Annotated in this window: 83 protein-coding genes and 3 pseudogenes (3 of these 86 running past the window's edge); 53 read left to right on the top strand and 33 right to left on the bottom strand. The window is 61.6% G+C overall.

The window, feature by feature from the left end; translation table 11 throughout:
• The 10 genes from AC1DX6_RS17560 to AC1DX6_RS17515 form a co-directional block, all read left to right on the top strand.
• On the top strand, positions 1-916 hold the 3' portion of the coding sequence (locus AC1DX6_RS17560) for an ABC transporter ATP-binding protein (RefSeq protein WP_477315505.1). The gene continues 230 nt to the left of window position 1, outside the view; 916 of the gene's 1,146 nt are visible here — the last part of the coding sequence; its start codon lies beyond the left edge, outside the window; its stop codon occupies positions 914-916.
• A 113-nt stretch (positions 917-1,029) separates the two neighbouring features.
• Positions 1,030-2,277, top strand: coding sequence for an ABC transporter substrate-binding protein (locus AC1DX6_RS17555; protein WP_477315503.1), 1,248 nt, complete (start codon positions 1,030-1,032; stop codon positions 2,275-2,277).
• Positions 2,278-2,402: 125 nt separating this feature from the next.
• Entirely contained in the window at positions 2,403-3,299 is an 897-nt protein-coding gene (locus tag AC1DX6_RS17550; RefSeq protein WP_477315501.1) for a carbohydrate ABC transporter permease, read from the top strand.
• A gap of 5 nt (positions 3,300-3,304) precedes the next feature.
• The gene (locus tag AC1DX6_RS17545; RefSeq protein ID WP_477315499.1) at positions 3,305-4,147 is read left to right on the top strand and encodes a carbohydrate ABC transporter permease; all 843 of its coding nucleotides are present in this window, start codon (positions 3,305-3,307) and stop codon (positions 4,145-4,147) included.
• Positions 4,148-4,212: 65 nt separating this feature from the next.
• A complete protein-coding gene (locus AC1DX6_RS17540; protein ID WP_477315497.1) occupies positions 4,213-5,034 on the top strand; it encodes a sugar phosphate isomerase/epimerase family protein in 822 nt (273 codons plus the stop codon).
• A 4-nt stretch (positions 5,035-5,038) separates the two neighbouring features.
• Positions 5,039-6,115 (top strand): Gfo/Idh/MocA family protein, encoded by a 1,077-nt coding sequence (locus AC1DX6_RS17535; RefSeq protein ID WP_477315495.1) that lies wholly within the window; start codon positions 5,039-5,041, stop codon positions 6,113-6,115.
• The gene (locus AC1DX6_RS17530) at positions 6,115-6,933 is read left to right on the top strand and encodes a sugar phosphate isomerase/epimerase family protein (protein WP_477315493.1); all 819 of its coding nucleotides are present in this window, start codon (positions 6,115-6,117) and stop codon (positions 6,931-6,933) included. The genes AC1DX6_RS17535 and AC1DX6_RS17530 overlap by 1 nt, the downstream gene beginning before the upstream one ends.
• Positions 6,933-7,757, top strand: a complete 825-nt coding sequence (locus AC1DX6_RS17525) for an alpha/beta fold hydrolase (protein WP_477315491.1) — start codon at positions 6,933-6,935, stop codon at positions 7,755-7,757. The genes AC1DX6_RS17530 and AC1DX6_RS17525 overlap by 1 nt, the downstream gene beginning before the upstream one ends.
• On the top strand, positions 7,754-8,476 hold the full coding sequence (locus AC1DX6_RS17520; protein WP_477315489.1) for a ribulose-phosphate 3-epimerase: 723 nt from the start codon (positions 7,754-7,756) through the stop codon (positions 8,474-8,476). The genes AC1DX6_RS17525 and AC1DX6_RS17520 overlap by 4 nt, the downstream gene beginning before the upstream one ends.
• A complete protein-coding gene (locus AC1DX6_RS17515) occupies positions 8,476-9,510 on the top strand; it encodes an ROK family protein (RefSeq protein WP_477315487.1) in 1,035 nt (344 codons plus the stop codon). The genes AC1DX6_RS17520 and AC1DX6_RS17515 overlap by 1 nt, the downstream gene beginning before the upstream one ends.
• Before the next feature lie 146 nt (positions 9,511-9,656).
• On the opposite strand, the gene AC1DX6_RS17510 is transcribed toward AC1DX6_RS17515, so the two are convergent.
• From AC1DX6_RS17510 to AC1DX6_RS17500, 3 genes are all read right to left on the bottom strand, one after another.
• A complete protein-coding gene (locus AC1DX6_RS17510) occupies positions 9,657-9,893 on the bottom strand; it encodes a tautomerase family protein (protein ID WP_477315485.1) in 237 nt (78 codons plus the stop codon).
• An 11-nt stretch (positions 9,894-9,904) separates the two neighbouring features.
• A complete protein-coding gene (locus AC1DX6_RS17505) occupies positions 9,905-10,615 on the bottom strand; it encodes an SDR family NAD(P)-dependent oxidoreductase (RefSeq protein WP_477315483.1) in 711 nt (236 codons plus the stop codon).
• Between the two features lie 151 nt (positions 10,616-10,766).
• A complete protein-coding gene (locus AC1DX6_RS17500) occupies positions 10,767-11,702 on the bottom strand; it encodes a LysR family transcriptional regulator (RefSeq protein ID WP_477315481.1) in 936 nt (311 codons plus the stop codon).
• On the opposite strand from AC1DX6_RS17500, the gene AC1DX6_RS17495 reads away from it, so the two are divergent.
• On the top strand, positions 11,683-12,036 hold the full coding sequence (locus AC1DX6_RS17495) for a hypothetical protein (protein ID WP_477315479.1): 354 nt from the start codon (positions 11,683-11,685) through the stop codon (positions 12,034-12,036). The two genes, AC1DX6_RS17500 and AC1DX6_RS17495, sit on opposite strands and share 20 nt — an antisense overlap.
• Before the next feature lie 233 nt (positions 12,037-12,269).
• Here AC1DX6_RS17495 and AC1DX6_RS17490 read toward each other — a convergent pair whose 3' ends face one another.
• Genes AC1DX6_RS17490 through AC1DX6_RS17480 form a run of 3 tightly spaced genes read right to left on the bottom strand, consistent with a single transcriptional unit; the run spans position 12,270 to position 14,775 of the window.
• Positions 12,270-13,055: an SDR family NAD(P)-dependent oxidoreductase gene (locus AC1DX6_RS17490; protein ID WP_477315477.1), complete on the bottom strand. Its 786-nt coding sequence runs from the start codon at positions 13,053-13,055 to the stop codon at positions 12,270-12,272.
• A gap of 29 nt (positions 13,056-13,084) precedes the next feature.
• Positions 13,085-13,906, bottom strand: a complete 822-nt coding sequence (locus AC1DX6_RS17485; protein ID WP_477315475.1) for a carbohydrate ABC transporter permease — start codon at positions 13,904-13,906, stop codon at positions 13,085-13,087.
• Complete coding sequence (locus AC1DX6_RS17480) at positions 13,906-14,775, bottom strand: carbohydrate ABC transporter permease (RefSeq protein ID WP_477315473.1); 870 nt, start codon at positions 14,773-14,775, stop codon at positions 13,906-13,908. The genes AC1DX6_RS17485 and AC1DX6_RS17480 overlap by 1 nt, the downstream gene beginning before the upstream one ends.
• A 400-nt stretch (positions 14,776-15,175) precedes the next feature.
• Here AC1DX6_RS17480 and AC1DX6_RS17475 point away from each other — a divergent pair, with 400 nt between their 5' ends.
• From AC1DX6_RS17475 to AC1DX6_RS17460, 4 genes are all read left to right on the top strand, one after another.
• A complete protein-coding gene (locus AC1DX6_RS17475; RefSeq protein WP_477315471.1) occupies positions 15,176-16,405 on the top strand; it encodes an ABC transporter substrate-binding protein in 1,230 nt (409 codons plus the stop codon).
• An 80-nt stretch (positions 16,406-16,485) separates the two neighbouring features.
• On the top strand, positions 16,486-17,547 hold the full coding sequence (locus AC1DX6_RS17470; protein ID WP_477315469.1) for an ABC transporter ATP-binding protein: 1,062 nt from the start codon (positions 16,486-16,488) through the stop codon (positions 17,545-17,547).
• Positions 17,548-17,552: 5 nt separating this feature from the next.
• Positions 17,553-18,425 carry a MurR/RpiR family transcriptional regulator gene (locus AC1DX6_RS17465; RefSeq protein WP_477315467.1) on the top strand — a complete coding sequence of 291 codons (873 nt, stop codon included), beginning with the start codon at positions 17,553-17,555 and terminating at the stop codon, positions 18,423-18,425.
• A 31-nt stretch (positions 18,426-18,456) separates the two neighbouring features.
• A complete protein-coding gene (locus AC1DX6_RS17460; protein ID WP_477315465.1) occupies positions 18,457-19,431 on the top strand; it encodes an NAD-dependent epimerase/dehydratase family protein in 975 nt (324 codons plus the stop codon).
• 21 nt (positions 19,432-19,452) lie between these two features.
• Here AC1DX6_RS17460 and AC1DX6_RS17455 read toward each other — a convergent pair whose 3' ends face one another.
• From AC1DX6_RS17455 to AC1DX6_RS17440, 4 genes are all read right to left on the bottom strand, one after another.
• Positions 19,453-21,555, bottom strand: coding sequence for an ABC transporter permease (locus AC1DX6_RS17455; RefSeq protein WP_477315463.1), 2,103 nt, complete (start codon positions 21,553-21,555; stop codon positions 19,453-19,455).
• Positions 21,552-22,613, bottom strand: coding sequence for a quaternary amine ABC transporter ATP-binding protein (locus AC1DX6_RS17450; RefSeq protein ID WP_477315461.1), 1,062 nt, complete (start codon positions 22,611-22,613; stop codon positions 21,552-21,554). Before AC1DX6_RS17450 ends, AC1DX6_RS17455 begins: the two co-directional genes overlap by 4 nt.
• 101 nt (positions 22,614-22,714) lie before the next feature.
• Positions 22,715-23,650 (bottom strand): ABC transporter substrate-binding protein, encoded by a 936-nt coding sequence (locus tag AC1DX6_RS17445; RefSeq protein WP_477315459.1) that lies wholly within the window; start codon positions 23,648-23,650, stop codon positions 22,715-22,717.
• Between the two features lie 120 nt (positions 23,651-23,770).
• Positions 23,771-24,808 (bottom strand): alcohol dehydrogenase catalytic domain-containing protein, encoded by a 1,038-nt coding sequence (locus AC1DX6_RS17440; protein ID WP_477315457.1) that lies wholly within the window; start codon positions 24,806-24,808, stop codon positions 23,771-23,773.
• 174 nt (positions 24,809-24,982) lie between these two features.
• On the opposite strand from AC1DX6_RS17440, the gene betI reads away from it, so the two are divergent.
• Entirely contained in the window at positions 24,983-25,621 is a 639-nt protein-coding gene (gene betI, locus AC1DX6_RS17435) for a transcriptional regulator BetI (protein WP_477315455.1), read from the top strand.
• Between the two features lie 62 nt (positions 25,622-25,683).
• Here the strand turns inward: betI and AC1DX6_RS17430 are convergent, their stop codons facing one another.
• Genes AC1DX6_RS17430 through AC1DX6_RS17410 form a run of 5 tightly spaced genes read right to left on the bottom strand, consistent with a single transcriptional unit; the run spans position 25,684 to position 32,181 of the window.
• A complete protein-coding gene (locus tag AC1DX6_RS17430; RefSeq protein WP_477315453.1) occupies positions 25,684-26,511 on the bottom strand; it encodes an SDR family NAD(P)-dependent oxidoreductase in 828 nt (275 codons plus the stop codon).
• A gap of 57 nt (positions 26,512-26,568) precedes the next feature.
• Positions 26,569-27,339: a glucose 1-dehydrogenase gene (locus tag AC1DX6_RS17425; protein ID WP_477315451.1), complete on the bottom strand. Its 771-nt coding sequence runs from the start codon at positions 27,337-27,339 to the stop codon at positions 26,569-26,571.
• Positions 27,340-27,352: 13 nt separating this feature from the next.
• Positions 27,353-27,838 carry an acetone carboxylase subunit gamma gene (locus tag AC1DX6_RS17420; RefSeq protein ID WP_477315449.1) on the bottom strand — a complete coding sequence of 162 codons (486 nt, stop codon included), beginning with the start codon at positions 27,836-27,838 and terminating at the stop codon, positions 27,353-27,355.
• On the bottom strand, positions 27,835-30,039 hold the full coding sequence (locus AC1DX6_RS17415) for a hydantoinase B/oxoprolinase family protein (protein ID WP_477315447.1): 2,205 nt from the start codon (positions 30,037-30,039) through the stop codon (positions 27,835-27,837). Before AC1DX6_RS17415 ends, AC1DX6_RS17420 begins: the two co-directional genes overlap by 4 nt.
• Positions 30,040-30,051: 12 nt before the next feature.
• Entirely contained in the window at positions 30,052-32,181 is a 2,130-nt protein-coding gene (locus tag AC1DX6_RS17410; protein WP_477316454.1) for a hydantoinase/oxoprolinase family protein, read from the bottom strand.
• 160 nt (positions 32,182-32,341) lie between these two features.
• Between AC1DX6_RS17410 and AC1DX6_RS17405 the strand changes: the two genes are divergently transcribed.
• Positions 32,342-33,124 carry a helix-turn-helix domain-containing protein gene (locus AC1DX6_RS17405; protein ID WP_477315445.1) on the top strand — a complete coding sequence of 261 codons (783 nt, stop codon included), beginning with the start codon at positions 32,342-32,344 and terminating at the stop codon, positions 33,122-33,124.
• A 48-nt stretch (positions 33,125-33,172) separates the two neighbouring features.
• Here the strand turns inward: AC1DX6_RS17405 and AC1DX6_RS17400 are convergent, their stop codons facing one another.
• Together AC1DX6_RS17400 and AC1DX6_RS17395 are read right to left on the bottom strand one after the other, a co-directional pair.
• Complete coding sequence (locus tag AC1DX6_RS17400) at positions 33,173-33,508, bottom strand: hypothetical protein (RefSeq protein ID WP_477315443.1); 336 nt, start codon at positions 33,506-33,508, stop codon at positions 33,173-33,175.
• 348 nt (positions 33,509-33,856) lie between these two features.
• Positions 33,857-34,591: a hypothetical protein gene (locus AC1DX6_RS17395; protein WP_477315441.1), complete on the bottom strand. Its 735-nt coding sequence runs from the start codon at positions 34,589-34,591 to the stop codon at positions 33,857-33,859.
• Positions 34,592-34,923: 332 nt separating this feature from the next.
• Here AC1DX6_RS17395 and AC1DX6_RS17390 point away from each other — a divergent pair, with 332 nt between their 5' ends.
• Positions 34,924-36,111, top strand: a complete 1,188-nt coding sequence (locus AC1DX6_RS17390) for an FkbM family methyltransferase (protein WP_477315439.1) — start codon at positions 34,924-34,926, stop codon at positions 36,109-36,111.
• Between the two features lie 42 nt (positions 36,112-36,153).
• Here the strand turns inward: AC1DX6_RS17390 and AC1DX6_RS17385 are convergent, their stop codons facing one another.
• Complete coding sequence (locus tag AC1DX6_RS17385) at positions 36,154-38,961, bottom strand: glycosyltransferase family 25 protein (protein WP_477315437.1); 2,808 nt, start codon at positions 38,959-38,961, stop codon at positions 36,154-36,156.
• Between the two features lie 121 nt (positions 38,962-39,082).
• Between AC1DX6_RS17385 and AC1DX6_RS17380 the strand changes: the two genes are divergently transcribed.
• The 3 genes and pseudogenes from AC1DX6_RS17380 to AC1DX6_RS17370 all read left to right on the top strand — a co-directional run.
• Positions 39,083-39,385, top strand: a complete 303-nt coding sequence (locus AC1DX6_RS17380) for a hypothetical protein (RefSeq protein WP_477315435.1) — start codon at positions 39,083-39,085, stop codon at positions 39,383-39,385.
• A 552-nt stretch (positions 39,386-39,937) separates the two neighbouring features.
• The gene (locus AC1DX6_RS17375; RefSeq protein ID WP_477315433.1) at positions 39,938-40,252 is read left to right on the top strand and encodes a hypothetical protein; all 315 of its coding nucleotides are present in this window, start codon (positions 39,938-39,940) and stop codon (positions 40,250-40,252) included.
• Between the two features lie 92 nt (positions 40,253-40,344).
• Positions 40,345-40,842: pseudogene (locus AC1DX6_RS17370) on the top strand (DUF4347 domain-containing protein); the annotation flags it as partial.
• Positions 40,843-41,198: 356 nt separating this feature from the next.
• Here the strand turns inward: AC1DX6_RS17370 and AC1DX6_RS17365 are convergent.
• Both AC1DX6_RS17365 and AC1DX6_RS17360 read right to left on the bottom strand, forming a co-directional pair.
• Positions 41,199-42,221 (bottom strand): hypothetical protein, encoded by a 1,023-nt coding sequence (locus tag AC1DX6_RS17365; protein WP_477316498.1) that lies wholly within the window; start codon positions 42,219-42,221, stop codon positions 41,199-41,201.
• Positions 42,222-42,746: 525 nt separating this feature from the next.
• A complete protein-coding gene (locus AC1DX6_RS17360) occupies positions 42,747-43,175 on the bottom strand; it encodes a hypothetical protein (protein WP_477316496.1) in 429 nt (142 codons plus the stop codon).
• A gap of 406 nt (positions 43,176-43,581) precedes the next feature.
• Here AC1DX6_RS17360 and AC1DX6_RS17355 point away from each other — a divergent pair, with 406 nt between their 5' ends.
• The 7 genes from AC1DX6_RS17355 to AC1DX6_RS17325 all read left to right on the top strand — a co-directional run bounded on the left by AC1DX6_RS17355 (position 43,582) and on the right by AC1DX6_RS17325 (position 54,000).
• The gene (locus AC1DX6_RS17355; protein WP_477316494.1) at positions 43,582-43,758 is read left to right on the top strand and encodes a hypothetical protein; all 177 of its coding nucleotides are present in this window, start codon (positions 43,582-43,584) and stop codon (positions 43,756-43,758) included.
• Between the two features lie 230 nt (positions 43,759-43,988).
• Positions 43,989-46,292, top strand: a complete 2,304-nt coding sequence (locus AC1DX6_RS17350) for a peptidase domain-containing ABC transporter (RefSeq protein WP_477315431.1) — start codon at positions 43,989-43,991, stop codon at positions 46,290-46,292.
• Between the two features lie 105 nt (positions 46,293-46,397).
• Positions 46,398-47,738 (top strand): HlyD family type I secretion periplasmic adaptor subunit, encoded by a 1,341-nt coding sequence (locus AC1DX6_RS17345; RefSeq protein ID WP_477315429.1) that lies wholly within the window; start codon positions 46,398-46,400, stop codon positions 47,736-47,738.
• A 76-nt stretch (positions 47,739-47,814) separates the two neighbouring features.
• The gene (locus tag AC1DX6_RS17340) at positions 47,815-49,500 is read left to right on the top strand and encodes an SEL1-like repeat protein (protein WP_477315427.1); all 1,686 of its coding nucleotides are present in this window, start codon (positions 47,815-47,817) and stop codon (positions 49,498-49,500) included.
• A gap of 891 nt (positions 49,501-50,391) precedes the next feature.
• Positions 50,392-51,606 carry a glycosyltransferase family protein gene (locus AC1DX6_RS17335; protein ID WP_477315425.1) on the top strand — a complete coding sequence of 405 codons (1,215 nt, stop codon included), beginning with the start codon at positions 50,392-50,394 and terminating at the stop codon, positions 51,604-51,606.
• Position 51,607: 1 nt separating this feature from the next.
• Positions 51,608-52,852 (top strand): glycosyltransferase family 4 protein, encoded by a 1,245-nt coding sequence (locus AC1DX6_RS17330; RefSeq protein ID WP_477315423.1) that lies wholly within the window; start codon positions 51,608-51,610, stop codon positions 52,850-52,852.
• Complete coding sequence (locus AC1DX6_RS17325; protein WP_477315421.1) at positions 52,849-54,000, top strand: glycosyltransferase family protein; 1,152 nt, start codon at positions 52,849-52,851, stop codon at positions 53,998-54,000. Before AC1DX6_RS17330 ends, AC1DX6_RS17325 begins: the two co-directional genes overlap by 4 nt.
• 26 nt (positions 54,001-54,026) lie before the next feature.
• Here the strand turns inward: AC1DX6_RS17325 and AC1DX6_RS17320 are convergent, their stop codons facing one another.
• The gene (locus AC1DX6_RS17320) at positions 54,027-54,698 is read right to left on the bottom strand and encodes a class I SAM-dependent methyltransferase (RefSeq protein ID WP_477316452.1); all 672 of its coding nucleotides are present in this window, start codon (positions 54,696-54,698) and stop codon (positions 54,027-54,029) included.
• Positions 54,699-54,969: 271 nt separating this feature from the next.
• Between AC1DX6_RS17320 and AC1DX6_RS17315 the strand changes: the two genes are divergently transcribed.
• From AC1DX6_RS17315 to AC1DX6_RS17305, 3 genes are all read left to right on the top strand, one after another.
• The gene (locus tag AC1DX6_RS17315; RefSeq protein WP_477315419.1) at positions 54,970-57,684 is read left to right on the top strand and encodes an ABC transporter transmembrane domain-containing protein; all 2,715 of its coding nucleotides are present in this window, start codon (positions 54,970-54,972) and stop codon (positions 57,682-57,684) included.
• A 192-nt stretch (positions 57,685-57,876) separates the two neighbouring features.
• Positions 57,877-58,326, top strand: coding sequence for a cyclic nucleotide-binding domain-containing protein (locus AC1DX6_RS17310; RefSeq protein ID WP_477315417.1), 450 nt, complete (start codon positions 57,877-57,879; stop codon positions 58,324-58,326).
• Between the two features lie 133 nt (positions 58,327-58,459).
• Entirely contained in the window at positions 58,460-59,314 is an 855-nt protein-coding gene (locus tag AC1DX6_RS17305; protein ID WP_477315415.1) for an MBL fold metallo-hydrolase, read from the top strand.
• Positions 59,315-59,401: 87 nt separating this feature from the next.
• Here AC1DX6_RS17305 and AC1DX6_RS17300 read toward each other — a convergent pair whose 3' ends face one another.
• Together AC1DX6_RS17300 and AC1DX6_RS17295 are read right to left on the bottom strand one after the other, a co-directional pair.
• Positions 59,402-60,151, bottom strand: a complete 750-nt coding sequence (locus tag AC1DX6_RS17300) for a polysaccharide deacetylase family protein (RefSeq protein WP_477315413.1) — start codon at positions 60,149-60,151, stop codon at positions 59,402-59,404.
• A complete protein-coding gene (locus AC1DX6_RS17295) occupies positions 60,148-61,236 on the bottom strand; it encodes a glycosyltransferase family 4 protein (protein ID WP_477315411.1) in 1,089 nt (362 codons plus the stop codon). The genes AC1DX6_RS17300 and AC1DX6_RS17295 overlap by 4 nt, the downstream gene beginning before the upstream one ends.
• A 74-nt stretch (positions 61,237-61,310) precedes the next feature.
• Here AC1DX6_RS17295 and AC1DX6_RS17290 point away from each other — a divergent pair, with 74 nt between their 5' ends.
• The 8 genes from AC1DX6_RS17290 (at position 61,311) to AC1DX6_RS17255 (ending at position 72,263) form a co-directional block, all read left to right on the top strand.
• Complete coding sequence (locus AC1DX6_RS17290; RefSeq protein ID WP_477315409.1) at positions 61,311-62,489, top strand: DUF3095 domain-containing protein; 1,179 nt, start codon at positions 61,311-61,313, stop codon at positions 62,487-62,489.
• A gap of 114 nt (positions 62,490-62,603) precedes the next feature.
• The gene (locus AC1DX6_RS17285; protein WP_477315407.1) at positions 62,604-63,947 is read left to right on the top strand and encodes a nucleotide sugar dehydrogenase; all 1,344 of its coding nucleotides are present in this window, start codon (positions 62,604-62,606) and stop codon (positions 63,945-63,947) included.
• A gap of 233 nt (positions 63,948-64,180) precedes the next feature.
• Entirely contained in the window at positions 64,181-65,521 is a 1,341-nt protein-coding gene (locus tag AC1DX6_RS17280) for an adenylate/guanylate cyclase domain-containing protein (protein WP_477315405.1), read from the top strand.
• 154 nt (positions 65,522-65,675) lie between these two features.
• Positions 65,676-67,580, top strand: coding sequence for an ABC transporter ATP-binding protein (locus AC1DX6_RS17275; protein ID WP_477315403.1), 1,905 nt, complete (start codon positions 65,676-65,678; stop codon positions 67,578-67,580).
• Complete coding sequence (locus tag AC1DX6_RS17270) at positions 67,577-69,475, top strand: ABC transporter substrate-binding protein (protein ID WP_477315401.1); 1,899 nt, start codon at positions 67,577-67,579, stop codon at positions 69,473-69,475. Before AC1DX6_RS17275 ends, AC1DX6_RS17270 begins: the two co-directional genes overlap by 4 nt.
• A 2-nt stretch (positions 69,476-69,477) precedes the next feature.
• Positions 69,478-70,476: an ABC transporter permease gene (locus tag AC1DX6_RS17265; RefSeq protein WP_136617148.1), complete on the top strand. Its 999-nt coding sequence runs from the start codon at positions 69,478-69,480 to the stop codon at positions 70,474-70,476.
• Positions 70,473-71,654, top strand: a complete 1,182-nt coding sequence (locus AC1DX6_RS17260; protein WP_477315399.1) for an ABC transporter permease — start codon at positions 70,473-70,475, stop codon at positions 71,652-71,654. The genes AC1DX6_RS17265 and AC1DX6_RS17260 overlap by 4 nt, the downstream gene beginning before the upstream one ends.
• Before the next feature lie 129 nt (positions 71,655-71,783).
• Positions 71,784-72,263, top strand: coding sequence for a class I SAM-dependent methyltransferase (locus AC1DX6_RS17255; RefSeq protein WP_477315397.1), 480 nt, complete (start codon positions 71,784-71,786; stop codon positions 72,261-72,263).
• A gap of 37 nt (positions 72,264-72,300) precedes the next feature.
• Here the strand turns inward: AC1DX6_RS17255 and AC1DX6_RS17250 are convergent, their stop codons facing one another.
• Positions 72,301-73,716: a DUF5939 domain-containing protein gene (locus tag AC1DX6_RS17250; RefSeq protein WP_477315395.1), complete on the bottom strand. Its 1,416-nt coding sequence runs from the start codon at positions 73,714-73,716 to the stop codon at positions 72,301-72,303.
• A gap of 202 nt (positions 73,717-73,918) precedes the next feature.
• Here AC1DX6_RS17250 and AC1DX6_RS17245 point away from each other — a divergent pair, with 202 nt between their 5' ends.
• The 3 genes from AC1DX6_RS17245 (at position 73,919) to AC1DX6_RS17235 (ending at position 76,873) form a co-directional block, all read left to right on the top strand.
• The gene (locus AC1DX6_RS17245; protein ID WP_477315393.1) at positions 73,919-74,743 is read left to right on the top strand and encodes a hypothetical protein; all 825 of its coding nucleotides are present in this window, start codon (positions 73,919-73,921) and stop codon (positions 74,741-74,743) included.
• Between the two features lie 175 nt (positions 74,744-74,918).
• On the top strand, positions 74,919-75,437 hold the full coding sequence (locus tag AC1DX6_RS17240) for a GNAT family N-acetyltransferase (protein ID WP_477315391.1): 519 nt from the start codon (positions 74,919-74,921) through the stop codon (positions 75,435-75,437).
• 50 nt (positions 75,438-75,487) lie between these two features.
• Positions 75,488-76,873 (top strand): hypothetical protein, encoded by a 1,386-nt coding sequence (locus tag AC1DX6_RS17235; protein WP_477315389.1) that lies wholly within the window; start codon positions 75,488-75,490, stop codon positions 76,871-76,873.
• Positions 76,874-76,883: 10 nt separating this feature from the next.
• On the opposite strand, the gene AC1DX6_RS17230 is transcribed toward AC1DX6_RS17235, so the two are convergent.
• Positions 76,884-78,653, bottom strand: a complete 1,770-nt coding sequence (locus AC1DX6_RS17230; protein WP_477315387.1) for an adenylate/guanylate cyclase domain-containing protein — start codon at positions 78,651-78,653, stop codon at positions 76,884-76,886.
• Positions 78,654-78,868: 215 nt separating this feature from the next.
• On the opposite strand from AC1DX6_RS17230, the gene AC1DX6_RS17225 reads away from it, so the two are divergent.
• Entirely contained in the window at positions 78,869-82,153 is a 3,285-nt protein-coding gene (locus AC1DX6_RS17225) for an ATP-binding protein (protein WP_477315385.1), read from the top strand.
• 19 nt (positions 82,154-82,172) lie between these two features.
• On the top strand, positions 82,173-82,853 hold the full coding sequence (locus AC1DX6_RS17220) for a redoxin domain-containing protein (RefSeq protein WP_477315383.1): 681 nt from the start codon (positions 82,173-82,175) through the stop codon (positions 82,851-82,853).
• Between the two features lie 26 nt (positions 82,854-82,879).
• Here AC1DX6_RS17220 and AC1DX6_RS17215 read toward each other — a convergent pair whose 3' ends face one another.
• Together AC1DX6_RS17215 and AC1DX6_RS17210 are read right to left on the bottom strand one after the other, a co-directional pair.
• Entirely contained in the window at positions 82,880-84,325 is a 1,446-nt protein-coding gene (locus AC1DX6_RS17215) for a DUF5939 domain-containing protein (protein ID WP_477315381.1), read from the bottom strand.
• Positions 84,326-84,499: 174 nt separating this feature from the next.
• Positions 84,500-86,746: an SAM-dependent methyltransferase gene (locus AC1DX6_RS17210; protein WP_477316450.1), complete on the bottom strand. Its 2,247-nt coding sequence runs from the start codon at positions 86,744-86,746 to the stop codon at positions 84,500-84,502.
• A gap of 133 nt (positions 86,747-86,879) precedes the next feature.
• Here AC1DX6_RS17210 and AC1DX6_RS17205 point away from each other — a divergent pair, with 133 nt between their 5' ends.
• Positions 86,880-89,180, top strand: coding sequence for a mechanosensitive ion channel family protein (locus tag AC1DX6_RS17205; protein ID WP_477315379.1), 2,301 nt, complete (start codon positions 86,880-86,882; stop codon positions 89,178-89,180).
• A gap of 509 nt (positions 89,181-89,689) precedes the next feature.
• Here the strand turns inward: AC1DX6_RS17205 and metH are convergent.
• On the bottom strand, positions 89,690-93,499 hold the full coding sequence (metH, locus tag AC1DX6_RS17200; RefSeq protein ID WP_477315377.1) for a methionine synthase: 3,810 nt from the start codon (positions 93,497-93,499) through the stop codon (positions 89,690-89,692).
• Between the two features lie 156 nt (positions 93,500-93,655).
• Here metH and AC1DX6_RS17195 point away from each other — a divergent pair, with 156 nt between their 5' ends.
• Positions 93,656-94,036 carry an SH3-like domain-containing protein gene (locus AC1DX6_RS17195; protein ID WP_477315375.1) on the top strand — a complete coding sequence of 127 codons (381 nt, stop codon included), beginning with the start codon at positions 93,656-93,658 and terminating at the stop codon, positions 94,034-94,036.
• Between the two features lie 482 nt (positions 94,037-94,518).
• Here AC1DX6_RS17195 and AC1DX6_RS17190 read toward each other — a convergent pair.
• Positions 94,519-95,225: pseudogene (locus tag AC1DX6_RS17190) on the bottom strand (amidase family protein).
• A 441-nt stretch (positions 95,226-95,666) separates the two neighbouring features.
• Between AC1DX6_RS17190 and ku the strand changes: the two are divergent.
• Complete coding sequence (ku, locus tag AC1DX6_RS17185) at positions 95,667-96,539, top strand: non-homologous end joining protein Ku (RefSeq protein WP_477315374.1); 873 nt, start codon at positions 95,667-95,669, stop codon at positions 96,537-96,539.
• Between the two features lie 11 nt (positions 96,540-96,550).
• Positions 96,551-99,055, top strand: a complete 2,505-nt coding sequence (gene ligD, locus AC1DX6_RS17180) for a DNA ligase D (protein WP_477315373.1) — start codon at positions 96,551-96,553, stop codon at positions 99,053-99,055.
• A gap of 22 nt (positions 99,056-99,077) precedes the next feature.
• Here the strand turns inward: ligD and AC1DX6_RS17175 are convergent, their stop codons facing one another.
• Positions 99,078-100,172: a DNA topoisomerase IB gene (locus AC1DX6_RS17175; protein ID WP_477315372.1), complete on the bottom strand. Its 1,095-nt coding sequence runs from the start codon at positions 100,170-100,172 to the stop codon at positions 99,078-99,080.
• Positions 100,173-101,077: 905 nt separating this feature from the next.
• On the opposite strand from AC1DX6_RS17175, the gene AC1DX6_RS17170 reads away from it, so the two are divergent.
• From AC1DX6_RS17170 to AC1DX6_RS17160, 3 genes are all read left to right on the top strand, one after another.
• Positions 101,078-102,184, top strand: a complete 1,107-nt coding sequence (locus AC1DX6_RS17170) for an efflux RND transporter periplasmic adaptor subunit (RefSeq protein WP_477316448.1) — start codon at positions 101,078-101,080, stop codon at positions 102,182-102,184.
• The gene (locus tag AC1DX6_RS17165) at positions 102,181-105,378 is read left to right on the top strand and encodes an efflux RND transporter permease subunit (RefSeq protein WP_477315370.1); all 3,198 of its coding nucleotides are present in this window, start codon (positions 102,181-102,183) and stop codon (positions 105,376-105,378) included. Before AC1DX6_RS17170 ends, AC1DX6_RS17165 begins: the two co-directional genes overlap by 4 nt.
• A 204-nt stretch (positions 105,379-105,582) precedes the next feature.
• On the top strand, positions 105,583-107,319 hold the full coding sequence (locus tag AC1DX6_RS17160; RefSeq protein WP_477315368.1) for an adenylate/guanylate cyclase domain-containing protein: 1,737 nt from the start codon (positions 105,583-105,585) through the stop codon (positions 107,317-107,319).
• A gap of 279 nt (positions 107,320-107,598) precedes the next feature.
• Here AC1DX6_RS17160 and AC1DX6_RS17155 read toward each other — a convergent pair whose 3' ends face one another.
• From AC1DX6_RS17155 to AC1DX6_RS17145, 3 genes and pseudogenes are all read right to left on the bottom strand, one after another.
• Positions 107,599-108,006, bottom strand: coding sequence for an MAPEG family protein (locus tag AC1DX6_RS17155; RefSeq protein ID WP_477315366.1), 408 nt, complete (start codon positions 108,004-108,006; stop codon positions 107,599-107,601).
• Positions 108,007-108,349: 343 nt separating this feature from the next.
• On the bottom strand, positions 108,350-109,582 hold the full coding sequence (locus AC1DX6_RS17150; protein WP_477315364.1) for a serine hydrolase domain-containing protein: 1,233 nt from the start codon (positions 109,580-109,582) through the stop codon (positions 108,350-108,352).
• A 182-nt stretch (positions 109,583-109,764) separates the two neighbouring features.
• Positions 109,765-110,400, bottom strand: a pseudogene (locus AC1DX6_RS17145) (tyrosine-type recombinase/integrase).
• Between the two features lie 299 nt (positions 110,401-110,699).
• On the opposite strand from AC1DX6_RS17145, the gene AC1DX6_RS17140 reads away from it, so the two are divergent.
• Positions 110,700-115,343: the 5' portion of a GAF domain-containing protein gene (locus AC1DX6_RS17140; RefSeq protein WP_477315362.1), read on the top strand. It continues 3 nt past the right edge of the window; 4,644 of the gene's 4,647 nt are visible here — the first part of the coding sequence; it begins with the start codon at positions 110,700-110,702; its stop codon lies beyond the right edge, outside the window.
• Position 115,343: a 1-nt sliver of a response regulator gene (locus AC1DX6_RS17135; RefSeq protein WP_096454701.1), read on the top strand. It continues 389 nt past the right edge of the window; a 1-nt sliver of its 390-nt coding sequence is all that appears in the window; the start codon is cut by the window's right edge — 1 of its three bases falls inside, at position 115,343; its stop codon lies off the right edge, out of view. Before AC1DX6_RS17140 ends, AC1DX6_RS17135 begins: the two co-directional genes overlap by 4 nt.

Raw genomic sequence — 115,343 nt, 5'->3', positions numbered from 1 at the left:
CATCGCGATGGTCTTCCAGAGCTACGCGCTCTACCCGCATATGACGGTGTTCGAAAACATCGCCTTTTCGATGCGGCTGGCAGGCAAGCCGAAGGCCGAACGCAAAAAGCGCGTGGACGAGATCGCCAAAACCCTTCAGCTGACCTCGCTGCTGGACAACAAACCCGCGACCCTTTCAGGCGGACAGCGTCAACGGGTTGCGATGGGCCGCGCCATGGTGCGCGAGCCCGCCGCCTTTCTGATGGACGAACCCCTTTCCAATCTGGACGCGAAACTGCGCGTGCAAATGCGCGCTGAAATCACCAGCCTGCAAAAGCAGCTTGGCGTCACGACCATATACGTGACCCACGACCAAATCGAAGCGATGACGATGGGCGACAGGGTCGCGGTGTTGAAAGGCGGCGTGCTGCAGCAGGTCGACACGCCCAAGAGGCTCTATGAATCGCCGGTCAATGCCTTCGTTGCCGGTTTCATCGGTTCGCCTTCGATGAGCCTTTTCGAAGCGACGCTAAAGGGCGGCGCGCTCGTTTTTCGCGACTTCGCCATCCGGCTGCAGGATGCGGCTTTCGTCGGCAGGCCCGCCCTGAGGTCCTATGAGGGGCGCAAGATCGTGTTCGGCATACGGCCGGAGCATCTTTATGACAGCAGCCTCGAATCCGGCCGCAAGTATCAGACGATACCCGCCAAGGTGACTTCGATCGAAGAGCTCGGCTCTGAACATATCGTCCACCTGAACGTCGACGCGGTCCGGGTGGACTCCGGCGATCCGGACGCGGTGGACGATTTTGGCCTGGCATCGAACGCGGTGGCGAGATTCGAACCGGTCAGCGCCATCCACCCCGGCTCGGAAATCCGGTTGGCCGTGGATGATACCAAGTTCCATTTCTTCGATCCCGAGACACATCTGGCGATCTGAAGATCTGCGGAAGACGCAGGCGAGAGCGAGGCGCCTGCGAAAGACAAGAAGGCTTCTGAATAAAGCAGACGATCGTTCGCATTGTGCGGTCGATCCTAAAGAAGGAGGAGAAAATGATGTTTCGGATACAACCCGCGATGCTGAAAATAGCCGCGGCCGCATGGTTGCTTGGTGCAACCAGCGCCATGGCGGACACGGCACTGGAATTCACCCAATGGTGGGAGCCCGAATTGCCGGCCGGCTCGCTCAGGGCGATCATGGATGACTTCGAGGCTGCAAACCCCGGAATCAAGGTGACGCTGGTCAGCGGCCCCTATGCGACCACGCGAGACCAGATCTCGGTTGGCGCCGCAACCGGAACGCTTAGCGACGTTGTCGGTCTCGACGGCGCCTGGGTGAACAATCTGAACGCGCAGAATGCGCTGGCCGACATGAACCCGATGATGGATGCGAGCAAGTTCGACAAAACCCAGGTCGCGGATATCATCAAGGTGGACGGCAAAGCGGTGATGTTTCCCGTGGCTTCGTTCGTCTATCCGGTCTTCGTGAATTTGGACCTCGCCGCCAAGGCGGGCGTCACCAAGCTGCCGTCGACCCGCGCTGAGTTTCTCGAAGCCGCCAAGAAGATGACCCAAGCCGACAAGAACCAGTATGGCTGGGTGCTTCCCTTGTCGCTGCAAACGCCGTCCGGCGTCCAGAACGACATGATGTCGTGGGTCTGGGCATCGGGTCAATCGATGATGGCGGACGGCAAGCCCGCCCTCGAGGGCAAACCGGTGGTGGATATGCTGACCTTCGTCAAATCGCTCAATGACGCGGGCACCATCTCGCCCGGCATCGCCACCAAGACCGAACAGGAAAAGGTCGAGGAATTCGTCAACGACCGGGTCGGGATGATGGTCGACTCGCTCGCGCATGTGAACCTCATCCGCAAACGTAATCCCAAGCTGAACTTCGACATCATCCCGGTCCCGGTCGTGGAGGGCTATACGGGCAAGCGCGGCCTTCCCTATGCCTCCTGGGGCATCGGCATCTCTGCGAGCTCGAAGCATCAGGATGAGGCCTGGAAACTTGTCCAATACCTGATGAGTGAAAAGGTGAACGCTAAGCTGGTGTCGCTGGCCAACGCCTTCCCCGGCAACGTCAACGCCAAGCCCGATTTCGTGACCTCGGACAAGGCCTTCGGCAAGGCTTTCGAGATCTTCAAGACCGGCTACCTCGCCAACGAGTTCACCGGCCTGCCGGTGGCGGAAGACCTGATGACGCAGTTCGACGTGCAAGCCCAGAAGATGCTCGCCGGCGAGCAGTCTCCGGAACAGGCGGCCGCCGCCGCCCAGAAGGGCTGGATGGCGAAATTCTGATCGACCTATTTACGATCTTCGACCGGGGGGCCTGACTTCGGCCAGGCCTCCCGGCAACAATGCACCGGCAACGCGAGTGTTTGCGAAGCTCACCTTCTCTTGAAGGTGTATCCCAAGGTTGGCACATGACCCGGCAGAAGCGCTCCCACCACAGACTGAAACGAGCGGTCGTACCCTATCTCTATCTGTCGCCCTCGCTGGTGATCATCGGCCTTTTGATGCTGCTGCCGATGGTGACGGTCATCGGCTATTCGTTCCAGAACAGCGCGGTGCTGCGTCGCGATCCTTCCTTTGCCGGACTGAAACACTACGAGGCGATCTACAACGATCCCGTGTTCTTGGCTTCGCTGTGGCATACGCTCTATTTCACATGCATGAGTGTCATTTTCCACATGACCATCGGCATGGTCTTCGCGCTCATGCTGAACAGCGACCGCATCAATCCGACGCTGCGCAATGTCCTGCGCGTGCTCTACATACTGCCCTGGCTGTTCACCGCGGTTATCATCGCGGTGATCTGGCGCCTCCTGCTCGAACCGAACGGTGTCGTGAACAGCATTCTCCTGCAGCTGGGCATCATCGGTTCCAAGGTCGAGTGGTTTTCCTCGCCCGCGACCGCGCTGCACGCCGTCACCTTCGCCAATATCTGGGCGGGCTACCCGCTTTTCATGGTCAGCCTGCTCGCAGGCCTGCAGGGCATTCCCAAGGATTTCTACGAGGCCGCCGACATCGACGGGGCGAAGGCCTACCAGAAGCTGATCTTCATCACCATTCCGCAGCTGATGCCGATCATCATCAGCATCTCGCTGCTTGATTTCATCTGGACGATGCAGGTCTTCCCGTTGATCTGGATAACGACGGGCGGCGGTCCGATCTACTCGACCGAGGTGCTCAGCACCTACACCTACAAGCTGGCGTTTTCGAGCTACAACCTGTCGCAGGCGTCGGCGAGCGCCGTGGTCATCCTGCTGATCTCTCTCGGCCTGACGCTGTTCTACATCCGCTATCAAAAGGCTCGGTAGTCACCATGAGGAAAAGGCACACGCCGAAAGACAGGCTGATCACCGTCGCGCTGCATGTCGCGCTTGCCGCGGGGCTGTTTTTCGCGGCCTTCCCGATCTACTGGATGCTGAGCAGCTCGTTCAAGTCGAATACCGAAATCTTTGCCCTGCCACCAACCGTCCTGCCGAAGGCCTTCACGCTGGAAGCGTATGCGGCCATCCTTGGCGACCCGGTAAAGCTGCGCTTCTTCTTCAACAGCTACTTCGTGGCCGGAGCAGTGACCGTGCTGACGGTGCTGATCGCCTTGCTGGCGGCCTATGGGTTCAGCCGTTTCAATTTCCGCGGCAAAGGCAGCCTCAACACACTCATCATCAGCACCCAGACGATCCCGCCGATCACGCTTTTGATCCCCTTCTTCGGGCTTGTCGTCTCGTATGGCATCTTCGACACCTACGTCGCACTGATCCTGACCTACCTGGTGTTTACGTTGCCCTACGCGATCCTGCTGATGACGGGATATCTGAACACCTTGCCCCGCGATCTCGATGAAGCGGTGGCTGTCGACGGCGGCACCAGCTGGACCGCACTCTGGCGGGTGATCGTCCCGATTTCACTGCCCGGTATCGTGGCGACGTCGGTCTACACCTTCCTGTTGTGCTGGAACGAATTTCTCTTTGCGCTGACGCTGACGAAGTCGACGTCCATGCGCACCGTCCCGATCGGCATCCAGCTGTTGATGGGGCAGCACGCCTTCGAATGGAACCAGATGATGGCGATGAGCGTGCTCGGCTCGCTGCCGCTCTTGATCATCTACCTCGTTGCCCAGAGGTACTTCCTCGCCGGCATGACCGCAGGCTCGGTCAAGTAGGATGTCGCTCCCACGGAGACCTGATGGAGTGCGCATCGAATTGAGCGGCATCAAGGAATGAAAGGATGAACGTGAAAGACCTGAAAGTCGGCTGCCAGACCTTTACCTGGGAAATGCTCGGAGACCGTTTTGCCGGCGGCCCGGACGATCTGCTCGAGGCGATCGCCGATGGCGGCTATGCCGGCATCGAGATCACCGACACCATGATCGGCCGCTATGCCGACCGGCCGGCGGAATTCGCGACCGCGCTGAAGGCATCCGGGCTGACGCTGGTGTCCTTCGCCTTTGGCTCGAACAGCGGTTTTACGCTGAAGGACAAAATCGGTGTCGACCTCGAGGCGGCGCAACGCTGGATCGACTTCGCCGCCGCCTTTCCCGGCGCGCTGGTGTCGATGGGCTCGGCGACCGTCGTCTCCGAGGGACCGCGCGACGACAAGTTCGCCATCGCGGCGGAAGTCTACAACAAGGCTGGCGAACTCGGCCGCAAGGCCGGCGTCCAGATCGCGGTGCATCCGAGCTCGCACCACAACACGCTGCTGTTCGACCGCGCCGATTACGATCGCATCTTCGGGCTGATCGATCCGTCGCTGGTCGGCTGGGTGCCCGACACCGGTCACATCTTGCGCGGCCACGCCGACATGGCCGACACGCTCACCAACTATCGCGACCGCATCCGCTATGTGCATTTGAAGGATGTCGATGCCAAGGGCAGCTGGGCGATGCTCGGCAAGGGTGTGTGCAATACGGCGAAGGTGATCGAGATCGCCAGCGCCGCACCCAACTTCAACGGCTGGCTGGTGCTGGAGGAAGAGTCCGAGACCGCCGCCGCCGACCCGGCCGGCGCGGTCAAGACCAACCGCCAGACCATGCGCGGCTACGGAGCCTGAGACGATGATCCGCAAACAAGACCGTCGTCTTCGCGTGGGTGTGCTCGGCTGCGGGCCGATCGCGCAGTTCGCGCATCTGGAATCCTGCCTGAAGGCCAGCAATGCCGATCTCTACGCGATCTGCGATGCCGCGCCCGACCTGCTGGCGCGCATGGGCGCCACCTATGAGCCTGAGAAAATGTATGGCGACTTTGACGAGATGCTCGCCGACCCGCAGTTGGAGGCGGTGATCGTCGCCACTTCCGATGCCTATCACGTGCCGATGTCGATCAAGGCGCTCGAGGCCGGCAAGCACGTTCTGTGCGAAAAGCCGATCGGCGTCTCGGTCGAGGAAGGCCAGAAGCTCGCCGACGCGGTCAAGCGCTCGGGCAAGGTGCTGCAGGTCGGCCATATGAAGCGCTTCGACCCGGCGCTGGAAGCTGCGCGCGACTTCGTTCGCGACGAGATGGGCGACATCCTGGCGCTGAAGGCCTGGTATTGCGATTCCACCCACCGCTACACCAACACCGACGCCATCCAGCCGCTGCCGGTCACCAGCAAGCTGGCGCGCAAGCCGGCGGGAAATCCGAAGGCGGATCTCAGGCAATACTTCATGCTGGCGCATGGCTCGCACCTTGTCGACACGGCGCGCTTCCTGTGCGGTGAAATCACCGCCGTGCGCGCCCGGCTCCACGAGAAATTCGGCGCCTATTGCTGGTTCGTCGAAACCGAATTCGCCAATGGCGCGCTTGGCCATCTCGACCTGACAGTGGCGGTGCGCATGGACTGGCACGAGGGTTTTCAGCTTTATGGCGAGAACGGCTCGGTGATCGCGAAGACCTTCAATCCCTGGTACTTCCGCGCGAGCGAGGTCGACATCTTCCACGAGAAGGATGCGACCTCGCGCAAGCCGCTCGGCGCCGACGGGCATTTCTTCCGGCGCCAGCTCGAGGGCCTGGCCGAGACAGTGCTCGACGGCAAGCCAATGCGCGGCGCCAATGTCGAGGACGGCCTCGCGTCGATCCGCACCATGGTGGCGATTGCCCGCTCGGTCGAAAGCGGCGAGCGCGTCGAGATCGCTGCCGTGACGGGAGCGGTGTGATGCAGATCGGGGTGTTCGCCAAGACTTTTTCGGGCAGCGAACCGGCCGGCGTGCTGGCGGCGGTGCGCGATGCGGGCTTTGCGGTCACCCAGTTCAACCTTGCCTGCGCCTGTCTGGCGTCGATGCCGGACAAGGTTCCGTTCAATACCATCCGCACCATTGCAGCCGCCTCGGATGCGACCGGCGTCGCGCTGGTGGCGCTGTCCGGCACTTACAACATGGCGCATCCCGAAAGAGCGGTGCGCGACGACGGGTTGCGCCGGCTTGGCGTGGTCATCGAAGCCGCGGCAGCGCTTGCCATTCCGCTGGTCACCCTGTGTACGGGAACCCGCAACGGCGATGACCAATGGGCGCATCACCCCGACAATGCCGATCCTTCGGCCTGGACCGACATGGCGGCCGAGATGGAAAAGGCGCTTGAGCTTGCCGAGCGCCATGGTGTCGATCTCGGCATCGAACCGGAGCAGGCCAATATCGTGACGTCAGCGCCGGATGCCATGCGCCTCATCGCCGAAATGGGCTCGCAGCGGCTGCGCATCGTGCTCGACCCGGCAAACCTGTTCGAACATGCGAATGTCGAGAAGGCGCGCGCCATCGTCACCGCTGCCATCGAAGCCACTGCGGGCCACGTCGCCATGGCGCACGCCAAGGACCGTTTTGCCGATGGCCGCTTCGCCACCGCCGGGCAAGGCGTCGTCGACTTCGCCGACTTCATCGCCCGGCTCAAGGCAACGGGCTTTGACGGACCGTTGGTGACGCACGGGCTTTCGGCCGCAGATGCGCCCGGCGTCGCCCGATTCCTCAAGGGGCTGCTGTGATGGCGCGCCCGAGAACCTTGCTTCGCGATGGCGCTACGCTTCGGGTTTCCGACACCGGCGACGGGCTTGCGGTCGTCTTCCAGCATGGGCTGGGCGGCGGCGAGGCGCAGGTCGCGCAATCCTTTCCTGCCGGCGCCGGCCGGCGCATCACGCTGGAGTGCCGCGGGCACGGCGCCTCGGAGCTCGGCAGCAGCCGGCCATTCTCCTTCGAGATGTTCGCCGATGATGTGCTCGCAGCCGCCGATCAGGCCGGCCTCGACCGTTTCGTCGCCGGCGGCATTTCCATGGGCGCGGCGATTGCGCTGCGCCTCGCCTGCCGCCACCCGGATCGCGTCGCCGGCCTGATCCTGGTGCGGCCGGCCTGGACATTCGACCGTGCACCGGCGAACCTGAGGCCAATCGCCGAGGTCGCCGGCCTCATCCTCGGCCATGGCCCCAGCAAGGCCCGAGAACTCTTCGCGCAATCGCAGACGGCCGCGCATTTGCAGCGCGAGGCGCCCGACAATCTCGCCTCGCTGTTCGGCTATTTCGACCGGCCGGATGCTGTGCCGTTCGCACAAGTCCTCGCCGACATCGCCGCCGATGGACCGGGCATTTCCAAGAGCGACGCCGCCTCCCTCGGCATTCCCGTGCTGGTCGTCGGTAACGCTCAGGATGCCGTGCATCCGCTGTCGGCTGCGCACACTCTTGCCACTGCCATTCCCGGCGCGAGCTTCGTCGAAATCACGGCCAAGGCGCTCGACAGCAACAGGCATTTCGCCGAGCTGCAGGCTGAGATCACTGCTTTCCTTCACTTCAACATTCGGAGCCTTGTTGCGTCATGACGACCAAATCCCTGTCCGGCCGTGCCGCCATCGCCGCTCTGCCGCGCAACCGGCTGCTCGGCGAGTTCTCGCTGTGGTCGGCCGACCTCGCCAACATGGAGCGCGACCTGAAGCGCATCGACGCCTTTGTCGACCTGCATCACATCGATGTCGCCGACGCCCGCTTCACGCCGGGCTTCCTGTTCTTTCCCGACCTGGTGGTGCGCATTGCCAAGCTGACGGCACGGCCAATCCACGTGCATTTGATGGTCGAAGCCGAAATCGTTGAGGAGCAGACGCGCCAGTTCATCGAGGCCGGCGCCGATCTGATCAGCGTTCACGCCGAAAATGGCGAGGCCGGACTGCGCGCCGTGCGGCTGGCACATGAGCTTGGCGTCGAGGCCGGCGTGGTGCTGCGGCTGGAAACGCCGGTCGCCGCGGTCACGCCTTTCCTGTCGCAAGTGGCCTTCGTGACGCTGCTTGGCACATCCATCGGCGTCAAGGGCCAGGGCCTGTCCGACCAGGCCTGCCCGCGCCTGGTCGAAGCGCGCGCGCTGATGCGAAAGGCCGGCCGCGAAGCCGACATCATCCTGGCTGCCGATGGCGGTATCCGCCACGAGACGGTGCCGCGGCTGCGCGCCGCCGGCGCCGAAACCGTGGTGCTGGGATCGCTGGCCTTCGGCGATCCCGACCTTGCGCAGCGCATGGCCTGGCTGCATGGGCTGAAGGTCGCCGCCTGATGACAAAGGTCGCGCTTGCCTTCGATCTCGGCGGAACGGAGCTGCGCGGCGCGCTGGTCGGCAGCGGCGGCCGCGTGGTCGCCCGTGTTTCGGCGCCGACGATGGCGGGTGCGGGCTCGGAAGCGGTGATCGGCCAGATCATCGCGCTGGCCGGAGAGCTGCTGACACAGCACCCACAGGCCAGGGTTGCCGGCATCGGCGTCGGGGCCCCGGGCCCGCTCGATCCCAAGGCCGGCATCGTCATTGCGCCACCGACCCTGGCCGGTTGGCACGACGTGCCGCTGATCGACATTTTGGGCAAGCATTTCGGGCTGCCGGTGCGGCTGGAGAATGACGCCAATGCGGCCGCTCTCGGCGAATGGCGTTTTGGCGCTGGTCGCGGCACCGGATCGATGGTGTTCGTCACCGTGTCGACCGGCATTGGCGGCGGCGTCGTGGCCGAGGGTCACATTTATCATGGAAGGCGCGGACTGGCGGCCGAGATCGGCCACATGACCATCACCGGTGAAGGCGAGCGCTGCTTCTGCGGCGCCGTCGGCTGCTTCGAGGCGGTCGCTTCGGGAACCGCGCTCGGGCGGCGCGCCACGGCGCTGACAACGCCAGGCGACGGCTCCGCGCTGCGGCGCCTTTCGGGCGACCGCGACGTTTCCGCAAGGCACGTCGTCGAGGCCGCGCGCGCCGGCGATATCAGCGCGCTTGAGCTGGTCGAAGCGGAAGCGAACTGGCTGGGCATCGGCTTCACCAATCTGCTTCACCTCTATTCGCCTGATTTGATCGTGATGGGCGGCGGTCTTGCCAATGGCTTCGACCTTTTGGCTCCGCGCATCAGGGCGGTCGTCCAGCAGCGGGCGATGCCGGCCTACCGCGACGTGCCGATCGTGCCGGCGCAGCTCGGCAATCAGGCCGGACTGATCGGCGCAGCCAGCCTGATCCTGTGGGAAGGCGAACCAGGCGCGCCGCTGGCGATGGCGCAGGATGAGAACAACGACGGCACGACCAAACGTGCCGGTGCCAGGCAGGCAAGCCATGGCTGAGCTCAAATTGCGCGGCGTGCGCAAATCCTATGGACCCGTCGAGGTTATCAGGGGTTTCGACCTCGATCGGCAATCTCCGTCTGCCCTCTCGCAGTCTCAGAGTTGAAGGCTGACGCTGGGCCGCCGCAGTGTGGCGGCCCGCCTGGTCAGGTGTTGTCGGCGGCTTTGCGCCTTCGATACTCAGGCACCGGCAGGCCGCCCCAGCCCCAGTTTTCCAGTTCGACCTCCTCGATGACGACAAAGGTCGCTTCGAGAGGCTTGTGGAGGACGTCGAGCAGCAACTGGCTGACCCCGGCGATGAGGGCGGCCTTCTCCTCGGGTGTGACGGAATCACGGCCGGGAGCAGACCCCTCCCGCGTGACTTGAATGGTGACGATGGGCATGGCGACCTCCCCTAATGACCGGCGCTCTGGCCGCCATCGACATGCAGAATCTCGCCCGTCACGAAGCTGGCGGTTTCGAGGTAGAGCACGGCTTCCACGACATCACGCAGCTCGCCCATGCTCTTGATCGGATGAAGTGCTGCCAGGAACTCATGGTTTTCCGAGGCGTGCATCGAGGTCTTGATGATGCCGGGCGAGACGGCGTTCACCCGCACACCCTTGTCGGCATATTCGATGGCCAGCGCCTTCGTTGCCGAATTGAGGCCACCCTTGGTCAGGTTGGCTAGCACTGTCGGCACGCCGGCGATGGCGTGATCGGTCAGGCTGGTGGTGATGCTTACAATGTGGCCGGAGCCCTGCTTCAGCATCTGGGCGGCGACGGCCTGGGTGATGTGGAAGAAGCCGGCCAGATTTGTCGAGATCTTGGACGTGAAGTCCTCGGCTGTGTAGTCCGTGAACGGTTTGGCGATGAAAATACCGGCATTGTTCACCAGCGTGTCGATCCGCCCGAAGCGCGCCATCGCTTCCCTGACGACACGACCTGCCGTCGCGGGATCACCGATGTCGCCGGGAACGGCGAGAACATCCCGGTCGCTGCCTTGCTTGATCGAACGCGAGGTGGCGACGACCTTGAAGTTGCGATCGCGGTAGGCTTTCACCAGGGCGGCGCCGATACCCTGCGAGCCTCCGGTGATGACGACGACTTTCTGTTCGGTACTCATGATCTGTCCTGTCCTGAATGAGTTCCGGCAGGCCAATTGCTGCCGTCGACCCATCAAAGCGGGCCGGGCACTAATATCGGGACGATCAGGAATCGACTGAATAACCACTGTTCGGCAGGCATTCTTCCGAAACGCGGAAGAATTGGCGCTTTCAGTCCTTGAGGGCGTCGGCCTGCGCTGACAGTCTTGCAAACTCGGCGCGCAGTCGCGGAACCGCGAAATCCACGAAGGTACGGACCTTTGGCGCCAGGGTGCGCCCCTGAGGGGTGAGCAGGTGCACGGGCAAAGCAGCGGGTTCGGCGTCGCGCAACACGATCTTCAGCGAGCCGTCCTGGACGCGTTCGGCCACGTGGTAGGTGTAGAGGCGCGTCACGCCATGGCCGGCCACAGCCGAGGCCAGCGCGGCACGAACGCTGTTGACCACGAGCCGGGGCTTGAAGTGAACCGAGCGAGCGATCGTACCGCCCGGCGGCGGCGCAAACACCCACGCGTCATGGCCAAAATGCGTGGTCGACACGATGCGATGCCTGGTCAGATCCGCAGGCTCGACGATGCGCGGATGCTCTGCGAGATAGCGCGGCGAGGCCACGACGACACGCTTGACGTCACCACCGACCCGCACGGCGACCAGGGAGGAATCCGGCAGTTGCGCGACACGAAGGGCAATGTCGATCCCTTCCTCGACGAGATTGGCGTGGCGGTCGATCAGGATCAGATTGACCGACACGGCCGGATAAGCGTCGAGATAGGCGTCGATAACGGGACGCAGGATCTCCTCGCCGCTGATCGGCGGTGCGCTGATCGTCAGTGTTCCGCGCGGCGCGGCGCGCTCGCCGGCGACGGACATATCGGCTTCTTCGAGATCGATCAGGACACGCCGGCAGGCCGAGGCGTATCGCTCGCCCGCTTCGCTAAGCTTGATCGACCGTGTGGTGCGGTGAAGCAGCTCGGCACCGACATGCTGCTCGAGAAAGGCAATGGCGCGGCTGACCGCGGCGGGCGAACGCCTCAGCTTGCGCCCCGCGGCCGCCAGACTGCCCTCGTCCAGCGCCGTCACGAACACCCGCATGGCTTCGATACGGTCCATCTATTCTTTCCGGATACGAGGTAATGCCACCGAACTGTCAGCGAGCAATCCGGTTCTGGCAATAATCTACGACAAATCAACCCTGCTGATTGTGCCGATATCCGAAAGAGTGTTGCGCCGCTGCCTGGCGGAGCGGCGCCACCTTGTTCGATCTCTAGCTCGACATGGAGGTCGGCAAATCGGTGCTGGTGCGCGCCAGCTCATCGTCGATGCGTCCGGCCGTCCGCTGCTGTCCTCGACGATCCGCTACGCAGGCGATCGCTATCGCCTGCGTACGTCGTTCTCGCGCACCGGCAAGACCGCTGCCGCCCGTGTGCCGTTGAACCGCGAGTAGCGGAGAGCCGACAGGCTGGGCTGTTGCCCCGTCTCCCTGGCGGGCTGGTGATCAAGCATCACAGATCCGTTGTCCGCCCCGCCACCGCTTCTTGCACCAGGCGAACTTGTCCCAGTTCTTCAGATAGGTCAGCACCGGCAAATTGCTTGGAAATGAAGTCCAGAATGCCCATGCCCGTTCGCTCCATTTCAACGGATCTAAACCACGAAACAGCCATCCGACCTAGCGCGCTGTCACCAAACCGTGTATCCGCCATCGATGACGAAGCTTGCGCCCGTCACGTAGCTCGACGCAGGAGATGCCAGATAGACAGCGAGCGGGCCAATTTCCTCCGGTTCGCCGGCCCGCCCCATCGGAACGCCGGCGACGAAGCTGTCGATTGCCCGACGGTCGGTCTGCTCCCACGCGCGGTTTGGATCGGTCATGAATAGCCCGGGACAGATCACGTTGACGTTTATGCCGTAGCGGGCCCAATCCGCAGCGGCCGCTCGCGTGAATTGAATCACCGCGGCTTTAGACGTCTCGTAGTGACGACCAGCCACGTCGCGATTGATGATCTGTCCGGAGATCGAGCCAACGTTGATGATGCGGCCGCCTCGCCCGCTCTCGATCATGGCCGCTCCGATGTGCTTGGTTGCGAGGAAATAGTGCGTGAGGTTGAGCGCCATGCCCCAGTTCCATTGCTCCAGGCTTGTTCGCTCGATTGGGATATTCAGGTTTCGCCCGCCGACATTGTTGATGAGGATGTCGACCTGTCCAGATGCAAGCGCCTGCTTACAAGCGCTGACGCATTGATCGGCGTCAGACATGTCCGCTACGATCGATTCCGTTCTGCGGCCACGTGCCGAAATCTCCGCCGACGTCGTTTCCAAGGCGTCGGGCGAGCGGCCGACCAAGACGATGTCCGCACCTGCCTCGGCCAGAGCGAGGGCCATTTCCCGCCCCAGGCCCCTGCTGCCGCCGGTAATCAGGGCGCGCTTGCCCTCGAGCCTGAACTTGTCAAGAACGGTCTGATGCATTTGAAGCCTTTCCTGTAATCATCGAGACATCACTTCACGGCGCCTGCGGTCAACCCGCGCAGCATGTAGCGCTGCATCCAGGCAAAGAGCATGGCGACGGGCAGCGTGGCGCACAGTGCGGCGGCCATCACCAGATGCCAGTCGACCGAATAGCGGCCCGACACGATCGACAGAATCTGGATCGGCAGCGTGTAGTTCTCCTCCGAGCGCAACGTTGTGAGCGCGATGACGAACTCGTTCCAGGAGTTCACGAAGGTGAACAGGGACGTGACGGTGATGGCGGGCAAGGCGAGCGGCAAGAATACCCGCCTCAGTGTCGTCAGCGGCGAGGCGCCTTCCATCCAGGCAGCCTCCTCGAGGTCGCGTGGAACGGTGGAAAAGTAGCTTTCCAGCATCCAGACCGAGAAGGCCGTGTTGAACCCGGCATAGAGAATGGCAACCGCATTCGCGTTGTCGAGCGCACCGAACAGCACCAGGATCCGGAACAGGCCCAACACCAGAACGATCGGCGACAGCATCTGGCTGATCAGCAGGAAGCGTCTGAAATTGCTGCGCCCGATGAACCTGAAGCGGGATAGCGCATAGGCGGCCGGGATCGCAACCAGAAGTGCGAGAACGGTGGCGGTCACCGAGATGTAGAGGGAGTTTGCGAGCGCGCGCCCGAACCCGGTCGCCTGCCACATTTCGATGAAATTGCCCCAGGCAATCCGGCTCGGAAGCCACTCGCGGGTGAACAGCTCGTCTTGCGGCCGGATTGCAGTCAACCCCATTACCGCGAATGGGAACAGCGAGACCGCGAAAACCGGCAACAGGCCGAGCCAGATGAGGACTGATTTGCGGATCGTACCCATCAGGCACGCTCTTCGCGCGTTGCCATGCGCACATAGATGACGGTGAACAACAGCAGTATCGCGAACATGATCAGGGAAAGGACCGCCGCTTCGCCGACGCGGCCAAAACGGAAGGCGAGCTTGTAGAGGTAGGTGACCAGGATGTCGGTCGAGTTGATCGGCCCGCCCTGCGTCGTTGCCCAGATGATCGGAAACGAGTTGAACACGTAGATCGTGTTGAGGATGACTGCGATGTTGATGAACGGTCGCATCATCGGCAGCGTGATCCGTCTGAATATCTGAAAGGCGCTGGCCCCCTCGATGCGCGCGGCTTCGTGAAGGTCTTTCGGAATCGACGAGAGGCCGCCGAGCAAGAGCGTCGCCGTAAATGGCAGTGTGGCGATGACGCCCAGGATGATCTGCATGGGAAAGGCCGTGTTCGCCTGCCCGAGCCAAGCGATGTTGACGTGGATGATGCCCATCGTGCTGAGCATCAGGTTGACGGCGCCATTCTCACCGTTCAACGCCCAGCGGCCGACGATCGCAAGCATTGCCAGGGATATCGCCCAGGGCAGCATCACGAGCACGCGGGCAAGGCCCCGGCCGTGGAAATCCTCATTGAGGGCCAGTGAGATCGGCAGGGCCAGCACGAACGTTCCGCCGACGACGCCGACGGTCCAGACGATCGTTCGCCACAACGAGGCATACAGCTCGGGGTCGGCAAAGACGCGGGCATAGTTGTCAACACCGGCAAACCCTTGGACCTGCCCGAAGCGGTTCACCTCGCTGGCGGACAGGATCCCGAGTTGCCCCAACGGCCATAAGACAATGAGGCTACTGATCAGCAGCCCAGGGAAGATGAGAACGTATGGATTGAACGTGGCGGACATCCGCATAAGTGCCAGCTTCCCTCTTCGGCTGTGGCCTGGCCTTCTCTTCCGGCCTATGTAATTCAAACACATCCAATCACGGGATTGCAAGCCATAACATGCAGTTTGTGTAATAAAATTTCTCACCGACAATCCCACCGGAGCGCGAAATCCACACTCTATGGTGCTTTTCTGCGCAAGATCGACCGGATTTTGTTACTCTCGAGTGCAGGCATGCGAGCTCGCATTCGCCCAGAGCGATGATATCTACTTACAAGAATTTGACATATTTCGTCGAATTTACAAGAATTAATGTTGCAAACTTACATTGAGCGCTCTATGGAATGGGGACGGCTCAGGCAAGAGCCGCGCGAGGCCTATGACCCGCAACACTTCAGAGGGCCACAATGGGAGAAGCACGATGAGAAGAAAATTCGCGCAAATCGTAATGGGCATCACGACAGCGCTCGCCGTGACGGCGATCGCTTTGCCGGTGTCCGCCAAGGACATTCGTTTCACCCTTGGAGAATACTCGGCAAATACCAAGATCGAGTTCGAGAAGGCCGCCAAAGCATTCGAGGCGGAGAACCCTGATATCCATGTCAAGATCGAGGTGATCCCGTGGTCGAGCTATCTACAGACGCTGACCACCGACATTTCAGGCAACAACGCGCCCGATATGTCCGTCGTGGCGTCCATCTGGCTTGCCGACTTCACCACTCAAGGATTGGTCGCCCCGATCGAAGGCCTGGTCTCGCCAGGGTTGGTCGACAAATTCATACCGACCATGCTGCAGCCGTCCCACATTGACGGCAAACTGATGGGCTTGCCTATCGCTGCCTCGGCCCGCGCCATGATGATCAACAACGATCTTTACGAGAAGGCCGGCGTCAAGCCCCCAGCGACCTGGGAAGAGTTGCAGGAGGCGGCCACCAAGATATCGAAACTCGGCGATACCTTCGGGTTCGGTCTGCCTGGCAAGGAGGAAGAGGTCGACGTCTACTACTACTATGCGCTGTGGTCGTTCGGCGGAAAGATCTTCGACGACAAAGGCAAGAGTGCGATCGCCTCGCCCGAGGGTATCGCCGCCGCGAAGCTTTACGCCGAACTGGTCAAGGGCGGCAGCACGGAGCCGACGCCAACGGCCTACAGCCGCGAGGACGTATTCAACATGTTCAAGCAGGGAAAGGTCGGCACGATCTTTACCTTTCCAATGCTCGTCCCGCAGCTTCAGAAGGAGGCTCCGAATCTGAAGTACTCCGTCCTGCCCTTCCCGGTTAAGGCGCAGAAGACCACGATGGCCATCACCGATTCCGTCATGGTGTTCGAAAGCTCGAAGGCCAAGGAAGAGGTCCGCAAGTTCCTCGACTTCATCTACCAGCGGGATTTCCGGGTCGGGTTCGACAAGGCTGACGGCCTGCTCCCGGTGACCAAGGACGAGTTGGCGGACCCGTACTTCCAGGGCAACAAGGACATCAAGGCGTTCGCCGATGGACTAGCCTATGCCCAGTTCCAGCCGAATGTGAAGGGCTATGACCAGGTGATAGACATCACGCGGTCGGCACTGCAACGCATTTACCTCGGAGACGCAGCGCCAGAGGTCGCCCTCAAGGAAGCCGCCACCGCGATCGACAAGGCGCGGGGACTCTAGTCCCCCGGCGGCTGCGCCGGTTTCCCTGGACTGGCGCAGCCGCAATTTCCTCAGATTTTTGCATAGGAGACAAGCCTACCGTGTCCGAGATCGTTCTCCACAATATCGCGAAGCGCTACCATGCGGCGGTGGTCATCCCGGATCTGTCGCTGACAATCGACGATGGCGAGTTCGTCGTGATCGTGGGTCCATCGGGATGCGGAAAGTCGACCCTGCTGCGCATGGTTGCCGGACTTGAGGCGATCTCGGGAGGCGACTTGCTCATTGGCGGGCGCCGCGCGAACGATCTTTCACCGCAGAAGCGCAATATCGCCATGGTCTTTCAGACTTATGCCCTTTTCCCCCACCTCACAGTCGGACAGAACATAGCCTTCGGTCCCGAAGTCCGCGGCGAGCCGGCCGCCGACATCCGGCAGAAGGTCCAGCGCGCCGCCGCCGTTCTCAATCTGACGCCATATCTGGATCGCCGGCCGAGCGAGCTGTCGGGTGGGCAGCGCCAGCGCGTCGCCATGGGCCGATCGATCGTGCGCGACCCGGATGTGTTTCTCTTCGATGAACCGCTCTCCAACCTCGATGCGCACCTTCGCGTCGAGATGCGCACTGAAATCAAGAGCCTTCATCGAAAGCTTGGCTCGACGATCGTCTACGTCACGCATGACCAGATCGAGGCCATGACGATGGCGGACCGCATCGTCATCATGAATAACGGCCACATCGAGCAAATCGGCACGCCCATCGAACTGTATGACCGACCGGTCAACAGCTTCGTTGCCGGCTTTCTGGGATCGCCCTCCATGACCTTCTTGAGCGGAACGCTCGTCCACGACGGACCGGCCAAAGCCGTTCGTCTGGGGGATGACCGGTTGATTCCAGTTTCAGATCTGGCAGCTGAAGTAGAACAAGTAACAATTGGAATCCGGCCGGAAGCCTATGAGATAGACCCCGACGGCCCGATCCACCTCGTCGTAGAAGTCCTCGAGCCAACCGGCGCGGAGGTGTTCGTTTACGGCCACGTCGCCGGCCAGCCGGTGCGTTGCGTGTTCCGCGGCCGGCCGCTAATTGAGATAGGGCAATCCTTACGCTTGAGGGTCTCGCCGGATCACGTTCACTTGTTCAATGAGAAGACGGGACTGCGCTTGTGACAACATTGACCGACATTATCACGCTTCTCCAAGGCAAGTTGGAAAGCGGCACGCCTGCCGAGCGTCAACTGGCGAGCGTCATACTGGAGGACGTCGAGGACGCGTCGCGTACGACGATTGCCATGCTGGCTGAAAAGGCCGGCGTCAGCGAACCGACCGTGACCAGACTTGCCCTCGCGCTGGGATTGGAAGGGACTCGTGAATTGAAGCTGCAGCTGGCACAGGCTGTCGCAATCGGAGGAGCGTATCTCGATGCCAAGGGAGAGGCGCTATCGCTCGGCGAAGGACGAGCAGTCGCCACGATCTGCAGCTTTGCCATCAAGGCAATTACCGATCTCAGGGACGTGTTGTCCGAAGAACTTGTCGTCGAAATAGGCGGCTACCTGGCCGGCGCAAAGCAGGTGCAACTGTTCGGGACCGGCGGCATATCGTCCGTGGCGGCGCAGGAGCTGGAGTTTCGCCTGTTCCGCCTCGGACTGAATGTCGTCACCCAGATCGACGGGCGGCTGCAGCGAATGACGGCGGCGCTGGCCAAGCCCGGAACCGTTGTGGTCGGGTTCTCCCTGACGGGAGGTGCGGCGTCGGTCATCGATTCATTGTCGATCGCCCGGCAGTACGGTGCTCGCACCATCGCTGTGGCCCCAGCCGACACGCCGCTAACGCGCACGGCAGACCACGTCATTCCGTACCGTTATGTCGAGGACGGCCTGGTCTATAAGCCTAACTCGGCGCGGTACGCGCTGATGGCGATAGTCGACAGCCTGGCGTTCAAAGCAGCGGAGATTATCGGCCCTCCCGTTCTCGAGAACCTGCGACGCATGAAGCAGACGCTGACGATAGCCGATGCCTATGACGCAACGCTTCCGCTCGGCGACTGAACAGCCTTCATTTACGTGCATGGAGCCAGAGATGCGTTTGCTGATCACCGGAGCGAGCGGGAAGCTTGGCGGCAGGGTCGTGGAACGGCTGTTGCGTGATTTGCCGGAGGTGCAAATCAGAGCCATGACCCATTCGCGCGACTTGCGTATCGTCGATCGCCGCCTTGAGGTGGTGAAAGGCAACATCGCCGACAGGGCCTTCGTCGAAGCCGCCATGGAGGGCGTGACCCACGTCGTTCATATGGCAAGCTGCAAGGAAATGCCGGAATTCGTGATGGACGTCACGGTCAAAGGGATGTTTTGGCTGCTCGAGGCCTTCCGGCTCGCAAAGGGACAGTATTTCATCCTTGTCGGAGGTGACGCCGCGATCGGTCACTTCTTCTATCCCGCGCCTGCGCCAGTCACCGAGACATCGCCGCACAAGGCGGCACCCGGCTGCTACTCCCTGTCGAAGGTGTTGGAAGAGGTCATGCTGACCCAGGCGCATTTTCAGTATGGGATCGAAGGTTGCTGCCTGCGGTCGCCGTGGATCATGGCGGACGACGACCTGCGGTATGCGTTGACCTTCGGACCGGACGTCTTTGGCATGCCGCGCTGGCATGAGGAGGTCGGCGAGGCAGAAGCGGCGCGCTACGCGGCGAGACAGAGTGTGGCACTCGCCCTTGCGGCAGATGGCAGGCCGCTCAAACGGAGCATCATCGGTGTCGACGATGTGGTCGATGCAATTCTCGCTGCGATCGAGATCCGGCCGCCGGGCTGCCAGACGTTCAACCTCGCGATGGAAGAGCCCTTCGACTATGGTCGCGCCGCCGCCTACATCTCCAATCGCTTCGGACACGAAGCGGTGGAGATACCGACGCCCTTCCACAGCGTCTGGATCGACAACATGAAGGCCCGCCAATTGTTGAACTGGTCACCGAAGCTCAACACCCAGTCTCTTGTCGACGCCGCCTGGGCATTCCAGCCGGCCAACGGATCGCGGCGCGAGGTTGTCTATCCGGGATGATCGCCGAGAAGGCCGCGGCCCTCATCCACGAAGACTCCGGCCTGCGCCATCGGATACCGCTGCTTGCACCAGGCGATCCGTGAGAATGGCCAGGAAGGCGATCGACAGACCGGCGATCAGGCCCATGCCGGCATCGGCCTTGCCCAGCGCGACATAGACCGCCTGTCCGAGATCGCGCGTGCCGACCAACGCCGCAATGGCCAGCATCGACAGGGCCGCCATGATGGTCTGGTTGAGGCCAAGCATGACCACCGGCAGCGCCAGCGGCAGCTTGGCCTGAAACAGCGTTTGCGCCGGGGTCGCGCCCATCTGTTCGACCGCCTCGACGACCTCGGCCCGCACATGCCGCAACCCATGCTCGACATAGCGGATCGGCGGCACGATGGCGTAGAGCATGATGGCGATCAGCGCAGTGAACTCGCCGACCTTGAAGAACATCAGCGCCGGGATCAGAAAGACGAATTGCGGCACGGTCTGCAACGCATCGCAGACCGGCTTCAGGGCGCGCGACACGCGCTCGCTGTGCGCGGCCCAGACGCCGAGAGCGCCGCCGATCAGCAGGCAGAGCAGCACCGCCAGCGTGCAAAGATAAAGCGACTGGACCAGTTGCGCCCACAATCCGTTGACCAGGATCAGGAGAAAGCCGGCCACCGCAAACAGGGCGAGCCGCACGCCGGCGACCTGCCAGGCGAGAAGGGCAATGCCTGAGATGAAGGCCGGCCAGGGAAAGCCGAGAAAGCCGGTGTAGAGGAGGATGCCGGCGACAAGCACGGCCAGCGCCGGCCGCCAACCGAAGCGACGCATCAGCAGGGCTGAAGCCGACAGGATGGCCGCGGCATAGGCGGTGTTTGCCAGCGGCGAGAGCGTAAAACCCCAGATGGCGGGAACAGCGGCGCCCGAAATGCCGATCCTCAGCGGCAGCAGCAGGCAATAGAGCACGCTGTTGCGCAGGCCGTCGAAAAACCAGGCGTAGTCGCGGACAAGCCCGAGCAGCAATTGGTTGACCGCGCCCATCTGGGTGCGCAGCCCGGTGCTGGGCAGCAAGGTGTCATCCGGCCAGAAGACACGAATGGCGATCGCCAGGCCGACCGCCAGAGCCATAACCACCAGCAGTCGGTGCCACGTCATCCATCGCATGGCTGCTGTCGGCCCTGTCGGCCGCTCCCTGGCAAAGCCGATGGTCAGGCGGTCGATGAGAATGGCCAACAGCGCAATGACCAGACCCGACAGGATGCTCTGGCCGAACTCGGCCTTGCGCATCGAGGACAGCACTTCCCAGCCAATGTCCTCGAAGCCGCCGATGATGGCGGCGACGATCACCATCGACAGCGCCGCCATCGTGGTCTGGTTGAAACCGACCAGGATCTGCGGCAGCGCCGTCGGCACTTCGACATGCCAGAACTGCTGGCGGCGCGTGCAGCCGCTCATCAGGCCGGCCTCGCTGACGGCCGCGGGCACGCGATCGAGGCCGAGCATGGTGTTGCGCACCATCGGCGGCGTTGCATAGATGGCGCTGGCGATGAGCCCGACCACCGGCCCGAAGCCGAACAGCAAAAGCAGTGGGATGAGATAGGCGAAGGCCGGCACGGTCTGCATCAGGTCGAGTGCGCCCATCAGCAGCGGGCGAAGGCGCGGGCTGACATAGCCGAGCACGCCAAGCGCAAAGCCAAGCACGGTGGAGATGGGCACGGCGAGCAGCACCAGCGACAGCGTGCTCATGCTCTGCGGCCAATAGCCGGCGAGCAGAATGTAGACCAGCGCCAGCAGCGCAAAGACCGCCAGCCTGATGCCGCTCGACTTCAACGCCAGCGCCGCCACCGCCAGCATCACCGCCGGCCAGGGCAACCAGACCAGAACGAGGCGAGCGCCGCGCATCGGCGCTTCGAGCATGGCGGAGAGAGCGCGGAACGCGGGCTGGACGACGGTCACCACGGCATCGGTGACAATGTTGACGCCTGCTGCCAGCGGCAGCGTCCACTCCTTGGGAAACGTCACCAGCCAGGGAAAAGCCGCCTTCAGCACAAGGCAAAGCGCGGTTAACGCCAGGAAGCCGCACCAGGGCAAAAGGGCCGGCTCGATCACGACCCTCGGCGGGGACCGGAATGTCGCTGCCGGCGCCGTCATGGCCGGGTCCGGCGGGCCTGTTCCCGCTCCAGCACGGCGAGGACGGAACCGGCCGTCAGCAATGATGGCGGGCTGGTACCGTCGCCGGGCACGGTGAAAGCGCGAACGCCCGAGGCCAGGCGCGAAATAAGCTCCTCCAGGCTGGTGGTGGCAGCGACGCTCTCCTCGGGTAGCGCTGATCCGTTGGCCGGCGCCGCGAGATCGCCGGCCTTGATGACGCGTAAGAGCGGCATGTCCTCTGTGAACTGCGCGACATAGTCGTCGGCGGGGTTGAGCACGATGTCGGCCGGGCGGCCGATCTGGACGATCTTGCCGGCGCGCATGATGGCGAGCCGGTCAGCCAGCCGGAACGCCTCGGCCATGTCATGGGTGATGAAGATGATGGTCTTCTTCAGCATGCGTTGCAGGCGCAGGAATTCGTCCTGCATCTGCCGGCGGATGAGCGGGTCGAGCGCCGAGAACGGTTCGTCGAGGAACCACAGTTCCGGCCCGACAGCGAGCGAGCGGGCAATGCCGACGCGCTGCTGCTGGCCGCCGGAGAGCTGATGCGGAAAGGAGGCTTCGCGACCTTCGAGGCCGACCAGCGCAATCATCTCGCGGGCGCGAACCTCGCGTTCCCGCAACGGCTTGCCCTGGATCTTGAGGGGAAACGCCACATTGTCGAGGACGCTGAGATGCGGCAGCAGGCCAAAATTCTGGAACACCATGCCCATGGCATGGCGGCGAAGCTCGATCAGCTCCTTGCCGGTGGCCTTCAGCAAATCCTGCCCGTCGAGCAGGATTTCGCCGGCACTCGGCTCGACCAGCCTGGACAGGCAGCGCACCAGCGTCGACTTGCCGGAACCCGACAGGCCCATGATGACGAAGATCTCGCCGGCCGCGACCTCGAAGCTGGCATCGACGACGGCCGGCAGATGCGCTTCCGCGCGCAGCCGCTCGGCCAGCGCGTCGGGCTCGATGATGTAGCCACGCGAGTCGAAATAATAGGCGGGACGCCGCCCGTAGACCTTCCACACATTGCGGCAGGTCAGTTTGATTGGCGGGGCGGCGATGTTCATGACGTCAAGCCCTCACGCAGCGATGGCCCGGCTTCGCACCGATGCGAAGCCGGGTTGGCAAATCGACCGCCACTCGAGTGGCGAGACACGGGCCGCGTCTATCACTTGGCCGCGTCGACCCAGGGCTTCCAGACCGCCTCGTTCTTGTCGACCCATTCCTTGACGACGGCGTCGAGATCCTTGCCGTCCTTGTCGACGGCCAGCATCATCTTCTGCTGCGCGGTGGCGTCCATCTTGAACGCCTTGAGGAAGGCAAGTGCTGCCGGCCATTTGGCGCCGAAACCGGACCAGACGATCTTGTCGACATCGGGCGGCGTGATGCAGTGCTCGTTGCTCTGCTCCTTGCAAGGCGGCATAGTGATCCAGCCGACCTCGCTTTCCGCCAGCGCGTAGTGCGGGCCCCAGAACATCATCACCAGCGGCGACTTCGCCGCCTCGGAGGCTTCGAGTTCGGCGACCAGCGCGCCCTCGGAGCCGGCCGGCACGGCGGTGTATTGCATCGCATTGTCGGCAAGGATGGTCGCGGCGCGCGAACCCCAGTCGGCGGGATAATCGAGGAAGCGGCCATTGGGCGCGGTCTCGGGTGTCGACAGCGCCTGGATGCATTCCGGCTTGTTCAGCGCGGTCCAGTCCGGCAGGCCCGGGCAGACTGTTTCCATGAATTTCGGATAGATCCAGCCTTCCTGGGTTTTCAGGTCGAGCTTGCCAATGTCCTCGATCTTCTTTTCGGCCAGCACCTTGGGATAGATGTCGCCGACATTGTTCAGCCAGATCTCGACCGAGGCGCTGAGCGAGCCGTCGGCCAGGCCGGAAAACTGCGGGAAGTTGCCCGCGGTGACATACTCGACCTTGTAGCCGATCTTTTCCAGCAACTGGCCGGCAATGTGGGTGGAGACATGGGCGCCGGTCCATTCCAGCATGGCGAGCTTGATCGGCTCGTCCTTGGCGCCCAGTTCGGCGCTTTGCACCGGCACCGAGGCGGCAAGCACCAGCGCCAGCCCGATGCCGGCGTTTCTCATTCTGATTGAATTCGGCATGATCGTTCCCCTGTTTTGGAATGTTATCGTTTGACCTGAATTCGGCATCGCTGCGGCCAAGCCACCACAGCTGTGTTTTCCCGCGCCAACTCCCATAGGCGCGGGAAGACGGTCTGCTGGCTATCCTGAAAAGTCTATGACGAAGCGTCCTTTCGACTGCCCTTGTTCGAGTGCTATCAGTGCGTCGGACACCCCCTCCAGCTTGATCGCCTCGACAATGGTTTCGAAGGGTTGTGCCGCGTGCATGGCGATCAGTTCGCGCATCTCCTGCCTGGTGCCGACGCTGGTGCCGGTGACAACGACGCCGGTGGCCGTCAGCCATTCCTGAATGAGCGGCACGGGTTCGAACACCATGGCGGCGGCGATTATCCTGCCGCGCGGGCGAATGCCCGCGACCATCGCGTCCCACGTCGCGGTCGTCGGCGCGAAGTTGATGCAGGCGTGCTGCTTCTCGCTCTTCGCCGCGAGCCGTGCCGGCAGACCGCTGTCGGCGATTTCGGTCTCGGCCGCCCCGTAACGCCGAGCAATTTCCAGCTTCGCCGGGTCGCGATCGACCGCCAGCACCTTGACGCCGAGACGACTGGCGATCTGCACCGCGTAGAGACCAAGCCCGCCACATCCGAAGATGGCGCAGCTGTCCCCTGCCTTCAGCCCGGCGCGCTTCACCGCGCCATAGGCGGTGATGCCGGCGCACATCACCGGCGCGGTGGTCATGGGGTCGATATTCGAAGGCAGGACGACCGCAAATCTGGCGTCGCAGGCGACATATTCGGCAAATGCGCCGGGGACGTTCAATCCGTGCGCGCGATGCTGCTGGCAGAACGATTCGTAGCCATCGACGCATTCGTCGCAATGGCAGCATGTATCGTGGATCCAGGGGACGCCGGCGAGATCGCCGACCGCCCAGCCGCTCACCCCGTCGCCGATCGCCTCGACGCAACCGATGCCTTCGTGACCCATGACAAATGGGGTGGGAACGCGCGGCGGCACGCTCTCGCCGCGCCAGATGTGCACGTCGGTGTGGCAGACGCCGCAGGCCTGCAATCGCACCAATATCTGGCCGGGTCCGGCAATTGGACGCGGTACGCTCGTGACATCGAGCGGCTCACCATATCCGGTCAGCACCGCGGCACGCATGGTGGATGTGTTCAACGTCATCGGCACTCTGCTCCGCCCCGCCAAAACGCGCATCGCCCTGTTCGGGCGCCAATGCCGTGATCGCGGCTGGCGCATGGCATCTGTCTTGAGATGGCAGCCTAGACCTATCGAAATTATGTGACAATAGAAAAATTTGTTAGAGCGTACAAAAAATAGGTCGGCTATAAGAATCACATGGCGACGAAGGCAAGAAAGCAAAAGACCCGGATCGAGGACATCAGGCGCATCGAGCTGATCGAGGCGGCGCATCGCATCTTTCTGCGCGACGGGCTGAAGGGGTTGACGACGATCCGCATCTGCCACGAGGCCGGGATGTCGCAAGGCATTTTGACCTATTATTTCAAGGACAAGGATGAGGTCCTGTTTGAGATGGTGCGGTTTGCCAACCGCCTCCTCATGGATGCGGTGGTGGTCAATCTTCGTCAGGCGGTGACACGGTGGGATCGCTTGATGGCGATCGTCGATGGCAATTTTCCGGAAGAGAAATTTGAACGCAACACGGCCAATGCCTGGATCTCTTTCTATGCGGAAGCGGCGCACAACCCCCGCTATGCCGGGCTGCAGCAGCTGTTCTACAAGCGGCTGCGGTCGAACATAGGCTCGGCGCTTTCGCCGCTGCGGTCGAAGAGCGAGATCGACCATTTCGTGCGTGGCTTTGCCGCCATGCTCGATGGGTTCTGGCTGCGGCGCGGTCACTCCGACGATGACATCTCTTGCCTGGAGGCACGCACGCTGCTCGTCGAATACTCGGAAAACATGCTCGGCGCGGAGATGGCAGCGAAGCTGAAGACGCTGCAGCTGAAGGCGGCCTGACCGTCGCAGCGGATCGATCGCCGAAGCTGGCGCCACCCGAGCGCTCCTTGCCGGCCTGGGCGTTACCATAGCGCTCCGCCGGTGATTTGGATGTTTTCCATGGTGATGCCCTTGGCCAGATCCGAACACAGGAAGACGGCGAGTGCCGCGATCTCCTGCGGCTGCAGCATGCGCTGCTGCGGATTGCCCCTGCCGATCTCGGCCATCGCTGCCTCTGCCGTGCGCCCCTTGCCCTCGCGTTCGACGACCTGCGCCACATTGCGGCGCATCAGTTCGGTCTCGACCCAGGTCGGGCTGATCATGACGCAGGTGACACCATGTGCCGCCCCCTCCAGCGCCACGCAACGGGTCAGACCGAGAAGGCCGGCCTTGGAGGCGCAGTAGGCCGGGTTGTCCTTCCAGCCGACGGAAGCCGCCGTCGAGCCGATGTTGACGATGCGGCCCCAGCCGCGCTCGATCATACCCGGCAGCACGGCGCGGGTGACACGAAAGGCGCCGGTGAGGTTGGTGTCGACGATCTTGTCCCACAGCGCGTCGGAATGGCCGCAGACCGGCTGCTCGGCGGTGGTGCCGGCGGCGTTGACCAATATGTCGGCGGGGCCGATGGCGGCTTCCGCGTCCGCCCAGAACCGGTTGGTGACGTCGCTGTCGCGGACGTCGAGATGAGCCGCATGGACCTGGGTGCCATGAGCCGCAAGGGCCGAGCGCACGCGCTCGATCTCGTCGGCGCCGGGATAGTAGGCGGCATCGGATTTATCGGTGCCGGCGGGCGCAATGTAGGAGCCGACGGCGACATTGGCGCCGGCCTGCGCCAACGCCGTGGCAATGGCAAAGCCCATGCCCGAGAAGCCGCCGGTGACGATCGCGCTGCGGCCGGAAAGGTTTGTCATCAGGCTTGGTCTCCGGAAGTTTCGATGCGGGCGGCCAGGCCCGAAAGGGTTTGAGATTCACACGGCAAGATAGCCTCCATCGACGACCATTTCGGAGCCGGTGACGAATTTCGATTCATCCGAGGCGAGGTAGAGGACCATGTAGGCGATGTCGTTGGGCTCGCCGAGGAAGCCGATGGGATGGCGGGCCAGCGCCCTGGCTTTCTCCTGCTCGAGCAGGCCAAGATCGCGCAGATAATTTTCGGTCTGCGGCGTCCAGATGTAGCCGGGATGGATGGAGTTGCAGCGGATGCCGTAGCGCTTTTCGGCGCAGTGCACGGCGACCGCCTTGGTCAGCGTGCGCACGCCACCCTTGGAGGCACAATAGGCGGCAAGGTCGGCCTCGCCGATGATGCCGTCGATCGACGACAAATTGATGATCGAGCCACCGCCCGATTGCTTCATCAGGGCGATGCCTTGCTGGCAGCCGAAGAAGACGCCGTCGAGATTGACGGCCATGGTGCGCCGCCATTCCTCGAGCGACGTGTCCTCGATGTTTCTGGCAATGGCGATGCCGGCATTGTTGACCAGCACGTCGAGCCGTCCGAATTTTTGCTCCACCGCCGCCATCACCGGCGGCCAGTCTTCGGGGTTCGAAACGTCGTGGCGAATGAAGAGGCTTTCGCCTCCAGCCCGAGCGATCAGATCAGCCGTCTCGCGGGCGGCTCTCTCATCGATATCGGTGACAACGACCCTGGCGCCCTCGGCCGCAAGCAGCAATGCGGACGCCCGCCCGAGGCCCATTCCGGCCCCGGTGACGAGTGCTACCTTGCCTGCGACGCGGTTCACAAGATCAATGTCCTTAAAGTGGTTTGCCGAGCCATTCGCGATAGAAGCCCTCGAGGTCGGGTTCGAAATCATGGACGATCGGATAGCCGGGCGCCGCCGCCTCGACCTCGTGCAGCGTGCCGCATTGCGGGCAGATGAATTCGCGGATCTCCATCCACTCGGGATCGGGAAGATCACTGTTGGGATAGATCTCGCGCAGTGCTTCTTCGGTGTTGCGCACATTGATCGCGGCCTTGAGCTTCCAGTTCTTGCGGTAGTCGCCGAAGGAATGGCTGCATTCGCAGCGGGTTATCCGCTCATCGCCGCTCTGACAGATGAATAGGTGATCGGAGACCGGCAGCAGGATCGGGTCCTTCCAGGCGACGCGATCCTGATAGACGGCGACCATCTTGAAGAAACGGTCATCGTCCTTGTAGGCGCTCATGATGCGCCGCGTCTGCGGCCAGGGCAGCTGGCCGGCGGCCAGATCGCGGATGACTTCCTTGCTGTACGAGGTCATGGCTTTGCTCCCGGCATGAAGATCGATCTGGCATCGACGTTCCAGAACTCACTGAATTCCTTGGTGAAGCGCGACGACAGCTTGATCGCGCTGGCGTACATTTTCTTCACCTCGGGGGCGAAGTCGGCCTTCTCGACGCGGCCGCGCTCGGCGGCAATCCAGTCCGTGACGGGGATCGCCCTGGCCAGACGCTGCTTGCGCATGGCAGCCCGGCGTTCGACGGTCGCGTCGATATCGGCAACGGGATAGCCATCGGCGTCGTCCCTCAGCACGATGCCGAAAACCTGGTCCGCCGCTTCGCGGGTGAGAAAGCCGTTCTCGACATCCCAGGCCGTCTTGATCGGATCGCGCTCCAGCACGTCACCATAGCCGCCACCGCCATTGTAGGAATGGCTGAAGATATCGCCTTCCTTGTGCGGCGACGTGATGTAGGGGCCCTCGACCACGACATGGTCGCCGCCGATGTTCTTCTCGTAGTCGGAGACGTGCGGGTCGATACCGGGCGCATGCGCCAGCGGTTCGCCTTTTGCCGCGAGGTCATGGATGTTGGAGTTGCGCACCGCGCGATGCTTCTGGCAGGTCGGCGCCGGATAGCCGCCGCACATGCCGCCATTGTCGAACACGCGCGAGGAGTGCTCCGAGGTGTGGAGCCTGAGATGCGAGGTCTTGTTGATCAGCCAGGTCGAGACGAACGAGCAGCCGCCGCGATATTTGCCGGCGCCGCCTGAGTTAGGCACGATCGAGCGGCCGATATAGACCATCGGCATCGACTGTTCCCACACCTCGATATTGCCCATGTCGGATTCAGGGTTCCAGCCGACATAGGCGGTGTCGAGGCCATCCTTGATGGCGAGCGCGCCGGAACCGGCGGCAGCGCACTCGAAATGCGCCATACCGAACGGCGTGCCGTACTGGCTTTCGCCGCCCATCTCGATCATCGGGCTGTTGACCTGGCCGACGAAGGCTTCCTCGACGAAGCCGCGCGCCACGAAGCTGCGCGACAAAAGACGCTGGAACACGCCGTAAGCAGGCAGCAGCAGCGCCCATGAGGTGGCGGTGGCCACCATCTCGTTGTCGGGGTTGGTCCAGGTGCCGTGCGGTAGTTTCAGCTCGGTTGCCATCCAGGCGCCGTCATTGACCAGGCCTTCGAAATTCATGTGCTGGGTCAAGGTGACGAACATGCCGCCATCCATGCCGGCCGGCGTGCAATTCATCGAATGGTAGCCCCAGGGCTGCGTGCCCTCGAAGTCCATGGTGATCTTGCCGTCGGTGGTGATCTCCATCTCGATCGGGATGTTGTAGAGCCAATCGGGATCGCCGAGCAGCTGGAAGCCGGGCTTTCCCGCGGTGACGTGGCCATAGAAGGTGTGGCCGCGATAGATGCCGGGCACGGTGAGCTGGCGGGTACGGGCAAGCTGCGCGCGACGGCCTTCCTCGATGAACTCCTTCGACACCTTCATCCAATAGTCGAGGCCGATCTCGGAAATCAGCTGCTTGACGCTTTCGCGCATGTCGATGCAGGAGGCGACCTTGGCCTTCTCGTCCAGCACCCAGTAGATCGGCATGCGCAGATTGCGCTCGCAGCGGATGACGTAGTCGCGGCGGATCTCATCATTCTCGCCGATCTTCTCGGCGCAGACGAACAGGCCTTCGGTGAAGCGCTCCTGCGCCAGGCAGACGTCGCCGCCAGGCGTGATGCCACCGGCTTCCAGCTCGTGGCAGACCGCGCCCGCCCAACCGACCAGCGTGCCTTCATGGAAGATCGGCACTACGTCCATGACGTCGGGCACCTGCACGGTGCCGATGAAGGCATCGTTGTTGGCGAAGATATCGCCCTCGCGGATCTTCGGGTTTTCCTCATAGTTGTTCTTGATCATCCATTTGATGAAGCGGCTCATCGTATGGACATGCACCATGATACCGTTGGACAGCGCGATGGCGTCGCCCTCGGGGGTGTAGATGGCGACCACCATCTCGCCGACCTCGCGCACGCCGGGCGAGGCCGAGATGCGGCGAGCCATTTCGCGTGCAGAGACGCAATAGGCGCGCAGCTTGGTGTGCAGCGTCTCGAATTTCAGCGGATCCTGGTTGCGCAGTGTGAGTTCCGTGATGCCGTCATAGCAGCCGGTCTCTTCCATCAGCCGCTCGGAATCGAGCAGTCTTTCGCGAAGGCGCAGGGCCGAAGCAGGTTTGTCCAACATGGCGGTGCCCTCTCAAGCGTGGGTGTAGTGCAGCAGCGTCCATTCATCGACATGGACGCGGTCCTGCGGATGAACGACGAGCGTGGTGGCGGGATGTTCGATGATGGCCGGGCCGATCACTTCATGGCCAGGCTGCAGCAGATCCATTTCGTAGAGATCGGCCTTGTGCCAGCGCCCAGCGATATAGGCGTCGCGCACACCTTTGTGGGCGGCTGCCGGATGCGACTTGCCGAGCGGCCGCTTGAGCAGCACCGGCTTGACCTTGTCGGCAGTGGCGATCAGCCCGAGCTCGGTGATGGTGAAGCCCGCCTCGCCATAGCGCGACACGCGATGGTTGACCTTGGCGTAGACCGCCTCGAACTCGTCCAAAACCTTGCGCATGTCGTCGGCCGAATTGACTTCAGCCAGCGGCGCCATGACTTCCACGTCCTCGAGCTGGCCGGTGTACCGCATCATCAGGAACGGCACGGTCCTGATTTTTTCGCGCGCATGGCCGTCGGTGATCATCTCGTCGACCGCGGCCTTGGTCAGGTCGTTCCAGACCGTGGTGACCTTGGCGCCGAAAGCAGCGAGCGTCGCCTCGTCGGCGCGCGATGGGATGTCGTGCTGCGTCGACACCGAATGGCGGCGCATGAAATCGGCCGTGGTGCAGCCGAACGCCGAGAAGGCGGCGGCGAACTGGAAGGTGATAATGTCCTTGAAGCCGATGCCCCTGGAGCAGCCGGCAAGATGCAGCGGGCCCGAGCCGCCATAGGACAGCAGCGTGAATTCCGAGGGGTGGATGCCTTGCCCCGAGATGACGCGGCGCAGCGCATTGTTGGCATCGGACTCCAGCATCTCGATCATGCCCTCGGCGGCTTCCTCGACGCCGACGCCAAGGATGCTGGAGCACTTTTCCTCGAACGCCTTGCGTGCCTTCTCGACCTGCAACACGACCTTGCCGCCGAGGAAATAGTGCGGGTTGAGGCGACCCAGGATCGCATCGCAATCGGCGATGGTCGGCTCCGTGCCGCCGCGATCGAAACAGATCGGGCCGGGGTCGGAGCCGGCGCTTTCCGGCCCGAGCGAGACTTTCTTGGTCAGTGGATCGACCTTGAGGATCATGCCGGCGCCGGCGCCGATGGTATCGAGATGCAGCGTCGGCACGTTGAGCTTGAAACGGTCCATCAGCGGCTCGTTCTCGATCCGCGTCTGGCCACGGGTGATGACGCCCATGTCGAAGGAGGTTCCGCCCATATCCGAACAGATCAGCGAGTCGTTGCCGATCAGCTTGCCGACATAGGCCGCGCCCAGGATGCCGCCGATCGGGCCGGAGATCATGGTTTCGTGCAGGCGCGGGTGATTGATCGAGGTCAGGCCGCCGAAGGAGAGCAGCGTCTGCACGCCATATTTGAAGCCGTATTTCTTCGAGACGTCCTCGATGCCTTTGAGCTGCTTGCGACCGCGCGAGGTCGCATAGGCCTCGATCAGCACCGAGTTCAGCCGCGACTGCTCGCGGATGACAGGGCGCACTTCATGGCTGGTGTAGACGATGATGTCGGCGCCGGCCTTCTCGACCTCGGCGCGGCAGATCTCGGCGATGCGCTTCTCGTGCACCGGATTGACGTGCGAGAAGATGGTCATGATGCAGATCGCTTCGACCTTGTCGGCGATCAGCTTTTTTGCGGCAAAGGAAACTTCATGCTCGTAGAGCGGCAGCACAATGTCGCCGAACTGGTCGATGCGCTCGGTGACGCCATGGGTGCGGCGGCGTGGCACCAGCGGATCGGGGTGATGATGGGTCACGGCATGCAGCCGGTCGGCATAGGAATAGTCGGCCCAGGCCTGCAGGCCACGGCCCATCAGGATCATGTCCTCCAGGCCCTTGGTGGTGATCAGGCCGAGCCGGCGACCGGTGCGCGACAACAGTGTGTTGAGCATGCCTGTGCCGGAATAAAGCACGACATTGACGCCGGAGAAGAGCTGCTCCAGCGAGATGCCCCAGGCATCGGCCGCGTCTTCGGCCGAGGCCAGAAAGCCCTCGGCTTCGTTCTTCGGCGTGGTCGCCGACTTGCCGATCTTGAAGTGGCCGTCCTGATCGACAAGGATCGTGTCGGTCATGGTGCCGCCGGCGTCGATGCCGATGACGATGGGATTGCCAATGATCGGCGGATTGCCAACGATGGGGCCGGTGAGGTTGGGTTGGGTCACGGTCGCCTCGGGATGTGGTCTAGGATGACGCAAGGCTAGTTTGGACAGGCCGCCTCGCGCCATATGCCTAAAGACACAATGACGGTTGGGCCGGGATCGCCGAGAAAAGGGCATGCGCATGGGCAATATCTGGGCGCCGCTCGCCAAGGCGATCGCCGCCACCGGCACGGACAGGCATGTCGACTGCCTGATCGATCTGATCGGCGCCGATATCGCGCACGACCTCGTCACCGTGACGCGCTACTCGGCGACGCAGACGCCGGAATTCATCAAGCACCGGCGCTTTTCGGACGAGATGGTCCAGCGTTATCTCGCCAGCTACTACGTCTTCGACCCGTTCTATGCCTCGTGGCGGCGCGAGCGCAGGCTCGGCATCATGCCGCTGAAGCGGCTTGCCGACGACGCCGCCAAGCGCGGCCAGTACATTGCCGGCTTCCTGGCGCAGTCGGAAATCTGCGACGAGGTCGGCATCATGCTTGCCGATGGCGGCGACTGGTGCCTCGGCATCTTCCTCGACCGCTCGACCAATTCGTTCAAGGACAGCGAAATCGCCCAACTGGAGGAGCGGCTACCGGTGTTCGAAGCGCTGCACGCGCTCGACATTACCGCGCGCGGCGCGGACTTTTCCCGGACATCGGCACCGACCGGCCCCGGGGCTTCACCGCGGCAAGAGCCTAGCATCCCGGCTAGCCTGTGGCCCGAACTCTCGCAGCGGGAGCGCGAACTGGTGCAGCTTATCCTCGCCGGACACCCGACCGCGAACATAGCCGAGCGGCTCGGCATTACCGTCGGCACCGTCAAGAACCATCGCCGCCGCATTTACGAGAAGCTCGACATCACCACCGAGCGGGAACTGTTTTTGCAGTTCTTCCAGCATCGGGAATCTGCGAGCTGACACGCTGCTTCGGAATTTGGCCGGAGCGCCACCCAGATGCGTCTTTGATTATTGCTTGACGAACGTGCCCGTGTAGGTCTGGCCGGCAAGCGCGACGGTTGCTGCCAAGGTTCCATCGGACAGCATCACAAAGCTGAGGTCCGCGCCATTCGGGAGGCGCCCAAGCTTCAACGTGGTCCCGATAATTCTTCCCGCGCCAGCGGCCTCCCCCGGAAAGTTGTCGGCCAGATTTCCCCACGCATAGGTGACTGTCACCTTTCCATTGGAAGAAATCGTCTGAACAGCAAGTTTGGCTTCATACGTCCCTTCCAATCGTCCGGCCCATAGGCCTGAAAAAGCAGCGTATTTCTCTGGAATGCCCTTGCCAGGGGGAGTGATCGTCACGGATTGATCCATGATTGCCGAACCGGAAGAAACCGAGGCAGGACCCAAGGCAGGTTGGGGAGGAGTGAGACCAGGTCCTAGCCCAGGTTCGACAGCGGCGGGTTGCTGCGTTTCAGGGGCGGTTTGGCACGCGACCAGGGCAAGGACCGAGAAACCAAGCATTGCGGTGCATAGTGGGTGTGCCATTTTCTGGTGCCCCCGGCCCTTCTTTGACTCTGAGCGCAGGCATACCTTATCACCCGTTTTCACAGACTGTGTCCAGGCAAGTATGGCGATAGGACCGGTCGATTTTCTCCTCGCAGGCCGGCATCGATCCCTTAGCGGCAGTGCGAAAAATACCGTCACCGTCTAACCGATGATGCGCAACAGTTCGCGCAGCCGGACCGGCAGTCGCGGCGAGGCTTGCAGTTCGACACAACTCGCCTCCCATAGCTTCAGATACTCGGCGATCGGGATACCTGTGCGGCCAGGCCATCGGTTGAGTGCGCCGAGAGCTTCGATGCACTCGGGCGCGCGGTCGTATTCGGCGAGGATGGTCACTGACATTGCTTGAGCGAATGGATTGAGGGCGGGCATTTCGATCTCGCCGCGGTGGTCGGCGAACCACGCAGCGGCGTCGCGCGTGAGCCCCTGGCTTTCAGCGAGCGCCTCATAGCGATCGATGATGTCCTGGCGGTACCGGGCGATGGCATCGCCGAAGGCGTTGTCGCCGGCGAAGGGCGGGGCCTCCTTCCAGCTTTTCGCCAGACGCCCGAGCCCGCGCAGCGAGTGGGCCTCCACCATGGCTTCCTCGACCCATTGGCAAGGGGGCGCCGGCTTGGCGTCCGGCTGCCAGCTGTTGCAGAGCACATGGCCGAGCTCATGGCCGAACTGGTAGGCGAGCTTCGACCAGTCACGCTCACCAATATCCACGATGATCCAGGCCATGCTGCTGCCGTCCGGATGCAGCCAGATGGCCGGCGTGCCGGAAGTGTGCTCGTCGACACGCAGCCTCGTCGGCTGGCGGTCGGAGAGCAGGCGCACGCCGTCCAGGCATGCATGCCGCATCCGCTCCACCACCTGAACGGCAGCGCCCTCCAGCATGCGCCCCCAGTTGCCGGCAAGCTCGATGGGCGCGGTGAGGAGGGTTGGTGATGGGCCGGTCGGGGAAGGCGGGGGAGACATGGCGGCGTAGGCTGTGCTCCAACTGCCCAAGCGTGTCAACGCTACCGGTGCCAGGCTGCCGGCCGCTGAACCCGCAAGCAATGTCAGGAAATCTCGTCGCTGCAACTTCGGACCTCGATGTCACGACTTCAGCCTAATGTTGTCCTGAAGGCGAAAAATAGGAACTCCCAGCTTGTTCTGTTATCGGCCGAGGTCTAAGTCGTAGGCCAGCTTGGAAGTTGAACTACTCGGAAGCGGCTAGGGACGTGAGGGTGGGCGAGGCGATCTTTTCCAAAACATATGTTGGAGATGCGTTATCAAGCTGGCAGGTCGTCCACGAGCTGTCGACCCATATCGTTGGCGGAGCCTTGGTCGTTTGCGATAGTGACCGCCGCGACTGGCATCTTCTACGGCTTCACGATTCAGCTTTTCTGTTTCGAATGGTTCGTATGAGGTGCCTTCTCAGATTCTTCCCCACGACCACCACAAACTTCTACATCCACCATTATGGTTCTTTGGATGTCGCGGAAATTGCGTTCGACGGCACCATAGTAAACAGGGGTATCAGCCACAACATTTCGATCAATGCTCATCCAGATGGCGCGATCGAGGTCGATGTGAGCTTTTTGAGCTGCCATGGGTCTCTCTCAATAGGCTGCTCCGACAATGGTCGTCCCGTCTACGCCGGCACTGGTCTCGAACAGTTTGCACTCTTGAGCGTTCTGGTTGAAACGTTTGATGCCTATCCCGAATTGTCTCGCACGCCGGCGGAGGAGCGGATCACCCTCGTCGATGTTGGCGGCCAAGGAGGGTTGCAACTCAAGTGGATGCTACGAGCCGACCATATTACGCCCGTCGTGTTCGAACCCTTGTCGTCGGAAGCGACGGTGATACGCCAAACTCTTGGCCGGATTCCGGGCGCGCAAGTGGTGGAAAAGGCACTGGCAAACACTTCTGGCTCCCAAAAGCTGTATATTACCGCCGGATCTTACTGCTCATCCCTGCGAGAGCCGAACTTTGAGATATTGCAGCACTACTCGGTAGGCCGTGTCTTCAAAGTTGTCAGTATGCAAGAGGTCGAGTGTGTCCGATATGACGAATTGTTCCGCGCAGGCGCGGTTCCGTCACCGGATGTTGTAAAAATAGACGTCCAAGGTCTTGAATACGAAGTTCTGCTTGGTTTCGGCCACCTTCTGGAATGCTGTCTGGCTATCGAACTGGAAACGCATGTTGTTCCAATATATCGAGGACAAAAGCTGATTGGTGACATAGTCGACATTCTGGGCGATTTCGGTTTCGCCCTGCGCCAGCTTAATCAAGTGCCGCACTTCGATGGCGATGCAGTCGAGTTTGACGCGCTCTTTACCAAGAGGCGCGATAAGGTTGCCGTTCTTTCTGACCTGGCAAAGCGAAAATTTGCTATAGTCAGTCAAGTGTTGGGAGTTCCTCCTTACCAGTGAGGCCGTGGTAGAGCGACGGTCACCAGGGATCGAGATAGAGTACTAGTTCCCGGCTGACCGCTGATCCGTCGCCACTCGATCTGAAGGTTGCTCGTCGTCCAAAATGACGAGTGGTGGCATGCAAAGGAAAGCTTGCATCGAGCCATACGCCGCACACATCGCGCAGTCGATACCCGTGTCGTCAAGGACAACGGCAGTTCCAGGAAATGGGATAAGTCTCCTTTGTAGCGGTAGACATTTTTCCAGAAGTATCCGCGCACCTCTTGGTGTGACGGTGTAGGCTTGAAGCCCAAATGAATGCTCTACCTTGATGAGGGACCTGGAGAATTTCTCGGACTGAAACAAGGCAGTTCTATTGGTATATCGGCGATCGTAGAAATCCAGCTTGGCCTTCGTGAAACCGAAATCCAACCAAACAAAAGATGGGTCAAATATCCAGCCCCACTGTATTATATCCCAATCCGCTGGTGCTTGAGACAAAATATTAGCGGATTCCTCCATGAATCGAAACGATGATCGAACATCGTCTTCAAAAATGGTCATTGTCTTGTTCTCTGAAGCCGACAGCTTCCACAAGTTGATATGCGATAGAGCGCATCCCAACGTGCCCGGGGGATACGGACAATCACTGGTAATCAGCCCTTCCTTGATGAGCGCCTCCCTGTCGAGAGAAGTGCCGTCAACGGCCGATACGCGAACCGTATTGTGCAATAGATGCCAGTTGTTGCTTTGATACCTGCTCCAGCGCTCGACGCTGCGGTCGAGGTTTATCAGGTGAATTTTCGGCGAACCCGTTGGCTCGACAGGCCGGGCTGGCATCGTCCCGGAAACAGAGGGCGGGGCGGCGGTGAATGCGGGGGTATCGCCCGCACCACGCAACAGCCCTCGAGCCCGCTCGATCCCGTCACTCACATGGTATTGGCCGTCGCCAAAGGTGATGTAGCCGTAGACTTGTCGGTTATCCATATACTGGACAACGCCGGCCTTCCTGGCGCTGTCGGCAAAGATGACGTACTCGTACCGAGATGTGGCGTCCTCATATGTCAGTTCGATCAGCACATCGGCGCGGACTAGATAGGTGCAGTGCACGAGCGGCATCTCGATAATGCCGCGCACGTGGCGGTTGAGCACCCATCCATATTGATCGCACTGCTTATAATAGCCGTTCGCATCGATCTCGGCGTGGTAGTTCGAATAGTATTGGCCGGGCGAGATGGAGCGAAGCAGGGGGGCGACGATTGGCAAGTCGAGCGCCACAAGTTCTCGCAGCGTGGCCGGCCGCACGAAATTGTCGACGTCGACCACGAAATAGAAGTCGCAATGGTGCTCGAGAGTTTTCCGCAAACTTATGTTGCGGATTCGTCCGAGCACCCTGAAACGCGTCTCGTTCCATTCGTGCTCGCCAAACTGCTCGACCCGATCGGCTACGTCCGAGGCGTCGATTTCGACCGCCGCATAGAGGTGGCCCACACGCTCCACCCATTCGCGCAAGATGTGCTCGGTCCTGTCGGTGTTGTTGTTTGTCCTGATGTACAGGACGATCGACGCCTTCGGGTAGTCGAGCGCCTCGATGCACTCGAGGTAAAGCGGCAGTGCCGGCTCCTTCTGCTTTGCCAGGATTGCGACAAGGATGCGTGGCGCGCCCTTCATGCGCGACCGCAACGAACGCCGCCGGACAAGCTTGTGCTGATCGATCAAGCTCTCGGTCCCGAACGTCCCAAGTTTCGGCGGCTCATAGACCGGAATCTTGTCGGTGGCGAAACGCGCATTGGCTACCACACGCTTCGCCATTTCCGCCGGCAATTTTTCGCTGGCGAGCAATTTCAGACAGGCGTCGAGCGATTCCCGGTAAGCGCCTGTCCAGTAGGCGTTGACAGCAAACTCGTCGAGCAGTCCGTAATCGTAGACCCAGGGCTGTATGAAAAGTCCGGCGGGTTGGGCAAGGTCGAGCCCTCGACGCGCAAATTCCGTTCCTTCCGCATTCCGGCCCTGGTTGCGGCAGTAGAGGCTCGCGGCGTGAAGAGCCTCCGCGCGGGCGGGAACGACCTGCGCCGCACGCTCGAAGACGGCAACGACCTCGTCAAATGGCCGTCCCATCGCTGCCATGAGGTTGCCCGCCTCGAGCAGGCTGACATAGATCTCCTCGTCCCAAAAACCCAGCTCGGCACGCCTCAGATAGTTCGCCAGTGATTTTTCACGTTCACCGGAATCCCTGTAGCTCTGCGCCAAATAGAAGGTGTATCGCGAGACAAGGAAGGGGTCGATCTCCGTGGCGAGCGCATTTTCAAGAACCGCCGCGTCGTCCTGGTACTTTCGCGGGTTTTGACTGCGTGCTCCGCCACGCCCCGTCGCCACGCGAAAACCCTTGGCGGTCTCGCGTGTGAGATGGCCGGGAGGGGCTTCGAGATATTCGTGCAACACGCCCTTGAAGGAGAACGGCAGCCGGTTGCGGCAGATCTGCGGCCGATAAAACGAAATGCCGCCATGGGACACCTCGACGTCGTATAGATCGTGGTCCATCTTCGACTTGAACGCGTTCGGATCGAAGCCGGCGTCCTGGACCACGACGTCGTCGGCGTCGATGATCATGGCGTAGTCGACGGTCTCGACTTCACGCAGCCGTTCAAGGGCAAAGGTCCGGTTGTACGCGAAGTCCCGCCAGGGCTCGTCGATGACTGCGCCGTTGACATTGTGCGTGGTCAGGAAGGTACGGATGAGGTCCTGCGTGCCGTCCTCGGAACCCGTGTCGATGACGAGCACATAGTCAACGATAGGAAGCGCGCTGGCGAGGCATTGCAGGATGACCTTTGCCTCGTTCTTGACGATCATGCACAGGCCGATGGTGCTCATGCTAATCCCTTGACGGAGCGGCGTTCGTTATGCGTTGCGCGAAATTGTTGAAGGGGAACTCATGCGTCTTTGTCCGGCCTTTATACCTCATGCACATTACCCCGCCGCCTTGGCCATTTGCATGACCTCTGTTGCAAAGATCGGTCGTCCCTTCCCAGTCAAGCGCTATCTCAACCCATCCATTGTTAGCCAGCACTTTCCGTGGCAGCAAGGTCTCGCGGTCACCTTGGACGAAGGGGTGCGAACAACCCTTCCAATCGGGTCAATCGCTCACGCAAAAACCCCGCCGCGATATCAAGGTTTCGTTACCAACGAAGGTGGAGCATCTTTAAGCCCCGGATTTTTCGATGCATTTGGCCGCACGCACGCCATCTCGATGTTTGCCAAGGTAGTTAGTCTTGGTTGGGCAGTTAACAAATTGTAAACAGGTTATTTACAAGTTGCTAATTTTATAATTTACTAATGTCTTATGTGTCTGGGAGGGTAGCCGTGGACCGGGCCGAAGGCCCGTCGGTCCGCGCAGTCTGCGAAGCCAGGAGAGTATCCAGGAGCAAGCCACTTCGTGCGTGAGGGCGCAGAGAGTGTCTGGTGGCGTGCAAAGAAGACGTCGTACTTCCTTGAACTCAAGGCCGGCGTTTTCCCAACCTGATGTTCCCTCGCAAGTAGTCGATTCCCTCGAAAGTTGCGTGTTGGGAGTTGGCTGTGGTTGGGGTGATACCAAGTACGAAACGACGCGCCCGCGACGCGGGCATCCGCTTCGATCAACCTCTCAATTATCCGCAACTGGCCGCCAGCAGGGATTACCCGGCGATTGATGGGTATTCCTCGGCGCCTTGTGGACCACTGCGCGCCTGCGGACGCCGCACTCACCTCAGCGAGCGCTTGCGCTTGGCGGCGATTGAAACCAGCGATTGAAACCTAAACGTACGAACCAAGAGAAGCTGCGGCACGGCCGCCGGCGACCAAGGAGAACATGATGAGCTTCACGGCAGGATTTGCGGTTATGGAAGTCACCGTTCGGGGCGTCTTGCCGATCGGCGACACGATCGAAAATGTAAATTATTTCATTCTGGACACGGCCAAGAGCGCGATTGTCGGTCAGGTCGTTCTTCCCAGGGCCGTCAAGCGGAGCATCGCTGTCGCTCTCACCGTCAAGGTGCCAAGCACCGCCGGCTCACTTGCCATTGGGACGTTTGACGATGGCGGGAATTTCCAGTTCGCCAGCTTCCTTCGCGTAGAGACCCCTGCCGTAGAACGTCCCGACGGCGCCGTCGGGTCGTCCGGACGATGACGGCCCCCAAGCTCCTTAGTCCGCAGCGCTCGTCGGCCAGGCCGGTGGGCGGTTTCCCCGTGAATTGAATTCGAAGCCAACAGGAGCCAGTCATGGCCCGCGCCTCTGAAATTCTTTTTGTCGATCCTTCGGTTTCCGACCTCCAGACTGTTCTCGGCAACGTGCGACCCGAGGTTCAAGCGATTGTGCTCGACGGCCGCCGGCCGGCGGCGCGGCAGATCGCTGCCGCGCTCGCAGGGCACCAAGGCCTTGATGCGGTGCACGTCATCGCACACGGCGCGTCTGGCCGGGTCAGCTTCACTGCCGGAGAGTGGTCACCAGTCACATTGAAGGAAGAGGCTGAGGATCTTGCCGCAATCGGCCGGGCGCTTGCCGCGGACGGCGAGTTGCGGCTGTGGAGCTGCGAAACGGCATCGGGGAATGCTGGCGAGACCTTCGTTACGGCGCTGGAAGAGGCCGTCGGCGCGGACGTCTGCGCATCGCGGTCGCTGGTTGGCGCAGCCACCCTGGGCGGCGCCTGGGAACTGTCCGCACGCGTGAACGCGTCCACGCCCCTGCCGCCACTGACCTCGAACGGGGTGGCAAGTTACGCCGGGGTGCTTGTAGCAGGTGATCTGACGCTCTCGGGGTTTACAGATTCAGGTAGCAGCAAAAGCATTAACACTTACTATCTTATTGACACAAAAAATACCCCAACTCTTGATGACGATACAATCGTTGGAACTTTTGTTCTTAATTCTTCAGCCAATAGCGTGGCGCCAAAATTTGCAATAACAATAACTGTTCCGGATATTACTCATACGTATCTTATATATGATTCAGGGTTCCGCCAATACGGCACGCTTGATCCTATCGACATTGACCCCGTCACTCCGGGTATCCAACCGGGTTATTTTTTTGGCACTACGACCATCAATAACGTCGGCGCCCCGGGCAACGACGGCAATCACTTCGACGGTGGCCAACTAGTGCTCACGAGTGCTGGCACCGGGGGCGCTACAGGCCCCGCAGGTGCGACTGGCGCTACTGGCGCCACCGGGGCTACTGGTGCGGGTGCGACCGGTGCAACGGGCGCGACCGGCGCCACCGGATCTACGGGCTCAACCGGATCGACCGGATCTACGGGCTCAACCGGATCGACCGGATCGACGGGCTCGACTGGAGCAACCGGCTCGACCGGAGCGACCGGTGATACCGGCGCAACTGGCTCGACAGGTGCGACCGGCTCGACTGGTTCGACCGGAGCGACAGGTTCGACGGGCTCGACTGGAGCAACCGGCTCGACCGGAGCCACAGGTGCAACCGGTGATACCGGAGCGACGGGCTCGACTGGCTCGACTGGAGCAACCGGCTCGACCGGAGCCACAGGTGCAACCGGTGATACCGGAGCAACCGGCTCGACTGGATCGACGGGTTCGACTGGAGCAACTGGCTCGACCGGATCGACGGGTTCGACCGGAGCGACAGGTTCGACCGGCTCGACCGGATCGACGGGCTCGACCGGTGCGACAGGCTCGACCGGAGCCACAGGTGCAACCGGTGATACCGGAGCAACCGGCTCGACTGGATCGACGGGTTCGACTGGAGCAACTGGCTCGACCGGATCGACGGGTTCGACCGGAGCGACAGGTTCGACCGGATCGACGGGCTCGACCGGTGCGACAGGCTCGACCGGATCGACGGGCTCGACTGGAGCAACTGGCTCAACTGGCGCCACCGGCTCGACCGGAGCAACAGGCTCGACCGGCGCCACCGGCTCGACGGGTGCAACCGGCTCGACCGGAGCAACTGGTTCGACGGGTGCCACCGGCTCAACCGGTGCCACAGGCTCGACCGGAGCAACTGGCTCTACTGGTGCGACTGGCTCGACCGGAGCAACTGGCTCGACCGGATCGACGGGTTCGACCGGAGCGACAGGTTCGACCGGATCGACGGGCTCGACCGGAGCGACTGGCTCGACGGGTGCCACTGGCTCGACGGGTGCAACCGGCTCGACCGGAGCAACTGGCTCGACGGGTGCAACCGGCTCGACCGGAGCAACTGGCTCGACTGGAGCAACTGGCTCGACTGGAGCGACTGGCTCGACGGGTGCAACCGGCTCGACCGGTGCAACTGGCTCGACCGGTGCAACAGGTCATACCGGCGCAACCGGCTCGACTGGCTCGACCGGTGCGACCGGAGCAACTGGCTCGACTGGAGCAACTGGCTCGACGGGTGCAACGGGATCGACGGGTGCGACCGGCTCGACCGGTGCGACTGGCTCGACCGGAGCAACTGGCTCGACCGGAGCAACTGGCTCGACGGGTGCGACCGGCTCGACCGGTGCGACTGGCTCGACCGGAGCAACAGGTCATACCGGCGCAACCGGCTCGACTGGTGCGACTGGCTCGACGGGTGCAACCGGGGCGACCGGCTCGACCGGTGCGACCGGAGCAACTGGCTCGACGGGTGCAACCGGCTCGACCGGTGCAACTGGCTCGACTGGTGCAACAGGTCATACCGGCGCAACCGGCTCGACTGGTGCGACTGGCTCGACGGGTGCAACCGGGGCGACCGGTGCGACCGGAGCAACTGGCTCGACGGGCGCAACCGGGGCGACCGGCTCGACCGGGGCGACCGGAGCAACTGGCTCGACCGGCGCGACAGGCTCGACCGGTGCAACCGGTGCGACCGGGGCAACTGGCTCGACCGGCGCGACAGGCTCGACCGGAGCAACTGGCTCGACCGGCGCGACAGGCTCGACCGGAGCAACTGGCTCGACCGGCGCGACAGGCTCGACCGGTGCAACCGGTGCAACCGGTGCGACCGGGGCAACTGGCTCGACCGGCGCGACAGGCTCGACCGGAGCGACTGGCTCGACCGGGGCAACCGGTGCGACCGGAGCAACTGGCTCGACCGGGGCAACTGGCTCGACCGGAGCCACAGGGGCAACTGGCGAAACGGGAGCGACAGGTGCGACTGGCTCGGCCGGGGCAACTGGTGCGACTGGCTCGACTGGCTCGACTGGCTCGACTGGTGCAACTGGCTCGACAGGGTCGACCGGAGCGACTGGCTCGACAGGTCCGACGGGTGCGACTGGCTCGGACGGTGGGACCGGTGACCGCGACCATGGCAATAACGGCTTTGGCAATGGAGATCAGGATGCACCTGGTGGTTCCGGGGGCAATAACAATGGCGAAAACGGCCCTGGTCACAACCACGCCAAGGTCACGTCCGACACCCTCGGTCTCAAGGACACTGCGAAATTCCTGCAGTCGGGCTCGACCGACGGCAACAGTGATCCCGGCCATGCGTCGTTCCGCAACCTGATCGGCCTTGCGTCCACAACCGTGACGACAGACCTGCTCAACGTCCTCAAGACGATTGGCGGAGGTCAGAACCAGAACAAGCCGTCGGGTGCAAGCACGGATCTCACCTCCGACCAGACGAAGCCTGGCGCCGGCTACGCCAGCAACGACCACACCGTCAAGACGAACCTGAAGGATCTCTTGAAGCCGCATGAGTGAGCAGGAATGTTGAATGGGCCACGCACGGAGATTGGTCCAAGTTTGAAAAGCGCGCGCGGGCTTCGCTGGAAAGCGAGGCCCGCGCGTTCATCATCTCGAAACAGGGGGTGGCATGAGAGTCGCGCGGCCGATCAGTTCGGAGTACGATGGGGCATCCCCGGAAACCTCGGCGGAAACGCCTCGGCCCGGGCATACTTGCCCCCTCGCCCTGCGTACCGGATGAGAAGTCCATGGTGAACGTCCCCGCAAACGCCGGAAACCCGCTACTCTCGATCCGCGCGGGAACCGAAGTCGAGACCGCAGCGGACCAGGCGAGCGGCCAGAACGCAGCCGCGCGAGCCCCTGGCGGTCCCGCCGAGCTCGACCAGATCGGGCCGCGGCTCAAGGCAGTGCTGCGGGCCGCGCGTTATCACGGCGTTGAACTCGATCCCAACGAATTCAGGGCAGCGAGCACGATTCCGACTGCCGCCGATCTCTCCGAGTGGACGCAGAACGCCGGCATGTGGTCGCGCGCCGTCCGTATCCGCTGGTCCCACCTCTTGCGCTTCCAGGACACCGGACCGGTCGTCCTGTTGTTCAGCGATGGCGGCGCTGGTCTGCTCACCGGGGCGAGTGCCGAGCGGAACGTCGTCTTCCTCAAAAGCGCTGACGCGCCAGACGACGGTGAGGCCACCGCCATCGATGAGCTGCGGCTGTCGCAGGTGTGGACCGGCGAGGCGGTGCTGCTGCGCGCGACACGGTCCCATGTGGCGGCGGATGCGCCTTTTACCCTTCACTGGCTCGCTGAGCTGGTGCGGCTGGAAAGTCGGCCCCTGCGCGACATCGCAATTGCCTCGTTCACGCTGAGTGTCCTTACCATCTTGCCGCCGCTCATCGTCATGACGCTGGTCAACAAGGTGCTGCAATTCAACAGCATCTCGACTTTGGTGCTCTTGTCTGCGGTGATCGCCGTGGTCTTCGCCTACGAGACACTTCTTGGCCATGCGCGGCGGCTGATCATCAACGTCGTCGGCGCCCGTCTGGACACCAAGCTGCAACTCCACGTCTTCAGTCGGCTGCTGCGCCTGCCGCTCGACTATTTCGAGCGTCATCCGGCCGGCGAAACGATGTATCACCTGGCCCAAGTCTATCGTATCCGCGAATTCCTGACCGGAAAACTCCTCAGCACGTTCCTGGATCTGATCACGCTGTGCGTGCTGGTACCGGTCATGTTCTACATCAACGCCACGCTCGCCTGGGTGGTGCTGGCCTGCGCGATCGTGATCATGCTGGTCATCCTGGCCTATCTCAAACCGCTGCGCCGGAGATACCAGCGGGTGGTCGAGGCCGAGACCTGGAAGGCGGCAGCGCTCGGCGAGACTGTCGTCGGCATCAAGACGGTGAAAGCGCTCGGCCTCGAGCCGCAGCGCAAGGCGCTCTGGGATGAACGGGTGGCGGAAGCGGGAAAGGCTCGTCTCGCCTTCGGACAGCTCGCCAACTGGCCGCAGACCCTGGTCACGCCGATCGAACGTGTGATGGTGCTCGGCACCATGCTGATCGGCGCCTATCTCGCGCTGAACGACCGTTCGGGCTACATGGTCGGCAGCCTGTTCGCCTTCATGATGATCTCCCAGCGCGTGGCGCAGCCGCTGGTCGGCCTGGCGCGACTGGTTGAGGACTACGAGGAGGTCGGTGCAGCGATCGGCGAGGCAGCGTCTGTCCTCAACCGGCCGCTGGAGAGCAGTTCAAATTCCACTGGCCTGAGACCCAGGCTTGTCGGCGAGGTCGCGTTCAGCGACCTGACCTTCAGCTATATCGGTACCAAGACACCGGCGCTCGATCGGGTCAGCTTCCACATCCCAGCCGGGAGCATGTTTGGCATTGTTGGGCGCAGCGGGTCGGGAAAATCGACAATCGCGCGCCTGCTGCAGGGAATCAACCGCGACTACAGCGGCTTCCTCAAGCTTGACGGCGTCGACCTCAAGGAAATCAATCTGCGCCATCTTCGCCAAGGACTCGGCGTGGTTCTCCAGGACAACTTTCTGTTCCGCGGATCGATCCGCGATAACATCATCGCCGGGCGCGCAGGCCTGACGCTTTCCGACGCCATGCGTGCCGCGCACCTGGCTGGCGCCCAGGAATTCATCGAGCGAATGCCGAATGGCTATGACACCTGCATCGAGGAAGGTTCGCCCAATTTGTCAGGCGGTCAAAAACAGCGGCTGGCGATCGCGCGTGCCCTCATCCACGATCCGACCATCCTCATCCTCGACGAAGCGACCAGCGCACTCGACCCGGAGAGCGAGGCCGTGGTCAGCGCCAACCTCATGCGCATCGCCAGCGGGCGCACCATGATCATCGTTTCGCACCGGCTCTCCTCGCTGACCGAATGCGACAATATTCTGGTCATGGATCAGGGCAAGGTCCTCGACGTTGCGCCGCACGCGACACTGCTCGAACGATGCGCGCTCTATCGCCAGCTGTGGTCGCAGCAGAACCGGCACCTCGACGGCCGTCACGGCCGCCCGGTCGCCATCCCGCCGCGGTTGGTTTGACAATGCTGCGGCTCATTTGCGCTTCAGGTCCGGTAACCCATGAGTAGTACCTCGCTCACCACCCTCCCCGCTCGGCGGCATCGGATGGAAACGAGGGACCCGACGATGCCAGCCATACTCGAGTTCCAGTGGCCGTCGACGGCTGTTGCCAATGCGCCTATTCCGCACGCGGCGCGTGGCATCGTCTGGATCATTTCAAGTCTGGTCATCGTGCTGATCGCCCTGGCAGGATTGATACCGGTCGATCAGGTCGTGACGACCAGAGGGCTCGTGGTGTCAAAATCGCCCAACATCATCGTACAACCGCTAGAGACCGCGATCGTGCGCTCGATCGATGTTCGTGAAGGACAGCACGTGCAGGCCGGTCAAGTGCTTGCTCGCCTCGATGCGACCTTTGCTTCAGCCGACCTCGCGGCGCTTGCGATGCAGGTTTCGACGCTCGAAGCCGAAGTGGCGCGGTTGAAGGCTGAAGCGGATGGCCAGACCTTCAACTATGACGGTCTCGACCCAAGCTGGACCCTGCAGGCATCGATCTTTGAGCGCCGCAAGGCGGTCTACGACGCCAAGGTTGAGAATTTCGACCGCCAGCGCGACGAACTCAGTTCGGTAATCTCGCGTTCGCTATCGGATGCCGATGGCTACCGCCAGCGGCTCGCGGTCGCGGGCTCGATCGAAGAGATGCGCAAGCAGCTCGAAGCAAGACAGGTGGGCAGCCGCCTCAACACACTGCTCGCCGAGGACAATCGCGCGGAAATGTCCAGGGCGCTCGGCAATGCCGAGCAGACTGCAGAAGCCGCGAAGCTCCAGCAGGCGGCGGTAGCCGCAGAGCGCAACGGCTACATTCAGGGTTGGCGAGCGGATGTTTCGCAGAGCCTTTCGGAGGCGAGTTCGCGGATCTCCGACGCCCGCGAACTTCTCAACAAGGCAAAGCTGCGCAAGCAGTTGGTCGAGTTGAGGAGCGAAGTAGACGCCATCGTTCAATCCGTGGCCAAGGTCTCGGTCGGTTCGATCCTGCAGTCCGGCGAGCGATTGATTACGCTGGTGCCGGCCAACGCGCCGCTTGAGATCGAGACAAACATCGTCGGTCGCAGCAGCGGCTTTGTGCATGTCGGCGACCAGGTGGTCATCAAGTTCGACACCTTCCCCTATTCGCAATACGGCCTCGCTCATGGCACCGTGCGGACGCTCAGCCCTGATTCCTTCTCTGCGCAGGACCAGGCGCGCGATCCGAACAGCTCCCTGGCCATGCTGCCTTCGGACGCCGAACCGTTCTATCGCACGCGGATTTCCATCGACCAGGTCGCCCTCCACGGCGTGCCTGCCGGTTTCACCGTCAGCCCCGGCATGCCGGTGACCGCCGACGTAAAGGTCGGCCGGCGCACAGTGCTCAAGTACATTCTCGGTGTGATGCTCCCGATCGGCCAGGAGGCGATGCGGGAGCCATAGGGCACTGGAGGAATAGAGGCTCGGATCGATGACAATCCTGGATCGGCTGACTGGTTTCGCCTCCCCGGCGGCAGCGTTGCGCCGGGCGATCCAGCTCGCTGACGGCGGTAAGCCCGCCGAAGCCTTTTCGCTTATGGCGGTGGCGGCGCGCGCGGGGATTGTCGATGCCGAGTACCGGGTCGCGCGTTGCTATCTCGAAGGCTCGGGTGTGCCGCCGAGCCGTATGGAAGGTGCGCGATGGCTGCTGCGGGCAGCCAATCACGGGAGCGCCGATGCGCAAGCGCTCCTCGCCGCTCTCTACCTGACCGGGCTGGTGACCAAGGAAGCTGACGGCAAGGGCGCCGAATCGACGCAATTGTTCAAACCGGATTCCTCGGGCAAACCGGACTTCACGGCCGCGTTCGACTTTGCAACCAGGGCGGCCGAGGCGGGCTCGGCAACCGGACAGGCGATCCTCGGTTACATCCTTACCAGCGGCCCCAAACCGATGCGCGATGCAGATGCGGCGCACCGCTGGTACGAGAAGTCGGCTTTGGCTGGCTGCGCCGAAGGGTGTCTCGGCCTTGCCCTGTCACTAGCCCGGCGTGGCAAAGGCGAAGATCGGGTCAGGATTGCCGACGAGGTAAGACGCGCTGCCGACGCCGGCTTGCCGACCGCTACCTATCTTCTGGCAGTCCTTACCGAGCACGGGCTCGGCGTGGCACGCGACATGGCAGCAGCCGTCCAACTGTATCAGGCTGCTGCGGAGAAGGGCCTTCCCTCCGCCCAGTTCCGGTTGGGATTGGCACTTGTTGACGGTGGACTCGTCGACCAAGATATCATTGCCGGAGAGGCCTGGATGCGACGTGCCGCCTTGGCCGGCAATATCGAAGCAGCCTATCTCCTCGGCGATCGTTATGTGAAGACGCAGCGGCCGGATTTTGCAGAAGCCGCAAACTGGTATCGGCGGGCGGCCGAAGCGGGTCACCAAGCCGCAGCCCGCGCTTTGGCATCTCTCTACCTGACGGGGAACGGCGTGGCCGAGGACGTCGAAGAGGGGGCACGCTGGCTGCGCGCTGCCGCAAATCGCGGCAATCAGGAAGCACAGATCGACCTCGCCAATCTCGTCCTCGGCGGAGCCGGCGAGCCGGACGACCGCGCAAGCGTTGCCGGATGGTTCGAGGCGGCCGCAACGTCGGGCGACCTGATTGCGGCCTTCAATCTTGGGCTCTGCTTCGCCAATGGGGTTGGCGTCCGCCAGGACGAGGAGCAGGCGGCGCAATGGCTGCGGCGCGCGGCCGAAGGCGTCGCCGAGGCGCAATATATGTATGCCCGCCTCCTGCAGGATGGACGCGGCGTGGCGGCCGACCCAACACAGGCCCGCCTGTGGTTTGCCCGGGCGGCCAATGGCGGCGTGCTCGACGCGCAGGTGGCGCTTGCCGAGATGCTGCTCAACGGGCGTGGGGGCACGCGCGCGCCAGAGACCGCGGTGCAGCTGTTCCAGGGGGCAGCAGTCGATGGCCACGCCGGGGCGATGTTTGCGCTTGGCGCGCTGTACGCAGCCGGCCATGGTCTGCCGGTCGACCAGGCGGAAGCGCAGAAATGGTTCGCCGCCGCCGCCGGGCGCGGGCATGGTCAAGCCCAACTCATGCTCGGACGCTATCTCTCCAAAGGTCTCGCCGGGGACAGCGACCCAGTTGCCGGTCGCCTTTGGCTCGAGCGAGCGGCTGCACACGGAATCAATGAAGCGGCCGAAGAACTTGCCGAGCTCACCTCGGGTTGAAGCCCGCATAGTGCAAGCACGCCAGACCACGCACGTCTGCCATAAACGAGGATCCAACGGAGTATCTTAGGTTCGGTGCGGAAGCCATTGGCCGCCCCACATCGAAACCGCCGCCGAGTTGCAGGCTGATACCGTCAGAGCGTTTATGTATCCGACGGTATGTTGCCAAGCGCTCTCGAGCGCTTATGTACCGTCAGATTTTCTCGCTGCTCTCGCTGTCTCAAGGCCCCAATCTAAATATGTCTCTTGAAAATCAACAGCTTGCCCATATCCGAGGCTCAATTGACGATGTGGCGTAGATTGCGAAGCCCGGCGAACTTGTCCTTTATGCCGATCAAGCAATTGGGTATATTGGCAGGATAGCGGAATTCGCCTTCACCGCTCTGAAACCAGTGGAGTTCGGAGAGATAGGAGTTAATTGGAATCAAGAGGGATGGCTTCTGCCGATCTTTTGGACACCGCTTTGCCCTTCGATCCATCCCAAAACAATAGTAGGGAGTCTCGGCCCGCTCCTGCCGAGGCGATATTCGCCATTCCATCCAGTTTCGGGCTCAGGTAATTAGAAAGCCTATCTGACAGGCATTCCACAGGATACCTTCAAATTGGTGATAGCCGGCGCCACTTTCAGCCACGAGGCGCTGTCACGCGGCGGCTCGGATAGCCCGACCTTTGGAGTGATAATGAGCTTTGGACGACATTGTCGAACGTCGTATGCGGACGACGATCAGCTTGAAGACACGATCAAGAAGAGCGTCATCCTTGGACCCTCCTGGGTAATACGAATTGAAAATTGCGCCCTCATGTTTCAAAACAGATCGGTAGACCGGGATGGTTTCGAAGCCTGCGGTCGCTCACGGTCCTCAAGGCGAGAATTCTAAGAGACGTTCAACAATGACCCAGCACGTACATAACGCTCGAATTCTCATGTACAGCCACGACACGTTCGGGCTCGGCCACTTGCAGCGCTGCCGGACGATCGCGCATTCGCTGGTCGAGGATTTCCGCGGACTTCAGGTGCTTATCATATCAGGTGCGACTATCGCTGGCGCCTTCGACTACCGCGCCCGTGTCGACTTCGTGAAGATCCCCAGCGTCATCAAGTTGCGCAACGGTGAATACACCTCGCTGGAAAAGGATATCGATCTGCATGAGACGCTAAGGATGCGCCAATCGATCATCCGCCACACCGCCGAGACGTTCCGGCCGGATATCTTCATCGTCGACAAGGAACCGCTCGGCCTGCGCGGCGAGATCGAGGACACGCTGTCCTACCTCAAGACGCGGGGCACCACGCTCGTGCTTGGGCTGCGCGAGGTGATGGACGCGCCGCATCTGCTCGAAGCAGAGTGGGCACGCAGGGATGTGATGCGCAAGATAGGCCTGTTCTACGACAAGGTCTGGGTCTATGGTCCGCCGGATTTCTACGATCCGTTGACCGGCCTGGATGTGCCGCCGGCGGTCAGGGCAAAGATGAAATTCGTCGGTTTCCTGCAACGGAGCCTGCAGAAGAACGAGTTGCCGGGCCACCGGCCCGAGGGCGACTATATCCTCGTTACCACCGGTGGCGGCGGTGACGGCGCAGAGCTGATTCACGACGTCATCGATGCCTATCAGCAGGATTCGCAGTTGCAGCATAGGGCGCTGATCGTGCTTGGGCCTTACATGCCAGCGCGCAAGCGCAACAAGCTGCTCAAGAAGGGGGCCAAGATCCCCTATATCAAGATCATCGAGTTCGACAACCGCATGGAAGACCTGATTGCCGGCGCCAAGGCGGTGGTGGCTATGGGCGGTTACAACACCTATTGCGAGATACTGTCTTTTGACAAGCCGGCGCTGATCGTGCCGCGCGTCAAGCCTCGCGAAGAACAACTGATCCGTGCACGGCGCGCAGCCGAACTCGGCCTTGTCGAGATGCTTTTGCCGGAAGAAGCCGAGGATTCCCAGCGGTTTGCCGATGCACTGGAGGTGCTGCCGGACCGACCCCGCCCATCGCAGAGCAATCCGCATCTGACGTTGGAAGGGCTGCCTCATATTTCCGAAATCGTCGCGGAATTGCTCGACCGGCGGGCCGGCCATCACCTTTCGGTCATTGAGGGAATGAACTGAGTTGCAACATCGCAAGATCGTCGTGGTTCTGAAGGGCTATCCGCGGCTGTCGGAAACCTTCATCGCCCAGGAGCTGCTCGGTCTGGAGCGTGCGGGGTTCGACCTGATACTCTTCGCGCTCAGGCGGCCGACCGACGCAAAACGCCACCCCGTGCATGACGAGATCAAAGCGCCCGTCCATTATCTGCCGGAATATCTGCATGACGAGCCGCTGCGCGTGGTTCGCTCGCTGTTTGCTTATCTGCTGCGGCCCCGCTTCTGGCGTGCGCTCGGATCGCTGGCCGCCGATCTCCCCCGCGACTTTACGCGCAATCGCGTGCGCCGCTTCGGGCAAGCGCTCGTGCTGGCGGCCGAATGGCCGGAAGACGCTGTCTGGCTGCATGCACATTTCGCGCACACGCCGGCATCGGTGACGCGCTATGCCAGCCAGCTTCGTGGCCTCCCCTGGAGCTGCTCAGCCCATGCCAAGGACATCTGGACTTCGGCGGATTGGGATCTGGCTGGCAAGCTTGCCTCGGCGCGCTGGACGGTCACTTGCACGAAAACCGGCTTCGACCGCCTGAAAAAACTCGCTAACGGCAAGCCGTCTGTGCATCTGAGCTATCATGGGCTCGACCTTGATCGCTTCGGCATTTTCGGCGAGGTGCGAAAACAGCATGACGGCTCGGTGCCGGTCGAACCGGTTATCGTTCTGAGTGTCGGGCGCGCCGTTGAAAAGAAAGGTTACGATACCTTGCTGGAGGCCCTTGCCCTCTTGCCTGGTGATTTGGCGTGGCGTTTCGAGCATATCGGCGGCGGCGAGGAACTGGAACGGCTCAAGGCGCTGGCGCAAAAGCTCGGACTGGATGGTCGCGTCTCTTGGAAGGGTGCGCTTGCGCAGGAGGAGGTGCTCGAGCACTACCGCTGCGCCGACATCTTCGCCCTGGCCTGCAGGATCACCGCAAATGGCGACCGGGACGGCCTGCCGAATGTTCTGGTGGAGGCGGCTAGCCAGCGGCTAGCCTGCGTGTCGACCGATATTTCCGGCGTGCCGGAGCTTTTATTGCCGGATGAAACCGGGCTGCTGGTTCCCTCGGAAAACCCAATTGCCCTAGCACAGGCGCTGGAGCGCCTGATCCGTGATCCCGTGCTGCGCGCCCGCCTCGGCGACGCCGCAGAGGCGCGCGTGCGCGGCAATTTCGATCATATGGCAAGCATTGGACAGCTCAAGGAACTGTTCGAGCGGGAGTGGCGGGCCGCCGAATGAAGCGGCTGCGCGCTTTCTTCTATGTCCAGCACCTGCTCGGCATCGGCCATCTCGCGCGCGCCAGCCGCGTTGCGGCAGCTCTGGTCGATGACGGGTTTGACGTAACCGTGGTGACCGGGGGAGCGCCGGTCGCGGGGTTTCCTGCCCTGGGTGTAAAATCTGTAATCTTGCCACCTGTCACCTCCGGCGATGAAGGATTTTCCGGACTTGTCGACCTGCAGGGCAAACCCGTCGACGATGATTTCAAGAAACGGCGTTCAGAGATGCTGCTGCAGGCATTCCGGGATTGCAGGCCTGATATCGTCATTGTCGAGGCGTTTCCATTTGGACGCCGGCAGATGCGTTTCGAACTCCTGCCGCTGATCGAGGCCATCGAGGCGGCGTCGCCCAGACCGCTGCTGGTGACGTCCGTCCGTGATATCCTTCAGGAGCGCGTCAAGCCGGGCCGAAACGAGGAAACGGTCGATCTCATCAACAGGCATTTCGACCTTGTTATGGTCCACGGCGATCCGGCTTTCGCAACCATCGATAAGACATTTCCACTGGCTGGGGCGATCAGGGCCGAGGTCACCTACACAGGGCTCGTTGCCGCGCCGCCATCGCCCGCGGCCTCCGAGCGCTTCGACGTTCTGGTGTCGGTTGGCGGCGGGGCTGCCGGAAAGCGCCTTGTCAGCTCCACCATCGCAGCGGCGCGGAATGCCAATAACGGCTGGAAATGGTGCTTGATCACCGGCCCCAACCTGCCGAAAGACGAGTTCGACGCGATCGCACGCGATGTCACGCCGAACCTGTCCATCTTCCGGTTCCGCGAGGATTTCGCCAGCCTGCTGACCGGCGCCCGCCTGTCAGTCTCGCAGGCGGGTTACAACACGGTCTGCGATGTCCTGCGCGCGGGTTGTCGCTCCCTGCTCGTTCCATTTGCAGCCGGCGGAGAAACCGAACAGACGGTTCGCGCCCTGATGCTCGAAGAACTCGGTCTTGCGACGGTGCTGATGGAAAAGGACCTAACGCCTGAAGGTTTGGCGCAAGCGATCGAACAGGCGCTTGCGGGACCGACGCCGGCCGCGCATCGTCTCGATCTGGACGGCGCGCACCGCTCGGCGCAAATCCTGCGCGAGCGGTATCGAAGCTGGTCCCTGAAAACCTGATCGCGTCTGGATTCGCGCAACGCGCTTCAAACAGTTCCAATCAGCATGAAGCGCGTATATTTTTTTGTCGGCAGTTCGCCGGAGAACCTGATCTCCCGCAGTGCCGCCATGGCTTCGAAGGCTGCCAGTGAAGCCACGCAGTTAATATGCGTCGGCTCGCTGAAATAGTCGTTCGATTGCAGTAGCACAGTCGTGCCCCGCGGAAGCAGGGAAAGCCAGGCGGGCAGATCGGCTATGTGTTCGCAGCTCGTATTGACGATCAGGTCGGCCCCTCCGGCCGCATAGTCGAGTGCGTACATGTCGTCCGTCAGCGCCCGGAAGCGGTCGCCGGCTTCCCGGTTGAGGGTCCGGGCGACCGCGCCGACTTCGGGATCGATGTCGATGCTGTCGACCGCCGCTATGTCGAAACGGGCGTCGTTGAAAAGCATTGCCGGCAACACGCCGTACCATCCACCCAAAACCCATATGCGACCGAACCGGCCGCCGCAGCTTTCGAACAGCCTGTCGAGCGCCCACATCTTGCAGGCGACCTGCTTGTGGTTGAAGGCGTTGGCAATATCGGCCTGCGGATGCTTGGCGATGACGCGCGCCAGCCCGGCCACGAGAGGGTGGTTGACATAGGCAGCAATTCCCCGCGTGAGGTCCAGGGCTTGCTCGTGCCCGTCAATGCCGGCATTGCGTGGTTGCGTGACATCCATCATATTCGTCTTGTATGGTGGGATTTCGGGCGACACAACGCAATCTTGCCCCCAGCAAGGCTGTTTGATCTGCGGACATGAATATGCTGCTAGCCGCTTCTCCATTGCCCGGTGCCGGAGAGTGCCGGTTCCATCTGTCCGGACCGTCGGCGTCCTCCATGCACCGCAGCTTCAAGCTTGTCGCTGGCGACGAAGACATCGCCGATACGCCATTCGCCGGCAGGTGCTTTTGCACCCTGCATCCTTCCAACTGAAGGATCCACAGTCGCATATGGAACCCAGCCTAGCCCGCTATATCTGGAAGCACACCAAGAAGCAGCAGATCTGGATATTGATGATCGTCCTGCTTTCGATGATCCCGTATTTCATGTCCTTCGACCTGCCGAAGCTGATCGTCAACGGCCCGATCCAAGGTAAGGGCTTCGAGCAACCCGGCGCGACCCTGCCCTTCATGAGGCTGCACTATAACCTGCCGTTCATTGGCGAGGTCCAGTTCTTCTCCGGTTTTCAGCTCGACCGCACGGCGACGCTGTTTGCCCTGAGCCTTGTCTTCCTCTTGCTAGTCGTCATCAACGGCCTGTTCAAACTCTACATCAACACCTACAAGGGCCGCCTCGGCGAACGCATGCTGCGGCGTATCCGCTTCGATCTGGTCGACCGTGTGCTGCGTTTTCCGCCGATTTACTTCAAGCGGGTGAAATCCGCCGAAGTGGCGACCATGGTGAAGGACGAGGTGGAGCCGCTGGGCGGGTTCATTGGCGATGCCTTCCTGCAGCCGGTACTGCTCGGCGGCCAGGCGCTGACGGCCATGCTGTTCATCATGATCCAGAACGTCTGGCTCGGAATGATAGCCGTCGTGATCGTGGTGATCCAGATCGTGCTCATCCCGCGAATGCGGCGGCGGCTGATCGTGCTCGGGCGCCAACGGCAGTTGACGGCCCGCGCGCTTTCGGGCCGGGTTGGCGAAATCGTCGACGGCATCGGCGCGGTTCACGTCCACGATACATCAAACTATGAGCGCGCCGACATAGCTGCCCGGCTCGGGCTCATCTTCAAGATCCGCTTCGACCTTTACCAATGGAAATTCATGGTGAAGTTCCTCAACAATTTTCTCGCGCAGCTCACGCCCTTTCTGTTCTACATGATCGGCGGGTATCTGGTCATCCAGGGGCGGCTGGACGTCGGCCAGCTCGTGGCCGTGATCGGCGCCTACAAGGACCTGCCCGGACCGATGAAGGAACTGATCGACTGGGATCAGGACCGGCAGGATGTCCAGGTCAAATATCAACAGGTCGTTGAACAGTTCACCGTCGAGGGTCTAATCGCCCCGAAAATCGCGGCATTGACGATCGACAATCCCGATCCGATGACCAACCCCCTGTCGGCGATCAGTCTGTCCATAGCGGACGATGGCGGTGCAATGCTCCTCAACCGGATCTCCCTCCAGATCAAGCCGGGTGAGACGGTGGCGCTGGTCAGTACCGCAACAGGTGGAGCGGAGGCGCTTGCAGAAGCCTTCGCACGGCTGAACTGGCCGGACAGCGGAAGAGTCGCTTCGGGCGCCGACGACCTGCTTGAACTCCCCGAAGCAGTGACCGGCCGGCGCATGTCCTATGCCTCGTCGGATGTTTTCCTGTTCCAGGCAAGCCTCCGCGACAACCTGCTCTACGGGTTGAAGCATGCGCCGCTGACATCGGTGCCTTATGACGGTGCTGCGGCAGACCAGCACCGCTGGAACATCGACGAGGCACGCCGGTCGGGCAATCCGGATCTTGATATCCACAGCGACTGGATCGACTATGCTTCCGCCGGTGCTACCGGCCCGCACGACCTCTTTGAAGCCGTGCGCCGGGTGCTCGACGCGGTTGTTCTGTCGCGCGACATTCTGGATCTTGGCTTGCGCTCTTCGGCCGACCTCACGCGTCACACGGAGCTTGCCAGCCGGATCATCGAACTGCGTGCGGCGCTGCGAACCCGGCTGGAACATGAAGGGCTGAGCGGACTGGTGGTTCCTTTCGAACCTGGCGCCTACAACAAGGAAGCAACGATCGGCCAAAACCTGCTCTTCGGCGCTGCCGCCGGCCCCGAACTGGCTGACAGGGCCCTGGCGGCCAATCCCTATTTTGTTTCTGTGCTGAAGCAAGCCGGCCTCGACCTCACGCTCTACGAAATGGGCATGGAGATCGCCAAACAGGCGATCGAGCTGTTTGCCGACCTGCCGCCCGATCACCAATTCTTCCAGCAGCTCGCCTTCATGAGCGCCGAGGAGATACCCGCCTACGAAACCTTGCTGCAACGGCTCAAGAACCGTCCTCACGAGGCGGTTTCGGAGAACGATCGCGCCATGATCGTCACCTTGAGCTTTGCCTATATCGAGCCCCGGCACCGCTTCGGCCTGCTGAGCGACGAGTTGATGAGCAAGATCGTCGCTGCACGCAACCGGTTCTATGAAAACCTGCCGCCCGAACTGCAAAATGCGGTCGAACGGTATGATCCTGCCAAATACATTGCCGCGGCCACCGTGATGGATAACGTCCTGTTCGGGCGTGTGGGCAACAACCATCCCGACGCGCCGGACCGCATACGCTCCATCGTCTATGACATTCTTGACGAACTGGGGCTTTATGCCGAACTTCTGGATGTCGGCCTTGACTTCAACGTCGGCTCCGCCGGCAGGCGGCTGACCGGTGGACAGCGACAGAAGCTCGATGTTGCCCGGGCCCTGCTCAAGCGTCCCGATTTTCTCATTCTCAACCGGCCGCTGTCGGCGCTCGACCAGCGCATGCAGGATAAGGTGCTGCGAAACGTGCTCGAGGAAGCCAAGCGCGACGGCCATTCGCCGGCAATTGTGTGGGTCGTGACGAATCCGGCAATGGCGATGATGTTCGATCGCGTTATCGTCTTCGACTCGGGTCAATTGGTGGAAGACGGGACACACGAGACACTTTTGGCAGGGAACGGTATTTTCAAGGAATTGCTGTCATAGAGGCATTGGACATTCAGATGGGATCATTCTGCCGGTGGGAACTTGCTGCAAGGTCAAAGGATTAAGGTTTCCGGCTGATCGGGCTCGCCACCTTTCGCGTGGCTCGTCTGGCCATCCGGTAACAGAATTGATTCCATCTGGGCGGCCGTTGCTCTAGTCTGGCAAACGCGAATTTTGGGAAGGTTTGCGAAAATGCTGCTCAAGGATGAAGTAGGAATGCTGCAACGCGTTCCCTTGTTCTCTGGCATCGAGCCGACAAAGCTCAAGCTGCTCGCGTTCACATCCGATCGGGTGAGCTACAGCACCGGCCAGATCCTTTTCCGGCAGGGCGACGAGGGAGACGCCGCCTATGTCATCCTTTCAGGCAGGGCGGATATTCTGGTCGATTCCGACAGCGGGCCGATAAAGGTTGCCGAACTGTTGCCAAATTCGATTGTTGGCGAGATCGCCATATTGTGCAACAGCTCCCGCACTGCCACCGTCAGAGCGGCAAGTCCGCTGGAAGTCTTGAGAATCCGCAAGGATCATTTCCTGAGGCTTATGAAGGAGTTCCCGGAAATGACCATCGAGATGGTGCGGGTTCTTGCCGATCGCCTGAGCCATACGACAGCGGATCTGATCGACGCACGAAGCGCCAAATGACGAATGACGTGCGCTCGATCCTCGCCGCGTGATGGCACTGGCCTCTTACTGACAAGGTCACCAGGAGAAAAACCTGTCTCGCCTAGCAACAGTTGTTTGGCTACGATGGGCGACTGGACTGCTAAGGGGTAGCATGGACGACGACGGTTTCCTGGTCAGGTTTTGGGGCGTCCGCGGCAGCATTCCGGTATCGGGTCCAGAATTCTCTCGCTATGGCGGCAACACAAACTGCATTGAGATGCGATGCGGCAAGCATACGCTTTTGTTCGATGCGGGCTCTGGCCTGCGGCCTGCCGGTGCGGTGCTTCGCGCGTCAGGCGTGACCGATTTCGACCTGTTCTTCACCCATTGCCACTACGATCACATCATCGGGCTGCCGGTTTTTAAGCCTATGTATGAACGGGGCATCAAGCTTACGCTCTGGTCCGGGCATCTCGCTGGACGCATGACGACCCGCGAGATGGTCGATGAGTTCATTCGGCCGCCGTGGTTTCCGGTGACACTCAATATCTGCAAGGCAAGCCTCGACTGCCGCGATTTCGTATCCGGAGATGTGCTTCGCCCGCGCGAAGGGGTGGTGGTGCGAACCGGCAGTCTTACCCATCCGGGCGGCTGCATAGGCTACCGGGTCGAATGGGGCGGCCGCGTCGTGGCGGTGATCACCGACACTGAGCACGAGCCGGGCAAACTCGATCAGGCGGTGCTTCGGCTGATCGAAGATGCCGACCTGGTCATTTACGATTGCACCTACACCGAGGAGGAAATGGAGCGCTACCGCGGTAACGGGCACTCGACGTGGCAACAGGGCGTCAAGCTCTGTGAGGCCGCCGGCGCGCGCGGGCTTGCGCTGTTTCACCACGATCCGACACGTACCGACGAGCAACTGGACGAGATGGAGAAACTGGCCAAAGACAGGTTTGCCGGCGCTTTTGCCGCGCGTGATGGCCAAACGCTCAAATTTCCAGTCTCGTTGCGCAAAGAGCGCTGAGCTATCTTCCTGTCCTTGTTTGAGCATGATCTCTGGACAAAACGGTTCCCGCTTTTGTCCGAGAAAACCGGATTCCACTTTTCGGGATCATGCTCCAGCGGCGCTGCGCCCGATCAATGTCCTGATCGGCAGCCATGGGCAGGCTTCAGTCTGTGCGGTGACTGTGAACAGCCGTTCGAGGAAAAGCCAGGCCGATTCATCATGGACGAGATGGTGGGTGAGCAGGCCGACCGGTTCGCCATGCTGCAATTGCGCGATGATGGCCTGAACCAGCAGGCCATGATCGCGGCAGCCGCGCGTGCCATGCCAATCCATGATGTCGACATTGCTGTTGATGACCGCCAGTGAAGCCGGCTTCGGCGGCCCATAGACCGACAATGCCGCAAATCCTATCGATCCAAGGTCGGATACCAAGCCGGCGTCGATCCTGTTCCAGGGCGGCACCAGCATAGGAACGGCACGTGCGCCGTGCAGGCCGGTCACGTGCGACAGCCCGCGAGCCAGATCGTCGAGCACAGCCTCGCGTGGCCTATGCGCGCCGAGCTCCTGCTTTTTCTGGCCCCCGGGCGCATGATTTCGGTGCGCCCAGCCATGGATGGCGACCGTGGCATGCGGCGCCTCGTCAAGCCGGACGACAAGCTTCCCGTCGGTCAGGGCCGGAATGACGGCCAGAGTGACCGGAACCGCGAATTCACCGGTGAGGTCAAGCAGCCGATCAAGCGCGGGCGTCGGTTCCACGGCGTCATCGTCGCGCAGCCAGAATTCTGCCTTGCGGCCCGCCCTTTGCCGGCGCGCCAGCGCTTCGACCAAGGGCTGCCAGATCGGATCGGATGTCATGACAGCGGGATCTTCCTGAGAAGTTCGGCCAGACGCGCCGCCGCACCACCGAGGGAGCGCTCTTCGAGGACGAAACGCCTGGCTTCTGCGGCCATGATGGTTCTTTCGTCGTTACGGGTCAGAAGCCTTTCAATGGCACAAGTGAACGCCGCCACATCGCCCGGCGGAGTGAGAAGCCCGGTCTGGCCATCCCGCACGACCTCCGGCACGCCGGCAATGTCCTGAGCCACCACCGGAAGGCCGGCGGCCTGCGCTTCAAGATAGGCAACGCCATAGGCTTCGCCGTAACCCGGCCAGACGTAAATTCCCCCGCTGTAAAGGACATCCGGCACGGTGGCCGGCTCGATCTCGCCAAGCCATTCGATACGGTCGGCAGGCAAGCCGGAGAATTGCGCTTTGATCTCGTCACGGGCAGGCCCGTCCCCGACCACAGATATGGTCCAGGGCAGGTGGCTGATCGAACCGAGCGCTTGCGCCAGCATGCGATAGCTTTCGACTTTGTCGCCCGGGCGCATCATGGCGACGGTGACGAGGCGCGTCGGACAACCCCGTCCCGGCATTTCCCGGAATGCCGATGTGTCGATGAAGGGCGAAAGCATGCCAAGAGCGGCGCCGGGAATCGCATCTGCCAGTCCCTGCCGATCCCTTTGCGTGAAGCAGATGTTCAGCGCCGCCTGTTCGATGGCTCGCGCCACCAATGCCTGGCTATCGGCCCACAAGCCGACGTTGCGCCGCCTGGAATATGAGGCTTCCGCCGTCACATAGGGGACAGCAAAGGCCGACGCCAGCTCGGGCCCGATCAGGTCGGGCGCCTTGTAATAGGGATGATAGGAGAACCAAAGATCGGGCTTGCCGTCACGGTCCCAAAGCCTTGTCAGCCGCGCGGCTTCGTCCCGAGCATCGATCTTGAGCGCATCGAAACTTTTCGGCTCCGGCTGGCGTAGATAGAAGCGGAACTCCGATGCCAGTTCGACGCTATGCCCGCCATGCTGCAGCGCCTGGACCAGCATCCGTGCCATCTGGCGGTCGCCGGAGACAACGGGATGATTGGGCGACTTCAGCGGTGCGTAGAAGGCAATTCGCATCGCGCGATCCTATCATCGCAAAGCCTGCGCAAGTCAATTTCGACGCATGATCGACTTCACCTTCAAGCACTGGAATGTGCTATCTGATGCTCATGGAAACAGCTGTCGCGTCCGACCCATTTGTCGCTTCTTTGCCGGTCTTCGCAAAGTTCGAAAGCGTTGCCGATATCGATAACTATCGGCCTCTCCCCGATGGCTGGGCGCTGGCTACCGCCGACATCGTCGGCTCGACCAAGGCGATCGAGGCCGGGCGCTATAAAACCGTCAATATGGCGGGCGCCAGCGTCATTTCGGCGCTGCTCAATGCGCTTGGTCGGCAAGATCTTCCGTTTGTCTTCGGCGGCGACGGCGCACTCGTGGCGTTTCCCGGCTCGGCGCTGGAGATCGCCCGTAACGCGCTAGCTTCTGTCCAGAGATGGGTGGCGGACGAACTGGACCTGACCTTGCGTGCGGCAATCGTGCCGATAAAGGACATAAGAGCGCAAGGCCTCGACGTTCGCGTGGCGAGGTTCCAGGCCTCCGAAGCGGCCTTCTATGCCATGTTCGCCGGCGGTGGCGGCAGTTGGGCGGAAGCCGAAATGAAAGCGGGGCGCTACCGCATCGACCCCGCGCCGGCCGGCGCGCGGCCGGATCTGACCGGCCTCTCCTGTCGCTGGAACCCGATTGAAGCACGGCACGGCGAAATCGTCTCGATCATAGCCATACCAGGGGCATCGCGCGACTTGCGCGGTTTTCAGTTCCTGGCTTCCGACATCATCGCGCTTGCCAGCAGGCAGGAACGCGATGGCCACCCGGTGCCGGTAGACGGGCCGGCCTACAGTCTTCTGCCCGCCGGCCTCGATGTGGAGGCGCGGGCCACTGCGCCGCCAGGGCGGCGGTGGCTCGTGAAGCTATGGGTGATGTTCCTGATGACGCTTACGGCCGTCACCGATAGATTTGGCTGGACGATCGGCCGTTTCGATCCGAAGGTCTACAAACGCGAGGTGGCCAGCAATTCGGATTTCCGGAAGTTCGACGACGGCTTGAAGATGACCATCGACGTTGACGCGGATGTGTTGCAACGGATCGAGAGCCGGCTGAAACAGGCGGAAGAGGCGGGCATTTGCAGCTATGGCCTGCACCGCCAGCAGTCGGCCTTGATGACATGCCTCGTCATCTCGCCGCTGCAGCCCGATCACGTTCATTTCATCGATGGCGCCGACGGCGGCTATGCGATGGCTGCCGCAAGCCTGAAGGCGAAGGCGCGGGTCTGATGACGGCTTGCGGAAATCGATTTTCGGCAATATGCCTCGGCCATGGTTCTCGGGACCCGGTGAGCCTCGCCATGGGCGCGGGTAGTCTGTCCGAATTGACGGGAAAGCAGATTTTTGGACGCCTCACGATCGACATATGACCGTCTTCTCAACCGGATTTCGACGCGCGCCGCGCAAGTCGGTGTGATCGGACTGGGCTATGTCGGGTTGCCGCTGTCGGTTGCGATCGCACGCGCCGGCTTCCCGGTTTCCGGCTTCGACATCGAAGCCCAGAAGGTTGAGAGCCTGAACAACGGCCAATCCTACATCGAGGCGGTGACGTCGACAGCCCTTGCCGGCCATGTGGCGAGCGGACGGTTCCGCGCCACTGCGGATTTTGCCGAACTGACCGTCTGCGATGTCATCATCATCTGCGTTCCGACACCGCTGACGAAACACCGTGAGCCGGACCTCTCCTTCGTCAGGAACACGGCAGGCACCATCGCCAAGCATCTGCGTCTCGGCCAGCTGATCGTGCTGGAATCGACCACCTATCCCGGCACCACAGACGACGTGATCAAGCCCATACTGGAAGAAACCGGCTTGCAGTCGAAGATAGACTTCTTCCTCGGCTTCTCGCCCGAACGCGAGGATCCTGGCAACCGCAGCTTTGAAGTCGCGACGATCCCCAAGGTCGTGGCAGGCGACGGCATTGAAGCGGCGACGCTCGTACAGGCTTTCTACCAGGGCGTGGTCGAGACCGTCGTTCCGGTTTCCACCACGGCGACCGCCGAGGCGGTCAAGCTGACGGAAAACATCTTCCGCTCGGTCAATATAGCCCTCGTCAACGAGTTGAAGATCGTGCTCGGTGCGATGGGCATCGACATCTGGGAGGTGATCGAGGCGGCAAAGACCAAGCCCTTCGGCTACATGCCTTTCTATCCTGGCCCCGGACTTGGCGGGCACTGCGTTCCGATCGATCCCTTCTACCTGACGTGGAAGGCGCGCGAATACGAACTGCCGACCCGCTTCATCGAGCTGGCGGCAGAGATCAACACGGCCATGCCTCGTCATGTGGTCGATGAACTGGCGAAGGCGCTGGACCGGCGCTGCGGCAAAGCGCTCAGCCGCTCGCGTATTCTGATCATCGGGCTAGCCTACAAGAAGAATGTGCCCGACATCCGCGAAAGCCCCTCATTGCGGCTCATTGAACTCATCGAGGAATGGGGCGGCAAGGCGGAATTTCACGACCCGCATGTTGCCGAGATCCCGACCACAAGGGAGCATATGGCGATAAAGGGGCGTCGCTCGGTCGAATTGACCGAGGCGGCCTTGAAGGATTTCGACGCTGTCGTCGTTGCAACCGACCACGACGCGATAGACTATCGGGCGATCGCTGATCACGCTCTTCTGATCGTCGACACACGCAATGTTTTTGGCCGCCTCGGGCTAGCCCGAGAGACGGTGGTGAAGGCCTGACGGCGTCTGAGCCGGCGAATTTGCCCGATGTCAGGATCGGGGTTGCACTCCGCCGGCAGCCTCGCCACATATGTGCCCCAGGAGATAAATGCAGTTACGCCTGCTCCTTGCCTGCAAGGAACAGTCATTCGGGAAATTCTTCGCCGGCTTTTGCCGCCGAAGCCGGCTTCATTCACTTCGAGGGTGTGACGGATCAAAGGAGATGGCTCGTCTTCGACGGGTTTCGAGATAGCATGAGCACAGCGCAAGCAGAAATTTCCACCATTCTCATGGATAAGGTTGCCGATTGGCTGACCCAATCAGCGCTGGCCGGCAACGACCTGGAAACATTGGTAAAAGGCTTTTGTGAACGGCTGGCTGCTGCCGGCCTGCCACTGAAGCGGGTGCATTTGAGTTTTTCGATGCTTCATCCGCTTTATGACGCGCTTGGCTTCACCTGGCTTCGCGGCCAGGGCCTGGAAATGGAAGGCTTCCGCAAGGAGGGCGGCGTGCCGTCCGACAGATTCCTGACCAGCCCATACTACCATCTGCTCAGCAACAACCTCGACCATCTGCGGCGCCGGTTCAACCCGTCGGTGCCGTCGGAGTTTCCTGTTTTCGATGAACTCAAGCTTATGGGCGTCACCGACTACATGGCTTTCGTCCATCCCTTCAACGGCAACACCAGTCAGGGCATGTTGGGGTCCTGGTCCACCGACAGTGCTTCAGGCTTCAGCGACAGCATGATTTCGGCGCTGCTGCGCATCCAGAACCATCTCGCTATCGCAACCAAGATGGCGGTGCTCACCAAGCTCGCCGACAATATGATGACCACTTATCTCGGCGGCGACGCCGGCAGGCGCGTGCTCGACGGCCAGATCAAGCGCGGCGAGGGCGACACAATCCGGGCGGCACTGGTCATGGGCGATATGCGCGGGTCGACAAGGCTTGCCCAAACCTCCGGCCGCGAAGTCTATATCGATACGCTGAACCAGTTTTTCGATGCCATTGCCGCACCGTTCAATCGCGAAGGCGGGCAGATCATGAGTTTCCTGGGGGATGGCTTCATTGCCGTCTACCCTTGCGAAAGGCACCGCGCGCAGTCCGAGATCGCCTGCCAGGCTGCTCTTGCGGCAGCGCACAAGGCCAGCGCGCGTATGATGGATCTCAATCAGCGCAGAAAGAAGCAGGGATTGGGCGACATAAAATTTGGTATCGGCCTGCATGTCGGCAATGTGATGTTCGGCAATGTCGGGCTTACCGACCGGCTCACATTCTCTGTCTTCGGCTCGGCTGTAAACGAGGTTCAGCGCCTCCAGACCCTGACCAAGAAATATCCGCACAGCGTTCTCGCCAGCAAAGACTTCGCCGGCTATTGCGGCACCAACAGCTGGCTGACGCTCGGCGAGGAGGAACTGGCGGGCTTCAAGCAGAAGCTGACGGTGCTTTCACCCGATCTGTCGGGTGCTCTCGCACTCGAGGAAGACGCTGCGCTGCAGCCGATTTACGATCGAAGATCGGACGCCGAGCAGCTCATGCTGCTTCATCGCGATGCCGCGCGGCTGTCGGCGGGCGACCCGAGCAAGCTCCAGTAACCGCCACGATCTGATCCGAACGCCTCTGGCAGTCCGGTCGCCGCTTCCGCCGAGGAACTCGTTTCGAATCCAAGTTGCTCTAGACTGGCAATGCGCTAGTCTCACTTTCTGGGCCTGCCGCCCGACAGGCTGCCAGAGTGGGGCTGGTGTGAGAATGAATTCGGATGTTGATCTGCTGCGGATCGAGGATGTTGGCATCTCTTTTGCCATTATCGGGGGACCGTTGCATGCCGTCAGGCGTGCAAATCTTCGCGTCCTGCCCGGCAAGGTTACCGCGCTTGTGGGCGAGTCAGGTTCCGGAAAATCGGTTCTCAGCCAGGCAGTGATGGGCATTTTGCCGAACACAGCCCATGTTCGCGGCCGTATCCTGTTTTCCGATCCTGAAAAGCCCGGCACGACGCAGGATATCCTGCAGATGCCGCGTGACGGACCCGAAATCCGGGCGTTGAGAGGCAGCCGCATCGGCAAGATCTTTCAGGAACCGATGACATCGCTGTCGCCGCTGCACACGATCGGCAACCAGGTCAGCGAATCCCTGCAGATTCATTCACCCATGGCTCGGGCGGAGCGCAAGGCGCGGACCGAGGAAATGCTCGGCCTTGTCGGCTTTCCCAATCCCAAGCGCGCCTATGACATGTATCCCTTTGAACTTTCGGGAGGATTGCGTCAACGCGCCATGATCGCCATGGCGCTTATCTGCCGGCCCGCTTTGTTGATCGCTGACGAGCCGACGACGGCATTGGACGTCACCATCCAGGCGCAAATCCTGCAATTGCTGCGCGAGCTTCAGACCAAGCTGAACATGGCGATGCTGCTGATCACACACGACCTCGGCGTTGTCGCCAATGTCGCCGACGAGGTGGTGGTCATCTACCATGGCGAGATCATGGAAGCGGGACCTGTGGAGGCGATATTCCGCCGACCAGGTCACCCTTACCTGAAGGGCCTGATGGCAGCCGTTCCGCATTTCGATCTGAAGCCTGGCGAAAGGCTAAAGGCGCTCCGCGAGGTGCCGGTGAATGTCGGGAACCTGCTGGGCAAGCAGACGGCGCCGGAATCGAAGGGGCCGGACGACATCCTGCTGTCGGTCAGGGATCTGAAAAAGGTCTTCACCATCCGCAACTCCGGATGGTTCGGCGGGAATCGTCAAACCTCCGTTCGCGCCGTGGACGGGGTGAGTTTCGACATCAGGCGGGCTGAGTGCCTGGGTCTGGTCGGTGAAAGCGGCTGCGGCAAAACCACCGTCAGCAAGATCCTGATGCGGGCTATCACCCCCAGCGGCGGCTCTGTGGTCTTCAACGGCCGCGAAGGACCGATCGACGTGCTGGAGGCCAAGGGAGACGCCCTGCGGTTGCTGCGCGCGAAAATCCAGATGGTCTTCCAGGATCCGGTTTCGTCGCTGTCACCTCGCATGACGGTGGAGAATATCTTGAGCGAGCCGCTGGAAATCCATCAGCGTGGCAATGCCGCGTCCCGGCTCGCCACGGTCAAGAGCCTGATGCAGGCAATCGGGCTCGATCCGCGCTTCATAAAGCGGTATCCGCACAGTTTCTCCGGTGGCCAACGTCAGCGTATCGGCATCGCGCGCGCGTTGGCGCTGGGACCTGAGCTCCTGATCTGCGACGAGCCGGTTTCGGCGCTCGATGTTTCTGTCCAGGCGCAGATCCTGAACCTTCTGAAGGACCTGCAGAAGGAACTGGGCCTGACCTACCTGTTCATATCCCACAATCTGGCGGTGGTGGATTACATGGCAGACCGCATCGCGGTGATGTGCGGCGGGCGTATCGTCGAGCTTGCGCCGCGCGAAATTCTGCTCAGGAAACCGGTTCACCCCTACACGCGCTCACTGGTCGCCGCGGTACCTTTCCCCGATCTCGACAGGCCGATGGATTTCAAGACGCTGAAGCTCAGCGGCGCTTCCGACACCAGCGCATGGGGACCGCAATTCCGCGACGAGGGCAACGTGGGCGACGAGGATATGCTGTCGCCGCTCGATCTTGGCGGCGGCCACCTCGTGCTGGCCAGGCGTTCGGCTGATGTCAGCGAGTTACGCCATTGATCAGCCGGCGCATCGTCCTTGGCTTCATGGCTTCGGCATTTCTGCCGGGCACGTCGCGCGCCGGCGATCTGGAGCCGGACTTTCTTCAGCCGCAGCTGAAGGCCAGGGCGCTGCCCGCACTCGCCGAACGCCTGCCCAAGAGCCCGCGCGCGTTGAATCTCGCTGCGATGGGCCGGCAGCCCGGCCAATATGGCGGCACGCTACGTACGATCATCGGCAGCCAGAAAGATATCCGGATGATGACGATCTACGGGTATTCTCGGCTGGTCGGCTATGACGAAAAGCTTAACTTGCAAGCCGACATTCTCGAAAGTTTCGACGTAGCGGATGATCGCATCTTCACGTTCAAGATACGGGAAGGACATAAATGGTCCGACGGCAGCCTACTGACGCCGGAGGATTTTCGCTATTGCTGGGAAGATGTCTGGCTGAACGATGAGCTTTCGCAAGGCGGGCTCGCCCCGGCCCTGCTGGCGGACGGCAAGCCGCCACGCTTCGAGATCGTCGATCCGTTGACGGTGCGCTACAGTTGGGATGCGCCCAATCCCGACTTCCTGCCCAAGCTCGCTGCTGCTGCGCCGACATCGCTTGTTCTGCCGGCCACCTATCTCAAGCAGTTCCACAAGAAATACCAGGATCCATTCCGGCTCGCTGGCCTGATGAAGGAGAACCGGGCCCAGAAATGGACGCTCCTGCATATCCGCATGTCGCGGCAGTATCGCCCGGAGAACCCGGAACTGCCGACTCTCGATCCCTGGCAGAACCGGACCAAGCCGCCGGCCGAGCAATTCGTCTTCGAGCGCAACCCGTTCTTTCATCGAATAGACGAGAATGGCCGGCAACTGCCCTATGTTGACCGGATCATCATGAATGTCAGCTCGTCGGCGATCATCTCCGCCAAGACCGGTGCGGGCGAGAGCGACCTGCAATGCATGGGAATTGACTTCAGCGACTACTCCTTCCTGAAGGACGCGGAGAAGCGCTACCCGGTGAAGATGCATCTGTGGAAACGCACACAGGGTTCGCGGCTGGCGCTGCTGCCCAATCTGAATTGTGCCGACCAGGTGTGGCGTGGCCTTTTGCGTGACGTGCGCGTGCGCCGCGCACTTTCGCTCGCTGTGGACAGGCGCGAGATCAATTTGGCCGTGTTCTACGGATTGGCGCAGGAAAGTGCCGATACGGTGTTGCCGGAGAGCCCGCTCTACCGGCCGGAATTCGCGAAAGCCTGGATCGCCCATGATCCCGACCAGGCCAATGCCCTGCTAGACGAGGTCGGACTTCAGGCACGTGACGATGACGGCGTGCGGATGCTTCCCGATGGACGCTCTGCGCAGATCATCGTGGAAACGGCCGGCGAAAGCACGCTGGAAACCGACGCGCTCGAACTCATCACCGATCACTGGCGCAAGATCGGCATCGCCCTGTTCATCCGGACTTCGCAGCGCGACATCTTCCGCAGCCGCGCGCTTGGCGGCCAGATCATGATGTCGATGTGGTCGGGCATCGATAATGGCGTGCCGACCGCCGACATGAATCCGTACCAGCTGGCCCCCACCATCGACGACCAATTGCAATGGCCACTCTGGGGTGCTCACTATCTGTCCCATGGCAAGATGGGTGAGGCGCCCGATCTTCCTGAAGTGGTCGAGTTGATGGCTTTGCTCAAGCGCTGGAACGGATCGACCGAAGCCACGGAGCGCGCCGAAATCTGGAATTCAATGCTGTCGATCTACACCGATCAGGTGTTTTCAATCGGCACGGTAAACGGAACGCATCAGCCGATTCTGGTGTCCTCGCGGCTTCGCAATCTGCCTGACAAGGCGCTCTACGGCTACGACCCGACCGCCTATTTCGGTGTCTACATGCCGGATACATTCTGGCTTGGAGGCTCCTGAGCGTGCTTCGATATCTTGTCTGGCGCATCGCCGTGATGGTTCCAACGCTGATGGTCATATCGGCGCTGGTGTTCACGATCATTGAGCTTCCGCCGGGCGACTATTTCGACAGCTATGTCGCCGAGCTTCGGGCCCAGGGCGAAGCGGTGGATTCCGATCGCATCGAGATGATGCGCAAGGAATATGGTTTCGACCAGCCGCCGGTCATTCGCTACTTCTACTGGGTCGGCGGGATGCTGCACGGCGATTTCGGCTATTCCTTCGAATATGAGCTGCCGGTTCGCGACGTCGTCGGGGACCGAATGTGGCTGACCGTGCTGGTTTCCTTCGTCACGATCATCTTCACCTGGCTCATCGCCTTTCCGATCGGCATGTACTCCGCCACGCATCAATACAGCTGGGGCGACTACGGCCTGACCTTCTTCGGCCTTCTCGGCCTTGCCATTCCGAATTTCATGCTGGCGCTGATCCTGATGTATTTCGCCAACATCTGGTTCGGCACGTCCATCGGCCATCTCATGGACCAGCAATATCTCGGCGAGCCGATGAGCTGGGCCAAGGCGAAGTCGATCCTCGCCCATCTCTGGATTCCGGTCTTGATCATCGGCACCGGGGGCACGGCAAGCATGATCCGGCGGCTGCGCGCCAATCTGCTCGATGAGCTGCACAAGCAATATGTCGTGACGGCACGCGCCAAGGGCCTTCATCCGTTCAAGGCATTGGTCAAATATCCGATGCGCATGGCGCTCAATTTCTTCATTTCGGATATCGGCTCTATCCTGCCGGCCATCATCTCCGGCGCCGAAATCACGGCGATCGTGCTGTCTTTGGAAACGACCGGGCCGATGCTGATCAAGGCGCTGCAAAGCCAGGATATGTATCTGGCAGGGTCGTTCCTGATGTTCCTCGCCTTCCTGACGGTTATCGGTGTGCTGATTTCCGACTTGGCGCTGGCGCTGCTTGATCCACGAATTCGTTTGCAAGGCGGCAGCACCAAATGAAGTCGGATTCGCCGCTGCCAGCTCCCGGTGCTCCACTGCAACACTACGTTTCCAACGCACCCTTTGACCTGCAGTCGGTCGAGGCGATGACGCCGGAGCAGTCGAAGGTCTTTCAGGCATCGCAGTTGCGGCTGATGTGGTGGAAATTCCGCAAGCACCGGCTTGCTGTCGTATCCGGCATATTCCTGGCTGCGCTTTATTTCGGGATACTGATCAGCGAGTTCCTGGCGCCTTACAATCTGCACACGCGCAACATGGACTACATCTATTCGCCGCCGCAGCAGGTGCACCTGTTCCACAACGGCGAGTTCGTCGGGCCGTTCGTCTATGGCCGTCAGATGAAGCTGGATATGGACACGCTCAAGCGGAACTACATCGAGAACCAGGATGATGTTCAGCGACTCCGTTTCTTCTGCAAGGGCGACAGCTACCAGTTCTGGGGCCTGATCGAAGGTGACAGGCATTTTGTCTGTCCTGCCGAAAACGGCCAGCTCTTTCTGGCCGGCACTGACAGGCTGGGGCGCGATGTGCTCTCGCGCATGATCTATGGCGCACGCATTTCACTGACAATCGGTCTCGTCGGCATCGCTTTCAGCTTCGTGCTCGGCATCGTCATCGGAGGACTGGCCGGTTATCACGGCGGTATCTTCGACCTTGTCGTTCAACGGATAATCGAAGTTCTGCAATCGATCCCCAGCATTCCGCTATGGCTGGCTCTGGCGGCGATCATGCCGATAACCTGGAGTCCAACCCTGATCTATTTCGGCATCACCGTCATCCTCGGACTGCTCGACTGGACCGGACTGGCGCGGGCCGTGCGTTCAAAGCTTCTGTCCTTGCGCGAGGAGGATTACGTTCTGGCCGCGCAGTTGATGGGCGCCGGGAGCAGCCGCATCATCAGGCGGCATCTCATTCCCGGCTTCATGTCGCATCTGATCGCGACGGCGACGCTCTCAATACCCGGCATGATCCTGGGTGAGACGGCGCTGAGCTTCCTCGGGCTCGGCCTGAGGGCGCCGATAACCAGCTGGGGCATCCTGCTCACAGAGGCGCGCAGCGTCAGCGTGATCGCGTTCTATCCATGGCTACTTTTGCCGATGCTCCCCGTCGTTCTCGTCATCATGGCGTTCAACTTCCTCGGCGACGGCTTGCGGGACGCCGCGGATCCCTACAAATGAGATCGCTGTTCCGCGGCGCGCCATGCCGGCGGTTCCAGCCGGCATGATGCTTGTCGGCGGCCTGTTCGGTTATTGCAATGTTCATCGTTCGCCTCTAAGTGCGGACTGGTTCGGGACATACAGTCACATATGAGTCGCCTCGACAATTTCATCAGCAGGATGACCGCGCAGCGCGACATTCTCAATCAAATCTGCCCCGAGGTGGCGAAGATGGAGGGGCCTGTGCTTGAGCTCGGCCTCGGCAATGGCCGGACGTTCCACCATCTGCGCGAGCGCCTGCCCGGACGCCGGATCGTGGTGTTCGACCGCGAAGTTGGCGCACACGCCAGTTCAATTCCCGAAGCTGAAAACCTCGTGCTCGGCGAAATACGCGAGACGGCGATCAGGTTCATTGGCATCGACGCCGCTCTTGTTCATGCCGACATCGGCACCGGCTATGACGATCGCGATGCAGTGACCTCTACCTGGCTTCCCGATCTGATTGCGCGCCTGCTTCGCGTCGGCGGCTTCGCGGTCAGCGGCACGCCGCTCGATCACCCGCTGCTGCAACGTCTCCCGCCGCCGACTTCGGAGCCCGCCGATCGTTATTTTCTCTGCAGGCGCGTGTGAGGGTTGGAGACGACCCAAGTCTTCAGGGACCAAGTCTTCAGGGGATAGTATAGACTGCTATCTCCCGCTCAATGCCGCGTAGCGAGACCTCGTGAGGCACGGGCGTCAGCGCGTTCCTGTGCAACAGAGCGGCGGTGAGATTGTCGTCGACCACCGCACGAGTGGCGAAGATCGCCTGTGCGGTTGCAAGGTTCTGGACCCGCGAAGCAATGTTGACCGTCTGGCCGAAATAGTCCTGTCGCTCGTTCAAAGACACGGCGATGCAGGGGCCGGCATGGACTCCGATCTTGAGCAGAAGATCCTCGCGCCCGCTTTTGTCGTTGAGCGCACGCATGGCATCGCGCATCCTGAGGGCCGCGGCAATCGCACGGTCAGGCGTCGCAAAGGTCGCCATCACCGCATCACCGATCGTCTTCACCACCGCGCCTGCCTCCGCCGCGACGATCTCATGCAGAACCTCGAAATGCGCACGCACGAGATCGAAGGCCGCAAGGTCGCCCACCCGTTCGTAAAGCGCGGTCGATCCGCGCAGGTCGGTGAACAGGAAGGTCAGGCTGGTGATCTTCAGGCGCTGGTCGATGTCGAGCGTATCCGTGCGATAGAGATCGCGGAACGTCTGGTTGGTGAGCAGGCGCTTGGCGGTGAGGAACGGCCGGCGTTTGCCGAGGAAATCATGCAATGCATGGCCGGCGACGAAGACCGTCGGCAGCACGCGGGTGTCGGTCCTGTTTTCCAGCGAAATGCGTAACGGGCCGGGTTGCATCTCCAGCGTCTGGTTCTGGACATGGTCGCGGTCGAAGACCAAGGAGAGGCTTCGGCGCTCCTTTGTTGGTTCGCCCTTCACGTCGATGAACTGCGCTGAATGGGTGACCGGTTCGAAGATGATGATGAATTCGGACGGAAGCTGGATGAGCAGAACCGCCTTTTCACCAGGCGCAAGCTCGATATCCTCCAGCGAGAACGCTTCGATCGTTTTCGCGAAATCCTCGTCCGGCACATCGACGCCGGACGCCCAGTAGATCTGGCGGAAATATTCCACCGCCGGTAGTTCGTGCGGATTGTGGGCGGCAATCCTGCGTATGCGGGGACTGACGGTGAATGTCACCTCGACCATCTCGTCGAGGGTCGGCGAATAGCCCTCGGAGCACAGCGCGCAGGTGTATTCGTCCTTCTGCAGGGTTTTCAGCGTGGCGTTGGTGTCGAGCACGCCGCCACAGCCGGGGCACAAGACATTCCAGGAAACGTCGAATATTCCCACCCGCGCCGCATGGAGAAAGGCGCTTATGGCGCGTTCCTCGTCGAGGCCATGTTTGCTGGCGAAGGCCAGGGCGTTGATGCGGCAAAGCTCGTGGTCCTCGCCCTCCGCGATCGCTCGCTTGATCGCGTCGATCGCCAGCGGATCGACATTGGTCGATTGCCGAAGAAGCGAGAACAGATCCTGAGCTTCGTTCATTGGGCAGGCTCCGGAAAATGCGCCCCGAGGCGTGTTGACCGGACCGGTCTTGGGTCCGAGCGCCCCATCTTACGTCGAAACGGACCGTACGGCCATTCGAATGGACAAGCCTGGTGACGTTCAATTCCACTCGTCAGATTTTCACCGACCGCAAGCGGCACTATGATAGACCATGGGGCATTCATCTTTGGGGCTTTCTCCCATGCCGACATCCGACAACCCGCCATTTCCCGCGGCCCTGCGCCTTTTCTCGGTGGGGGTCATCATCGTCCTGATCGTCGGCGCCGGCCTGTTTTTCGCGCCTGCGCTGGTCAAGCCGCGCTGGCCTTGGGCCGTCACGCCGTTCAATGCGCGCTTTCTCGGTGGCTTCTATACCGCCGAAATGTCCGTGATGGCGGCACTGCTGGGCTGGAATCGCTGGTCGCCGGGCAGGCTCGTGCTGGTCATGGCCTTCATTTTCACCGTCATCGTGTCGGCGGCTTCGTTCATCAATATCGGCTATTTCAACTTCGAGCGCAAAGCGCCCTGGCTCTGGTTTCTGGTCTATCTTGCCTCGGTCGCGGTATCCGGGCTGTTCCTGTGGCGGGCCGGAGACCGTCCTTCCGCAACAGGCGTGACCTTAAACCCCGCTTGGCGCGGCTACATGCCGGTGGAATCAGCGATCCTTGGGCTCTATGGCGTCGGCCTGTTGCTGTTTCCCCTGACATTCGGCGGCTTCTGGCCATGGCCGATCGACGCCTTCCACGCCCAGGTCTACAGCGCCATCTTCCTCGCCGGTGCGGGCGGCACATATCTCGTCTGGAGAAGCGCGCCGCGCGAGGAACTGCTGGTGCTCGGCCTGGCGCAGTTTCTGGTTGGCCTGCTTGCCGTTCTTGGCCTCGTCATCACCGACGCTGCGGTACACCGGATCAACTGGACGGCGACCGGGACATTGTGCTGGCTCGCCCTTTTTGGCTGGATCGGCATCAGCGGCGTCTTCAAACTCTACGCCGCCTCCCGGTATTTCAGAGCGCAATCGGCATCATAGGTTGCAGAGACGGCTGGATTTTCTGGTGACGTCCGGTGCATCGTGCCGGGCCGATTGCCTCAGAGCATTTCACCGTTTCAAGAAAACGGCGAACTGCTCTATCTCTTTGTTCTGACGCAATTCCGGGCGGAAAACCGCTCACACTTTTCCTGGAATTGCTCTAGCCGGGAACGCCATGACCAGCACACCACCCTTCGAGAAGATCCAGCCGCAGCTCCGCGCCGTCCGGCCAAGCGATGCGGAGGCGCTTTGTACCATCTTCAACATGCCGGGCTTCCGCTGGGGCACGCTCAGGATGCCTTTCGAGATGGTGGAGCAGGTAGAGCGGCGCATCGCCAAGTCCGGCCCCGAAACCACCTGGATCGTTGCCGAGTTGGACGGCAAGGTCGTCGGCCATGGCAGCCTGGTCGTGCAGGGTTCGCCGCGCCGTTCGCATATTGGCGAGATCAATATCGGCCTTGACGATGCCTTTGTCGGCAAGGGTATCGGCTCTGCCATACTTGGCGCGCTGCTTGACGTGGCCGACAACTGGCGCGCCCTGAAGCGGGTCGAATTGACCGTCTATGCCGACAACGAACCGGCGGTCCGCCTCTACACAAGCCACGGCTTCGAGGTCGAAGGCCGGCATGTGAAGGCCGGTTTTACCGACGGGCAGTACCACGACCTCCTGAGCATGGCCCGGCTGCGGTTCTAAGATCCGCTGTCTCCCTTGGCGTTTGCGGCACAAGCGGCTAGACGGGACTCATGACCGGCGTCCTTGACCCAACCTCTGCGCCTCCGGCGGAAGCCCTGGCTGTGCTGTCGCGGCTCTGCCCGGAAGTCGTGCGCGACATCGAGCAGAACTGGAATGCACCGGTTGCCGATTACGCCCGCCATCTGTGGCGGCCGGTGGCAAGGCCTGCATCAGGCCCGGCGGTCGCTGCCCGCTCGATCCTGCGCGACGTCCTGCATCAGCGCCTCGGAGCGATCATGCGGCCTGAGGCGATCGGCAAGGCCCTCGAAGAGTTCGAGCACAGACCGGTGATCCAGTCCGGCCTGCACTGCCTGCTTCTGATGGACCGGATCACCTTCGATGCTCTCCTGCTTGCCTGGCTCGGCGCGGTCGAAAACGGGCTGTCGGCCTTCGTCGGCTTCCTGGGAACGACGATGACCATGGAGACCATTGGCCGGGAGGGGCCGGGCTGGCTCGATGTCGGTGACGACAAGGTCAACCTGTTTGGCATGGGGCGCCACAAACTGTGCCGCAAAAGCGTCTGCGCGGCCGGTCCCGTCTCCCTCAACAAGCGCGCGCTCGAAGCGGTGGGCGATGAAACCGATGCCAACCGCTGGCTGGGCACGCTGCTTGCCAGTCAAGACAAGGTGTTTGGAACCGCCGCCGATGCGCTGACAGCCCTCAACGAGGATCTTGTCGCCGATTGGGATCGTTCCGGCATGGCCGTGCCGGTTTTCATCGATGACCGACTCGCCGCGTCTGCCATGGCGCGGCATCTGGAAGATGACGGCAGCCTTCTTTCCAAGCTGCTCATCGAGCCTGCAAGACGCCAGCGTCTCGAACATGCCTTGCAAGAGGCCGCATCGGGGCCATTCGGCAGATTCCTGCCCAACACCACGGATTACTTCTGGGGCATCCGCGAGCAGCGCGTGCGCAAGCTCGTCCTCGAGAACGGGCACCTGATCGAGCCTGACAGGCCGCATGGTCTTTCCATCCGGTTCGAGCGGCTGCATCTGAGGCAGGCGCTGCTGGACGGCGTGCTGCTGCCGAACTTGTTCCTGACATTCCTCGTGCTTGCAATATTGCCGCGCGTGCGGGTTGTGGGCGGCCTGAGACAGATTGGCTATGTGGCGCTTTTCCACTCGATCCTGCTGGCCGCGCTGGACGAAAACGCCCCGGAAGAGCGCGAACTGGCTGCGGAGCTGCAGGTAAGGGAAAATGCCTGGGGCATGCGGGTCATCGACGAAAATATCCCGGTCCGCGAGCAGCTTGCCGGCCTGCCGGAAGGTGCGCTCTTGCCGGACCTGCTGCGGCAATACCGTTTGCGGACATTTGCCGAGACGACCGACGACCTGAAGCTGGTGCGCGAAAACGCCCGATGGCGCAAGATCGGCAAGGCAGAGATCAAGGCGAGCTGAACCTCACCTGTCATTGCACAATAGCTGCCTTGCGGAGCCCGTCCACCAGGCGTTCGAAATCGGCAGGGTTCTTGTAAGGCAAGATTTTGCGACGGTATTCCAGCGAATAGTCGGGATTGACGCGCAGCACCTCCTGCCATGCCGCGCGGGCCTCGGCGAAACGGCCCAGATGGCCGTAGCAGGCGGCCAGAAGCGCGCGCGAGACGTCGGTGGTAGCGTTGCGAGCCAGCCGTTGCAGCAACAGGTCAACGGCCTCTTCGTACCTTCCTAGTTGAAACAACGCCAAAGCCTGGAAGTGCAGAAGCACGTCGGGAAAGTATGGGTTTAAGGTCTTTCCCCGGGCGAAACTCTCAAGGGCCTCCTCGGGCCTGCCTGAATAGTACAGCGTTTCGCCGCGGCAGACGTGCGCTTCGGCGAAGTTCGGATTGAGGACCAGTGCGCGCTCGACCTCGTCGATGGCCCCATCGTGCCGTCGTGTGTACAGCCTGGCTATCGCCAGCGCCCAGTGCGCCCAAGGATCGTTGTCATCCAGCGTTACCGCTCGCGTGGCGGCCTCTTCCGCCTGCGCCATCGATTCCGGCGGCGACGCACCCCATCTGTTCAGGTAATCGAGACCGTGCGTGAGGGCGAGGAAAGCGTGGGCTGAGGCCAACTTCGGGTCCAGCTCGATGGCACGTTGCAAGAGGTCGCGGGCCGCGTCGTTCGTCTCCTTCGTCAGCCGGTGCCAAAGCTCCCGGCCGCGCAGGAAACAGTCATACGCCTCCGTGTTGCGCGGGTGCTCGGGCGCCAGCCGCTGACGCTCACCCTCAGTCAGATTGAGTGCCAGCGCACCGACGATCTGCTGCGTCACGTCGTCCTGCACGGCGAATATGTCGGTCAGGTCGCGATCGAACCGCTCCGCCCAAAGATGGCCGCCCGAGGTTGCATCGATGAGCTGCGCGGTAATGCGCACCCTGTTCCCCGACTTGCGTACGCTGCCCTCCAGAACATGCCGCACGCCGAGTTTCGTGCCTACCTCTTGCACATGGACGTTCTGGCCCTTGAAGGTGAACGACGAATTGCGCGCGATGACGAAGAGCTGCGACAGCTTGGACAGCGCCGTGATGATGTCTTCGGAGATGCCGTCGGCGAAGTAGTCCTGTTCGGCGTCACCGCTCATGTTGGCGAATGGCAGGACGGCGATCGATAGCTTCGGCGGCGCTGCTGTCGCCGGCCGGCTCGCGGTTTCCGAGGTCGCGGCCGCCCTGGTCCCGGCGCTGCCGACTTGCAGCGAATAGACCCTGATCGGCTCGGCGATGTTCTTGAGCTGCGTGCTGCCGAGATCGCTGACCGAGAGGTCGAGCCTCGCCTTGACCTGGCGATACGCATCCTCGGACAGGCAGATGGCGCCGGGCGCCGCGACTCCCTCCAAACGCGAGGCGATGTTGACGCCGTCGCCCATCAGGTCGCCGTCACTTTCCTCGACCACATCCCCCAGATGGATGCCGATCCTGAACTCGATACGGCGCTCCTGCGGCACGCCGGCATTGCGCTCAACCATGCCGTTCTGAACCTCAACGGCGCAGCGCACGGCATCCACGACGCTGCGGAACTCAACCAGCGCCCCATCCCCGGTGCGCTTGATCACCCGCCCGTTGTGCACGGCGATGATCGGATCGATCAGGTCGCTGCGCAGGGCCCGCAACCTCGCCAAAGTACGGTCTTCGTCAGCGCTCGCGAGCCGGCTGTATCCGACCACATCTGCAGCCAGGATTGCGGCTAGCTTGCGATTCTCGCTCATGGGTCCGTCTCCTCATCTCCACGATAGCAGGAAGACGGAGGGTAAGAGGGAATTTTCGTAAACGACGGCCACGCAGCCGCCCGAACGACAGGACCCGCACGGCTCGATCGATGCCCATTTGGGCTGCCGCTTGCTGGTCGACGCCTAACGGTTCATCCTTGTGAATACCCTGGCCGTGACGTGGTTAGCGAACGGCCCCTAGTGAGGTCTTGTCGATGGACTGCTCGGGCTGCGGTTTCGAGGTTGAGAGCGGCTTCGCCTTCTGTCCGAGGTGTGGCAGGCGCCAGCCGGTGGCATGCGCCAGTTGCGGCTACCTCTGCGCACCTGATTTCGAGTTCTGTCCGAAATGTGGGACAAGCGTCGGTGCGTCCGCAAAGGCCGTCGAACGGCCTGCTCCGACACCGAGCCGGACCATTGTGCCGCCTTCTCGAACTCCGTCGCCGCTTCCGAACATCGAAAGCGAAGATGGGTTGCATCCGGTCTCTGACGCCGACCGCCGGACGGTAACGGTCCTGTTCGCCGACCTTTGCGGCTTCACGACACTCAGCGAGCAGCTCGACCCCGAGGTCATGCAAGCGCTGCAGAACCAACTGTTCAAGGAATTGACGGCGGCCGTGCGAAACTTCGGTGGTTTCGTCGACAAATTCATCGGCGATGCACTGCTCGCTTTGTTCGGTGCGCCAGTCGCGCATGAGGACGATCCGGAACGTGCGCTTCGCGCCGCTCTCGACATGATCGCCCGGACGGCGCGGCTCGGCGAAAGCGCCTCCCACTCCGGCTCGCCTCTGTTACTGCACATCGGCATAAACACTGGTCCGGTCGTCACTGGCGGATTGGGCATCGGCACCGCCAAATCCTATTCGGTGACCGGTGACACAGTGAATACGGCGCAACGCCTGCAATCGCTGGCCGCACCGGGTGAGGTGTTGGTCGGCGAGCTCACCCACAGGCTGACCCGGCATGCCTTCTCTTACGAGTCGCTGGGTGATGTCGTGCTTCGCGGCAAGGCTGGCAGTGTGCTCGTCCATCGACTGGATGCACCGCTTGAGGCGCCACGTGCAGCGCGTGGGCTCGAGGCGCTCGGCCTCAGCGCGCCGATAATAGGTCGTGGTGCGGAGCTCCATAGAATGCTGGCGAGCCTCGACCAGGCTTGCGGCGGCTCGGCCCAACTTGTCCGCCTCGTCGGAGAAGCCGGTATCGGGAAATCGCGGCTGGTGAAGGAGTTCGTCGCCCGCGTCGGCGACGAGGATCGTTTTCGCAATGTCGCCGTGCGGCAGGCCACGTGCTCACCCCTGGGCGAACAATCATTTGGCGCCTTGGGCGCAGTGGTGCGCAGCGCTGCCGGGATGATGCAAAACGACAGTGGGGACGAAATGCGGGCAAAGCTCGCGGCCTTGCTTGCCGATCTCGGCCTGCAGGGCGAGGAGGCGAAGCGGCTGATGCCTTTGCTCTACCATGTGCTTGGCCTGGGCGACCCCGATGCCACTTTGCAACATGTCGAACCTGAGCAGTTGCGGCGGCAAATTCTCTACGCAGTCCGCACGATCATCGAACGGCGGCTTGCGTTATCGCCGCTGTTGATTGTCGTCGAAGATCTGCACTGGGCCGACGCCGTGTCGCTCGAGGCACTGCGTTTCGTGATGGACAGGTTGGAACGCACGCGGTTGATGTTGCTGGTCACGCATCGTCCGGCGCCGGACAACGACCAGCTCGATTCAAGTCGGGTCAGTCACACGGCGCTCCGGCTTTCGCCGCTCAACAGTGACGACGGGCGCAGCCTGCTGGCCGCGCTTTTCGGCGAGAGCTGGGTAAACTCCGCAGGAAGGCTTCCTGACCAGATACTCGAGCGCGCGGGCGGCAACCCGCTTTTTGTAGAGGAGATCGTTCGCGGCCTTATCGATCGCGGTGTACTGGTGCGCGAGGACCAGCGATGGCGGACCGTGGCAGGCGAAGTCGCAACCGGCATTCCCGCCACTATCCAGGCAATGTTGCTTGCTCGCGTCGACCGGCTGCCCCAAGAGGTGCGCCGGTTGGCCCAGGAAGCCGCGGTGATCGGCCCGCGCTTCGATGCCACACTTCTAAAAACCGTGACAACCGACCCTGGCCGGCTAGAAGCCGGCTGCGAACTGCTTTGCGATGCGGAAATCATCGAGGAAGTTGCAGGATCAGGCTCGGTCTCGTCGCAAAGCTACCGCTTTACGCAAACATTGCTGCAGGACGTGATCTACCAAAATCTGCTCCTGCAACGCCGGACCGACATCCACGGGCGGGTCGGTGCTGCCTTGGAGCAACTGTGCGGCGACAAGCCGGAACGGCTCGAGGATTTGACCGTGCTCGGTCATCATTTCGCACTGAGCGCCGAGCGCGAGAAGGGTGCGCATTACCTGCAGGCGGCGGGCGATCGCGCGCGCATGATATACGCCAACGATGACGCCCTTCGTTTCTACGAGCGAGCACTGACTGCGTTGGACGCGATCGGGCAAACACCGCTCAAACTGGCAATTGCAGAGCGCATTGCCGATTTGAGCGGCCCGGCAGGCCGCCGCGAGATCGCGCACCACCACTACGAGACGGTGCTGCAGGCGTACCGCGCGTCAGCCGATCGTGTCGCTGCGGCACGCGTTTTGCGTAAGATCGGTCGGCTGCTCTGGGACGTGGGCAAGCGGGACGACGCAGAATCCCGCTATGTTGAAGCGGCAGCGCTCCTCGATGGAGCGGATGCCCCGATCGAGCAGGCGCATCTGTGGCAAGAGCGTGGCCGACAGGCGTTCCGCAGCGGAGATCACGCACTCGCGGCAAAATGGGCGGACGCGGCGCTGGATTGCCTGCGCACTCTGACAACTGTCTCAGAGGATGCCACTCTTGTGACCTCCGAGGCACTTAATACCAAGGCTGTTGCGCTGGCTCGCCTTGGCCGAAACCATGAAGCCGTGCGGGAGGTTGAGCACAGCATTGAACTGGCCGAAGCCGCCGGTCTACCGGGCGCGGCCTGCCGCGGCTACACCAATCTCGGCGTGCTTTACACGACCATCGATCCGGCGCAGGCGATGGAGGTCTGCCGGCGCGGTCTTGAAGTGGCGCGCCGTATTGGTGATCTGGGCTTCCAGGCGCGCCTTCTCGTCAATCTGGCGGTCGCTTGTTGTACTTTCACGGATCGCTGTCCAACGGAGGGCGTGCCTGCCGCCGAGAAGGCCATCGAGATCGACCGCGCGCTCGACCAGCGCGAGCACCTGGCGGTGCCGTTGATCGTGCTTGGGCAGATCCACCAGTGCAACGGCCGCCCGGACCTGGCGGTCAGCTTGTTCCAAGAAGCACTGGACGTAGCCCGCGAAACGGGCGAACCCCAACTGCTGTTTCCGTGCTATGATGGTCTTGCAACGCTCAATCTCGACCTGGACAATCTGGCCGAGGCCGAACGCTACTTTTCCCTGGCGCAGGGTATATGCGCCCAGCACGGGCTCGACCCGGAAGGGCTTGTGGTGCTGCCGTTTCTTGACTAGCCGGGGTTGGAGGTTGGAAATGTCCGCGCGTAGTGACTTGTTGCCGCTTCAACCGGGCGACCGGGCACCGAACGTGGTTCTCGACGCCATTACCCAGGAAGGCAAGATCGCGCTTGACGACTTTCGTGGACAAAAGCCGGTGCTGATCGGCCTGTTTCGAGGTCTGCATTGTGCGTTTTGCCGGCGCCATATCGCCGCCCAGGCGCGGCTTGATCCGGAGCTGCGCGAAAGGGGCGTGGGGAGCCTGACGGTGGTCAACACGCCGATCGAACGGGCGCGTCTCTATTTCCGCTACCACCCGATGCCGAACCTGCTTGCGGCCTCCGACCCGGAACGCGCTTCACATCGTGCTTTTGGGCTGCCCAATCTCGAATTCACCGAGAACGAGACGAACTGGCCGTACAAGGTCGCGATGGCCGCGGCAATGGATATGCGGGTCGACATACCTGGCGAGTTGCCCGGTCCCATGGATCCTATGACGGCCGGCGCAATCCTCGACAAGAGGGACCATTACGAACTGACCGAAGCCGACCAGCAGATGATCGCAACCGGACACGGACAATTGGTCGGTCAGTTCCTGCTGGACCGGCAGGGGATCGTCCGCTGGAGCTTCACGGAGGTTCCGGAGGGTGGGCGATACATGTTTGGGGCGCCAAACCCGCAGGAGCTGATGTCAGCCGTGTCCCAGGTCGCCCAATAGACTTGTGAACGAGGCAAACAGGCGGTCTATCCTCGCATGATGCGATAGACAGTTGCATCGCCCTCTACACCTCGAAGAGGCGCATCAAACGCGACGACGCTTCGGCCCGCAAGCAGCTCACTCACGCCGGGCGCGCAATAGAGCGCCTCGGAGATACAGACCTGTCCGGCTTCCGCCAGTGACTGCACGCGCGCGGCGACATTCACGGTCTGACCGAAATAGTCGAGGTTGTCGTTGAGTGTGACGGCAATCGATGGACCGCAGTGAGCACCCATCTTCAAAATAATCCCCGGCCTGACATGATCGCCGTTGAAGCGATCGATCTCTTCAAAAATGTGCAGGGCGGCCGAGATTGCGTCCGATGGCCGCGAGAATACTGCCATCACCGCATCTCCGATCGTCTTCACGACAGCACCGGAATGCTGGTGGACCGCCGCATTGAGAAGAGCGAAATGCTCGCGGACCAGGGCATAGGCGTTGAGATCGCCAAGGCGTTCATACATGGCGGTGGAACCCTTGAGGTCCGTGAACAAGAAGGTGATCTGCCGGATGCCGAGCCCCTCCTTCTCGTCGACACGTTCGGAACGGAAGAGGTGGCGGAAGGTTTGCCGCGCAAGCAGCGCCCCGCCGGAAACGTATGGGTCGAAATCAAGCGTAGGTTTGGTGGTCAGCGCGACAAGCTCGGGCGGCCAGTTTATGAGAAGCAAGGCGCCACGACCGGGTCCGGTGTTCGCAACCTCAATGACAACCGGACCGGGCGGCACTGCCGGCAACGACGGCAAGAAGCGCTTGCCGTCATAGTTGATCTTAAGAAGTGTCGGCGCCAACACCGGATCGCCCGAGATGGGTACAGCGAATGCCGCCTGTGTCTGCACGTTGACGCCCGACAGGGCGCCGGGACCGAGGTCAGCGTGCAGCATTGTTGTGGTGCCCGGCGGCAGGAACGTCATGCCGCGCACGAAGCCTCGCAGAACGTCGAGAAAGCGAACGTCCTGCCCCGGCAGCCGCCCGTCATGTCCGAAGTGGAGCTTCCAGTGAAAATCCTCGACAGAGAGCGTTTGGGGTTCGTGAAACGAAAGGCGCCGCAGATGGGGCGACACGGAGAAGGAAACCTCGATGAAGTCGTCGAGGTCGGTATCGCCCGATACGTCGCACAGGCCACAGACATAATGCGTCTGCAGCGTGCGCAGGGCGCCGAAACTGTCAAGCACCATCCCGGACTGGGGACAGAGCACGTCCCAGCTCATGTCGAACAGGCCGCAGCGGGCCGCATAAAGGAAGAGGTCGATTGCTTCAGGCTCGGCGATTGCGCGATCGCGGGCGAAGGCCAGCGGATTGACACGATAGAGCGCCTGGTCGTCGCCGCTCCTGATGAGCGTTTCGAATTTTGAGATAACGCGCGGGCTCCATGCTCGCGCTTGCTCGATCTCGGTCATCTTGCCTTCGAGAAGCCGATCGTCGACCACCATCACGCCGAAATCCCCAGTTTCCCTAGCGGCAGCCTACTAGAAATCCTGCCCGATGCGAATGGATGGAATCCTCCGTGTGTCTCAGGACTTAGGGCGGCGCGCACGGGGCTGTGCTCTTAGGCTGCGGCGCGTCTCGTCGATTGTATCTTGCGCATTGTGAGCGGGGCACTGACGCGTTCAGCGTTCATCGAGCACGGCCTTGACAGTCGCAACAAAGTCATCGAGCGAGCGGTCGCCTCGAATCTCGATGCGCGGAAGGTCAATGGGATCGCTATCGAGGTCCGCCGGCCCGTGTTTGCGACCGAAGCCCACTCGATAGCCGCACTCCCTGGCCAGCCGGCCGAGCCGTGGGTCGGTGACGGAAAAGGGTGCCGCGAACGCGGTGGTTGGCCGACCGGTCCACCGTTCGATGAACATGCGAGAGCGCAGGAGTTCGCCGGCCAGGTCAGCGCTCGACAGACCATCGATCGCGCGGTGCGTCGCCATATGGCTGCCGAAGAACACGCCTTCGGTGGCGAGGCGTCGGACTGTCCCGGCGGTCATAAGCTGCGCCGGCGGACCGTTGTAGGCGTCCCATCGTGCAGTTTCACCCATCAGGTCCGTCACCAAGAACACTTCCGCGGACAGGTCGTTGGCGCGCAAGATCGGCCAGGCATGGTCGGCAAAGTTCTGGAACCCGTCATCGAAAGTGATGAGCACCGGACGGCCCGCGAAAGGCTGACGGTTGGCGATAAACCCTTCCAGCTGCTCGGAGCTGACAGCGTGAAAGCCATTGGCGCGCAGCCATGCCATCTGGCTGGCGAATGCGGCGGGCGTCAGCCGAAAACGGGCGAGCGCGGCCGGACCTTCATCGGCGACGCCGTGATACATGAGAACAGGGATACGCTGGCGCCGCTCGCTGCGCGCGACGTCGCGGCGCAAGGCCCGCGCCCCTCCCCAGACGATATTTCGCGCCACCCCGATTTCGATAGGCGCGCGGATTGGCACATGATCGATCACAGGTTCCGTCGCCACTTCGTCCGGTGACAGGCGGCGGAAGCGGTCTATGCGGTAGAGCTCGGTCTGGATCGATTGCTCGAGCACGAGGCCTTCGGTCGCTGCCAGCGTCTCGGAGATCGCTTGGGCACCGAATGTGTTCCAGTCGAAGCCCGTCTTTTCGACATTGTCACGCAGCACGAAGGCGTGCGCGCTGATGAAACTGCCGCCAGGCGCCAACGCCGCAGCGAATTTCTTGGCGATGCGCCGCAACTCGGCGAGATCGTCCAGATAGTAGAGCACCTCCGAACAGAAGATCAGATCCATCTCACCCGGCAGCGAGTCGGCAGCGAAATCCAGTACGCCGAACTCAATGTTCGGCTGATCGCTGCATCGTGCACGGGCCCGCTCGATGGCTATGGCGGAGATGTCGGTTGCGGTCAGATGGCCCACGCGCGGCGCCAGCTGGCGCGTGAAATGGCCCTCCGCGCAGGCCAGCTCAAGCGCCTGCGCGATGGGACCGGCCGGCAGAATTTCGAGCTGCCGCTGGTATTTTTCCTGCTCATAGAGCGAACTGTAGTTCCAGGGATCCTCGGTCGCGAAATAGCTGTTCCAGAACGCCGTGCGATCATTCCTGTCCGCGGTCCGTGCCCGGCGCGGCGCCGAGGGAGGCTGTGCAGGTTCGGCGCTCGAGCGAACCAGCTCCCGTGCTTGTGCGGCCAATTGCGCGAGTTTGCCGAAATGGCTGTCCGGATCGGACCGGCCTTCCGCCTCCGTCGACAATGCCTCGGCTGCAAGGCCAAGCCGCCCAGCGGGCACGACATTCTGGATCAATTCAATCCAATGATCCCTTGTCGCCGTCCCGAGCACGCCAAACTGCACGACGGCTTCGATCTGGCCATCGATCATCAGATGGGCGTAGATCTGATCGATACCCTCAGGCAGTTCGGTCGAGGCCGGATTCCGAGCGTCGACGCGAATTCCAAGCGTCCGCGCCAGCCTGCGCGGTGCGGCAAGATCGTCGGCCTCGAGAAGCATTTGCTCCAACTGATACTGGATGCGGCGAGCCGCGCCGGGATTGTCCCAGACCTTGCCGAGTTCGATGATCAACTCGGTAACGGCCCCGCCGAACCTGTCCCACCTGGCAGCCAATTGCGCTGGCGCCGACAGGCTTCCTGCCACAAGGCCATCGAAGATCACCTTGGCGGCCTCACCCACCCACTTGCGTCCTGCCGGCAGCGCGCGCAGGGACTGCGGGTCGATCGAACGCGAGCCTGAGCCGCAATCAGACGCGGCGTTTCGCAATGCGATCCACGCGAGGCCTTCGGAAGCGGCACCGCCGTTCGCCTCGATTGCATTGTCCTGGACCATCGAGCTTTCGTTTCTTCGGCAGGAGTTGGCTGGGTCTGGACCGGGGTCGGAATGCCCTCCCCGGCGGCCAATAAGCACCGCCAAGTGCCCGGTACAACGGTCCAGCTCGAAACGATGACGTCTTGCACCACAAGATCGGCTTGTTCAAGGTAGGAGCGACGACGGACATAGATGTCATTACCCGCCGATTTGGCCGGAAGGTTGCAGCACGATGCCACTTGTGATTCGACGATTGGGAGCCAGGAACGTGGTGTGCTCGGCGCGACGCCTGAGAGATCTGACGGCGGTGTTTGTTCTGATCGCCGCACCGCTTGTCTTTGGAATCACCCTCCTGTTGACTGGCCCGGCACAGGCGCAGGCACCAGCGACCGCCCCGCCCGAGAAGGTCAAACAGCTCTTCGAGCTTCTTGACGATCCGTCGGTGAAGGCCTGGGTTGTCGACCAACGGAATAAGGACGCCGGATCAACGCAAGCGCCTGCCGAGGCAGGCGGCTCGCCGGCAGACGCATCGTCCGACGCCGTGGCCGCACCGGGCCAGATGAACACGATGGCATCCTCGACGCTCGATCGGATCAGGCATCATATCGAAAGGATCGTGCGGACTTTGCCCCTGCTGCCAGGCCAGTTCGCGCGCGTTCGGGCAGAGACCATGCAGGATATGTCCAGCAAGGGGCCTGTCAGCGTATTGATCCTGATTGGGATGTTCATCGCTGCCGGCCTGGCGCTCACTTGGGCGACGTACAAAGTCACCCGTCCATTTCGTCTTTGGGTTATCGCGCAACCGAAGGATACACCCATCGGGCGAGCCAAGAAGATTGGCGGTCGCGCGCTTTATTCCAGCATGCTGATCGTCTCGTTTGCACTGGGCAGCGCCGGCGCGTTCATGCTGTTCGACTGGCCAATGCTTATCCGCGAGATTGTGCTGACATTTCTGATGGCGGCAGTCGTTACATGGGGTGTGCGCCTGTACGTCATGGCCACGCTCGTCCCTTCCTTCATGAACGTCGAGAACGCCGTCGAGGTTCGTGCTTTGCCGATCACCAACGAAGTGGCTGACCATTGGTCCTATTGGCTACCCCGGATCGTCGGCGTCTTCGTCTTCTTCGGCGCCGCGTTCATCCTCTTGCCGGGTCTCGGCATCGATCAGGACGGAATGATGGTCCTGTCACTGGGCGCCGATTTCGTGCTGCTGGTGCTCTTGCTGCTTGCCATCTGGCGTCGGCCAAGAACGCAGCGAGACGGTGGGCGCCACAGCGGTCACGCGGAAGCGACATGGTTGTTTACTGCTTATTTCGTCGCCCTGTTCCTGCAGCGCATCGCCGGCCTTTATACCTACTTCTGGTTTACCTTCGCCGCATTCTTCCTGCCTTTGGCAATCGTGCTGACACAGCGCGGGGTTAATTTCGTCCTGCGGCCGGGTTCGGAAGAGGCCGGCCGGCCTACGATCCCGGCGGTGACGATCGCCGTCATTGATCGCGCAATCCGGATGATTTTCATCCTGGCGGCGGCTTACTTTCTCGCGCGCGTCTGGGGTTTGAACATGCAATCCATGCGCGACAGCGATACGACGACGACGTTCATATTGCGTGGCTTGATCAATGTCGTGGTCATTGCCCTCGCCGCCGATTTCGGCTGGTCGATCATCAAGGCTTTGATCGAGCGAAAGCTGGGCATCGAAACACCGCACCCTGTGATCAGCGAGGAGGAAGTCCCGATCCTCGATCCGCAGCAGGCGCGGCTGCATACGCTGTTGCCGATCCTCCAGAACATTCTGCTCGCATCGATCATCGTGATGGCGGTGCTGATGATGCTCGCCTCGCTGGGTATCCAGATCGGCCCGCTGATCGCCGGCGCCGGCGTCGTCGGCGTAGCGGTGGGCTTTGGGGCACAGACCATCGTCAAGGACATCATTTCGGGCGTGTTTTTTCTGCTCGATGATGCGTTTCGTGTCGGCGAATATATTTCCTCGGGCAATTACAAGGGTACTGTGGAAAGCTTTTCGCTGCGCTCGGTGAAGCTGCGCCACCATCGTGGTCCGCTGTTCACCATACCTTTCGGTGAACTCGGGGCGGTCCAGAACCAGAGCCGTGACTGGGTTATCGACAAGTTCAACATCACCGTCGGCTATGACACCGATATCGACTTCGCGCGCAAGCTGATCAAGCGAATCGGCCTCGAACTGGCGGAAGATCCCGAGTTCAAAAACTGGGTGCTCGACCCGATCAAGATGCAGGGCGTACAGGAGTTCGGCGAGTACGGCATCGTATTGAGGGTCAAGGCCATGACCAGACCTGGAGGCGCCTTCGGCATGAAACGTAAATTCTATGTGCGCCTGCGCCAGGTCTTCAAGGAGCAAGGCATCGAACTGCCATTTCCGACTGTCCACGTCCAGGGGCTACAGAACCCACATGAGGCAGAGAATGCGCCGTTGGAGATCACACCCGAGTTGCAAATGGCGGTCGCGCAGTCGCACACCAATCGGCGCAGAAAAAAAGCTGGCACAACAGAGTAAGAAGGCTGTGACACCTGCCGGTCACAGCGTGGTAATTTCGGTTGATGATGCAAGAACGACAGTGAACGAGATGAACCGCAAATCGTTGTTTTTTTGCGAAAAACTACGCCGGTGCACTTTGGGGTACGCTAACCCTACTCCCACTCGATTGTTTTTGACCCAGCTAGGCCATTGATCAAGCTGGTTTTTTTCTTGCTGCGGTATCGAAAAGCCGACGCATGATCCGTCAAAAAGTTACGCTTTTGATTTCAAAGGGAAAATCGCCGCAAAAAATATTTTGAGGTTTCACCAACTATTGGGGACAATCGGGCGTTTCTTGCACTTTGCGGCGTTCGACCGTGCGCCCAAGTCGTCTCGAAAAGTACCGTCACCGCTCCAACTAGCGAATTGTTTCGGCGCAAAATCAACGGTCATGGCAAACTCAGAGGGACAACTTTCTCTGAGCAGTAGCAATATGATAGCAGCTGGTTCGTCGGCCACCTGAAGCAAAAGGCGACAGCTTCGCGAAACTACTCCGCCGCCTCTGCATAAGGCACCGGCACGTAGTTGAGGATCGGGCCGAGCCAGCGCTCGACCTCGGCCAAGGGCATGGCCTTGCGGCGCGCATAATCCTCGACCTGGTCGCGTTCGACCTTGGCGACGCCGAAATAATAACTTTCGGGATGCGACAGATAGATCCCGGACACCGACGAGCCGGGCCACATCGCATAGCTTTCGGTCAGGCTGACCCCCGCGTTGCCTTCGCCGTCGAGCAGCCGGAACAGCGTCGCCTTCTCGGTATGGTCGGGCTGTGCGGGATAGCCGGGCGCCGGGCGGATGCCGCGATAGGGTTCGCCGATCAGTTCGTCTGGCGCCAGATTCTCGTCTGCCGCGTAGCCCCAGAACTCCTGGCGCACCTTCTCATGCATGCGCTCGGCGAAGGCCTCGGCGAAACGGTCGGCCAGCGCCTTGACCATGATCGACGAATAATCGTCGTTTGCCCGCTCGAAACGCTCGGCGATCGCCACTTCCTCGATACCGGCGGTGACGATGAAGCCGCCGACATAATCGGGTTTGCCGCTTTCCGACGGGGCGACGAAATCCGACAGCGCGACATTGGCCTTGCCGTCGCGCTTGGTCAGCTGCTGGCGCAAGGTGAAGAAGGTCGCCAATTCCTGTGATCGCGCCTCGTCTGTGAACAGCCTAATATCGTCACCGACGGCGTTGGCCGGCCAGAAGCCGATGACGCCGCGTGGCGCGAACCATTTCTCGGCGATGATCTTCTCCAGTATCGCCTGTGCATCCTCGAACAGTTGGCGCGCCGCTGGTCCCTGCGCCTCGTCTTCGAGGATTTTTGGATAACGCCCCTTCAGCTCCCAGGTCTGGAAGAACGGCGTCCAGTCGATGTAGCGCGCGAGTTCGGCAAGGTCCCAGTTCTCAAAAACCTTCACGCCTATGAAGGAAGGTCTCGGCGGCTCATAGCTCGACCAATCGATCCGGTGCGCGTTGGCCCTCGCCTTGGCCAGCGGCAGCCGTTGCTTGTCGGCTTCGGAGCGGGCATGCACATCGGCGACCTTCTTGTATTCGGCGCGAACCGCGTCGACATAGCCGCCCTTGGTCTCGTTCGAAAGCAAGGACGAGACCACGCCGACCGCCCGGCTGGCGTCGGTGACGTAGACCGTCTGGCCGCTGGTATAGCGCGGATGGATCTTCACCGCCGTGTGCACGCGGCTGGTCGTCGCGCCGCCGATCAACAGCGGGATGTCGAGGCCCTCGCGCTCCATCTCGGAAGCCACGTGCACCATCTCGTCGAGCGACGGCGTGATGAGACCGGACAGGCCGATGATATCGACTTGTCTCTCGCGTGCCGTCTGCAGGATCTTGGCCGCCGGCACCATGACGCCGAGATCGATAATCTCGTAATTGTTGCAGGCGAGCACGACGCCGACGATGTTCTTGCCGATGTCGTGGACATCTCCCTTCACCGTCGCCATCAGGATTTTTCCCGCCGTCTGGCGCTCGCCATTGTCGATGCCGTTGGCGGCGTTCGCCAGCTTCTCGGCCGCCATGTGCGGCAGCAACCCGGCCACCGCCTGCTTCATCACGCGTGCGGACTTCACCACTTGCGGCAGGAACATTTTTCCCGCGCCGAACAGGTCGCCGACGACGTTCATGCCGGCCATCAGCGGGCCTTCAATGACATGCAGCGGGCGCTCGGAGGCAAGCCGCGCTTCCTCGGTATCGGCGTCGATGAATTCGGTGATGCCGTTGACCAGCGCATGGCTGATCCGCTGTTGGACAGTCCATTCGCGCCAGGCCAAGTCGCGCTCCTTGGCCTCCTGGCCGGCCGTGCCCTTGAAGCGTTCGGCGATCTCCAGCATGCGTTCGGTGGCGGTCCCGCCGGCCTTGGGTACGCGGTTGAGCACGACATCCTCGCAGGCCTCGCGCAGTTCGGGCTCGATCGTGTCGTAGACCGCAAGCTGGCCGGCATTGACGATGCCCATGTCCATGCCGCGCTGGATGGCATGGTAGAGGAACACGGCATGCATGGCCTCGCGCACCGGCTCGTTGCCGCGAAACGAGAAGGACAGGTTCGACACGCCGCCGGAAATGTGGACATGCGGCAGCGTCCCGGTGATCTCGCCGGTCGCCTCGATGAAGTCGACGCCGTAATTATCGTGCTCCTCGATGCCGGTAGCGATGGCGAACACGTTCGGATCAAAAACAATGTCCTCCGGCGGAAAGCCAGCTTGCTCGGTCAAGAGCTTGTAGGCGCGGGTGCAGATTTCGACTTTGCGCTTTTTGGTGTCGGCCTGGCCGTCCTCGTCAAAGGCCATGACGACCACCGCCGCGCCATAGGCCCGGACCAGTCTGGCATGGTGCAGGAATGTCTCCTCGCCTTCCTTCATGGAGATGGAGTTGACCAGGGACTTGCCCTGCACGCATTTCAGGCCGGCCTCGATGATCTCCCATTTCGAACTGTCGACCATCACAGGGACACGGGCGATATCCGGTTCGGCAGCGATCAGGTTGAGATAACAGACCATCGCCTTCGTCGAATCGATCAGCCCCTCGTCCATGTTGATGTCGATGATCTGGGCGCCGTTGGCGACCTGGTCGCGTGCCACGTCGAGCGCGGCGACATAGTCGCCCGCCGTGATCAGCTTGCGGAACTTGGCCGACCCCGTGACATTGGTCCGCTCGCCGACATTGACGAAGGGAATCTCGTCGGTCAGCGTGAACGGCTCCAGCCCGGACAAGCGCATCTTCGGCTCGATGTCGGGGATGGCGCGCGGCGGATATTTCCGCACCGCGTCGGCGATCGCCCGGATGTGATCCGGCGTCGAGCCACAGCAGCCGCCGACGACATTGACCAGCCCTTCGCGGGCGAAATCCTCGATCTGCGCGGCCATGAATTCCGGGCTCTCGTCATACCGGCCGAATTCATTGGGCAGGCCGGCGTTCGGATAGGCGCAGGTGAAAGTGTTGGCGACGTCCGAAATCTCGGCCAGATGCGCGCGCATGGCCCTGGCACCGAGCGCGCAGTTGAGGCCGATGGTGAACGGGCTGGCGTGACGCACAGAATGCCAGAAGGCGGTCGGCGTCTGGCCGGACAGCGTGCGGCCGGACAGGTCGGTGATCGTGCCGGAGATCATCACCGGCAGGTGCACGCCTTTCTCGATGAAAATCTCGTTGCAGGCGAAGATCGCCGCCTTGGCATTCAGCGTGTCGAAGATGGTCTCGATCAGGATGATGTCGGCGCCGCCGTCGATCAACCCGCGCAACTGTTCGCCATAGGCGAGGCGCAGATCATCGAATGTCACGGCGCGATAGCCTGGGTTGTTGACGTCAGGCGACATCGACGCCGTGCGATTGGTCGGCCCTAGCGCACCGGCAACGAAACGGCGCTTGCCGTCTTCCTGCTCGGCTCGCTTCGCAGCCCGACGCACCAGCCGCGCGCCATCGCGGTTCAACGCGTAGACCGCATCCTCCATGCCGTAGTCGGCCTGGGCGATCGAGGTCGAGGAGAAGGTGTTGGTTTCAAGGATATCCGCGCCGGCGATGGCGTACTGATAGTGTATCTCCTCGATCGCCCCTGGCTGCGTCAGGATCAGCAGATCGTTGTTCCCCTGCTGGTGGCAGGCACAGCCGGCGAAGGCCTCACCCCGAAACTTGCCCTCGTCGAAGCCGAGACCCTGGATCTGCGTGCCCATGGCGCCGTCAAGGATGAGGATGCGTTCTTGCGCCGCTGCGGTCAGCGCAGCAAGTACTTCGGAACCGTCGGGCTTTGCCGCGGCGGGGCCGAACAGGTCATCCAGCGATGAGGAACTTTGCGACATTTTTCATCCTCAAGACGACAGCCGCACTCAAGTCACATAAAGACATCTTTATGTCAACATACGCCCTCTAACTCTGTTTGTCACGCTTGTTCCCCAGGCATTGGGTTCGCCGGCCTGAGGCTGGTCAGCGAAGCGGAACTGTCCTCCGGCAAGAAAGTGTTTGACGTCGACCTGACCAGACACGCGCCGGCCACTCCAGAAGGACTGGTCGAAGCGATGAAGAGCGGCGCGAAGCTGGACTTCCCGCCCGAGACCAGCCGGCCACAGTTTGTGGTGGGCGAAACAATTCGCGTGTCGGTCAACCACGCTTCAGGTCATACGCGGGTGCCGCGCTATGTGCGCGGCAAGGTCGGCAGAATCGCTGCCGACTTGGGCCTATTCCAATTCGCCTATACCGTCGCGGCCGGATCGGGGCCGCATCCGCAGCACTGTTACACGGTCGAGTTCACCGCAGGCACACTGTGGGGCAACGACGCAGAGACGGCCGGCGACCGCTTTTATCTGGACCTGGCGGCGACTTACATTAAGCACCTTTGAGGAAGATGCGGCTCTGCGCCGTCTGGCTGAGGCGGGCATACCCCAAAACAGTGACGAAGGGCCTCTTTTCCCCTGTGCCTGACACGCGCGGGTCTTTGGTCTGATCATTGCCTTGGTCGAAAACAAGCAAGTTGCGTGGGGGACGTTTCAGGCGCGTCTTGTCTCGCACCTGAGGGAACACCTGTCGGAACCCGTCCCGCAGTCGAACCAAGCGATCAATCAGCACTACACTTTGACAGTTGGCTTGAGGCCGCCCAAGAGACGTTGGTGTCAGAGGGATTTCTTGCCTATGATGAGATCGGCGACCAGGAGAAGCGCATCCGCGAAGCAGTCGCCAAAGTGAAGAGTGACCCGATCCAGAACCCAGGCCGCTTGAACAATTCCTAGCGGACAAGTCCCTCATCATAGAAAGACTGCGATGACCTCTGGCAGCCCACTCGATACCATACGGCCTCCCAATTTTCTCGCTGGCCGCGTCCTGTTCACTGCCTGCGTTGTCGTGTCGTCTCGCCGGGCAACATGCGCTCGAGTGCTCTGGCGAACGTCAGAATTCTGTTCTCGTCCTTGTGGCGTCCGACAATCTGAAGGCTCGGAGACGGCGACTCGGCATCGACATTGATCGGCATCGCAAGCGCAGGATGTCCGGTGTGATCGAACAGGCATGTCTGTCTGACCAATGCCATGGTGAAGTCGCAAGGCTTGCCCGAAACTATCAGCTCCTCCGCATCGCGTTGGGGACGTGACACCGAGAGCGTCGGCGTCAGTATGACATCGACATCCTCCAACAGGCGATTGACCTGGCCGGTAAATCGAACCCTCTTCTCAGATGCATTGACATAATCACCCACTGGCGCCTGAAGAGCTGCAGCAAACCAGCTTTGAGCGATCGACGGATAGCTGCCAATGTGCTCTTTGAATTGGCGTAGTGATGGGCGGCTCCCTCGACAAAGAAGATGCGGCCATGCATCTCGGAAACCTCGTCGAGATCGGGAAGTTGAACCTCCTGGCATTCGATGCCTTGTGCTTTGAGAAGCTCCAGCACCTGACCAAAGGCACGCAGGATTTCTGCGTCCGCTTCCTGCAGCCAAATGGGATCAAATCCGATCTTTTTCACGCGAGCGCCGCTGCCGCCCTCGTCATTACAAAGCGCTGCCCATAGCAGTGCCACATCTTCGACTGTTCTGGCCATGGGGCCGACGTGATCCAGAGACGGAATGAGAGGGAAAATACCTTCTATCGCGCAAAGCGGATGACATCCACCCCCGATACAAGCGAAATCGGTGACAGTGACGTCGAAATCATGTGGCGTCCGTTCGATAACTGCCAGCGCCTCGGCGCCCCCTCCGGCACAGGTTACAGCGAAGCCACGCTGTCGCAATGAATCAGCGGTCAGTTGTCGCAACACGCTGCTGTCGTCGATCAGAAGTATGGACGGGCGCTCCTTGCCCGCGTCGACCAAAAATTGCTCAACGTCAGCCTCAGCCACATCGTCGGATGGCTGCTCGATCGAACGTGGCAACCACAGTTCCATGGCAGTCCCGCGACCAACGGCGCTGTCTATGCGCAACAAACGGAACCGGGAATGACTTTGCCCGTTCTCGGTTCAACCGCACCACGCAGGGAGTTTGTCATGGCGTCTCGTCCAGCCTGGAAAGGCTATCTGAAGCTGTCGCTGGTCACCTGCGCCATCGAACTGACCAATGTCGTCACCCACACGGAAAAGGTCTCGTTCCGGGTGCTGAACCGCAAGACCGGCAACACGGTCAAACGCATCTATGTCGACGCCCAAACCGGCAAGCCGCTGGGCGATGGCGACGAGATCAAGGGCTATGAGGTCAGCGACGGCGACTTCGTCCACATCGAGGAGGACGAGATCGAGGCGGTGCAGATCGAATCCTCGCACACGATGAGCCTCGACGGCTTCGTCGACAAATCCTCGATCCAGCAGATCTATCTCGATACGCCCTATTATGTGGCGCCGGCCGACAAGGTGTCGGAGGAGGCCTTTGCCGTCATCCGCGATGCCATGGCGAGCAAGAAGATGGCCGGGCTCGCCCGCATCGTTCTTTACAGCCGCGAGCGCCCTGTTGTGATCGAGCCGCTGGGCAAGGGCATGGTGCTGACCACGCTGCGCTACGACAACACCGTGCGCCAGCCTGATACGGTCTTCGGCGACATCAAGGCCGTGAAGACCGATCAGGAGATGACCGATCTCGCCGAGCTCATCATCGACAAGAAGAAAGCCACGTTCGATCCGTCGAAATTCGACGACAAATACGAGGACGCCCTGCTCGAACTGATCCGCGCCAAGAAAGCCGGCAAGAAGGCGCCGGCGGCGCCGGCCGCGCCAAAACCCTCCAACGTCGTCAATCTGTTCGACGCGCTGAAGCAGAGCCTGTCTTCGGATGGCGGTTCATCAAAGGCTTCCTCGTCGGCAAAAGCCAAGTCGCCGGCGAAAGGTGCGAAGCCGAAAACCGCCGCCGCCAAGCGTAAATCGGCCTGAGGATTGGGGAGATGGCCGGCCTCGAGCAGTACCATTCCAAGCGTGATTTCAAGAAGACCGCCGAGCCGGCCGGCAAGGTCTCGCGCAGCGGCAAGGGCAAGGCCGGCGGCATTTTCGTCATCCACAAGCATGACGCGACAAGGCTGCACTACGATCTTCGCCTCGAGCATGATGGCGTGCTGCGGAGTTGGGCGGTGACGCGCGGCCCGAGCCTCGATCCGCACGAGAAGCGGCTGGCCGTCCATGTCGAGGACCATCCGATCGACTATGCACCGTTCGAAGGCACCATCCCCAAGGGTGAGTATGGCGGCGGCACGGTCATCGTCTGGGACGAAGGCACCTGGACGCCCGAGATCGAGCCGGCCAAGGCGATGCAGAAAGGGCATATCAGCTTCGAGCTGCACGGCAACAAGCTGCACGGCCTCTGGCATCTGGTGAGATTGAAACCCCGCGCGGGCGAAAAGCGCGACAACTGGCTGTTGATCAAGTCCGACGATGCCGCCGCCCGCCCCGGCGAAGACATCCTCGAGGAAGCCCCGCAATCGGTGAAGTCGGGCCTGACGATCGAGGAGGTCGGTGAAGGCAAGACCGCCAAGGGCAAGACGCCAAAAGTCTGGCATTCCAACAAGCCGGCCGCCGCCGGCAAGGCGAAGGCTGTGGCGGCAAAGCGGCTCGACTTCATCGAGCCGCAGCTGGCTACGCTGGAGAAGGATGCGCCTCCGGGCAAGGACTGGCTGCACGAAGTCAAATTCGACGGCTACCGCATGCAAGCGCAGCTTGCCGGAACAGACGTGCGGCTGCTGACGCGCACCGGCCTCGACTGGACGCAGAAATTCGGCGGCGAGATCGTTGCGGAACTCGCACGGTTGAAATGCACGGATGCCATCATCGATGGCGAGATCGTCGTGCTGGCCGACAATGGCGTCTCGTCCTTTTCGCTGCTGCAACAGGACCTGTCGGCGAACCGGACCAATCGCTTCATCTACTATGTCTTCGACCTGATGCGTCTCGACGGGCAAGATCTGCGCAGCGAGCCGCTGGTCGAGCGCAAACAGGCGCTGCAGGACCTGCTCGGCAAACCGTCGGACGATTCGGCAGTCCGCTTCAGCGACCACTTTGCCGAACCCGGCAAGGTCATGCTGCAGCACGCCTGTCGCATGGGACTGGAAGGCATCGTCTCCAAGCGCGCCGATGCGCCTTATCGCAGCGGCCGTGGTCCGGCCTGGGTGAAGTCGAAATGCACGGCGCGCCAGGAATTCGTCATCGGCGGCTATCTGCCGTCGGAAAAGACCGGGCGTGGCCTGCGCTCGCTGCTGGTCGGCTATTTCGAGACCGGCAAGCTGCACTATGCCGGCCGCGTCGGCACCGGCTTTTCGGCCAGGATGGCTACCGATCTGAAGAAAAAACTCGACGCTTTGAAAGCAGACGCTTCACCCTTCGCCGCCGCTGTGCCGAAGGGCAAGGGACTGGTCTGGGTCAAGCCCGAATTGGTCGGCGAAGTGGAGTTTCGCAGCTGGACCTCCGACCGTATAATACGCCACGCATCGTTCCAGGGATTGCGCGAAGACAAGCCGGCGGAGGAAGTCGTCCAGGAAAAACCGAAGGCTCCGACGGTCGCGAGCAAGGCAAAGCCGGCTTCGACGAAATCCGCCGGGACGGCTCAAACCGTCGTCAAGCTCTCCCATCCGGACAAGCTTTTGTGGCCCGAGGAAAAGATCTCGAAGCAGGACCTGCTCGAGCACTACGCGCTGGTCTGGCCGCGCATGCAGCAATTCGTTGTCAACCGGCCGCTCAGCCTGGTGCGGGCGCCGGACGGCATTGGCGGCCCGCGCTTCTTCCAGAAACACGCATCGGCCGGCATGCATGAAAAGATCGCCCGGATGAAGGATCCGACGGATGGCGAGGAGATCTTGTTCATCCGCGACTTCGACGGGCTTGCCGCTCTGGTCCAGAACGGCGTGGTCGAGGTCCACATCTGGGGCTGCACCATCGACGAGCTGGAAAAGCCGGACCAGATCGTTTTCGATCTCGACCCGGACGAAGGCGTCGACGCCAAGGCGGTGCGTGAAGCCGCACTCGACATCCGCGCGAGGCTTGATGAATTGTCCTTGCCCAACCTCGTCAAGACATCCGGCGGCAAGGGCTACCATGTCGTCGTGCCCCTGAAACCGTCGGCGGATTGGGAAGAGGCAAAAACCTTCTCCCATGATTTCGCCCGCGCCCTGGAACAGGCGGCCCCGGATCGCTACACGGCGACGCTGTCGAAGAAGGCGCGCACCGGCAAGATTTTCGTCGACTATCTGCGCAATGGCCGCGGTTCGACGACGGTCGCGCCCTATTCGTCGCGCGCCAAGAAGGGCGCCACGGTGTCGATGCCGGTGACCTGGGCGGAGATCGAAGCCGGGCTGGCGCCGAACGCTTTTCCGATCGGCGATGCCACGACGATGAAGCAGCTGGCCAAAGCCGATCCCTGGGCGGATTTCTTCAAAGTGGGTAAGGCGCTCAGGAGGGGCTAGCGAACGACTCGTGCGCCTTGCATCAGCTCTGCTGAGCCTTCAACCATCTCAAGACGAGGGCTTCCTCGTCATCGAGGCCTTGTATTGATCGCTTGCGCTTATTCGCATCCGTCAATTCGCCGAGCAGACGCCCTTCGGACCAGGCGCTGAAGACTTGTGGGTGGATGTAGCACTTACGGCAGACGGCGCGTGTGTTGCCCAACCGCTCGGCGACTTTGTCGATGACAGAGTTCATCACCTTCTTCGATTGCGCCTGGCTTTCAGGGCGTGCCGTCTGCGCAAACAAAGTCGCCGCGTGGATGGTGCCGCCCCAAGTTCGAAAATGCTTGGAACTGAAGTCAGCACCAATTGCGTCCCTGATATAGAGATTGACGTCGTCGGAGCGAACCGGGCGTCTGTTTCCATTTTCATCGAGGTATTGGAACAACTTCTGGCCAGGCAGATCCTGCGCCCCGCGCACGATCCTTGCGATACGGCGATCGACGAGCTTCAGCTTCCATTCCTTGCCAGACTTGCCCCTGAAAGCAAAGCGCAGGCTCGCCCCATCGATGTCGACATGGCGATCGCGCAGTGTGGTCAGCCCGAAACTCTTGTTGTCACGTGCATAGGCGGAATTGCCGACGCGGATCATTGTGTTGTCGAGCAGCCAGACCACTGCGGCCACCACGCGTTTCGGAGGCAGGCCGTGCCGGCGCAGATCGGCGTCGACCTGCTGTCGCAGATCGGGCAGGCTTTCGGCAAACGCAACGACGTTGGAATATTTTGCCCCATCCCGCTCCTCTCCCCATTGCGAATGATACCTGTATTGTTTGCGCCCACGCTGGTCCCGGCCCGTCGCCTGTACATGACCGTCGACATCGGGCGAAATCCACACATCCGTCCACGCCGGTGGTATGGCAAGCGCCTTGATGCGCGCAAGGGCAGCCTTGGCCAAGGCCCTCCCGTTGGGGTCTTTGTAGGAAAATCCCCTGCCTGCCTTTACACGGCGGATGCCAGGCTCGCTGTCGGTTATGTAGACAAGCGAGGTTTGCTCTGCAAAAGCCTGGGCGCCACTCTTCGGAGGCGCAGATTGCCTTGCAGTAGATCGGCCGAGCGGCGACCCAAGATTTTTCAGCATGCACCCCTCCACGGAATTCTTCCCATAGATAAGCGCTGGAATCGGCGCTGGTTCCGCCGTGACCCCATCAGAATGATGTCAAGCCCGGCGCGGTTCCCGGATGGCTCCGGTTTTCAGTCAAGGCGATCATTTCGTTATTGCCGAGCGCTAACGGGCTCCGCCAGGACGCGCGAGGCGCTTTGCCGGTGTAGGACAGCGGCCAGCCGAAAGCTGGCGGAGACGCTTTGTGAGCATGGTCACATCTTACTTACCGGATCTGCCAGTATGTCTTGTTTAGTTGAACGCCTCCGCGCACCGCAGCCAGCGGTTTGTGAAATGATATCTGCCCGATGAGCGGTGCAAACAGAAATGTTCAACCAGGGGCTATGCTGCGGCGCCTTTGTCGCCGCGTTCCAAAGACTGTGTTCTGCGATCGGATAGGTGGCAATCAGGCGTAAGTCCCTGAATGACTGCTACTGGGCCGGAAGCGGACGGTCCGGTTCTAGGACGAACTAGCCAGAAAGGTGCCATTCCGCTGGCGCCCCATCTTGGCCGAAACGACGTTGCTTGCCGTTGCCTGAAAACAACTGCGGCCCGCGTTGGCCGCCTTGAATCATAAGCCGTCCATCTGAATCCTGAATCCCTTAAATCGCGACTGGCTTTAGGCCGGTGGCGGGGCAGCCACAGGGTGGACATTTCAGCCCACTTGGAAAATGATCATGTTGCCATGCACAACATTGCAGTGCTCTGATCTCGACGAGAAGCCTGAGCGTAGAAGCGGATCAACCGACCTGCGGGTCCAGCGAGCGAGGACGCAAATGGACACCCCAGAGAATGGGCAATTGCATCGCGACGCGGGCGGGCGCCCCCGTCGATCGGCCGGCTGGCTTGCCCGCGCCGCCGTGCCGGCGGCTTTCCTGCTCGGCATGGCTTTCAGCGGCACTGCGTTTGCCCAGGACCAGCAGCTACCCGTGGTGACGGCGGCCAAGCCGGTGGTCCGTGAAATCGTCGAAGACGACGAGTTCGTAGGGCGCTTCGAAGCCGTCGACCAGGTCGCCATCCGTTCGCGCGTCAGTGGCTATCTGGACAAGGTCAGCTTCCAGGACGGCGCACTGGTGAACAAGGGCGACCTGCTCTTCACCATCGACCAGCGTCCATATCAGGCGGCTTATGATGCAGCCAAATCGCAAGTGGATGTCGCCAAGTCTCTGCTCGAATTCTCCAAGATGCAGCTGGATCGCGCCGACGAACTCGCCAAGACCGGCAATATCTCGGCCGCGACCGTCGACGACCGCCGGCGGGAATACCTTTCGGCACAGGCGCAGATGCAGGGCGCAACGGCTGCGCTGACGTCGGCCAGCTTGAATCTGGAATTCACCGAGATCAAGGCGCCCTTGTCCGGCCGCATCGACCGCCGGCTGGTGTCGGTCGGCAACCTCGTGCAGCCGGATTCCACCTTGCTGACGACCATCGTTACGCGCGATCCGATCGACTTCTATTTCGACGTCGATGAGCGCCTGTATTTCAGCTACGCCCGCGACGCGAAGGAGCGCGGCGGCTCGATGCAGGAAGGCGCCGGCGGGCTCGAGGTGGTGGTTCGCGTCGCCGACCGCGCGGAGGCGGTCTTCAAAGGCAAGCTCGATTTTGCCGAGAACCGGATCGACAACGCGACCGGCACCATGCGGGTGCGTGCAACGTTTCCCAACGCCGACGGCGTTCTCCAGCCAGGCATGTTCGGGCGCATCAACGTGCCGGGGTCGCTGCCGCATAGCGGCGTGCTTGTGCCCGACGAGGCGATCGGCGCCGATCAGGATCGCCGCATCGTGTTCTTGGTGGATGAGGCCGGGACGGTGTCGGCAAAGCCCGTGCGCACCGGCCCGCTTCTCGATGGCTACCGGGTGATCCGCTCGGGCCTGACCGGCAACGAGACGATCATCGTCAACGGGCTGATGCATGCCAGGCCCGGCACCAAGGTGAAGGTCGAGATGGTGACGTTGCCGCCCAAGGTCGAAACCGCCGGGTTGCCGCAATGAGGTTCGCCCATTTCTTCGTCGACCGTCCGATCTTCGCATCGGTCGTTTCGATCGTCCTGCTGATCCTTGGCGGGATTGCCTATACCCAGCTGCCGGTCGCGCAATATCCCGAGATCGCGCCGCCTACCATCGTCGTTCGCGCGCAGTATCCGGGAGCCGACGCCGAGACGGTCGCAGCGACGGTGGCAACGCCGATCGAGCAGGAGATCAACGGCGTCGAGGGCATGCTCTACATGTCGTCCTACTCGTCGGGCGACGGGGCGATGGCGCTGACCATCACCTTCAAGCTGGGCACCGATCTCGACCAGGCGCAGGTGCTGGTGCAGAACCGCGTGTCGGTCGCCGAGCCGCGCCTGCCCGAAGAAGTCCGCCGCCTCGGCATCACCACCACCAAGAGCTCGCCCGACCTGATGATGGTCGTGCACATGCTGTCGCCCGACAATACCTACGACCAGCTCTACGTCTCGAACTACGCCCGCTCGCGGGTGCGCGACATACTGCTCAGACTTGATGGCGTCGGCGACCTCATTATTTTCGGCGAACGCGAGTATTCGCTGCGCATCTGGCTCGATCCGGAAAAACTGTCGGCCCTGGGGATGACCTCGGGCGATGTGGTGCAGGCGCTGCGCGACCAGAACGTCCAGGTGTCGGGCGGCTCGATCGGCGCGCCGCCGACCAACATGGGCACCGCGTTCCAGTACACGGTCACCACGCAAGGCCGTTTCAACGACGCACGCGACTTCCGATACGTGATCGTCAAATCGACCGAAGACGGCCGCCTGATCCAGCTGCAGGACGTGGCGCGCATCGAGCTCGGCGCCAAGGATTACGTCACCAACTCCTATCTCAACGGCAAACCGGCGGTGGCGCTCGCCATCTTCCAGCGGCCAGGCACCAATGCGCTCGCCGCAGCCGCGGAGATCCAGGACAAGATGAAGGAGCTTTCCCGCGACTTCCCGAAGGGGTTGAGCTACGACATCGTCTACAATCCGACCGAGTTCGTCGCCGAGTCGATCCAGGAGGTCTACAAAACGATCCTCGAGGCGATGGTGCTGGTCATCATCGTCATCATCGTCTTCCTGCAATCGTGGCGCATGGCGATCGTGCCGATCGTGGCGATCCCCGTGTCGCTGATCGGCACGCTGGCGGTGCTTTACGCCGCCGGCTTTTCGCTCAACATGCTGACGCTGTTCGGCCTCGTTCTGGCGATCGGCATTGTCGTCGACGATGCGATCGTCGTGGTCGAAAACGTCGAGCGCAATATCGCCAGAGGGCTGGCGCCCAATCCGGCGTCGCACCTGACCATGGACGAAGTCGGAACGGCTATCATCGCGATCTCGCTGGTGCTGATCGCCGTGTTCGTACCGACGGCCTTCATCCCCGGCATTTCCGGGCAGTTCTACCTGCAGTTTGCGATCACCATCGCGGTGTCGACGGGGATCTCGGCATTCAATTCGCTGACGCTTTCGCCGGCGCTGGCCGCACTGCTGTTCAAGCCGCACCATGCCGCGGCGGCGCCGCCGCGCTTTTTCCTGGCGCGGTTCGGACGGGCGCTCGCCGACGGCTTTAACAGCGGCTTCGACAGGCTCGCCCATTGGTATTCGAGCATCATCCGCGTGCTGGTCGGTTCGCGGATAACGATCGCCGCCATGCTGGCCGTTTTCGCGGCCCTCATCTACGCCACGGTCTACATGGTGCAGACGGTGCCGCGCGGTTTCATTCCGTCGCTTGACCAGGGCTATGCGATCGTGGTCGTCCAGCTGCCGGACGGCGCTTCGCTGTCGAGGACCGATGCGGTCATCCAGCAGGCGTCGCAGATCATCCAGAAAACCCCAGGCGTCGACTACGCCGTCGCCTTCGCCGGCTTTTCCGGCGCGACCTTCACCAACGCCAGCAACGCGGGCGTGATCTTCGCCAGGTTCAAGCCGTTTGACGAGCGACTGAAAGAAGGCCAGTCGGCGACCAAGGTCATCGGCAATCTGTTCGGCAGCCTGCAAAGCATCAAGGAAGCCTTCATTATCGCACTGCCGCCGCCGCCGATCCGCGGCGTCGGCAATGCCGGCGGCTTCAAGCTGCAGATCCAGGAGCGCAACAGCGCCGACATGCGGCAGATCCTGGCGCTTGCCTACGAAATCGCCGGCAAGGCCAACAAGACGCCGGGGCTGACGGGCGTGTTCACCACCTTCTCCGCGTCGAGCCCGCAATTCTTCCTGGCGATCGATCGCGACAAGGCGCGCATCCTGAACGTACCGATCCCCAACATCTTCGAGACGCTGTCGATCAATCTGGGCACCGCCTACGTCAACGACTTCAACGCGTTCGGGCGCGTCTACCAGGTGCGGGCGCAGGCCGACCAGGCGTTCCGCCTCGATCGCGCCGACATCTTGAAACTGAAGGTGCGCTCGGCGACCGGCGCGCTGGTTCCGCTCGGCACGTTGATCGAGATCCGCGACGTCACCGGCCCGGCGCTGGTCCAGCGCTACAACATGTACGTCTCGGTGCCGCTGCAGGGCAACGCCGCGCCCGGCGTTTCCACGGGCGACGCGCTGGCCAAGATGGAAGCGATCACGGCACAGACGTTGCCGGCCGGTACCTCCTATGAATGGACCGAGCTCGCCTATCAGGAGCGCAACACCGGCAATGCCGCCGTCTATATCTTCGGACTGTCGGTGCTGTTCGTGTTCCTGGCGCTGGCGGCGCAATATGAAAGCTGGGTGCTGCCGTTCGCCATTGTGCTGGTGGTGCCGCTCGGCGTGCTCGCGGCTTTGGTCGGCGTGTCTTTGCGAGGGCTGGACAACAACATCCTCGTGCAGATCGGTCTCATCGTGCTGATCGGGCTTGCCGCCAAGAACGCGATCCTGATCGTCGAATTCGCGCGGCAGGCGCAGGAACGCGGCCTGTCGGTCGCCGAGGCTGCCGTCGAAGCCTGCCGGCTCAGGCTGCGGCCGATCCTGATGACCGCCTTCGCTTTCATCCTCGGCGTCGTGCCGCTGATGATCGCGACAGGCCCGGGCGCGGAAATGCGCCAGTCGCTCGGCACCGCGGTGTTCTCCGGCATGCTCGGCGTCACCTTCGTCGGCCTGTTCCTGACGCCGGTGTTCTACGTCACGCTCAGGTCGCTGTTTTCACGGCGCCGTGCCGAGGCCGAGCCTTCGGGACCGGCAGAGGCGCCATCGGAGACGGCCGCCGAGTAGGGTTGCTAATTCGCCGCGTCGGGCGCGGCTTATCTCTCCAGAAAATCGGCGTGACGCGCTGCACACGAGCTTCAGAATGCACGGTGGGAAGGCGATCGGCGCGCGCCAAAAACCTGCTCGACCGTCTTGAGGCAAGTTTCTGGCAGACATTTGGGCCGTGTTGTAGATTGGTTGGGGCGATGGGAACGAAGAGGTTGGTCGGCAGTGGTTGGAAATGCTGCGCAGCGCCGTTTGGCTGCCATCCTAGTAGCCGACGTGGTTGGTTACTCCCGCCTCATGGAGGCGGATGAGCTCGGCACTTTTGATGTGCTCAAGGAACGGCGAAGGGAGATCGTGGTGCCCGCCGTTCGAGAGCACGCAGGTCGAATTGTCAAGTTCATGGGTGACGGAATCCTGGCCGAATTTGCAAGCGCGGTAAATGCGGTGAGTTGTGCGCTTGAACTTCAGCTCCGCATGGCCAAGGCAAATGAAACGCTAGCAGATGCTAACCGGATCAGATTGCGGATAGGCATTAACCTAGGAGACATCATAGAGGACGAGTCTGATGTCTACGGTGACGGTGTTAACATCGCCGCTCGGCTTGAAACCCTGTCCGAGCCGGGAGGTATTTGCATTTCGGGCCAAATGTACGACGCGATTCAAGGAAAGCTCGAGATTTCAGTCGAGGATATTGGGGAAAGCTCCCTCAAGAATATATCCAGGACAATTCGCGCCTATCGCATCAGGCCCAGCGACGCAGAAGGAGTCCAAGAAGCCCAATCCTATAGGGGCAACGAGCGTACGACGGTGGCGGTATTGCCGTTCGCAAATATGTCTGGCGACCCAGCACAAGACTATTTCTCCGATGGAATAACCGAGGACATAATCACGGAGCTTTCCCACTATCAACATCTGTCAGTGATTGCACGTAACACGACAGCTCTGTTTAAGGATCGGTCCGTAAACGTGGCGGAAATAGGCCGCAAGCTTCGGGCTGATTTTGTGATCGAGGGAAGCATTCGTCAGGCCGGCAACAGGGTGCGTGCTACAGTTCAACTCATTGACGTTCAAACTGGGGCTCATGCGTTCGCCGAAAAATTCGATCGGACAATTGAAGACATATTTCAAGTTCAGGACGAGATCGTTGATGCTATTCTTGGTCGGCTTTTTTACAATCTAGATGAAGCAGCAAGCAAAGCTCGTCAGCGAAATCCGACGACAAGCATCACCGCCTATAGTCTGTGGTTGCGCGGCAGGCAGGCTTCGAGAAATGGCGATGAGGAGGATGCTATAAGCTGCCTGAATCAGGCGATCAAAGTTGATCCTCAATATGCGAGAGCGTTGGCCATGTTGAGTGGCCTGTATGGCTATAGACGGTTCACCGGGTCCGCACGTGACACTCATATGAAAATCGCCGAACTATCTCGCGGATACGCTGAAAGAGCTGTCGCTGCCGACAAGACAGACGCCTACGTGCTTGAACAGGTAGCAGCGGCGTACCTAATGCTCGGTGATGGAGACGACGCAAGACGATACTCTGATAGTGCAAGTTTAATCAATCCGCGTGACATCTCCACGGCCGCCACACGCGCACTAGTTCTCGCCTTCGTAGGCGAACGCAATCGCGCACGGGAAATAATTGAACGTGTATGTCGGGCTGAGCCACGCGCACCGCCGGCATGGACGGTTATCTTGGCAGACGTACAGTATCTAATGCGTGACTTTGAAGGAGCCCTTAATACCTACAAGAAAATTAACGGCGCACCTTTCTATGTAAGATTGCTTCAGTCGATGTGCCTTTCACAACTGGGAAGGATCGATGAGGCAAAAGCAATTCTAGGCGAGGCACCGACAGGTTTCGATATTCCGGCATTCGCCCGCAATTGTGCAGGCATGTGCGCGCAGGCCGAAGACCGTGAACTGTGGCTCGAGGGGTTTCGCAAAGCAGGCGTGGACGTGTGAGCGTCGTGTTCCGTTCTCAGTTTGGCGAAGCTGAGAACGCGGCATAGTTTTGTACCGAGTTGAATGGGTAAAGCGTCTGGTTATCGGCATTCCGCCAACCCGCCCCTACGTCGGGCGCCCCGTTTTTCGGCTCCCTGCGCGATGCGCCACGGGCCGACTGGCTGCAGCCGATCCCAGTGACAACATCCAAAGCATCATACAACGTTCCGGATCCGCAATGTTCCCTTTCGTCCCTTCGAGTGCTGCCGGCGCCGAGGACTTCTGAAGTGGCAGCACTTTTCACCTCAACAACAGCGCCCAGGACCAATACGCACCAATCACCATTTGCACGGCGAACGCAGTGAACCTGAGACTGACTGCGACCTGGGTCGTGGAGACGAGGTGAATTATCGACTGAACTATTCGCGCGCCTAACAGTGTAAAGGCCAGCGGATCCGTGACATCTGTCTTTGAAATAATGATCGCGACTCCAAGCAGACCTCCGAAGATTGGAAGCCCTTCTATGCAGTTGGCGTGGGCGCGGGCTAACCTCTGCATAAAGGGGGAAAGAGCCGCGTTATCTGGCGTAAAGCCGTTTGCTGCGACCTTTCCAGAAATAACCAGATACGTACGGATCACTTCCATCACGATCAGCAGCCCCAGTGCCCACGAGATGAATCCAGTCAATGCAAACGCAGTCGCCGACATATGCCGTCCCCGTTGCTAGCAGTCTCGGTCGTCGCAACCAATCGACTAGTCTACCTAGTCTACCGCTGTGCGTTGGTGGATGCCAATGGCACACCAGTGGCGCATTGCTCGGGGCCGAAAGGAGAAAGGCAGCTTCAGGCTACGGTTCCTCAACGGCGGACATCAGGTGGTGCGGGCATCGTCGTGAGATGACCGATGGCGGAAGCGAGGTCCGCTAGTGACGCTGGCTGATAAGGAGGAAGAGCACTGCCCGCCGGCTTGTGCGAAGAGCTCATCGAGCACGACGAAGTCGAGCCGGCCTGGCTTGCTGAGCGCAAGGTTGCTCTAGCTTCTGTTGAGAGGTCTAGGCCCCCGTCAACGCGCCATGGACGAGTGCGCGCAGCTCTTTGCGCACCGGAATGGCGCTCGAAGGCAGCAGTTGCGTGAAGAGAATGACGACCAGGTCGTCGACCGGGCTCACCCAAAAGAAGGTGCCTGCCGCCCCGCCCCAGCCATAATCACCCACTTGCGCCGAAATTTGTGCCTTGGCCGGGTCGAGGACGACAGAGCCTAATAGGCCGAACCCTACACCATCGAACTGTGTCTCGGCCCAAACTTCGGTTGCCATCGAGGCAAGATCTCCCGGAAGGTGATTGCACGCCGCCAAGCTCAAAGTGCGGGGACTAAGGATGCGTTCGCCGTTGAGTACACCTCCAGCCCGCAGCATTTCGGCGAACCGCCAGTAATCTTCGATGGTTCCGACGAGGCCGCCTCCACCGCAGAACGTGTCAACCCTGCCTTGCCGCCACTCTGAAACTTCCGGCGCTTCGTGCAATGCCATGCCGCCAACAGTCGCCTCATAGAGCGGGGGAAAACGGCTGATCTCAGACTCCGGCACAGAGAAGCCGGTGTCGGTCATGCCGAGCGGCTCGAAGATGCGAGTCGCGAAGTACCTGTCGAGCGTCATTCCGGAAACGACTTCCACGATGCGGCCGATGACATCGGACCCGGTGCTGTATTGCCATTTCCTGCCCGGTTCCCATTCCAATGGCAGCTCGGCAATCCTGCGCACCATCTTGTCGAGCCCACCGTAGGCAAGGGCGAGGCCAAGTTTTTCCTTGGCATAAGCTTCACCGAGCAGTCGGGGATTCGTAAAAAGGCTTAGGCCAGATGTGTGGGTCAGCAGATGGTGGAGCGTTATCTTCGTTTTGACGGGCACTGTTTGATCCAGCGATGTAGCGCCCGGTATCAGAAGTTGCGCGTTTTTGAATTCCGGCAGGTAAGCTTCGACCGGATCGTCGAGATGCACGCGCGCCTCCTCGTACAGCATCATCAGCGCAACTGCGGTGACAGGCTTGGTCATCGAGTAGATGCGGGCGATAAGGTCGCGCTGCCAGGGCCGCTTGGCTTCGACATCGGCGTAACCGGCACAGTCGAAAAAGGCGAGTTCTCCATGGCGCGCGACGAGCACCGCACCACCCGGCCAGCGCCCGGTGTCGACATAGCGCTGCATCCACTGCTTCAGTCGTACCAGCCGCCCCTTGTCGAAGCCGAGACCGGCAGGATCACGAACTGGTTCGCTATCAAATTGACTCATCGCGCCATGTCCGTCGCAAACAAAGGCCCTTTGGACGATCCTGCGCTCTCCCCGCATTGTTGCCAATAGTTGCCTGCTTGTAGCTGCAGACGGCGTCTGCTTTCAGGAAACCCAAAAGCGGTCCCCCACGGCAGACTTGCGGCGCATAACCGCCGCTCGGTGCTACCGAGAGGCGGTCAAGATCAGATTTCAGTTGCCTCAGCGAGGCGAAGCGCATCTTCAACATCCACGCCAAGATAGCGAACCGTATTCTCGATCTTGGTGTGACCGAGCAGGATTTGCACCGCTCGCAAATTGCCGGTCGCCTTGTAAATGATCGACGCCTTGGTTCGCCGGAGCGAATGCGTGCCATACTCCTCTTTTCGAAGACCAATGGCCGCGACCCATTCATCGACCAGGCGCGCATACTGCCTGGTGCTCCAAATGGCCGGCATGATCGACCCGACTGGGAAAGGCAAAATCGTCGATCGTTCCACCTCTACGTTCGAGCCATGCAAGGAGGCTTGCTCGGGCGTCCGCCATCAGTTCGAATTGAACTGGCCTCCCAGAGTCTTCTGTTGCACAATATTGGCCCGGGTCCGAATCTCAGAGCCACTCACTAACGTGCCGATCTTGAGCTTCACCAAGTCGCAACCACGCAACTTGCTATCGATCGCAAGGTCAAACAGCGCTCGGTCCCGTGATCGACCTTCGCGGTCGAGATAGAACCGGATTTCCCAAATCTGACGAACCTTCAGAGGTCGTTTGATGCCTACTCTCTTGCCTGAGTTCCAAGCGGGATGGCCTTGTCCTGCGAGATCATACTGCGAATGTCCCATATTGTTTCTCCTTCGGCCACTATTTGGCCAGAGCACAAACGTTCTGGAGAATAGGAGGCTGACCGACTGGTATTAGGTCAAGGCGCGAAGAAAACACTCCGCCTACGACCCCATCTCGGACGTCCTCTCTATCTGCAATAGCTCCGAAAGCCGGCGCTCAGGTGCATCACCAAAGCGGCCGCGCTGCGTGACGAACGGACGTTGCAGGTCACCAAACTTGACGCTGGGCTGACCAGAGCCGACACTGAGCACAGAAAAAGAGGAGCACCTCTGTGGGAGGGCCAGACTCCGACTCAGAGATGACGATCAGCTCGCTCCGATCCGAGTTGACAGCGGCGCGCGAAGAAAATCAGGTATGCACCGCGGAGGTCGCCAATCTCCTTGAACAGCAGAATGCGACGAGTGCGATCCTCAGGGTGATTGCCGCATCGCCGACCGACATCCAACCCGTCCTGCAGGTCGTGGCAGAGAGTGCTGCGCGCTTCTGCGACACCTACGACGCCGGCATTTTCCTGGCGCGAGACGGGACACTATTCCCCAAAGCGCACTACGGCCCCATCGACTTCGACTTCGAACCGATGCCGGTCGCACGCGATTGGGTCTGCGGTCGCGCCTTCGCCGACTGCAAGACTGTGCATGTCAACGACATAGCGGTTGCAGGTGCGGAGTTTCCTGTCAGCCAAACACTTGCCGAAAGGCTTGGCCACCGCACGATGCTCGCAACACCTCTCATGCGTGACACCGAGGCGATCGGCGCGCTCGTCATCAGGCGCATCGAGGTCAAGCCTTTCAGCGAGAAGCAGATCAAGCTGCTCAAGATTTTCGCCGACCAGGCGGTCATCGCCATCGAGAACGTGCGCCTGTTCGACGAGGTGCAGGCGCGCACGCGCGATCTCGCCGAGGCGCTGGAGCAGCAGACCGCGACCGCCGATGTGCTCAAGGCAATCAGCAGGTCGGCCTTCGATCTTCAACCGGTACTGCAGACGCTGGTCGACTCGGCAATACGCCTGGCCGGGGCGGACATGGGCGCAATCACGTTGCGCGTTGGCGATACGTTGCGGTTCATGGCAGGCGGCGGGCAGGCTGCCGAGCTGCAAGCATACGAACGAGCCAACCCACATGTCGTGGGACGAGGGACATTCCAGGGCCGTGCCGCGCTGGAGGGATTGACGATCCACGTGGCGGACGCGCTTGAAGACCCGGAATACGAAAGGCCGGAAGCGGCAGTCATGGGCAGTTTCCGCGGAGTACTTTCTGTTCCGCTGAAGCGAGGTCAGGAGACCATAGGCGTATTCGGCTTAGGGCGGCGGACGATCGGGCTATTTTCACCGCGTCAAGTCGAACTGGTCGAGAGCTTCGCCGACCAGGCGGTGATCGCCATCGAGAATGTCCGCCTGTTCGACGAGGTGCAGGCGCGCAACCGTGAGGTGACTGAAGCGCTGGAACAGCAGACGGCGACGGCCGAAGTGTTGAAGACGATCAGCAGTTCGGCGTTCGATCTCGATTCCGTGCTGCATACGCTTGTGAAGTCCGCGTGCGACCTCTGTCATTCCGGGATGGGCTACATCTATCTGCGCCAGGGCGACGTGTTGCAGCCGACGGTACAGCTCGGATGGAGCCAAGAATTCCAGGACCACATGAACAACCTCCCGGTCACGCCGGGCCGGGGCAGCATCGCCGCCCGCGTTGCCCTGAGCGGGTCCGTAGAGCAGATTGCCGACGTTCTCGACGATCCGGAGTATACCAACATTGAAGGCCAGCGGCTCGGCGGCTTCCGCACCCTGCTGGGCGTTCCGCTGATGCGTGACGGCGCCGTGACCGGCGTGTTCGTCCTCGCCCGTTCGTCGGTCTCGCCGTTCAGTACGCGCGAAATCGAACTGGTGCAGACATTTTCGGATCAGGCGGTCATCGCGATCGAGAACGTGCGGCTGTTCGAAGAGGTGAAGGCCCGCAACCGCGAACTAGCCGAGTCGCTGGAACAGCAGATGGCCACCGGCGCGATTTTGCAAGTGATCGCCGGGTCTCCTACGGACATTCAGCCTGTGCTGGACGCCGTCGCTGAAAGAGCCGCTCGGCTCTGCGACGCCTATGACGCAACGATCTATCTGCTGCGCTCCGACAGGCTGGCTGTGGGAGCGCATCACGGACCGATTCCGATTGACGGCACTGGCTTGCCGGTCGCGCGCGACATCGTTACCGGCCGCGCCGTATTGGATCGGGTGCCAGTCCACGTTCCCGACTTGACCCTCGCTGGAGAGGAGTTTGCAAGCGCCCGAATGATGGCTCAACTTCTTGGTTTTCGCGCGATTCTCGCCACGCCGCTGTTGCAGGAAGGAAAAGCAATTGGAGCGCTTATGATCCGGCGCATCGAGGCGCGGGCCTTTAGCGACAGCCAAATTGGCCTTCTCAAAACTTTCGCCAACCAGGCCGTCATCGCAATCGGCAATGTGCGGCTCTTCGAAGAGGTGCAGGCTCGCACCGCCGAGCTTGGCGAAGCACTACAGCAGCAGATTGCGACCGCGGATGTGCTCAAGGTCATAAGCCGCTCCGCATTCGACCTGCAGAGCGTCCTGCAGACACTTATCGATTCTGCTGTGAGGCTCTGCGGTGCGAAAACGTCTGGCATCTTTATGCGGGACGGCGATGTCTTCCGGCTTGCGGCAGGCTACGACCAAACCCCGGAGTATCGCGCGTATGAAGAGGCGAATCCGAGCCCGATCAGCCGACAATCCTGGGTCGGCCGAACAGCACTCGACAAGGCAGTCGTCCATATTCCGGATGTTGCCAAGGACACCGAACATGGCCTTCCCGAAGCTCCGCGACTCGGAGGATATTCGGCTGTGCTCTGTGTACCGCTCATGCGCGAAGGATCGGTAATTGGCGTCTTCGCAATGACGCGGCCCGAACCCGGGCCCTTCACCGATAGCCAGATCGAACTTGTCCAGACCTTTGCCGATCAGGCGGTGATCGCCATCGAGAATGTGCGCCTGTTTGAAGAGGTACAGGCACGCACGGCGGAACTGAGCGAGTCACTGCAGCAGCAAACGGCGACTGCGGATGTGCTGAAGGCGATCAGCCGCTCGACGTTCGACCTCCGGGCAGTACTCGACGCACTGGCCGAATCGGTAACCCGGCTATGCGAAGCGGACAACGCCTCGATCGTGCGTGAAACGGACGGCAAATTCGTCGAGGCTGCGAGTTACGGCTATCCGGCCGAGCTCGAGGAATATTTTAGCGGCTTTGTGCACGTCCCGGGGCGCGGCACTGGGGTCGGCCGAGTCCTGCTCGAAGGCAAGGCCGTCCAGATTCCAGACGTGCTGGCTGACGCCGACTACACGCTGTGGGAAGGACAGCGGCTCGGCGGATACCGCACGGTGCTGGCCGTGCCGCTGCTGCGCGAGGGGGTTCCAATCGGCGTTTTCTCACTCACCCGCTCGACGGTGCGGCCCTTCACCGAAAGGCAGATCGAACTCGTCGAAACCTTTGCCGACCAGGCAGTGATCGCCATCGAAAATGTCCGTCTGTTCGACGAGGTGCAGGCCCGCACGGCGGAATTGAGCGAATCGCTGCAGCTGCAGACGGCAACGGCGGATGTTCTGAAGGCGATCAGCCGTTCCACATTCGACCTGCAGCCGGTTCTCGACACGCTGGCAGAATCGGCGGCCAAGCTGTGCGACGCGGACACGAGCGTCATCTTCAAGCGTGATGGCGATCTCTACCGGTGGTCGGCCGAGTACGGCAATTTGCCTGAAGCCGCGGTTTTCGCCAAAGCCAATCCCTTCGCCGCCGGTCGCGACAGCGTCACCGGAAGGGTGGCTCTCGAAGCCCGCGCCGTCCACGTTTCGGACGTGCTCGCCGACCCGGACTACCGGGCAACGCAGCTTCAGAAGCTCGGCGGTTACCGGACCATTCTATGCGTTCCGATCTTGCGCGAAGGCGCGCCGGTCGGCGTGTTCGCGCTGACGCGGTCACAGGTGCGGGACTTCACGCCGAGGCAGATCGAGCTCGTCGAGACGTTTGCCGACCAGTCCGGCATAGCGATCGAGAACGTACGGCTGTTCGACGAGGTGCAGGCGCGTACCCGCGAATTGTCACGCTCGCTCGAAGATCTGAGGACCGCGCAAGACCGCCTCGTGCAAACGGAGAAGCTCGCCTCACTCGGCCAGTTGACCGCCGGTATCGCCCACGAGATCAAGAACCCGCTCAACTTCGTCAACAACTTCTCAGCGCTCTCCGGCGAACTCATCGATGATTTGAACAGTGTGCTGGCCGGAGCGCCTTTGGAGGCATCCGTGCGCGAAGAGGTCGGCGAGCTGATAGCCATTCTCAAGAGCAATCTCGACAAGGTGGTCCAGCACGGCAGGCGGGCCGATTCCATCGTCAGGAACATGCTGCTGCATTCGCGCGCGGGTTCAGGAGAGCATCGTCCGATCGACATCAATGCCGTCGTGGAGGAGAGCTTGAACCTTGCCTATCACGGGGCGCGCGCCGAAAAGCCGGGATTCAACGTCACGCTGACGCGGAATTTCGACCCGCAGGCGGGGGATGTCGATCTCTACCCGCAGGAGATCACGCGGGTGCTTCTCAACCTCATCTCCAACGGCTTTTATGCAACAGCCAAGCGCAGCGCCGCGGCGAATGGCGCGGGCTATGAGCCGACGCTCTCCGCCACCACCATAAGTCTCGGCGACCGTGTCGAAATCAGGATCCGCGACAACGGCACCGGCATTCCGCCGGAGGTGAAGGAGAAGATGTTCAATCCATTCTTCACGACCAAGCCAGCCGGCGAGGGTACCGGGCTCGGCCTGTCGCTCAGCCACGACATCGTCGTCAAACAGCATGCCGGCACGATCGACGTCATCAGCCAGCCAGGCGAGTTCACCGAGTTTCGGATTGTGCTGCCGCGCGCTGCGGCCTCGCTCGCAAAATCGGGAGGTGAAGCA

The sequence above is a fragment of the Mesorhizobium sp. P2_C4 genome, from assembly GCF_056404575.1.
This window is presented reverse-complemented; position numbering and strand designations above follow the sequence as displayed.

Bases quoted from the DNA above. Each gene is read 5' to 3' on its own strand.
- AC1DX6_RS17555 (WP_477315503.1), top strand. From the start codon at position 1,030: ATGATGTTTCGGATACAACCCGCGATGCTGAAAATAGCCGCGGCCGCA.
- AC1DX6_RS17550 (WP_477315501.1), top strand. From the start codon at position 2,403: ATGACCCGGCAGAAGCGCTCCCACCACAGACTGAAACGAGCGGTCGTA.
- AC1DX6_RS17545 (WP_477315499.1), top strand. From the start codon at position 3,305: ATGAGGAAAAGGCACACGCCGAAAGACAGGCTGATCACCGTCGCGCTG.
- AC1DX6_RS17540 (WP_477315497.1), top strand. From the start codon at position 4,213: ATGAACGTGAAAGACCTGAAAGTCGGCTGCCAGACCTTTACCTGGGAA.
- AC1DX6_RS17535 (WP_477315495.1), top strand. From the start codon at position 5,039: ATGATCCGCAAACAAGACCGTCGTCTTCGCGTGGGTGTGCTCGGCTGC.
- AC1DX6_RS17530 (WP_477315493.1), top strand. From the start codon at position 6,115: ATGCAGATCGGGGTGTTCGCCAAGACTTTTTCGGGCAGCGAACCGGCC.
- AC1DX6_RS17525 (WP_477315491.1), top strand. From the start codon at position 6,933: ATGGCGCGCCCGAGAACCTTGCTTCGCGATGGCGCTACGCTTCGGGTT.
- AC1DX6_RS17520 (WP_477315489.1), top strand. From the start codon at position 7,754: ATGACGACCAAATCCCTGTCCGGCCGTGCCGCCATCGCCGCTCTGCCG.
- AC1DX6_RS17515 (WP_477315487.1), top strand. From the start codon at position 8,476: ATGACAAAGGTCGCGCTTGCCTTCGATCTCGGCGGAACGGAGCTGCGC.
- AC1DX6_RS17510 (WP_477315485.1), bottom strand. From the start codon at position 9,893: ATGCCCATCGTCACCATTCAAGTCACGCGGGAGGGGTCTGCTCCCGGC.
- AC1DX6_RS17505 (WP_477315483.1), bottom strand. From the start codon at position 10,615: ATGAGTACCGAACAGAAAGTCGTCGTCATCACCGGAGGCTCGCAGGGT.
- AC1DX6_RS17495 (WP_477315479.1), top strand. From the start codon at position 11,683: ATGGCTTCGATACGGTCCATCTATTCTTTCCGGATACGAGGTAATGCC.
- AC1DX6_RS17500 (WP_477315481.1), bottom strand. From the start codon at position 11,702: ATGGACCGTATCGAAGCCATGCGGGTGTTCGTGACGGCGCTGGACGAG.
- AC1DX6_RS17490 (WP_477315477.1), bottom strand. From the start codon at position 13,055: ATGCATCAGACCGTTCTTGACAAGTTCAGGCTCGAGGGCAAGCGCGCC.
- AC1DX6_RS17485 (WP_477315475.1), bottom strand. From the start codon at position 13,906: ATGGGTACGATCCGCAAATCAGTCCTCATCTGGCTCGGCCTGTTGCCG.
- AC1DX6_RS17480 (WP_477315473.1), bottom strand. From the start codon at position 14,775: ATGTCCGCCACGTTCAATCCATACGTTCTCATCTTCCCTGGGCTGCTG.
- AC1DX6_RS17475 (WP_477315471.1), top strand. From the start codon at position 15,176: ATGAGAAGAAAATTCGCGCAAATCGTAATGGGCATCACGACAGCGCTC.
- AC1DX6_RS17460 (WP_477315465.1), top strand. From the start codon at position 18,457: ATGCGTTTGCTGATCACCGGAGCGAGCGGGAAGCTTGGCGGCAGGGTC.
- AC1DX6_RS17455 (WP_477315463.1), bottom strand. From the start codon at position 21,555: ATGACGGCGCCGGCAGCGACATTCCGGTCCCCGCCGAGGGTCGTGATC.
- AC1DX6_RS17450 (WP_477315461.1), bottom strand. From the start codon at position 22,613: ATGAACATCGCCGCCCCGCCAATCAAACTGACCTGCCGCAATGTGTGG.
- AC1DX6_RS17445 (WP_477315459.1), bottom strand. From the start codon at position 23,650: ATGCCGAATTCAATCAGAATGAGAAACGCCGGCATCGGGCTGGCGCTG.
- AC1DX6_RS17440 (WP_477315457.1), bottom strand. From the start codon at position 24,808: ATGACGTTGAACACATCCACCATGCGTGCCGCGGTGCTGACCGGATAT.
- betI (WP_477315455.1), top strand. From the start codon at position 24,983: ATGGCGACGAAGGCAAGAAAGCAAAAGACCCGGATCGAGGACATCAGG.
- AC1DX6_RS17430 (WP_477315453.1), bottom strand. From the start codon at position 26,511: ATGACAAACCTTTCCGGCCGCAGCGCGATCGTCACCGGCGGCTTCTCG.
- AC1DX6_RS17420 (WP_477315449.1), bottom strand. From the start codon at position 27,838: ATGACCTCGTACAGCAAGGAAGTCATCCGCGATCTGGCCGCCGGCCAG.
- AC1DX6_RS17415 (WP_477315447.1), bottom strand. From the start codon at position 30,039: ATGTTGGACAAACCTGCTTCGGCCCTGCGCCTTCGCGAAAGACTGCTC.
- AC1DX6_RS17405 (WP_477315445.1), top strand. From the start codon at position 32,342: ATGCGCATGGGCAATATCTGGGCGCCGCTCGCCAAGGCGATCGCCGCC.
- AC1DX6_RS17395 (WP_477315441.1), bottom strand. From the start codon at position 34,591: ATGCTGGAGGGCGCTGCCGTTCAGGTGGTGGAGCGGATGCGGCATGCA.
- AC1DX6_RS17385 (WP_477315437.1), bottom strand. From the start codon at position 38,961: ATGAGCACCATCGGCCTGTGCATGATCGTCAAGAACGAGGCAAAGGTC.
- AC1DX6_RS17380 (WP_477315435.1), top strand. From the start codon at position 39,083: ATGACCTCTGTTGCAAAGATCGGTCGTCCCTTCCCAGTCAAGCGCTAT.
- AC1DX6_RS17375 (WP_477315433.1), top strand. From the start codon at position 39,938: ATGAGCTTCACGGCAGGATTTGCGGTTATGGAAGTCACCGTTCGGGGC.
- AC1DX6_RS17350 (WP_477315431.1), top strand. From the start codon at position 43,989: ATGGTGAACGTCCCCGCAAACGCCGGAAACCCGCTACTCTCGATCCGC.
- AC1DX6_RS17345 (WP_477315429.1), top strand. From the start codon at position 46,398: ATGCCAGCCATACTCGAGTTCCAGTGGCCGTCGACGGCTGTTGCCAAT.
- AC1DX6_RS17335 (WP_477315425.1), top strand. From the start codon at position 50,392: ATGACCCAGCACGTACATAACGCTCGAATTCTCATGTACAGCCACGAC.
- AC1DX6_RS17325 (WP_477315421.1), top strand. From the start codon at position 52,849: ATGAAGCGGCTGCGCGCTTTCTTCTATGTCCAGCACCTGCTCGGCATC.
- AC1DX6_RS17320 (WP_477316452.1), bottom strand. From the start codon at position 54,698: ATGGATGTCACGCAACCACGCAATGCCGGCATTGACGGGCACGAGCAA.
- AC1DX6_RS17315 (WP_477315419.1), top strand. From the start codon at position 54,970: ATGGAACCCAGCCTAGCCCGCTATATCTGGAAGCACACCAAGAAGCAG.
- AC1DX6_RS17310 (WP_477315417.1), top strand. From the start codon at position 57,877: ATGCTGCTCAAGGATGAAGTAGGAATGCTGCAACGCGTTCCCTTGTTC.
- AC1DX6_RS17305 (WP_477315415.1), top strand. From the start codon at position 58,460: ATGGACGACGACGGTTTCCTGGTCAGGTTTTGGGGCGTCCGCGGCAGC.
- AC1DX6_RS17300 (WP_477315413.1), bottom strand. From the start codon at position 60,151: ATGACATCCGATCCGATCTGGCAGCCCTTGGTCGAAGCGCTGGCGCGC.
- AC1DX6_RS17295 (WP_477315411.1), bottom strand. From the start codon at position 61,236: ATGCGAATTGCCTTCTACGCACCGCTGAAGTCGCCCAATCATCCCGTT.
- AC1DX6_RS17290 (WP_477315409.1), top strand. From the start codon at position 61,311: ATGTGCTATCTGATGCTCATGGAAACAGCTGTCGCGTCCGACCCATTT.
- AC1DX6_RS17280 (WP_477315405.1), top strand. From the start codon at position 64,181: ATGAGCACAGCGCAAGCAGAAATTTCCACCATTCTCATGGATAAGGTT.
- AC1DX6_RS17275 (WP_477315403.1), top strand. From the start codon at position 65,676: ATGAATTCGGATGTTGATCTGCTGCGGATCGAGGATGTTGGCATCTCT.
- AC1DX6_RS17260 (WP_477315399.1), top strand. From the start codon at position 70,473: ATGAAGTCGGATTCGCCGCTGCCAGCTCCCGGTGCTCCACTGCAACAC.
- AC1DX6_RS17255 (WP_477315397.1), top strand. From the start codon at position 71,784: ATGAGTCGCCTCGACAATTTCATCAGCAGGATGACCGCGCAGCGCGAC.
- AC1DX6_RS17250 (WP_477315395.1), bottom strand. From the start codon at position 73,716: ATGAACGAAGCTCAGGATCTGTTCTCGCTTCTTCGGCAATCGACCAAT.
- AC1DX6_RS17245 (WP_477315393.1), top strand. From the start codon at position 73,919: ATGCCGACATCCGACAACCCGCCATTTCCCGCGGCCCTGCGCCTTTTC.
- AC1DX6_RS17240 (WP_477315391.1), top strand. From the start codon at position 74,919: ATGACCAGCACACCACCCTTCGAGAAGATCCAGCCGCAGCTCCGCGCC.
- AC1DX6_RS17235 (WP_477315389.1), top strand. From the start codon at position 75,488: ATGACCGGCGTCCTTGACCCAACCTCTGCGCCTCCGGCGGAAGCCCTG.
- AC1DX6_RS17230 (WP_477315387.1), bottom strand. From the start codon at position 78,653: ATGAGCGAGAATCGCAAGCTAGCCGCAATCCTGGCTGCAGATGTGGTC.
- AC1DX6_RS17225 (WP_477315385.1), top strand. From the start codon at position 78,869: ATGGACTGCTCGGGCTGCGGTTTCGAGGTTGAGAGCGGCTTCGCCTTC.
- AC1DX6_RS17220 (WP_477315383.1), top strand. From the start codon at position 82,173: ATGTCCGCGCGTAGTGACTTGTTGCCGCTTCAACCGGGCGACCGGGCA.
- AC1DX6_RS17205 (WP_477315379.1), top strand. From the start codon at position 86,880: ATGCCACTTGTGATTCGACGATTGGGAGCCAGGAACGTGGTGTGCTCG.
- metH (WP_477315377.1), bottom strand. From the start codon at position 93,499: ATGTCGCAAAGTTCCTCATCGCTGGATGACCTGTTCGGCCCCGCCGCG.
- ku (WP_477315374.1), top strand. From the start codon at position 95,667: ATGGCGTCTCGTCCAGCCTGGAAAGGCTATCTGAAGCTGTCGCTGGTC.
- ligD (WP_477315373.1), top strand. From the start codon at position 96,551: ATGGCCGGCCTCGAGCAGTACCATTCCAAGCGTGATTTCAAGAAGACC.
- AC1DX6_RS17175 (WP_477315372.1), bottom strand. From the start codon at position 100,172: ATGCTGAAAAATCTTGGGTCGCCGCTCGGCCGATCTACTGCAAGGCAA.
- AC1DX6_RS17170 (WP_477316448.1), top strand. From the start codon at position 101,078: ATGGCTTTCAGCGGCACTGCGTTTGCCCAGGACCAGCAGCTACCCGTG.
- AC1DX6_RS17165 (WP_477315370.1), top strand. From the start codon at position 102,181: ATGAGGTTCGCCCATTTCTTCGTCGACCGTCCGATCTTCGCATCGGTC.
- AC1DX6_RS17155 (WP_477315366.1), bottom strand. From the start codon at position 108,006: ATGTCGGCGACTGCGTTTGCATTGACTGGATTCATCTCGTGGGCACTG.
- AC1DX6_RS17150 (WP_477315364.1), bottom strand. From the start codon at position 109,582: ATGAGTCAATTTGATAGCGAACCAGTTCGTGATCCTGCCGGTCTCGGC.